Source organism: Sphingobacterium sp. NGMCC 1.201703, from assembly GCF_047784615.1.
GTDB lineage: Bacteria > Bacteroidota > Bacteroidia > Sphingobacteriales > Sphingobacteriaceae > Sphingobacterium.
This window is the reverse complement of record NZ_JBLOHD010000006.1, coordinates 1-115343: the sequence shown is the minus strand read 5'-3', so window position 1 is coordinate 115343 and position 115343 is coordinate 1. Positions and strand designations below refer to the sequence as shown.

At 41.2% G+C, this 115343-nt stretch carries 91 protein-coding genes (1 of these 91 running past the window's edge); 58 read left to right on the top strand and 33 right to left on the bottom strand.

Annotated features, from left to right (window positions below):
- The 3 genes in view from ACK8HY_RS14075 to gldN are tightly spaced (at most 36 nt apart) and all read left to right on the top strand, a layout consistent with a single transcriptional unit that may run on beyond the window.
- A protein-coding gene (locus tag ACK8HY_RS14075; RefSeq protein WP_416134001.1) for an outer membrane beta-barrel protein crosses the window boundary here: on the top strand, positions 1 to 57 show its 3' portion. 636 nt of this gene lie to the left of the window's left edge; the window shows 57 of its 693 coding nt (coding positions 637-693); its start codon lies beyond the left edge, outside the window; the stop codon is at positions 55 to 57.
- Positions 58 to 87: 30 nt separating this feature from the next.
- A complete protein-coding gene (locus ACK8HY_RS14070) occupies positions 88 to 1389 on the top strand; it encodes an SUMF1/EgtB/PvdO family nonheme iron enzyme (RefSeq protein ID WP_416134000.1) in 1302 nt (433 codons plus the stop codon).
- A 36-nt stretch (positions 1390 to 1425) separates the two neighbouring features.
- On the top strand, positions 1426 to 2475 hold the full coding sequence (gene gldN, locus ACK8HY_RS14065) for a gliding motility protein GldN (protein WP_416133999.1): 1050 nt from the start codon (positions 1426 to 1428) through the stop codon (positions 2473 to 2475).
- A gap of 129 nt (positions 2476 to 2604) precedes the next feature.
- Here gldN and ACK8HY_RS14060 read toward each other — a convergent pair whose 3' ends face one another.
- A complete protein-coding gene (locus ACK8HY_RS14060) occupies positions 2605 to 3735 on the bottom strand; it encodes a nucleotidyltransferase family protein (protein ID WP_416133998.1) in 1131 nt (376 codons plus the stop codon).
- A 242-nt stretch (positions 3736 to 3977) separates the two neighbouring features.
- Between ACK8HY_RS14060 and ACK8HY_RS14055 the strand changes: the two genes are divergently transcribed.
- Both ACK8HY_RS14055 and ACK8HY_RS14050 read left to right on the top strand, forming a co-directional pair.
- On the top strand, positions 3978 to 5885 hold the full coding sequence (locus ACK8HY_RS14055; protein WP_416133997.1) for a polysaccharide biosynthesis protein: 1908 nt from the start codon (positions 3978 to 3980) through the stop codon (positions 5883 to 5885).
- A gap of 188 nt (positions 5886 to 6073) precedes the next feature.
- Entirely contained in the window at positions 6074 to 7387 is a 1314-nt protein-coding gene (locus ACK8HY_RS14050; protein ID WP_416133996.1) for an aminotransferase class I/II-fold pyridoxal phosphate-dependent enzyme, read from the top strand.
- A 94-nt stretch (positions 7388 to 7481) separates the two neighbouring features.
- On the opposite strand, the gene ACK8HY_RS14045 is transcribed toward ACK8HY_RS14050, so the two are convergent.
- Both ACK8HY_RS14045 and ACK8HY_RS14040 read right to left on the bottom strand, forming a co-directional pair.
- Complete coding sequence (locus ACK8HY_RS14045) at positions 7482 to 8147, bottom strand: TetR/AcrR family transcriptional regulator (RefSeq protein ID WP_416133995.1); 666 nt, start codon at positions 8145 to 8147, stop codon at positions 7482 to 7484.
- Between the two features lie 228 nt (positions 8148 to 8375).
- Positions 8376 to 9545, bottom strand: a complete 1170-nt coding sequence (locus ACK8HY_RS14040; protein WP_416133994.1) for a homing endonuclease associated repeat-containing protein — start codon at positions 9543 to 9545, stop codon at positions 8376 to 8378.
- Positions 9546 to 10109: 564 nt separating this feature from the next.
- Here ACK8HY_RS14040 and ACK8HY_RS14035 point away from each other — a divergent pair.
- The 3 genes from ACK8HY_RS14035 (at position 10110) to ACK8HY_RS14025 (ending at position 11666) form a co-directional block, all read left to right on the top strand.
- The gene (locus tag ACK8HY_RS14035) at positions 10110 to 10610 is read left to right on the top strand and encodes a DinB family protein (protein ID WP_416133993.1); all 501 of its coding nucleotides are present in this window, start codon (positions 10110 to 10112) and stop codon (positions 10608 to 10610) included.
- A 45-nt stretch (positions 10611 to 10655) separates the two neighbouring features.
- Positions 10656 to 10931: a DUF1579 family protein gene (locus ACK8HY_RS14030; RefSeq protein WP_416133992.1), complete on the top strand. Its 276-nt coding sequence runs from the start codon at positions 10656 to 10658 to the stop codon at positions 10929 to 10931.
- A 168-nt stretch (positions 10932 to 11099) separates the two neighbouring features.
- Complete coding sequence (locus ACK8HY_RS14025) at positions 11100 to 11666, top strand: hypothetical protein (RefSeq protein WP_416133991.1); 567 nt, start codon at positions 11100 to 11102, stop codon at positions 11664 to 11666.
- 267 nt (positions 11667 to 11933) lie between these two features.
- Here ACK8HY_RS14025 and ACK8HY_RS14020 read toward each other — a convergent pair whose 3' ends face one another.
- A complete protein-coding gene (locus ACK8HY_RS14020; RefSeq protein WP_416133990.1) occupies positions 11934 to 12428 on the bottom strand; it encodes a hypothetical protein in 495 nt (164 codons plus the stop codon).
- 854 nt (positions 12429 to 13282) lie between these two features.
- Here ACK8HY_RS14020 and ACK8HY_RS14015 point away from each other — a divergent pair.
- Genes ACK8HY_RS14015 through ACK8HY_RS14005 form a run of 3 tightly spaced genes read left to right on the top strand, consistent with a single transcriptional unit; the run spans position 13283 to position 19156 of the window.
- Positions 13283 to 14572 (top strand): TlpA family protein disulfide reductase, encoded by a 1290-nt coding sequence (locus ACK8HY_RS14015; RefSeq protein ID WP_416133989.1) that lies wholly within the window; start codon positions 13283 to 13285, stop codon positions 14570 to 14572.
- 1 nt (position 14573) lies between these two features.
- Positions 14574 to 17783: a SusC/RagA family TonB-linked outer membrane protein gene (locus ACK8HY_RS14010; RefSeq protein WP_416133988.1), complete on the top strand. Its 3210-nt coding sequence runs from the start codon at positions 14574 to 14576 to the stop codon at positions 17781 to 17783.
- Positions 17784 to 17785: 2 nt separating this feature from the next.
- The gene (locus tag ACK8HY_RS14005; RefSeq protein ID WP_416133987.1) at positions 17786 to 19156 is read left to right on the top strand and encodes a RagB/SusD family nutrient uptake outer membrane protein; all 1371 of its coding nucleotides are present in this window, start codon (positions 17786 to 17788) and stop codon (positions 19154 to 19156) included.
- A 55-nt stretch (positions 19157 to 19211) separates the two neighbouring features.
- On the opposite strand, the gene ACK8HY_RS14000 is transcribed toward ACK8HY_RS14005, so the two are convergent.
- The 6 genes from ACK8HY_RS14000 to ACK8HY_RS13975 form a co-directional block, all read right to left on the bottom strand.
- The gene (locus ACK8HY_RS14000) at positions 19212 to 19544 is read right to left on the bottom strand and encodes a hypothetical protein (protein WP_416133986.1); all 333 of its coding nucleotides are present in this window, start codon (positions 19542 to 19544) and stop codon (positions 19212 to 19214) included.
- Entirely contained in the window at positions 19541 to 20050 is a 510-nt protein-coding gene (locus ACK8HY_RS13995; RefSeq protein WP_416133985.1) for a MauE/DoxX family redox-associated membrane protein, read from the bottom strand. The genes ACK8HY_RS14000 and ACK8HY_RS13995 overlap by 4 nt, the downstream gene beginning before the upstream one ends.
- 202 nt (positions 20051 to 20252) lie before the next feature.
- Positions 20253 to 21224: a helix-turn-helix domain-containing protein gene (locus ACK8HY_RS13990; RefSeq protein ID WP_416133984.1), complete on the bottom strand. Its 972-nt coding sequence runs from the start codon at positions 21222 to 21224 to the stop codon at positions 20253 to 20255.
- A 31-nt stretch (positions 21225 to 21255) separates the two neighbouring features.
- Positions 21256 to 22197 (bottom strand): hypothetical protein, encoded by a 942-nt coding sequence (locus ACK8HY_RS13985; RefSeq protein ID WP_416133983.1) that lies wholly within the window; start codon positions 22195 to 22197, stop codon positions 21256 to 21258.
- Positions 22187 to 22705 carry a hypothetical protein gene (locus ACK8HY_RS13980; protein WP_416133982.1) on the bottom strand — a complete coding sequence of 173 codons (519 nt, stop codon included), beginning with the start codon at positions 22703 to 22705 and terminating at the stop codon, positions 22187 to 22189. Before ACK8HY_RS13980 ends, ACK8HY_RS13985 begins: the two co-directional genes overlap by 11 nt.
- 43 nt (positions 22706 to 22748) lie before the next feature.
- On the bottom strand, positions 22749 to 22943 hold the full coding sequence (locus tag ACK8HY_RS13975; RefSeq protein ID WP_416133981.1) for a hypothetical protein: 195 nt from the start codon (positions 22941 to 22943) through the stop codon (positions 22749 to 22751).
- 133 nt (positions 22944 to 23076) lie between these two features.
- On the opposite strand from ACK8HY_RS13975, the gene ACK8HY_RS13970 reads away from it, so the two are divergent.
- The 9 genes from ACK8HY_RS13970 to ACK8HY_RS13930 all read left to right on the top strand — a co-directional run bounded on the left by ACK8HY_RS13970 (position 23077) and on the right by ACK8HY_RS13930 (position 28205).
- A complete protein-coding gene (locus ACK8HY_RS13970; RefSeq protein ID WP_416133980.1) occupies positions 23077 to 23895 on the top strand; it encodes a LytR/AlgR family response regulator transcription factor in 819 nt (272 codons plus the stop codon).
- Between the two features lie 4 nt (positions 23896 to 23899).
- Entirely contained in the window at positions 23900 to 24940 is a 1041-nt protein-coding gene (locus ACK8HY_RS13965; RefSeq protein ID WP_416133979.1) for a histidine kinase, read from the top strand.
- A 138-nt stretch (positions 24941 to 25078) separates the two neighbouring features.
- On the top strand, positions 25079 to 25396 hold the full coding sequence (locus ACK8HY_RS13960; protein ID WP_416133978.1) for a hypothetical protein: 318 nt from the start codon (positions 25079 to 25081) through the stop codon (positions 25394 to 25396).
- A 71-nt stretch (positions 25397 to 25467) separates the two neighbouring features.
- Positions 25468 to 25902: a hypothetical protein gene (locus tag ACK8HY_RS13955; protein WP_416133977.1), complete on the top strand. Its 435-nt coding sequence runs from the start codon at positions 25468 to 25470 to the stop codon at positions 25900 to 25902.
- A 100-nt stretch (positions 25903 to 26002) separates the two neighbouring features.
- Positions 26003 to 26632, top strand: a complete 630-nt coding sequence (locus tag ACK8HY_RS13950; RefSeq protein ID WP_416133976.1) for a fibronectin type III domain-containing protein — start codon at positions 26003 to 26005, stop codon at positions 26630 to 26632.
- Entirely contained in the window at positions 26632 to 27096 is a 465-nt protein-coding gene (locus tag ACK8HY_RS13945; protein WP_416133975.1) for a DUF5675 family protein, read from the top strand. The genes ACK8HY_RS13950 and ACK8HY_RS13945 overlap by 1 nt, the downstream gene beginning before the upstream one ends.
- 83 nt (positions 27097 to 27179) lie before the next feature.
- Entirely contained in the window at positions 27180 to 27470 is a 291-nt protein-coding gene (locus tag ACK8HY_RS13940) for a hypothetical protein (RefSeq protein WP_416133974.1), read from the top strand.
- Positions 27457 to 27624, top strand: a complete 168-nt coding sequence (locus tag ACK8HY_RS13935) for a hypothetical protein (RefSeq protein ID WP_416133973.1) — start codon at positions 27457 to 27459, stop codon at positions 27622 to 27624. The genes ACK8HY_RS13940 and ACK8HY_RS13935 overlap by 14 nt, the downstream gene beginning before the upstream one ends.
- A gap of 185 nt (positions 27625 to 27809) precedes the next feature.
- Entirely contained in the window at positions 27810 to 28205 is a 396-nt protein-coding gene (locus ACK8HY_RS13930) for a hypothetical protein (RefSeq protein WP_416133972.1), read from the top strand.
- Between the two features lie 121 nt (positions 28206 to 28326).
- Here the strand turns inward: ACK8HY_RS13930 and gldM are convergent, their stop codons facing one another.
- Together gldM and gldL are read right to left on the bottom strand one after the other, a co-directional pair.
- Positions 28327 to 29862, bottom strand: coding sequence for a gliding motility protein GldM (gene gldM / locus ACK8HY_RS13925; protein ID WP_416133971.1), 1536 nt, complete (start codon positions 29860 to 29862; stop codon positions 28327 to 28329).
- 30 nt (positions 29863 to 29892) lie between these two features.
- On the bottom strand, positions 29893 to 30705 hold the full coding sequence (gldL, locus tag ACK8HY_RS13920) for a gliding motility protein GldL (protein WP_416133970.1): 813 nt from the start codon (positions 30703 to 30705) through the stop codon (positions 29893 to 29895).
- Between the two features lie 307 nt (positions 30706 to 31012).
- Here gldL and ACK8HY_RS13915 point away from each other — a divergent pair, with 307 nt between their 5' ends.
- Positions 31013 to 32116 carry an endonuclease/exonuclease/phosphatase family protein gene (locus ACK8HY_RS13915; RefSeq protein ID WP_416133969.1) on the top strand — a complete coding sequence of 368 codons (1104 nt, stop codon included), beginning with the start codon at positions 31013 to 31015 and terminating at the stop codon, positions 32114 to 32116.
- A gap of 3 nt (positions 32117 to 32119) precedes the next feature.
- On the opposite strand, the gene ACK8HY_RS13910 is transcribed toward ACK8HY_RS13915, so the two are convergent.
- On the bottom strand, positions 32120 to 32899 hold the full coding sequence (locus ACK8HY_RS13910) for a DUF4249 domain-containing protein (protein ID WP_416133968.1): 780 nt from the start codon (positions 32897 to 32899) through the stop codon (positions 32120 to 32122).
- A gap of 5 nt (positions 32900 to 32904) precedes the next feature.
- Positions 32905 to 35226, bottom strand: coding sequence for a TonB-dependent receptor (locus tag ACK8HY_RS13905; protein WP_416133967.1), 2322 nt, complete (start codon positions 35224 to 35226; stop codon positions 32905 to 32907).
- Between the two features lie 302 nt (positions 35227 to 35528).
- Between ACK8HY_RS13905 and ACK8HY_RS13900 the strand changes: the two genes are divergently transcribed.
- From ACK8HY_RS13900 to ACK8HY_RS13890, 3 genes are read left to right on the top strand one after another with little or no spacing between them, the layout of a single operon-like run.
- Positions 35529 to 36656: an acyltransferase family protein gene (locus ACK8HY_RS13900; RefSeq protein WP_416133966.1), complete on the top strand. Its 1128-nt coding sequence runs from the start codon at positions 35529 to 35531 to the stop codon at positions 36654 to 36656.
- 9 nt (positions 36657 to 36665) lie between these two features.
- Entirely contained in the window at positions 36666 to 37856 is a 1191-nt protein-coding gene (locus ACK8HY_RS13895) for an aminopeptidase C (protein WP_416133965.1), read from the top strand.
- Positions 37857 to 37895: 39 nt separating this feature from the next.
- A complete protein-coding gene (locus ACK8HY_RS13890) occupies positions 37896 to 38684 on the top strand; it encodes an HAEPLYID family protein (RefSeq protein ID WP_416133964.1) in 789 nt (262 codons plus the stop codon).
- A 545-nt stretch (positions 38685 to 39229) separates the two neighbouring features.
- Here the strand turns inward: ACK8HY_RS13890 and ACK8HY_RS13885 are convergent.
- The 3 genes from ACK8HY_RS13885 to ACK8HY_RS13875 form a co-directional block, all read right to left on the bottom strand.
- Positions 39230 to 41050 (bottom strand): hypothetical protein, encoded by a 1821-nt coding sequence (locus ACK8HY_RS13885; protein WP_416133963.1) that lies wholly within the window; start codon positions 41048 to 41050, stop codon positions 39230 to 39232.
- A 28-nt stretch (positions 41051 to 41078) separates the two neighbouring features.
- Entirely contained in the window at positions 41079 to 41249 is a 171-nt protein-coding gene (locus tag ACK8HY_RS13880) for a hypothetical protein (protein WP_416133962.1), read from the bottom strand.
- A 434-nt stretch (positions 41250 to 41683) separates the two neighbouring features.
- Positions 41684 to 42037, bottom strand: coding sequence for a hypothetical protein (locus ACK8HY_RS13875; RefSeq protein ID WP_416133961.1), 354 nt, complete (start codon positions 42035 to 42037; stop codon positions 41684 to 41686).
- Positions 42038 to 42428: 391 nt separating this feature from the next.
- Between ACK8HY_RS13875 and ACK8HY_RS13870 the strand changes: the two genes are divergently transcribed.
- Positions 42429 to 42602 carry a hypothetical protein gene (locus tag ACK8HY_RS13870; protein WP_175992139.1) on the top strand — a complete coding sequence of 58 codons (174 nt, stop codon included), beginning with the start codon at positions 42429 to 42431 and terminating at the stop codon, positions 42600 to 42602.
- A 46-nt stretch (positions 42603 to 42648) separates the two neighbouring features.
- Positions 42649 to 44244 carry a hypothetical protein gene (locus tag ACK8HY_RS13865; RefSeq protein WP_416133960.1) on the top strand — a complete coding sequence of 532 codons (1596 nt, stop codon included), beginning with the start codon at positions 42649 to 42651 and terminating at the stop codon, positions 44242 to 44244.
- 152 nt (positions 44245 to 44396) lie between these two features.
- Here ACK8HY_RS13865 and ACK8HY_RS13860 read toward each other — a convergent pair whose 3' ends face one another.
- Positions 44397 to 45194, bottom strand: a complete 798-nt coding sequence (locus tag ACK8HY_RS13860) for a tyrosine-protein phosphatase (protein WP_416133959.1) — start codon at positions 45192 to 45194, stop codon at positions 44397 to 44399.
- 333 nt (positions 45195 to 45527) lie between these two features.
- On the opposite strand from ACK8HY_RS13860, the gene ACK8HY_RS13855 reads away from it, so the two are divergent.
- From ACK8HY_RS13855 to ACK8HY_RS13830, 6 genes are all read left to right on the top strand, one after another.
- Positions 45528 to 47564 (top strand): polysaccharide biosynthesis protein, encoded by a 2037-nt coding sequence (locus ACK8HY_RS13855; protein WP_416133958.1) that lies wholly within the window; start codon positions 45528 to 45530, stop codon positions 47562 to 47564.
- A 222-nt stretch (positions 47565 to 47786) separates the two neighbouring features.
- Positions 47787 to 48842 carry a dTDP-glucose 4,6-dehydratase gene (gene rfbB, locus ACK8HY_RS13850; protein ID WP_416133957.1) on the top strand — a complete coding sequence of 352 codons (1056 nt, stop codon included), beginning with the start codon at positions 47787 to 47789 and terminating at the stop codon, positions 48840 to 48842.
- A 2-nt stretch (positions 48843 to 48844) separates the two neighbouring features.
- Positions 48845 to 49405: a dTDP-4-dehydrorhamnose 3,5-epimerase gene (gene rfbC, locus ACK8HY_RS13845; protein ID WP_416133956.1), complete on the top strand. Its 561-nt coding sequence runs from the start codon at positions 48845 to 48847 to the stop codon at positions 49403 to 49405.
- A gap of 82 nt (positions 49406 to 49487) precedes the next feature.
- Positions 49488 to 50345 carry a dTDP-4-dehydrorhamnose reductase gene (gene rfbD, locus ACK8HY_RS13840; protein ID WP_416133955.1) on the top strand — a complete coding sequence of 286 codons (858 nt, stop codon included), beginning with the start codon at positions 49488 to 49490 and terminating at the stop codon, positions 50343 to 50345.
- Between the two features lie 77 nt (positions 50346 to 50422).
- A complete protein-coding gene (gene rfbA, locus ACK8HY_RS13835) occupies positions 50423 to 51283 on the top strand; it encodes a glucose-1-phosphate thymidylyltransferase RfbA (RefSeq protein WP_416133954.1) in 861 nt (286 codons plus the stop codon).
- A 163-nt stretch (positions 51284 to 51446) separates the two neighbouring features.
- Complete coding sequence (locus ACK8HY_RS13830) at positions 51447 to 52268, top strand: glycosyltransferase (RefSeq protein WP_416133953.1); 822 nt, start codon at positions 51447 to 51449, stop codon at positions 52266 to 52268.
- A 94-nt stretch (positions 52269 to 52362) separates the two neighbouring features.
- On the opposite strand, the gene ACK8HY_RS13825 is transcribed toward ACK8HY_RS13830, so the two are convergent.
- Together ACK8HY_RS13825 and ACK8HY_RS13820 are read right to left on the bottom strand one after the other, a co-directional pair.
- Complete coding sequence (locus tag ACK8HY_RS13825) at positions 52363 to 53274, bottom strand: hypothetical protein (RefSeq protein WP_416133952.1); 912 nt, start codon at positions 53272 to 53274, stop codon at positions 52363 to 52365.
- Positions 53275 to 53294: 20 nt separating this feature from the next.
- Positions 53295 to 54209, bottom strand: a complete 915-nt coding sequence (locus tag ACK8HY_RS13820) for a hypothetical protein (RefSeq protein ID WP_416133951.1) — start codon at positions 54207 to 54209, stop codon at positions 53295 to 53297.
- Between the two features lie 503 nt (positions 54210 to 54712).
- Between ACK8HY_RS13820 and ACK8HY_RS13815 the strand changes: the two genes are divergently transcribed.
- Together ACK8HY_RS13815 and ACK8HY_RS13810 are read left to right on the top strand one after the other, a co-directional pair.
- Positions 54713 to 55321: a LuxR C-terminal-related transcriptional regulator gene (locus ACK8HY_RS13815; RefSeq protein WP_416133950.1), complete on the top strand. Its 609-nt coding sequence runs from the start codon at positions 54713 to 54715 to the stop codon at positions 55319 to 55321.
- 85 nt (positions 55322 to 55406) lie between these two features.
- Positions 55407 to 58238: a hypothetical protein gene (locus ACK8HY_RS13810; RefSeq protein ID WP_416133949.1), complete on the top strand. Its 2832-nt coding sequence runs from the start codon at positions 55407 to 55409 to the stop codon at positions 58236 to 58238.
- On the opposite strand, the gene ACK8HY_RS13805 is transcribed toward ACK8HY_RS13810, so the two are convergent.
- Genes ACK8HY_RS13805 through ACK8HY_RS13795 form a run of 3 tightly spaced genes read right to left on the bottom strand, consistent with a single transcriptional unit; the run spans position 58235 to position 60973 of the window.
- A complete protein-coding gene (locus ACK8HY_RS13805) occupies positions 58235 to 59581 on the bottom strand; it encodes a hypothetical protein (RefSeq protein ID WP_416133948.1) in 1347 nt (448 codons plus the stop codon). The two genes, ACK8HY_RS13810 and ACK8HY_RS13805, sit on opposite strands and share 4 nt — an antisense overlap.
- A gap of 46 nt (positions 59582 to 59627) precedes the next feature.
- Entirely contained in the window at positions 59628 to 60431 is an 804-nt protein-coding gene (locus ACK8HY_RS13800; RefSeq protein WP_416133947.1) for a hypothetical protein, read from the bottom strand.
- A gap of 23 nt (positions 60432 to 60454) precedes the next feature.
- Positions 60455 to 60973, bottom strand: a complete 519-nt coding sequence (locus ACK8HY_RS13795) for a hypothetical protein (protein ID WP_416133946.1) — start codon at positions 60971 to 60973, stop codon at positions 60455 to 60457.
- 211 nt (positions 60974 to 61184) lie between these two features.
- Here ACK8HY_RS13795 and ACK8HY_RS13790 point away from each other — a divergent pair, with 211 nt between their 5' ends.
- Positions 61185 to 62222 (top strand): acyltransferase family protein, encoded by a 1038-nt coding sequence (locus ACK8HY_RS13790; protein WP_416133945.1) that lies wholly within the window; start codon positions 61185 to 61187, stop codon positions 62220 to 62222.
- Positions 62223 to 62397: 175 nt separating this feature from the next.
- On the opposite strand, the gene ACK8HY_RS13785 is transcribed toward ACK8HY_RS13790, so the two are convergent.
- The 3 genes from ACK8HY_RS13785 to ACK8HY_RS13775 form a co-directional block, all read right to left on the bottom strand.
- Positions 62398 to 63639, bottom strand: coding sequence for an amidohydrolase (locus ACK8HY_RS13785; protein ID WP_416133944.1), 1242 nt, complete (start codon positions 63637 to 63639; stop codon positions 62398 to 62400).
- Between the two features lie 125 nt (positions 63640 to 63764).
- A complete protein-coding gene (locus ACK8HY_RS13780; protein ID WP_416133943.1) occupies positions 63765 to 65114 on the bottom strand; it encodes an amidohydrolase in 1350 nt (449 codons plus the stop codon).
- Between the two features lie 122 nt (positions 65115 to 65236).
- Positions 65237 to 66097 (bottom strand): helix-turn-helix domain-containing protein, encoded by an 861-nt coding sequence (locus tag ACK8HY_RS13775; RefSeq protein ID WP_416133942.1) that lies wholly within the window; start codon positions 66095 to 66097, stop codon positions 65237 to 65239.
- 211 nt (positions 66098 to 66308) lie between these two features.
- Here ACK8HY_RS13775 and ACK8HY_RS13770 point away from each other — a divergent pair, with 211 nt between their 5' ends.
- From ACK8HY_RS13770 to ACK8HY_RS13760, 3 genes are all read left to right on the top strand, one after another.
- Positions 66309 to 66986: a response regulator transcription factor gene (locus ACK8HY_RS13770; RefSeq protein ID WP_416133941.1), complete on the top strand. Its 678-nt coding sequence runs from the start codon at positions 66309 to 66311 to the stop codon at positions 66984 to 66986.
- The gene (locus ACK8HY_RS13765) at positions 66983 to 68269 is read left to right on the top strand and encodes a sensor histidine kinase (RefSeq protein WP_416133940.1); all 1287 of its coding nucleotides are present in this window, start codon (positions 66983 to 66985) and stop codon (positions 68267 to 68269) included. The genes ACK8HY_RS13770 and ACK8HY_RS13765 overlap by 4 nt, the downstream gene beginning before the upstream one ends.
- A gap of 65 nt (positions 68270 to 68334) precedes the next feature.
- Complete coding sequence (locus ACK8HY_RS13760) at positions 68335 to 68784, top strand: PepSY-like domain-containing protein (RefSeq protein ID WP_416133939.1); 450 nt, start codon at positions 68335 to 68337, stop codon at positions 68782 to 68784.
- A gap of 80 nt (positions 68785 to 68864) precedes the next feature.
- On the opposite strand, the gene ACK8HY_RS13755 is transcribed toward ACK8HY_RS13760, so the two are convergent.
- The 3 genes from ACK8HY_RS13755 to ACK8HY_RS13745 are packed head-to-tail and all read right to left on the bottom strand — an operon-like array spanning position 68865 to position 72615.
- Positions 68865 to 69881, bottom strand: coding sequence for a DUF4625 domain-containing protein (locus ACK8HY_RS13755; protein ID WP_416133938.1), 1017 nt, complete (start codon positions 69879 to 69881; stop codon positions 68865 to 68867).
- Positions 69882 to 69941: 60 nt separating this feature from the next.
- Positions 69942 to 70439, bottom strand: a complete 498-nt coding sequence (locus ACK8HY_RS13750) for a DUF4625 domain-containing protein (protein ID WP_416133937.1) — start codon at positions 70437 to 70439, stop codon at positions 69942 to 69944.
- 37 nt (positions 70440 to 70476) lie between these two features.
- The gene (locus ACK8HY_RS13745) at positions 70477 to 72615 is read right to left on the bottom strand and encodes a TonB-dependent receptor (RefSeq protein WP_416133936.1); all 2139 of its coding nucleotides are present in this window, start codon (positions 72613 to 72615) and stop codon (positions 70477 to 70479) included.
- A gap of 303 nt (positions 72616 to 72918) precedes the next feature.
- Between ACK8HY_RS13745 and ACK8HY_RS13740 the strand changes: the two genes are divergently transcribed.
- Positions 72919 to 73392: an LIC11966 family surface protein gene (locus tag ACK8HY_RS13740; RefSeq protein ID WP_416133935.1), complete on the top strand. Its 474-nt coding sequence runs from the start codon at positions 72919 to 72921 to the stop codon at positions 73390 to 73392.
- Positions 73393 to 73610: 218 nt separating this feature from the next.
- Here ACK8HY_RS13740 and ACK8HY_RS13735 read toward each other — a convergent pair whose 3' ends face one another.
- Entirely contained in the window at positions 73611 to 76037 is a 2427-nt protein-coding gene (locus tag ACK8HY_RS13735; RefSeq protein WP_416133934.1) for a TonB-dependent receptor, read from the bottom strand.
- 354 nt (positions 76038 to 76391) lie between these two features.
- Here ACK8HY_RS13735 and ACK8HY_RS13730 point away from each other — a divergent pair, with 354 nt between their 5' ends.
- The 19 genes from ACK8HY_RS13730 (at position 76392) to ACK8HY_RS13640 (ending at position 108375) form a co-directional block, all read left to right on the top strand.
- Positions 76392 to 77126: a hypothetical protein gene (locus tag ACK8HY_RS13730; protein WP_416133933.1), complete on the top strand. Its 735-nt coding sequence runs from the start codon at positions 76392 to 76394 to the stop codon at positions 77124 to 77126.
- A 20-nt stretch (positions 77127 to 77146) separates the two neighbouring features.
- A complete protein-coding gene (lepB, locus tag ACK8HY_RS13725) occupies positions 77147 to 78724 on the top strand; it encodes a signal peptidase I (protein WP_416133932.1) in 1578 nt (525 codons plus the stop codon).
- Between the two features lie 632 nt (positions 78725 to 79356).
- Positions 79357 to 82509, top strand: a complete 3153-nt coding sequence (locus tag ACK8HY_RS13720) for a SusC/RagA family TonB-linked outer membrane protein (RefSeq protein WP_416133931.1) — start codon at positions 79357 to 79359, stop codon at positions 82507 to 82509.
- Between the two features lie 11 nt (positions 82510 to 82520).
- Entirely contained in the window at positions 82521 to 83969 is a 1449-nt protein-coding gene (locus ACK8HY_RS13715; protein ID WP_416133930.1) for a RagB/SusD family nutrient uptake outer membrane protein, read from the top strand.
- Between the two features lie 91 nt (positions 83970 to 84060).
- Positions 84061 to 84666, top strand: a complete 606-nt coding sequence (locus ACK8HY_RS13710) for a hypothetical protein (protein WP_416133929.1) — start codon at positions 84061 to 84063, stop codon at positions 84664 to 84666.
- A 5-nt stretch (positions 84667 to 84671) separates the two neighbouring features.
- Complete coding sequence (locus ACK8HY_RS13705; protein ID WP_416133928.1) at positions 84672 to 85661, top strand: hypothetical protein; 990 nt, start codon at positions 84672 to 84674, stop codon at positions 85659 to 85661.
- 188 nt (positions 85662 to 85849) lie between these two features.
- Positions 85850 to 87445 carry a M60 family metallopeptidase gene (locus ACK8HY_RS13700; protein WP_416133927.1) on the top strand — a complete coding sequence of 532 codons (1596 nt, stop codon included), beginning with the start codon at positions 85850 to 85852 and terminating at the stop codon, positions 87443 to 87445.
- A 524-nt stretch (positions 87446 to 87969) separates the two neighbouring features.
- Entirely contained in the window at positions 87970 to 90903 is a 2934-nt protein-coding gene (locus ACK8HY_RS13695) for a SusC/RagA family TonB-linked outer membrane protein (protein WP_416133926.1), read from the top strand.
- Between the two features lie 22 nt (positions 90904 to 90925).
- A complete protein-coding gene (locus ACK8HY_RS13690) occupies positions 90926 to 92443 on the top strand; it encodes a RagB/SusD family nutrient uptake outer membrane protein (RefSeq protein ID WP_416133925.1) in 1518 nt (505 codons plus the stop codon).
- Positions 92444 to 92457: 14 nt separating this feature from the next.
- A complete protein-coding gene (locus ACK8HY_RS13685; RefSeq protein ID WP_416133924.1) occupies positions 92458 to 93129 on the top strand; it encodes a hypothetical protein in 672 nt (223 codons plus the stop codon).
- Between the two features lies 1 nt (position 93130).
- Complete coding sequence (locus ACK8HY_RS13680) at positions 93131 to 94171, top strand: DUF5007 domain-containing protein (RefSeq protein ID WP_416133923.1); 1041 nt, start codon at positions 93131 to 93133, stop codon at positions 94169 to 94171.
- 29 nt (positions 94172 to 94200) lie between these two features.
- On the top strand, positions 94201 to 97362 hold the full coding sequence (locus ACK8HY_RS13675; RefSeq protein WP_416133922.1) for a SusC/RagA family TonB-linked outer membrane protein: 3162 nt from the start codon (positions 94201 to 94203) through the stop codon (positions 97360 to 97362).
- A 13-nt stretch (positions 97363 to 97375) separates the two neighbouring features.
- Positions 97376 to 98893, top strand: coding sequence for a RagB/SusD family nutrient uptake outer membrane protein (locus tag ACK8HY_RS13670; protein ID WP_416133921.1), 1518 nt, complete (start codon positions 97376 to 97378; stop codon positions 98891 to 98893).
- Between the two features lie 11 nt (positions 98894 to 98904).
- A complete protein-coding gene (locus ACK8HY_RS13665; protein WP_416133920.1) occupies positions 98905 to 99663 on the top strand; it encodes a hypothetical protein in 759 nt (252 codons plus the stop codon).
- Positions 99664 to 99678: 15 nt separating this feature from the next.
- Complete coding sequence (locus tag ACK8HY_RS13660; protein ID WP_416133919.1) at positions 99679 to 101286, top strand: DUF5008 domain-containing protein; 1608 nt, start codon at positions 99679 to 99681, stop codon at positions 101284 to 101286.
- Positions 101287 to 101306: 20 nt separating this feature from the next.
- Positions 101307 to 103040 carry a LamG-like jellyroll fold domain-containing protein gene (locus ACK8HY_RS13655; protein WP_416133918.1) on the top strand — a complete coding sequence of 578 codons (1734 nt, stop codon included), beginning with the start codon at positions 101307 to 101309 and terminating at the stop codon, positions 103038 to 103040.
- Positions 103041 to 103055: 15 nt separating this feature from the next.
- Positions 103056 to 105065, top strand: coding sequence for a M60 family metallopeptidase (locus ACK8HY_RS13650; protein ID WP_416133917.1), 2010 nt, complete (start codon positions 103056 to 103058; stop codon positions 105063 to 105065).
- A 9-nt stretch (positions 105066 to 105074) separates the two neighbouring features.
- Positions 105075 to 106847, top strand: a complete 1773-nt coding sequence (locus tag ACK8HY_RS13645; RefSeq protein WP_416133916.1) for an alkaline phosphatase family protein — start codon at positions 105075 to 105077, stop codon at positions 106845 to 106847.
- A gap of 106 nt (positions 106848 to 106953) precedes the next feature.
- A complete protein-coding gene (locus tag ACK8HY_RS13640; protein WP_416133915.1) occupies positions 106954 to 108375 on the top strand; it encodes a discoidin domain-containing protein in 1422 nt (473 codons plus the stop codon).
- Positions 108376 to 108571: 196 nt separating this feature from the next.
- Here the strand turns inward: ACK8HY_RS13640 and ACK8HY_RS13635 are convergent, their stop codons facing one another.
- The 3 genes from ACK8HY_RS13635 to ACK8HY_RS13625 are packed head-to-tail and all read right to left on the bottom strand — an operon-like array spanning position 108572 to position 114957.
- Complete coding sequence (locus ACK8HY_RS13635; RefSeq protein ID WP_416133914.1) at positions 108572 to 110920, bottom strand: hypothetical protein; 2349 nt, start codon at positions 110918 to 110920, stop codon at positions 108572 to 108574.
- A gap of 57 nt (positions 110921 to 110977) precedes the next feature.
- A complete protein-coding gene (locus ACK8HY_RS13630; RefSeq protein ID WP_416133913.1) occupies positions 110978 to 113794 on the bottom strand; it encodes a hypothetical protein in 2817 nt (938 codons plus the stop codon).
- 5 nt (positions 113795 to 113799) lie between these two features.
- A complete protein-coding gene (locus ACK8HY_RS13625; RefSeq protein WP_416133912.1) occupies positions 113800 to 114957 on the bottom strand; it encodes a hypothetical protein in 1158 nt (385 codons plus the stop codon).
- Positions 114958 to 115343: the final 386 nt, after the last annotated feature.

Genomic DNA, 115343 nt, shown 5'->3' with positions numbered 1-115343 from the left:
GATCAATATGGTTTCGTGTCCTTAGGCTTGAAATATGCTCTTTTCAACCGTAAATAAGCGAATCAAACAACCTAATTTAATAACTATATGATGATAACGATAATTAAACAGCTCTATAAAAATCGTCTGCTGGCTATTGGTGCTTTGGCACTTTTGATCGGTTTCGCTGCCTGTAAATCGAACTCAGCAATGTATAAAGCGCCCAAGGTGAATGCCTTCCGTGGCGGTAAGTTGCCCGCGCCTCCGGGAATGGTCTATATTCCCTCCGGAACAATCCTTTTTAAAGGCTCTCTGGATAGTGGGAACGTAGGAAAAAATGTGAGCGTAAGTGCTTTTTTTATTGACGAAGCTGAAGTGACCAATAAACAGTACCGCGAATTTGTCAATTGGGTTGCCGATTCGGTTGCCGTTACAGATTACTTGCAGGATGACCAGTACTTTTTAGAAATTGCGGGCGAACAAGTGGGACAACGCAGGATTAATTGGGCAAAAGTCAAGAAGGTATCGCCTTTATGGAAAAGCAATGATCCAAGTATTCAGGAACGTCTTGCACCTATGTTGGAAATGCGGGGAAATAGACGCGCACTCAACCCCGAGGTCATTAAATATCGCTTCTCCTATTTGCAATCCAAAGGTAATATGAAAAAAGCTTATGTAACGGACTCCGTTGCTGTCATGCCAGTGGAGGATATCTGGACAAAAGATTTTCCTAATGCACAATTAGCTTCTTTGGATGCGAATTATTTTACACATCCATCTTTTGATTACTATCCTGTTGTAGGCGTCACATGGCGGCAAGCGCGTGCATTTACCGACTGGCGCGCGAGCGAGATGGCGGCGACAGTATTGAAAAATTCTTACCTGAATGGTTATCAGCTAAGCCTGAGTTTGCCAACGGAAGCACAATGGCAATATGCCGCATCCGGTAAATTAGATCCACAGGATACGATCGCTGGAGCACGGTACACGATTGATGGAACAGAGGGCAAAAAGAAATTAGCGGTCAACTTTAAACAGGGCGAAGGTACTTACTCACGCGATGGGGCTACATTTACATTACCTGTCAAATCCTATATGCCTAACGCCTTTGGTGTCTATAATATGGCCGGTAATGTTTCAGAATGGACATTGGATGCCTATAGCCCATCAGCGGTCGTATTTGTCAATGACCTTAACCCGGCATTATTATACGATGCCGATGCAAAGGATGGCGATGCATTGAAAAGAAAAGTCGTACGTGGCGGTTCCTGGAAAGATAATGGTGAGCAACTCAATAGCGAAACCCGTAATTATTCCGTGGACTACGAACCGCATTCGTATATCGGATTCCGCTGTGTGATGTCTGCATTTGAAATGCCAACCGTGCAAAGTAAAACACGTAAGTATTAATTCAGGCTGTAAATTATAAAATCGATAATGATGAACATGAAAATAATAGCGACAGTTGCCATGATACTGGTCACTGGATCATTGTTCGCTCAGCAAGAGACAACAATAGATACGGTTCCTAGAACACAGGATACGTTAAATAATGTAATTTCAGCTATCCCAGTTGCCTCAGGCGAGGTTAATCCGGATACGATCCCGACAACCGATGGATTTTATCAGGCAAACAGTATGGAAGATGCGGTCCCATTTGCTTATCCTGAGGTGAACAAGAAGAATATTCGTTTCTACAAACGGGTATGGCGCGATATCGATCTAAAAGATGAAAAGAATTATATCTTGGCTATCCCGGGAAACTCCTTGATCGAAGTGGTGATGAAAGCGATTGAAAAAGGAAAGCTATCCTTGTACAGCCCTGATGATGATTCATTCAAAGGCCGTTTAAGCGCCCAGGAAGGGATGGCTCGTTTTGCGGATAGCGTATTGGTTCCCATCTTTGACGGTGAAGGAAATCAAATCGACTCAAAAATGGCGCTTAACGAGTTTGACCCGAGCCGGGTAACGAAATTTCGGGTGAAAGAAGATATCTTTTTCGATAAGCAACGCAGCAGGTTGGAAACTCGTATTATTGGTGTAGCCCCCTTAATGAATATTACGACTTCTGCTGAATTGGCGGAATCTGTCGGGGCAACACCTGCTTTTTGGCTTTATTTTCCACAATTGCGTTATAGTTTGGTGCAGGTAGATATCTCGGATCCGGATAAGGGTCTCTATGATATGACGATGGACGACTTCTTTGTACAGAACAAATTTGCAAGTACGATTGTACGCGAATCTTCACCTGGGATGTTACAAAACGTAAAAGAGTCTGAAAATGGTGCACAATTGTTGGATAGTCGAAAAGTTGAAGAAAAATTGGATGCCTATAAAAAGAAACTGTGGAGTAATCCAAAAGGGGTGAAAGCGGAGGAGCTAGAAGGGAACCAGTCTCATCAAACTGAACCTGAAAATAATCAATCTCAAAAGCAACAACAGCAAGAAGAAGGTAAAGTTGAGGGAAATAAACAAGAGATTGAGGAAAAGTTATAAATTCATCTCAATTCATATGCAAGTGGGTCAGTTTATAATAATCTGACCCCACTTTCCTTTGAGAAACTCTATCATTTATTCACGCAATCTTCTTGGCATAAAATGAAAAATTAATTAATCGGCAGATTGCTAATCACTATCCTTCCCCAGGAATTTAGAATAGGTATGTATGAGCGGAAAGGCGATGGCTTCCTGTGGAGCATACTTCACATAACGTTTGAAGTTCTGCCACAGACGTTTGGGGGAATCTGGCCGGGCAAAAATTGTCGGGGTTTTACCCTTTTCAAATCGTTCATCATTAAATCCGAAATTCCCGGAATACCATACTTCATCAAGCATCCAGTCGGCTTCAAGATGTTCGGGATAAGGAAAGGGAAGATTAATTTTAGGAAGACCTAGGTTTTCGACCAGGATCTTATGCAAAAGATGGATCCATTTCAGAATGCCGGTTTTTGCATAGATCTGTTGCAATGCTTCATGATCGGTCTGGGAAGAGGTCGCATAATAAAGTCTTGCGGAGTCACACAGTTGGCGTAGTCCTATACCATAAGTGATCAGATGTTTTAAAATATGAACATTGACTTGAAGCAGCTGCAGCTCTGCTGCTAGTAATCGAATAGGAACGCCATTGAGCGTAATATGCTGTTTCGCATGCTCGTATTTTTTTAAAAGCTGTTTGAGATAACTTCTTTTTAATGGGCTACGAAAGTCAAATGTCTTTTTATGATGTTCGATATGAATACCCCTCCAGTCATAATCTAAGCTAAAGCCCGCAGTATCCTGAAATTTTATCCGCTTCTCTTTTAGAAAATTCCGCGCTTTTGCATAGCCGTCTTCCTCAAAACAGAAATCAATATCCCCACTGATACGATGATTGGGCACGCGATAATAGGCGGCTACACCTTGACCTTTCTGCAAGATGGGGTGGATACCATGGGCACTGAAGGCAGTAAATTGTTCTGCGATGACGCTATTCATTTTTGTATTGTGCCGCTCAATCTGATCTACCCGTACCGCCCATTTTAAGCGTAGCGATGGCGGAGGGAGCTGACTTTCTTCTAAAAAAGAAAAGCTGTCATAAATTAAACCTTCTATGGTGTGATTGATCGCGTATCGGTATACTTTATTCCAGTCGTCAACAGTCAGTGGCTGATCTAAAGATAAGTTTCCCTCCCCCCATAACCCGATCCGTAGCAATTGAAAAAAGATGCTCTTTAGTTGGTTGTCCATTTGGATATGCTGCAAAAACAATTTATCCAAAGATAATGATTTTCAAGCGTACTCCTAGGATGTTGATGCATCGTAATCATCGCGATCGGCAAAAAAATCGATATAAAAATATAGCGCGGAAATCCTCTGCTGTATGTTTTAATCATTTATTTACCTCCTAATTCAGTAATTTCGCAAATGATTAATTGTTTCAAAAATATTTAATTACGGTAAGGGATACTTTTTAATCAGATTTTGCGATTAAAGTATATTATATCTTATAGAATTTTTAGATGAGTAATTTATGGAAAGAGGGCTTGTCCATCAACAAGCCGCGGTGGATCATATTGCTGTTGGACATGATGATTGTTGCAATAGCTTTTTTTACCAGTTATGTGCTTATTTTCAAGCATAGAGGTGAAGTAGAGATTGACGAGATGGTCAGACAGGCATTACTTGTTTCGGGAGTCTATCTAATATGGTTCTTTATTTTCGGCACATTTAAAAGTGTTGTCCATAAGACGGGTATCCGCGAATTGCAACGCATCGTCCTGGCGATCGGATTGGCTTATTTTTCCACGGTGCTGATCGCTAAAGTAATTGAATGGCTGTATCCATCCTATGAGGATATGCTTCCTTTTTCGGATACCCAGCTGCTTTTTCATGCATTAATTGCTGGTTTTGGTATGACCTTCAGCAGGGTGCTGTATCGCGCTTTGTACCATGAGCTGATGTGGGGTAAAGATAACCGTATTCCTGTGATTCTTTTTGGTGCCGGTAATATGGGTAATACCACCTTTCACTTTATCCATACCACTTCCCGCAACAAATATAGGATTGTCGCCATTATGGATGACAACCCGCATCGCATCGGTAATCGTATCCAGGGATTTAAAATCCATGACATTAATACACTGAACAAAGAATTTGTGCAACGCCATGGAAATGCATCCGAAATTATTATTGCCGTGGATGACCGTAGACCGGAGCGATTGAACTCGGTGTTTAAGCTTGCTGAACCCATTCCATTGATTGTTAAAATTATTCCGGATACGGCCCGTCTATTGGCGGGTGAAGTGGCGACAAGGCAGATCCGAAGTTTACGTATCGAAGATCTATTGGGACGTAAAGCCATTGATCTGGATAATCCTACGATTGCCTCCGAGATGAAGGGGCAGATTGTACTGGTCACAGGTGGAGCGGGTTCTATCGGCGGCGAACTGGTGCGGCAGCTTGCGCACACCGATTTAAAACAGCTTATCGTGCTCGATCAGGCTGAATCTGCGCTATATGATATTCAGCAGGAGCTAAGTGGTTATGCTCATTTTTCGCGTTGTACCTTTATAGTAGGAAATGTTCGGGATGCGTCTTTTATGGACACTTTGTTCCAATTTTATAGACCGACCTATGTTTTCCATGCGGCAGCTTATAAGCATGTGCCACTTATGGAAGCCAACCCCTACGAGTCTATCCTTACAAATGTATGGGGCTCTTATAACGTCGCTTTGTTGGCAGATAAATACAATGTTTCCAAATTCGTGATGGTGTCCACAGATAAAGCGGTCAACCCGACAAATGTCATGGGAGCGACCAAGCGCGTGGCCGAAATTGCGGTTTCAACGGTCAATATAAGCTCCAAGACGAATTTTATTGTGACCCGATTTGGCAATGTATTGGGCTCCAACGGGTCGGTGATCCCCTTATTTGAAAAGCAGATGCTCAAGGGCGGACCATTAACCATTACAGATCCAAATATAACCCGATATTTTATGACGATACCCGAGGCCTGCCAACTGGTGCAGGAGGCGGCCGTCATGGGAAAAGGCGGGGAGATCTTTGTCTTTGATATGGGCGAGCCTGTTAAGATTATGGACTTGGCCAAGCAAATGATCCGGCTCAAAGGCTATAATTATCCGGAAGATATTGATGTCAAGATCGTTGGCCTCCGTCCCGGTGAAAAAATCTATGAAGAGCTGTTGGCCAACGGGGAGAACACAGAGAAAACTTATCATGAAAAGATTATGATTGCGAAGGTAAATACACCAGATTTGGAATCCCAAAAAACGCGTGTGGAGCAATTATGTGCTTTTGCGAAAGCTGCGGATCCTAATGATGATAAAATGAATTTGGTACAGCTGATTAAGGATATCGTGCCCGAATATCGCTCCCAGAATTCAGATTTTTCGGTTTTGGACAAGTAGTGATTAGCAAAATGGCGAATCATGATTTATCGTGACAATTTGTAGAAAAAGTGTTTGTGATAAGGAAAAACGGGTAGCAGTAATGTTATCCGTTTTTTTGATTCATGGGATAGTATGACGGTCAAATAACGAGAAATATCACTACTATTTAGTAAGAAATCAATAACTTTAATAAAAAAACCATAGGCATGAACCACGATAATTTTATGAAAGCTGTTGATCAGAGTATTTCTGAGGGGGTCAAGAGAGGTATACTCCATTTAACGCAACAGGGCCAGCTAACAACCGACAATCTCATCCGTATTAACGACTCAGAGTTAGTTAATTTTACCTCTTGTAGCTATCTTGGGCTGGAACATGACGCCCGTTTAAAACATGCTGCAATAGCTGCCGTGGAAAAATATGGTGTGCAATTTTCCGAATCGCGGGCATATGTTTCCATCGATTTATACCGCGAACTGGAAGAGTTGATGAGCGAAATTTTTGAAGCCCCTACGATTGTAGCCCCTACCACCACACTCGCACATTTGTCCGCCATACCCGTGATTTTGGATTCGGGAGACGCAGTTATCGCCGATCAGCAGCTCCACAATTCGGTTCTGAGCGGCATCAATGTATTCCGGGCAAATTGGCCAGTTCACTTCGAAGTCCTGCGCCATAATCGTTTGGATTTGCTGAGGGAACGCATCGAGATGCTTCAAAAAAGCCATAACCGGGTTTGGTATTTTGCTGACGGTATTTATTCCATGTTTGGGGATCGCTGTCCCGCCGATGAGATCTTTGATCTCTTGGCAGCCTATCCTTCCTTCCATACCTACATCGACGATGCACATAGTATGAGTATATTGGGGAAAAATGGAAGGGGGCACATCCTCAGCAACCATACGATACACGAAAGGATGATTATCGCCTCATCGATGGCCAAAGCTTTTGCGACAGGTGGAGGTATGTTGGTTTTTCCAAATAAGGAATTAGCGCGGCGGGTGCGTGCCTGTGGTGCACCATTCAACTCCTCCGGACCGCTCCAACCGGCTACTCTGGGTGCCGCAGTAGCTTCTGCAAAGATTCATTTAACAGACGAAATCGCTGTGCTTCAAACCGAATTAGCGAATAGAATAAAATATGCAAATTCCTTATTTAAAGAAACTTCATTGCCATTAATATCGAATTTTGATTCGGGAATATTCTTCGTCGGTACATCAAGAGCCGAACTGGCCTATATTATTATGGAAAAAATGATCAAGCGTGGATTTTTGCTCAACATCGGGGTATTTCCCGCTGTGTCCCAAAATCATTCCGGGATAAGATTTACAATCACTGTACTTCAGTCATACGATCAGATTGAGCAGATGGTAAAGACACTCAACGATGTATTTTTTGAAACGTTGGAGGAGCACAACTATTCCGTCGATCAGATCTATCGGGCCTTTAAGGTCGTTGCCCGTCTGGATGATCGTCCCGCAGGTGAGTTCCTTAGCGAGCATACCGCTGAAAATGAGTAGAGAATCAACAGATTTTCGGGAAACCTTGAATTATTCGGGCATAGATACCATACATTTATGCCCATTTTTATTAACTGCTGAAACTAAAAATTGCTTAGCTGGTAGGTTCTTCGACGGAGTTATAAGCCCAGCCCAAAATATTCTTGATTGAAGCTTTTATCCTGTTTAATCCCTCTGGAGTTGAAATGTCAATCTCACAGACCGTACTTTTTGTATGTGCTGAGTGAAGAACAATATAGTAAATACCGGCAACTAGAATTGTGACGACTGCCCGCAGGTCAAGATCCTTGCCCTGAAGTTCCTTGTCTGCAAAAGCGAAAAAAAGCGCGCTCATCTTTTCCCGTTCCTGAGAAATCTCAGACATAAGGACCGACTCTTCGCAGATCTGCCAGGCTAATATCTTTTGCATTTCGATATTGGTCAGAAAATCTTCAAGTTGATTTAATAATAAGGACTCCAAAAAACCTCTCGACCCCACCTCGGGCGCATTTCCAAAAAATTCTACGGCGTTCACGGTTGCCGAGAGCCAATAGTCTTTGCCCCTGATGTATGTTTCTACCAGGTTGTCCAATGTGCCAAAGTATAAACCAATAAGCTTACGGTCGACACCTGCCTTTTTTGAAATATTAGCTATGGTGAGTCCAGGGTAGCCTTTTTCTTTGAGAACTTCGCCAACGGCAGCAACTAATTTGCCCATGGTCCGCTCTTTATTATTTTTTTCGCCCTGATATTGCTTTCTAGACTGTTGTTTATTGGTCATAATACTGTTTGAAACAGAAAGATTTGCGTATTAATATCAAATATATAAAAAATCAACTTAGCTTACATTGAATTAGCTAAAGTTTATAAATTATTTAAATTTTTGGTTATAAAAAGCCTTGGGCACAAAAAACTTTAATTGCATCGATCTTCCTTTTGAATAAACACAATAAACCTACTTATCGAAATTATAATGGACTCAGATACATTTGGAATCGACGGGCGAATCCTAACGCTTCTTTGCATATGTTGGTTTTTTCAGAATATTTTGAAGTTCACCTGCTGTATAGGGCTTACACGCTGCTGGAATGATTTTAAATCCACAAGCCACACGTAGCCCATTGATATTGTGAAAACGATTGTCGTAAATATCTCTGGTATATCCCGTCAATTCAAACAGTTTTGATCGGGGCATGCCGTTCTCAAAACCGTGTTCAATACTTTTGCGCTTATAGAGATCGGCGAGTTGCTTTTTGCTCAATTTGCATCGTTCAGGTGTGCTATGGGCGGGCTTGTGACCAAAAGACTGGATAAAATGGTTCAAGCGTTGACCGGTCTTCCATGTCATTGCTCCGCTAGTAACCCCCATTTTGGCTTCCAGTTCTTTTGTCGTAGGTGTTCGTCCCAATTCTTTAGCCAGACTGAGGTAATAATCCTTGATACTAAACTTGGTTACTGGAATTTTGGTCCCAGCGAGATAACATAGGTTGTTCCAGCCAAATTTATCCACCAGATACCAGACCGAAGGATAATTTTCGGGTTTAAGCCGTTTGTAATCTTTATAGTGTTTAATATGGTGCTTTTTGATCAGCTGGATTACCTTGGTTTTGGCTTCGGATTCCGTCATAGTGGTTATTCGGAAATAAGAGTCTAAACCTACATATTCAAGGACATCTGCCCATGTGCTGACCTTGAAATGGGTAAAGTAAGACCTATAATTATAGAGGCCTTTTTCATGTGTACAGTCCGTGATAGTTGGAGAACGGTGGTGTTTGATATAAAATTTAACCAATGAATTCTTTAACTTTCCAATGGAAGGGATTCTGCGGTCATTGGGGGTAAAACCAGCTGCAGCTATAAACTTGTTCCATGTGCCAAAATATTTACGGACATTTGTTGATTTTGCCGAAAATTCCCTACGCATGGGAATGCGGTCATTTTTTTTATAAAAGTCAATTAGCAAGACGAGTAGCTCAGCTTTGATTTCTTCCGCTGTTTTATTGATACGGGGCTTAAGTCCTGCCGCCAGAATAAAATTGTTCCATGACCCAAAGTAGCGTCGTCCAATGGTGTTGATGTTTTCCATTTCACGACGAATAGGTGTTCTGCCGTGCTGCTTATAAAATTCTTGAACTTTCGAAAAAGCTTCTTGTATTGTCTTTTCCTCAGTAGGTCTCAAATCGTATACTCTTTATTGGTTATTTACTATAATTATTTACAATAAATATATACATTTATTTTTGAAGTTAAATGTGGGTGTTTAAAAGGCTGTATGCAATCAGCGTGCAATCACTACTTTCATGGGACATCTACAAGTACCTATCTAGGTATAAATTTTTCCAACTGTGTTTATAGTATAGCAATTCTGGTAAGAAATTTACCAGTCTGAATGTGCCTTGGTATAAGTTTTACCAAGCATGTTCATAATAGGCAATTCTCGGTAAAAAAATTACCATCCGGCAAACAATAAAAGACAGGAATGAGAAAGCTCTTAGGACAGGCATAGAAAAATGCAAAAGAGTGAAGTAGCAATTGCTATTCGTTAGTAGTGGTCGGTTAAATGCTGAAACTATATCATATGTCTAAATTTTCTGATGTATCAATTTATTGGTATAGCTTCAACTCATAAAATTTTCTATATTTAATAGATTAATAACCAGTGTTTAACAGCGTCCATCTGTTGGCGCACATCGTTGAATATATTGTAGTTTTAAATTTTTATTAAATAGAAAATAAAAACAATATGAGTCTAAAAACATCTATTACAAACAGTGTTGATTATAACATTTGGGTCACCGAACAGTTAGTTGCTTGGCTGAGGGGCTACCCTGAGGAATTGTTACAAACAGAATGTCCGTCGAGTTTCAGTAGTATTGCAAAAACGCTCAAGCACATTAGCGATACACAATTGTATTGGTCATCGATGATTCGTGGGACGCCGACACCAAGCTTTGACTATATCGCTACATCGGTGGACATTGAAACTGAAATGAACAACATCGTTAACGAAGCCCAACTTTTAGCTGCCTATGTAAAGGAAAATACTGAGGCGATGAATGAGCCCCATCTCATCGAATCACAATGGTTCTCTTCTAATTTTCCCAAGTATGAATACCTCCAGCATTTGATTATCCATACGACCTATCACCGCGGTCAGATAGTCACGATCGGGCATAATGTTGGTGTTTTAAAGGCACCCATGCTGGACTATAATTTTTGGAATGTGATGCGGCTGAAGGAATAATGCGGATCTCATCTTTAAATCAATTTTGGATCTTTAACACTTGTCATGAAACTAATAGATATAAATAACAGATACATTGGTGATTGGAGAGGTAATCATCGGTTGATTCTAAGCTGGCTGCCCGATCCTGATTTTAATTCGGATTCAAATTTAGTTATCAAAGCTGTCGCTAATAATAAATTTCTGATGTTGACTTATAATTGGCATCATGAGGGCAGGCCTCAGGAGGGAATGCTGTTGATAGGCAACAATAACAAGGCAGCGGAAGTTACAGCTTCTTGGGTTGATTCTTGGGGCACTGGCGGAAAGATAATGAATTAAGTTAAGTCAGCCTTAATTGTTCATTACTGAAAAGATTGGGGTGATTATAATTTTAACTCTAAAGATGTTTCAACTTTTTTGTGTATCAACTAACTTATCAAAGACGTCATTAACATTTGGATGGGTATATTTTCTTTTCCTATATTTGCGCAACTTATTAATTATGAAATGAAAAGAATTATTTTAATTATTAGCCTATTGACATTCGCCCTGCAAGGCTTCAGCCAGCAAAATTTTGACCATATTGACGAACCTGAATATATAGGGGAGGCGGTATATGTAAAAAACGATGGAATATCTCTTCCGCTTGAAAAGCAAAGTGTGCAAATCAAAAGTAAAGCGAATGCTTCCATGTACATTATTGGTATAGGTAAAGTCAAATCTAAAATGGTCATCAAAGGTGCAACTTCTCCGGTAGTAATTCCATCGAATGAACCTGTGACTTTTATCGTTAAGAGTTTTGATAATAAGTCTGATCCACTTTCGATTGTGAGCGTTGTTAAGTTTGAGACCACTAAAAAAGAACGTAAATTTCAAATTGCTGAAGTCGGGACATTTTCAGGGGGATCAACCGGTAACGAAGATTTCGTCGCTTATCAAGCAAAAAAATTTAAAGAAAGCTCCTATAAATTGATCATAAACAATATGGCGCAAGGTGAATATGGAATTCTTGTGTCTAACCCCAATGCATTAAACAATAGCAACACTATAATTGCTTGTTTTTCTGTTCAATAAATAATGAATTTCTCGGGAATAAAAAAGGGATGCAGTTTGTTTCCCTTTTTTTATGCATAGATTTTGTTCTGAACTGGAGGTGCAGATTCGATAGGTGCGGAATTGGTGCGGTAACTTTTCCATACCGATTTGAAGCAGCTTATTCAGGTGGCTTAGCTAAAAGTTGGTTTTCCTTTAGCCGGAATAACTAAGCTTTGCAGTAAATACTTTAGTATCAAAAAGGTTGTAACTGTTTTTCTGCTTGATGTTCAATATCAGGGACTAACTTTACTTGGGAGGTGTAATCCCAATCATTGGACGTTCGCCATCGCCGTAAAAGTAGTCAAAAAGTTGCTGAGGTTTCCATGAAAATGCTTTTGAAAGCCCATAAATTTCATCTGCATATAGTTCTTTTAGTTCTCCTGAGAATAATCGATTGAATCTTTTTGCTATAATTTTAGAACTGTCACTTATTTGATTTTGGCTATTTGTAAATGGATAAATTAAGTCGTGAAATAGGTTTCCATTCTTTTTTAGACTTTCTAATATATATCCTTCATGTTTACTAAAGTAATTATCACAAAATTCATCGATATCCTCTCCCAGAATAATTAAGACACTATAGAAGATTCTACCATCCAATTTGGGTGAGCTTCCGTTAAGGATATCTAATATCTGCTGAGATTTATTTTTATGTTCTAATTTATTCTTAAACTTTTTATCAATTATCGACAAGATATGTTTAGTGAAAGATTCAAGTTTATTTAATTGATTTTCAGTCATTTTAATTTTATTTGTAAAATAAAATGTCTCAAATGAGACTTATTTTGTTTTTTATTTTTATATTTGTCTTATAATCAGTTCGCTGGTTATAGTCTCGACAGAAAAAACTAGCAATTTTACAGACGCGAGACCACTGGGAGTTTTATCCTTACTTTTGCCTATATTTGCAATTGTGGGATAGGCTCCTGCTGGATGCTGCGTCGTGGTCTTTGCTAGTACCCTTCTGTTGGCTGAAAGCAGGAGCCTATCTTATATAGAGGCTTCCTCTTTCTTCCTCTCGAGACTCTTGTTAATAACCCAATTCATAGATTATGATAAAAGAGTCGAAAATATTCACCGTGCGGCAGCAGATCAAGGATCAGCTTCGTCAACACGCAGTAATTCTGCTCACCAAGAACAAATACTGTCCACCTGAATAGTATTAAAAAAAAGCTTAAAATCAACATGGCCGATACTTTACGGTAGCGGAATGTGCATAAAAATGCCCAAATGACATATTTAAAGCATATCAATTGTTGATTTTGCCGACCTGATTTGTTTACAGTCTTATGCCGACAAGTATAATTCCTACTCTTTTGTTTAGCACCTTAAAAGTAAGGAATTTATTATTGAGAAACAAAGATTGGAAACAAATTGATATAGATTTTCTATTAGAAAGGTCGGTTTTTCATTTTCATACGGGTACGGTATCGCCTATATTTAATCCCGTGTAATTGTTTTTACACCGTATCCGAGAACCTATTAATCGTTCTATTTATTATCGGAGTAGCCTATGTTAGCTCCTGAGATATAGTTGTTGATTCCGATCGGACAGGTATATCTCAACATTAAGCCACTCCATTAAAACTTAAAAAATGAGACATTTTTTTAGGGCAGGAGAGGTCTTGCCCAATCTAAAGACAATGAAAATGTATAGTGCCCTACTATCTATCCTATGCTTAGTTTCTATGTTTAGTTTATCAGCTCAGACGCCCCGCAGGGACAGCGGGGCTGATGGGCTAGCTCCCGCCGTGGAAATACTGGCCGGAGAAACATTACCTGAGCATTTCTGGCTGGATAGTGTTACTATTTATAATCATGGAGTTACTGAGCGGATTGTATTGCAGCAGTTTCGGGGAAAGCCTTTATTATTGGACTTTTGGAATACCACCTGTAGTACATGTATCGTCAATATGCCTAAAATGTATGAAACCGAACCTGTGCGTTCGAAAAAACTGAATTTTTTGGCCGTGACCTATGAAGATGGTATTAAAGTTTCGAAAATTGCCAGAAACAACAAGTATCTCAACTCAATCCCCTTTCAGTCTATTGTAAACAGCAAAAGCTTTCATGTATATTTTCCACATGCATCGGTGCCCTATTATGTATTGATCAATGCAAAAGGGAAAGTGCAGACCATATTTGGTGGACTGGAGTGGGATGTCGACAAACTGAATGAACTGCTATCCAATCCCGATAAAATCGTCGTGAGCGAACTGACAAATAATACCGCTAAATATCCAATGCTGCTAGCCTCCCGTTATTCCAAACAGCCCGGATATTCCTATTCATTCTTCGCAAATGGTAGAAATGATGAATTGGGGCGATGTAATATTGTAAGAAAAGAGAATGACCATGTTTATTCATTGAGTATGATCAATATACCGTTAATGGCAATAGCAAGTAAACTGGCAAGGATATACTTTGCCGAGCAAAAATTGCCTTTCTATCATAAGTTTGTCGAATTCCAAAAGAATGAAAAGAAAAAAGGCCTGGATTCTTTGGATGTGTATACCCTGGAATATGTGCAACCAAAAGGAAAAAAACAAAGTATCGTTTCGGACTGTCTCAGCATATTAAATACAGAATTGAAAAGTAATATTCACTTCGAGTCAAAACAGGTGGAGTTTTGGGAAATTTATGATATCCCAAAATCAAAACAGGAAATTCAATGGCAAAACGAACGACAGTTCTCTATACTGGCGACCAGTTTAATAAAGGGGTTACCAGATGAGCCTTTGTTTTTGGATGCTACTGCTGGTGAGGATCTTTCAATACCTTTTCCAGATAAACTGTCTATTCAGATAGTAAAACAGATACTGGCAACCCATTCATTGGGGATACGTAAAATAAAAATTAGTATTCCAATTTTAATCGTGAGCTAATATGGAAGGAAATAAATTTAAGCATATTGTGCTCTGTATCGTAGGCGCCCTGATCGGAGGAAATACAGTGGCGCAGCAGATACATATTGTGGATTCTTCTAACGGTCTACCCATAGCCGAAGTAAATGTCAGTGTAGGAACAAAAGGGATAAAATTTAAATCGGACGCCTATGGGAAATTGATTATTCCCGAATCGTATAAACAACAGCAATTATTCGTGAGCCATGTGGGGTATTTACCTCTTGATACTGTAATCATGGATATAACACAGTCCTATCACACCTTTAGGTTAACCCCTAAAGGGTATATGATCGAAGAAGTGCCTGTGTATACGGGTTATCAGAAATTGAGTGTCCGCGAAAAAATTGGATCTGTGGATGTAATGAACGAAAAAAAATTAGCGATGCGTACCGCTGCTAACGTAATGGATCGTCTGGATGGTATGCTCAGCGGGGTTACTTTCGATCACGGAACACTGTCCAACAACGATAATACGAACTTAAGGATCCGTGGTTTAAGTAGTATAAATGGAAATAAGTCTCCACTGATTATCTTGGATGATTTCCCCTATGAAGGTGATATGGCGAATATTTCGCCCGATAATATTGCAAATATTACAGTCCTTAAGGATGCCGCAGCAGCTTCCATCTGGGGAGCCCGAGCAGGAAATGGAGTTATTGTAATTACCAGCAAAAAGGCTTCACTTGACAAAAAAATAAAAGTGAACTTTCAATCCAATGCATCTGTATTCGCAAAGCCCGATCTTCGATATGCAAATACGATGACGCCTACCGATTTTATTGAGGTCGAAAAAGCTCTCTTCGAAAAAGGTTATTATCAGAATGCTTTTTCATCCAGCAGCAAACCTGCTGTAACACCAGTAGTTGCATTGTTGGAGAAGCACCGATTGGGACTGATCGATGACGCTACACTCCAACAGAGACTGAATAAATTGAAAGCAGATGACTTATATGACGATCTTGATAAATACGTCTATAGTCGCCAGGCTGTTTTTCAGGAACGATTGGCAATTGAGGGTGGTTCGGCTCGTCATGGCTATAATCTAGCATTAGCACACAGTAATGAAAACAATGAGCTTTCAGCAAAGGCAGAACGCCTGTCATTGCAATTTGACCAGGTGCTTAAAGCAAATAACTGGCTGACTTTTCAGCTTAATGCAAGTATCACGGATCGAAAGAGTAAATCTGGAAAGCAAACTATTTCGTCTTTTGGAAATAGCGCTGGACAGGTCGTTCCTTATGCTAGTCTGGCTGATGAAAATGGTCTGGCTGTTCCTTTAGTCAGGTTTCTAAATCAAGATTATCTCCTTGGCCTGCAAGGCCTTCCTTTACTGGATTGGAATTATTATCCAAAAGAAGATTATAAATACACAAAAGTCCAAAATCATGTGCGTGAATTGCTTATTAGTCCTACTGTCATTATTAAGTTGCCTATGGGATTGGAATTTCAATCGAAATATAATTATCAATATCAAGTCTCGGAGAATGTCACACTCAATGATCAAGAAAGTTTCTATACGCGTGATCTCATTAATAAATTTACACAAATAGCCAAGGACGGGAAGGTAACTTACCTTGTCCCCATGGGAGCGATTAGACGGAGCAACATAGCGGGCTTACATGTCCATAATGTTCGTAATATGTTACTGCTGAATAGAAGGCTGGGAATTTTTGAGCTCAACGGTCTTGCTGGTATGGAAATTCGAAATGCAGTGTCCGAAAGCGAAGGAACTATACGGTATGGTTTTAATGAGAATAGGTATAGCAACACGCCTATTGATCCAACAACAACTTATCCCAATTTTGTGACGGGGGCCGGAGAATATATTCCTTTCTCCGACGGAATGACTAAAAAGACGAATCGCTTTGTATCCTACTATAGTAACTTAACGGCCGGATTCAAAAACAGGTATGCAATCCTGGGGAGTTTCAGGAAGGATGCTTCCAACTTTTTTGGCGTCAATACCAATAATAAGTGGAACCCTTTGTGGTCTTTGGGAGCTTCTTGGGATATTTCAAAAGAACCATTCTACAACTTGGGGTTTATGCCATACCTCAAATTGAGAGGGAGCTATGGTGTCAGTGGAAATATGGCGTACAATATGGTTGCCGTGACCACAGTGCGCAACCGTGCAAACTCATCATTTAATGGCAAGCCTGTCGTTAATATTGCCAATTTTGAAAACCCTGACCTGAAATGGGAGTCGGTAAGGACCTTAAATTTAGGTCTTGATTTTGCTTCGAAATCCAATCGATTGAGTGGTAGTCTTGAATGGTATAGAAAAATTGGTGATGATTTATTTGGTAATACGCCAGTGGATTACACCACCGGAATTGGCACTTCAGTACTAAAAAATGTGGCTTCAATGCAAGGTGAGGGTTTAGATATCTCTCTGAAATCTAAAAATATAATTGGAAAATTTTCGTGGAATACAAGCCTGAACTTAAGTTTCAATAAGGATAAAATCACTAAATATTATCTACCCAACACATACGGATATGCTTTTGTTGGAAATATCAACACCGTATCTGGAATAGAGGGTAAACCTGTATACAGTCTGCTCAGTTATAAATGGGCAGGACTGGATCCACAAGATGGAAGCCCGCGCGGATATTTGAAGGATGAGCTTAGCAAAAACTATGCAATGATCATGGGGACGGGGACGGATGTCAATGACCTGCATTACCATGGCTCCATGATGCCGAGATGGTTCGGTGCACTGCAAAATGAGTTGAACTATGGCGCATTTTCTTTGGCCTTTTCCTTCACATTCAAATTCGATTATTTTTTGCGGCGTAATACCTTAAACTATAGTAATCTCATCTCAAGAAATGAGACACATGGCGATTATACGCTGCGCTGGGAAAAAACTGGCGATGAAAAGCGGACTGATATCCCAGCAATGCAATATCAGGTGAATTATGCAAGAGACAATTTTTATACAAATGCACAGCCTTTTGTCTATAACGCGAGCTGGTTGAGGCTACAGTATATTAATCTTACCTATGATCTAACGCCGATATTGTTGAATAATAAGGGGCTTCGCATGCAAACCAGTCTCAATATTGAAAATCCTGGACTGTTGTGGACAAAAAATAAATTAGGACTTGACCCTGATATGGGCAGACCATCGTTGGGAGATTTTACAGCTCGACGTGTAATAAGCCTTGGGGTAAAAATAAATTATTGATCATGAATAAATACCTAAAACTTATAATAGGATGTATCTTAACGATATGTTGTACAGCATGTGAGAAATTCTTGGAAGAAAAATCGGACGTGGCTTTGTCCGTGCCCGATAATTTGGACGATCTTGATGCGCTGATGAATTTCTATACACAGTTTGTCGATGACCCTCAGACTGGCGAAATTTCGTCAGCGGATTTTTATCTTTCTGATGTGAATTTGGCAAGCTTACTCAGTAGTGACGCACGTAATGCTTATTTATGGACAGATGATGTTTTTTTGGAAGATAATGCAAACGATTGGAATACGATCTATAGCTCGATATACTATAGCAACCTTGTGCTGGAGAAATTAGCAAAATTGGAAAAAGAGGGTACTGTAACTGATCGGAGTAGGTTTAACCGAATTAAAGGCGAAGCCCTTTTCAACCGTGGACGTAAATATCTTGGCGGGGTGTGGATCTGGGGAAAGGTCTACAACGAATCCTCCGCAGCGATAGATTTTGGAATGCCACTAAGACTAACAAGCAATTTTAATGAAAAGATTGAAAGAGCAAATATTAGGGATACCTATCAGCAGATTATTCATGATCTTAAAACAAGTACTTTATTATTGCCTGATGTTGCTGACCATTTAGTAAAACCGTCTAGAGCAGCCGCCCTCGCAATGCTTTCACGAACATATCTGTCGATGGGAAAATATCAGGAAGCTGTTATCTATGCGGATTCTGCATTGCAATTGAAACATGACCTGTTGGATTTTAATACCTTAGATAGATCTAAAAAACTTCCTATAGATCCTTATAATGCCGAAGTGTTGTTATCTGCAGCTTTACGGTCTAGCCAAATATTAGGTCAGAGCAGATTGAGAGTAACAGAAGAACTTGTCAACTTATTCGCAGATAATGATTTGAGAAAACCAATGTTTTTTACCTTGAATGCGGATCAGAGCTATTCATTTCGGGCATATTTTGGGAATACAGGTGGAACTTCACCCTTTAGTGGACCCGCGGTAAATGAAATGTACCTCAATAGGGCTGAAGGAAATTGCAGAATAGGGAACCTTGACTTGGCCATCGCGGATATGAATAGATTACTGGCGGCACGCTTTAAACCTGCTGATTTTACACCATGGCCAGCAACTTTGTCGAAAGAGGAACTATTGCAAAAGATATTGCTCGAGCGAAGGAAAGAGCTGCTCTATCGTGGAATCCGATGGATAGATATCAAACGATTGAATAGTACCGGTGCGGATATTGACCTCGTGAGAAATGTCAATGGGAAAAAATATGAGCTAAAAGCCAATGAACTTAGATGGATATTGCAACTGCCCCGGACAGTAATCGAATTGGGTGGATATACGCCAAACCCAAGATAATATAAAGACAATAAGCAGCTGTTTTCGCTGCTTATTGTTCATTGCCTCCCCAAGATTAAGGCGCTACGCGTTGTTGTGGCGAATCCGCTTTAATTAACGACGCATTGTTACTGTAATGACTACTAAAGTAACTCTGTAAGGCCGAAACCGTATTCACAGTTGCTGGAGTAGGCAATGCGCAGGGAAGGTCTGCCGTTTGTTCCTGACAGCCTTCACGATCTGGATCAACCATAGTCCATTTGCTGGCATCGGTAATCTCACTTGGATTGTCGCTGTCAAAATACCAGATCTGATCTGCGAACTTTTCGGCAAAAGCAGAAGTTCCAGCTGCGGTGCCCAACAGTGCCAATCCCATTAGCACTGTGCTCATGATGTTTTTTGTTCTCATGATAATTTAGTTTTATGTATTAATTTGTGATTATATCGAATGGCATAGACTCCTAATGCCAGCCATATCAGATTAAATACAAGGTGGGCGTCCCAGCCCATTTTTTCGATCGCTTTGCCACAGTGGCACATTTGGTTGGGATGATACTTCATCATCCAGGAAATAAAGATTGTGAAAACTAACATTAACATTGTTGAACACCATAGCGAGATCTGTTGAATCCGTCCAGGAATAATTAGCATAAGAGCAAGAAGAATTTCCAGGACAGGAATACCTAGGCCAATGGTTAACGCATAGCGCTGTAGATAAGGGACTTTATTGAGTCCCTTTGTAAAACGTTCAATGTTAATGAATTTATCTACCCCAGTGAACATGTAGAGGCAAGCGTAGCCGTAAACGTTAATTCGCAAAAGCACTTTTGAAGCTTTCACACCGTTTCGTTTGATTTTGTCATTCATCGAACGTTTATTGTGCTCTAGTTGCTGTTTGCCTGTGATCATGTTCATAATTTGTTGTTGTATCTTATACCAAAGTTAGTGCAGTAATCTCCCATATATGTTTGACTTTTAGGTAGGTCGTTGTATGATTTTTAGATTTTACGGTTTACTGCGAGGGGTGAATGACCAATACGGAGGGTGAATAACCAATATGAGGGTGAAATGCAATAAATAAATAGTGTTGAAGCCATTTCTGATTAGGAATGGCTTTTCATTTATATTGGCTCGGGCAGATGCCCGTATGCTTTTTGAAAAAAGTCGAAAAATTTTGTTGCTGTCCATAGCCGCAGTAATTGGATACTTCCTTGACAGCATATCCCGCAAGGAGTAAATCTTTTGCTTTTTGGACGATCAGCTTGTTCCAGGTCTGCCTCGGAGTTTCGCCATAGACTGCTTTGTACAACTTGTCCAATGTACTGATGTCGACTTGCATCTGATCCGCAATCGTCTGTATCGAGCAGCTGCTAAAAGTCTGCATCACCTGATCCCTGATCATTCGTTCGGCTCTTTCGGCCAGCAACTGATTCGGGTTGATCTTTTCATGAAACTGAAAATTCTTATAGATGGCAATATCAAATAGGTCATAGAGCATTTTTACAGCCATCGCTTCATTGTCTTTATGATATTTGAAAAAGCGCTCTTCAATATGGGAAATTTGGTAACGTGTTTTTTCTTTGATCGGCCAGATCGCACTTTGATAAAGACAGTTTTTATCACGTAGATGTGCTTTCCTGAATTCGGATAAAAAGTGGTTCGCTTGGTAGATTTCTGGCCGGATGTAACCGATGTCTACCAGAACACCATAGACCAGATAATCTCCCGGAAACAGGTCGGTTCGGATTTTGCCTTTTGGAATATAGATATAGCTGTCATGCTCTGAAGGCAACAGGGCTTGACTTTGACTTGATCGATGTTCCAGGACAATAGTCTCGGGGGAGTGCAGATTGTACAGCAGATGATAATCACATGTATGCGTGCGCACGGTCAGCTGAGTAGGCTGTTGCACATGCACCTGGATGCGGTAGAAGATCACACTGTGATAATCCATGTATTCTTCGACAAGTTGTATACCCTCACCCTCATACCGCTGCAATTGTGAGTCGGGTAGTTTGGGTAAAAAGGCTTTTGTCTGGGTGGTAAAGATCTCTACCTCAGGTAATATAAATTGGAATGTTTTTTTCATAAATTTGGCTGATTTAGGGTCGTGGCTTTGCTTAATGGTATTGCTGTTCGTCACCTCCTTTCCTTGTATCAAGCAGATTTGTCGTCCGCCACACCTGTAGTAGGGACTTAAAAGGCTCAAGGGGTTTTATAATTGGCTTGGCTATATATTGTAGGAGTGGACCACTCCAGGCACAGAGGTTGTACCAGATCATTAGGCAGGAAAAATGAGTCAGGCCCATACAGAGGCCTATGCCGACGTGCATCAGTACGATACCGGTAATTATGGTGGGGCGAACTACCCCTCTGATCCATACCAACGGATAGCTTATTTCAAATATTACGGTGAGTATCCCCAACAGCATCCAAAGTGGAGCAAGGTGCTGGACAGCTATGGGGATAGCAATGAGTGGTGGAGCAAACGGCTGCTGGACCGCTTTCCAGATGGCTTCTCCATTCCACCAGGCAGTCCCCATCGCTTTTCCTAATCCGGCAAAAAAATAAACGAAGCTAAGCTGTAGGCGGAAAAGGTGATGCCCTATAAGCATCCATGTTTTCCTGTTGATATCCTTGGGTGTACCCAGGCCAAACAATAGGCTGAAGAAGAGTCCTGTCTGTGCGAGATAATCCGCACCATAACTCCAGGTGTAATTGGAAATAAAGAAAACATAATGGAGAAAAAACAGGGTCAGGGTAATAGCTAAAGTAGTTCTGCCAAGGAATAAAAGCAGTCCACAGCTGATGTATAGCAAGGCTAGTATATAGACAACGATCTCGGTGATCGATAGTGAAATAGACCAGCCCAAGCTGTGGATGGAGAAAAAATAGGGTCGCTGCTGTATCATCAATAGCTCGGAGCTCAGCAATTGCCGACTCCCATAGAGCGGGGATAGGTCAGGCCAAAGCCTGCACATCTCTATCGTCAATAATAGGCCCAGTCCGCCAGGGAGAACGGTTAATGGATTATAATAGGGTGATTGGTCGCTACTTATCATTGCTGTTTATTTCAAGATGATCTAGGAGGATAATATAGGTTGTCTTAGCCGAAATACTCTTCTTAGCTGCTACAAGTGGCGGTATCATCCGGCTGAGGAGCTGACAGCGGATACTGTCTACCGATTTATCCGCCATGAGCCCCCGGGTCAATACCTGCGCGGTCTTTTTCGCCTGTTTATGCAGATCCCGCTTTTGTGGATCGAAAAAGGAGGTCCCCAATTCCAGATAACTCTGAAACCGAAGTATACCCATGCTAGACTGTAGCCTTGGTTCGCTGGTTATACTGACCTCCCTACCCCGATAAATACTGTAACGGATTTCAACCTGGTTATTGACATTGGGGCCGTAAAAACTATAGCCGCCATTGATCCCCGCAAGATCTTGATACAGGGGAAGCAGTCTACTGAGCGGGGCAGTCCCTATCTTATTGCAGAAAATGGCAGCTAGGTTATTGGCTGTGATCAAGCTAAAATGCAGAACACAGCCAATCGCTACTAAGATGTACATAATTGATTTCAATAGCTAAAAATCTAATGGATAGGGGCGACGATTATTTATTCGGAGGCGATGGAAAGAACAATCGGGTAGTCAGGCCAGGATCGGTCGTGGTATCAAGGTCATCAAGATGAATATAATGAATCTCATTGCCCTCCAAAGATCTGGGATCGGAAGTACTCCGCTGTGCGAGCAGGAAATAGATGGCAGCCATCACTGCAGTACATAGAAATAAATTTAATCTCTTCATAATAAAACGGTTGTGATATAATTAAAGCCTTAAAAATGGAGCATGGAAGCGATAAGTACCAGCTAATTATTTGTTTATGTCGCTTGTAATTATTTACTTTATCGCTATAATTATTTAGTTGTCCTTTCTCGATATGAAAAAAAATTCTGTTATAATTATTGATGATCTACATGGTGCCCGGGAAGATGCGCGTGCTGTATTAGAAGAAACCAGCGTATTTGATGTATGTGAAGTATTTGCATCTGTATGGGACGCCGAGGCTTTTTTTCTCAAAGGTGGAAAAAATGTCACACTCATACTTTGTGATATTGAAATGCCTGAGCTGTCGGGATTGGAGGCTGTACAAATGCTCAAGAACTATTGTACATATTTTGTGTTAATCACAGGATTTGCACAAAAATATGCTTTAGCAGGGCACGACTCCTATGTGGATGGTTATCTCACCAAACCTTTAGCTGAAGAAAAAGTTCTTCAGCTTTTTAGGAATCTACGAGAAAAGGAACGAAAACGCAGATTGAATGACCTGAAAGCGCAGAAAATTTTGCTGGATTTTGTGCCTTCGGATAGCCCATTGCAGCATGCGAAAAAAGGAATGGGGAGGGTCAAGAAGAGTAAGAATAATACAAGGGAATATCAAAAAGTCCCAGTTGATATCGATGCAATTGTTTACATGGAGACAATGTATAATTACCTCCATTTTTATGGATTAAAGAATGGTGAGATATATCTTTTGGGGGTATTGAATTGGACCTTGAAAGATTTTGAGCATGTCTACGCCACATGGCCTAATTTTGTGCGCGCAGATGCTTCCCGCATTGTCAATATACATTTTATCACCAAGGTGTCTTTAGACCGGATGACAATCGGTGATGCCAAAAGCATTTCTTTTGTGAAAACGAGGGAGCAGCCGTTAAAAAATTACCTGAATAGCATCGACCCGAAACGTAGCTGAAACGATGAAGGAGAATGGTATTCTTAACGTTACAGGCCTGCGGAATATTCTTTTGGTCTGTGGCTTGGTTGTTTTCTTGGGTTACATGTTTTTGGTCGTACCCAGTGCTTTCAAAGATTGGTCGGAGCGGGGAGCGGCCACCTTTTTATTGATACTTGTGTACACGGTGGCAAGATATGCCTTTTTGCCTTGGGCCTTGCAATGGTCTGGATATCGGGCCTGGTTATTCGGGTTGCTGCTGATCCTGTTTATAGTGCTCTTTGTCCTCCTGATTATCCTATTCAGTATCTGTACGGGAGCATTGGAATGGAAGCCCCATGAATGGAATATTGAAAATTTTTGGCAGGTCACATTGCTGCTGCTCCCGGGCCTGATGATTGCATGTTTTATGTATGGCTGGCATGCCGGTGTCGCCCATTGGCACAGCTATCAATCGATGAAAAAAATAGCGCAGGATTTTGAAATGACAACAATAATGAAAGAGCTCAATCCTCATTTTGTGGCCAATAGCATGGCTACGATCAGAGCGCTGGTCAGAAGGTCGCCAAAGGAAGCGCTAGGCGCAATAACCGTGTTTGGTGAGATTTCAACAGCTTATTTGCATACTGGTGAGCATCATTGGATCACATTGCGCATGGAGATTGAGCTTGCCAAGAATCTGATCAAGATGTACGAATGGATGAAAAATGACCCCGTTCATTTTGTGTTTACGCATGATCTTGATACGGAAAACTCTTGGGTGCCCAAAATGCTGATTTTTAATTTGATCGAAAACGCGCTGCAGTACGGTCTGACAGATGATGCAACACGTCCTATTGTTTTAAGAGTAGCGGGTACTGACGGTAATCGCATCAGTATCGATGTCAGCAATAGCATTGCCTCGGTTCCTATGACAGATCAGGTCAGTCATGGAACAGGTCTCGAACGCTTGGAACGGCAACTTTTGTTATTGGATCCGTCGGCAAAGTTTAACGTTGTCAATGACGGGACTTCTTTTCAAGTGGATGCTGTATTTTTGAGATATGAGGAAAAATTATTATCTTAAAATTTAGTATTAACCCTCACCATCCCGTTGGGGAATTTCCTGTATTTCATAGGGCTTGGCGGACCTAGAAGTCATTTTACTTTCTTTGTCGGAGGAAATACCTCTACCTGTACGCTGATGGTCTTAACCCAATAGACCATGAATTTAAATTTTTTCCTAAATACTGTAATCAATCGAATAGAAAAGCTCACTGAAACCTTGACACTGCTTTGTCGGCTGCTCACGATTTTAATCCGCGCGGTCAGAACAAAGCGAAGAAGGAATCCAACCCTACGCGAGCGTAAACTCTGGACACATATGGAAGTTATCGCGTACCTGGGCATCAGCCTGTCAACGTATAAGCGCCGGGTAAAAGAGGGCGTGCTCAAACCGATGACCCTGACCGGAGACGACCGTTACTTTGAAGAGGATCTGCTCGAAGCCATGGAGGAAAGCAGGTTGAAAGGCAAGGTCTAGCTAGCGTAGGGGGCTAGTTGATTTCCTGCTCAGGTGCTCGCGATCTCCTGCGATCACAGCGACTTTGCGCAGTGGGGTGCTGTTCTGCGCTATGGGAGATTGATTTTGACCAGTGTCCAACTCATTCCGACACTCATCAATTTGATTTTACCACAGGCGAGCTGATCCAGTCCAATGCCAGGATCGGTCCGCCACTGTTTGGAATAGCGTCGACCTTGGTCGACGTAAAAATTCCACCGGTCGGAATGGAACAAACCAGGGACAAAACAATACCGACCTTGGTCGAAATGAAAATTCCATTGGTCGAAACTGAACAGGCCTGGGACAGTAGCTTTTCGACACGGATCGGAATAGACATTTTACCCCGCAAAATCGTACAGATGGAGCGCAAAATCCATCATTTTCTTCTTGTTGCCGATCAGCTTGGCTCAAATCAGTTCAATCTCGTTCAATCTGGTTCAAAATTTCATGTAGACCCCGGTGCCGAGCTATGTTTGTCGTATTAAATAATCTCGCGAGGAATATTTAAGCGTTAACAAACAGATTTTTAAACTGATACTGTCAATGTCAAAAGATAACATTGCAGGTCAATAAAATAGAAAGAAAATGGCTACAAAAATGAAAGCCCTGATCGGATTTGGGAAAATGAAAGATGATGAATTGGTCATTGTCTGTAATACAATTATCGGCGCAATGACAGGAAATGCCAAGTACCCGACACCAAGCCCCGCGCTGGCGGATATTCAGGCGCTATTGGATGATTTTACGGCCCGGCTGGCTGTGGCGCGCAAAAGGGGATCGCCCGAAGATACAGCGATCAAGGATGAAAGCCGCGAACCGCTGATGGTGGCGATGCAGCAGCTGAGCTACTACGTCAATTCGGTGGCGCAGGGACATCTCTCCACCTTGTTGAGCTCGGGCTTCCCAACGAATAGCACTACCGTTACGAAACAGGTACCGCTCAAAGTGGAAAATATACGCTTGTCGGATGGAAGACAGTCGGGCCAGGTGAAGCTGGATTTTGCAAGCCAGAAGATTGCCACCATCTATGAATACCGCTACCGGATCAAAACGGATATTCCTACGGAATGGGGTGACCGGTTTACGACAACCTCTTCGCGGGGCAATATTATAGCACCATTGGAGGTGGGCAGGTTTTATGAAGTGCAGGTAAGGGCCATCAATACCCACGGGGTAGGTGACTGGAGTGACCCCGCCAATATCTTGGTACGCTAATGAATATGCTGCTCAGACGTGTTCGACAGGGGAAAAATAGTACCCTGTCCGAACTTTATTGCAACGGTATTTTTCAGTGCTATGTACTCGAAGATCGTATCCGTGATGTAAAGGTCAAAGGACGGACCTGTATTCCGATAGGTAAATATAAGCTGGGGATCAACTATTGGGGCGACATGAACACGCGTTATAAGAGGGATTTTCCGGAGCTGCACCAAGGCATGGTCGAAATTAAAAATGTGCCCGATTTCAGTATGGTCTATATCCATATCGGCAATACACATGCAGATACATCAGGCTGTCTGTTGGTGGGTAGATATTTTCATAAAAATAGGGAAAGTGGTGATTATGAAGTCTATCAATCCGCTCAGGCATATAAGGAGTTGTATCGCGCGATTATAGGGAATGTAAAAAAGGGCATGGTGACTTTACATATCGAACAGGCTTTTGTGAGCAAATCTTAAGCTTACAAGAATAAATACTAGATCTCAAAAGCACTTAAATGCCCTAGGCTTACCTAAATAGAGTCTCAATACTAAATAAAAAAATGAAGCAAGTAATCAATAAAATAGGAATGGTGCTACAGTTGGTCTTGACAGCACCCATAAAATTGCCAGGAAAGGCACGTAATATAGTTCAGTACCTCGCGCTAGGGTTGGGGATTATTGAATCGGTCATCGATACGGATGATCAGAAGACAGAGACCAAGGATAGTACCCAAAAGATAGACCCCGGTCAATCAAAGGAATCTGAGGAGACAGCCATTGCTTTAATGCGCAATGATCAAGTTGCTGAAAAGCTTACTGGGCAGAAAGGAGCGGAGCATGAAAATCAGTGATATACGGTTCTCAGCCGTCGGCGGTACACTCTGTGGTATCTGGGCATCTTTTTCAGTAGGCGACTTGCTCAATGGAGCGTTAACAGCATTGATTGGCACACTCGTTAGCTTCCTGTTGAGTAAAGTCCTGAACAGGATATTCAAGCGAAAGTGAAGGTCGGTCATCTACTTTAGGTGCCCGTTTTGAAGCATAATTGGTATTTATACGTTGGATATGTATTTATACTTTTTTATAGCTTGGTGGATACGGGTCTTATTTGCGCTATGTTGGAATGGCATAAAGTTTGGATTTAGACTCTTGGTTTTAGTAAAATTTAGATGAACATATACACACGAACTATGAGAAAATTTATTCAAACATGGGGTTTAGGTATGCTTATTTTGGCAACCGTAATTGGTTTTATTTCATGTAGCAAAGATGATGATCCTGCAGACAACAATCTTTTTATCGGTAAATACGAAGGGAAAATCGCATTTAACGACCTAAAAGATGACAGTAAGGATGTAGCTTCTGCTGACGGTACGGTTACCGTAACGAAAACAGGCAATACCTATAACTTTGCTTTTGGCAATAGTATTCCCAATCTCAATGGCGTTGACTTTGAAGAGAAAGACAATGTCTTGATTAATATTGGCTCGGCTGGTACAGGCGTGATCCGCATTGATGCGGGTAAATTAACCATTGGTTATACCAAAGATGACCAGGTCTGGACGGCTGATTGTCAACGTAAATAACAGTAACATTTAGTATATTTTTTATGAGCCATTTCTATCAAGGAATGGCTTTTTGGTAAAAAAAAACGGCCTGCGCTAGTCAAAGTGCAGGCCGAATGTATATATAGTAGGGGTGATTTTTCTAATTTGCTGTTAACGCGACAGCATTCAGCTGTCTTGGTGTTCCATCCGGCCCTACGGCAACGATATTGTCGAAAATAACCCGGGTGCCCGGAACGATGCCATTTAAGGCCGATGACATGCTGGAGCTCAGCTGTCCGCCCGAGGTGGAGAGCACGATGGCATCGGCACGTGGCTTGGCCAAGATCATGGTAAACTTGGTCACCTTGAAAGAAGCATCAAAGTCAAAATTGTCCAGTTTGGCAAATAATGCATTTTGTGCCTTGAGTGCCACAGTGGCCATGGATCCGCCGGTTTTGCCGGCAAATTTGGCAATCGGATCAGGGATTCTTTTGACACGGAATTCGGTCGAACTCAAGGTCTGTGTTTTGCCCGGTGCGACTTCGGCCGAAACGGAAATTCGGGCTGTACCCGGTGAACTGACACGCACATTATATTTTCCGCCACCCGCACTGGATATGCTTCCACCGCTCATGCTCACCCGGATTTTATCCGTAGGTGTTCCCGGAGCAGAAACGGAGATGGGATTGTTTACCCCGATATACAGTACATTCATCTTATCGGGAGATACCACCGCCGAAGGCCGCGCGACCTGGTAGGTCTGCTGTGGCGTCCGGTATTCCTTAAAGGTGCCGTCTGTCTGTTTGACCCGGATCACGCCGGTCCAGCTAAAAATGCCCTCCCGGCTGGTCGGTACGCTGTATACCCCTTTGCCATCTACGATTTGTAGCGCGGAACCGTTGACCGAAATGGCTGGCTGGGATTTTGAATCGGATGCCGTCAAAAAGACTTCAGCTTTGTAGGGTTGCCCCTGTACCAGGTAGGAGGTAGGTGCAACAGCTACCGCCGCAAATTTGTCCAGATTGACGACCGCCTGATCCATTTTGCCCAGGATAATCTTGACGACATCAGATTCGGCATTCTGGGCATCGGTCTGGATCTTCGTCAGAATGGTCATCGCTGCGGTCAATGGTGTGCCACTCCCAAAATTGATTTCTTCCCATGATTTTTTGCCATTGACAGACTTCTCCGGATTCTTGGCTTCCAAGGAAAAAGACACCAGCTTCTGCTCTTCGGGAGTCAGTAACGCCAATAATTTGCTACGGGTGGCATTGATTTTGTCTTTCAGGACTGTTCCTTTTTTTGCATTGATCATCAAATTGGGAGAGATGTCCTCATTTTCCCGTTTAACAAGATCACCCTTTTCCTCATCATAGCCGCCGCCCTGTTTGACGAATTCTTCTTTCAGGGATACAATATATTTATCCAGTTCGCCAATAATGGCCTGTGCCTTTTTCGCTTTATCGTAGATCGGCTTGGCACGTGCCGGCTCTTCTTTTAATTTGGTGTTTTCAAATGCTGCGAACAGCTGTTGTACAGCCGTGTTGACATTTGATTTGGATGTCTCGAGACTGTTGTTGATATTTTTGAATGCGTCCAGGATGGAATCCGGTACATTGAGTGCCAGTAAAGCCAGCAGTACCAGATAGAGGATGCCGATCATCCGCTGTCTTGGCGTTTCTCTTCCTAATGCCATTTTCTCTGTTTTAAGTAATACAAGGGTAAATTATACACGTGGCTGATTCATGGCAGTGAGCATATTGCCATAGATGGCATTTAATGCGTTCAGATTTTTGGCCAGTTTGCCCACTTCTTCTTTAAACGCTTTGGAGTCATCCAGGGATTCGTTAAAGTTCTGCATGGTATAGCTGAGGTTCTCGTAAAACTTATTCATGGATTGCAGGTGCGATGCCGAGTCGCGCAGTTCACGTTCGTACATGGCATTCAGCTGACTGAGGTTGCTTGTCAGATGTTTGACCTGGTCGTGGTAGCTTGCCGTATCACCGGAGGTATTGGACATGGCCACGAGATTTTCCGATGCTTTTTCAAAAGCAAGGCTTAAGTGATCAAATTTTGAGGTCGCTGTCCGGAGTTTCTGCGTGAATTCCTCTGTTGCCAGCGACACATCGGAGAGTTTATTGATAGCAGATACTTTTTCGCTGAAATCGCGTAGCCCACGGCCCAGGCTTTCGATACTTGCCGGTTCGATATGGGCGTCGGCAAACATTTTGTCGAGTGCGGCTGTGGCAGACGGGCCTGCAGGCTGTGTCACGACTGCTTTGCCACGAACAGGCAATTCGCCATTAAAATGATCATCCAGTTCAGGATATACGCGTGTCCAGTCGGGTTCAGGTGCCGGGGGATTAAAACCCATCAGAAAGAAAAGCAGCGCCTCTACACCTAGCCCTATCCCGATCATATAATTGGCTGTGCTGCCGCCGATATGGAGGATCTTGAACAGCACCCCGATGATGACGATACTTGCTCCCCAGGATATGGCCACATTCAGCCATCTTGAATTGTCTTTTTTCTTGCTCATAGTTTTTATATATGTTTTTGGTTTAATTTTTCTTGGATAGTATTATTTTTTTGGTTGATTTCATGTGTATAAAACGAATTTGTCTGTTTAATAGTATATCATAGCAATGATTATAGAGCGATTTAGCGCTGATGCTGCAATAGTCCACCCTTTTTCAAAAAATATACTAAAGGTTCCTGTTCATTTAAGTTTTCCTTCCTTCATATGGCACTTATTTAAGTTGAAAAAGCTTTTTTCAAAATAACGCAAACGTTCTTCCGGCTTTTTGGTTATAGCTTATAATTTTTGCTTTAGAACCTCGGAAAGAATGCAATATCTTTGGGGTAATTTTGGAATGAATATGCAGACCTTTTTTCTTGTTTTCTCGGGCTTATTGATCATCATAGGCGTATTGCCCTTTTTCAGGAGTCAATACTGGATTTTTCGTGTGGCCGAATTTATAAAATTGCAGCTGCTGGTTTTTCAGGTACCTGCTTTGGCCTGGGGATTTTATCTGCTTGATGGATCGCCCTGGATCTGGGCTATACAGATTGTTCAGGTGCTCCTAATGGGCTATCATGTATTTCTCCTCGTGCGTTACACCAAATTCTGGCGTAAGGAGAAATACAAAAAGGGAAAAGATGCATCGGAAAGCATTAAAATTATCTCCTGCAATGTACTGCAGTTTAATGAGGAACATCAGCGTTTCATCGAGCTGATCCAAAAAGAAAAGCCGCAGATCTTTCTGACCATGGAGAGTGATGCCCTATGGGAAAAAGCCTTGCGGGTATTGGAACCGGACTATCCGAATGTGGTAAAGGTTACGCTGGATAATACCTATGGTATGCATTTCTATACCAGCCTCAAAGTCAATCGAAGTCAGGTCCACTATTTTGTGGCGGATGATATTCCAAGTATCGAAGCCGAATTGGAAACGGTAGATGGCCACCGTTTTGTTTTTTTTGCCGTACACCCACCACCACCGAGTCCTACGGAGGAGGAAAACTCCAAAGAACGGGATGGTGACCTGCTCAGCGTGGCAAAACGGGTGCGTGATTATAAGATGCCGGTCGTGGTCACAGGGGACTTTAATAATGTGGCCTGGGCCAGGTCTTCCATACTGTTCAAGAAAACCAGCAAGCTGATCGATGCCCGTATAGGGCGTGGGATTTTATCTACCTTCCACGCAAATTATTGGTTTTTCCGGGTCCCTTTGGATTTGTTGTTCCATAGTCCCAATGTGTTTATCGACAAACTGTTTATCTATCCTTCGGTAGGATCGGACCATTTCCCAATGGGCTGTACGTTTTTTATTGACCGTTATTCAGAAGAGCAGGCCGAAGATATCGAACATCTTGACCCGGGTGAACTAGCTGAAGTGGACGAACTCATCAGCGAGGGCCGACAGGAGGAAAGTGATAATCGTAGCTAGCGATTATTTTCCGATCTGTAATTTATATTCTTTTGATGGGGCAACCGAGAAATAACCCAGCGCATTGTTGGAGATATTGGATCTGGGATTACCGGGAGCATTACTCATAGTATTGCTTTGATATTCGTTCCAGTATTGATAGGTTTTCTGATCCACACAATAGCGGCGAACGCTGACATGGTCTCCTGGAGAAAGATCGGTTTCGAGATCAGCGATATAATGTGTCACGTTCAGCCCATCGTTGAATTGGTCAGACTGTGCACTGGCAAAACGAAAGGGGCCGCCGTTGACTGATAGCATGTAGATATAATAGTTGGAAACGCGGGCAGGATCTTTAAAGGTCAGCGTTGCAAAAAAGTAGGTTTTCCCAGCAATACTTTTTTCGGAAATAGCTGTGCTGTCTACTTCAACATAAGGGGGCATCTGACAGCTTGCTGTGTATTGCGCCTTATTTACATTGGCCAATAAGGTATACACCCGGCCTGCGGTAGGCATGAAATTACGATGGATATAGTAACCATCTTTTTCATATTGAAAGCTGTAACTGCGATTTTGGTCGTCTCTGACTGTTATTGTTGCGCCTTTGATGCCCGAAGTATTGACGGCGTCGTCAAATCCCACGGAATGTGAAATACGTATGCGCTGAACGGGACTGGCATCCGTTAGCTGGGCGTCGATGACTACGCGGGCTGCAGCTTGATGGAGATCAAGATCTATTTTTTCCTCACAGGATGAAATCAGCAGCAATAGACTGGATAAGACAAAAGGTAGTCTGGCATTCATAAGGTTTAAAATTTAAAGTTCCAGGTGACTGATGGAATAATTCCGAAGAGCACAATCTTATAGGCTTCTGTCTGGTTTGGATTGGCCTTGTTTTCGCGGAAGTCAATGCTATAGGCATTTTTACGGTTATAGACATTATATATTCCGATTGTCCAGCTGGAATGAAAGCGTTTATTCTGCTTTGGGTCATAGTTAGCGGATAAATCCAAACGATGATAGTCGGGCATTCTATAGCCGTTTCGTTCGGTATAGTAAAACATGGATTTACCATTGATGAGATATTTTCCGCTCGGGAAGGTAACGGCATTTCCGGTATGGAAGACAAATGTTCCGCTGACTGTCCAGCTGTTTGATAGGGAATAATTCGCTGCGATGGCGAGATCATGTGTACGGTCCTGGCGTGCATTGAACCAGTTGCCGTTATTGATTCCGTTAAACTTACGCCGGCTTTTGGATAGGGTATAGCTAATCCAGCCTTTAAGACGCCCACTGTTTTTGCGCAGGTAGGCTTCCAGGCCATAGGCCCTGCCTATACCAAAGAGCAGCTCGCCCTCGAAGTAAGCGTTTGCCTGTAAACTGGCGCCATTGCGTACATCAATCTGATTGCCCAGGCGTTTATAATAGGCCTCTATCGACAAGTCATATTGCTTGGCTGAAAAGCTGCGAAAGTAACCTACAACAGCCTGGTCCACAAGTTGTGGTTTGATATGGAGGCTACTGAGTACATACTGGTCCGTGGGCAGGCTGGCACTGCTATTGGTCAATTGATGCAGGTTTTGGCCGATGCGGTTGTACGAAACCTTTAGGCTGCTGTGTTCATCCAGTAGCATACTGGCAGACAGGCGGGGCTCTAGATTGATATAATGCTTGGCAATCCGGCTGTTATCACGTTTTTCGGAAATGGGCACCCCATTTTTATCAAATTGATAAAAGCTGCGCTTGCCCAGCACCATAAAATCATGGACATGGATGCCATATTGTACCGACAGGGCTGAAGTAGGTTTCCATTCATGGGAAATATAGCCGCCCAGATCAACGCCACGTTGGCTTTCAACGGCTGTCGGGTTGACCGACTGATTTTTGCCGGCGGAAAGATTGGCCGGCCGGATGGACTGGGCCAAAGCGCCTACACCGAGCCGAAAGGTATGATTGGCATTCGCATGGTAGGAAAAATCCTGTTTGGCTTGGATGTTCCGGATATTGGAGGCGACCTGAAAATCGATCTGTTCGCTGGAAACACCGGCCTCATAATTGAACCCGCTGTAAACAAGGGAACTACTGCTGGATAGTTTATCATTAAACTGCTGGCTCAGTCGTGCCGTTGCCGTGGTATTGCCCCAGGCAATGTTAAATAGGTCACTGTACTTTAATTTGTCCTTGCCCCGATAGCCCGATAGGTATAAGGTGCTTTTCTTGCCCAGGTTAAAACTGAGTTTGGCATTCAGATCATAAAAATACAGCCTATTTTGATCCATATCTTTACTTTTCACCAGTTTTAAAAAGGAATCCGCATAGGAACGCCGGGCGCTGAACAGAAAAGAGCTTTTATCTTGTTCAATCGGTCCCTCCAATTTTAACCGTGAAGCAATGATCCCCAGCCCACCTTCGCCGGAAAATCGTTGTTTGTTGCCATCCAATAGGGCAATGTCCAATACAGAGGAGATCCGTCCGGCAAATTGTGCTGGTATTCCGCCCTTGTAGAGCTGCACGTCCTTGATGGCATCTGAATTAAAGGTCGAAAAAAATCCCAGCAGATGCGAGGGGTTATAGACCGTAGCCTGGTCGAGTAAAACTAAGTTTTGTCCGCCATCCCCGCCACGCACATGAAAGGTGCTTGAACCTTCTCCGCCGCCTTGTACACCCGGTAAGAGCTGTATGGTCTTGAGTATATCCTTTTCGCCAAATAATACGGGCAGATGCTGAATGTCCTTCATGTTGAGCTGTGTGCTGCTCATCTGCGGGGCTTCGATGCTTTCACCTGGCTCTTTGGCCGAGACCGTCACTTCGGCGATGCGATTGGGTATGAGCTTTAGTTCAAAATTCCGTTCAAGAGATTCGCGCAGTGCAATGGGCAAAGTTTGCTGCTGATAACCGAGGTAACTGACGCTAAGGTCATGTCTCCCCCTGGGCAGAGCTATACGGTAATGCCCATAGACGTCTGAACTGGTCGCAATGCTGTCTTTGACTGTACGGATAACTGCTCCGTGAAGCGGTTTTCCCGTAATGGCGTCTTGAACAGTACCGCTTAGTACAGTTGCCTGTGCGGAGACAATAAGAGGGGATAAGGCCAGGGGAATGGAAAGAAAATAAGAGATGATCGGTTGCATTTGAAGCTTCTAGCGGATTGATTTTGTTGACAATAAAAATGAAATGACGTATTAACCCTTTATTAATATTTGTTTTGATAGTTTAGATGAAGATGACTGCATAATGTCTCATTCTTTTTGCTCGGTTTAGTTTATGTATGTAACGCTTTTGGTACATTGAATATTGTTCGAAACTGCTTACTTAAGCAATGGATTTACCGATCATCGGCATATTGGTTTAGGGAAAAGCAAAACAGCGGGATGGATATTTAGGTAGAAATGTGTAATTTAACAGCAGCTAAACAATGTAGTAAATCTAACTAATGGGTAAAGATTATCTTTTTAAAACGGCTGCGGAAGATCTCCAGTCAAAGACCATTGATTTTTTGCGCTTCCCCTTGATCGTAGGCGTGGTATTTATCCATACAGATTTTTCAGATATTGTTATGGGCGGTGTAAAGCAGATCAGTTTTGTGAATTATCCCATTTTCACCTACATCTTTTCTTTGTTTTCCAAAGTGATCTTTGAGGTTTGTGTACCACTTTTCTTTTTTATTTCTGGTTTTTTATTTTTCTATAAAACAGCTGGCTTCTCTTGGGGAGTTTACCTGCAGAAGCTGAAAAAACGTGTACGATCGCTTTTGGTCCCTTATATTTTCTGGAACCTAGCCGTCATTGTATTTCTTTTGCTTGCACAGACCCTTTTGTCGGGAACTTTAGTTTCCGGAAGAAACAAACTGATAACGGAGTATAGCCTAACGGATTGGCTCTGGTCTTTATGGGATACTTCGCATGTGAATCCACATCTGAGGAAAACCTTACCGATCAACTCGCCATTTTGGTTTATTCGGGACCTGATGGTGCTGGTGTTGCTGTCGCCACTGGTTTATTTTGTGATTAAAAAATTGAAGGCATATGCAGTGGTCATATTGGGTTTGATATGGTTTTTCAATCCCTATTTTTATTGGCCGGGACTAAGCACTGTTTCTTTCTTTTTCTTTACAGCAGGCGCTTATTTTAGCATCAACAACAAAAACTTCGTCGTTGGTATGCGGCCCATGTTATCGATTGCTGCGATATTATATGTCCTCCTGATGTTGGTACAAATTCTTTTTCGTGGTTCAGCCTGGTGGACCACCTTATATTGTGCCGGAATTATCATTGGACTGATTACTGTAGTGACGGTAGCTGCGCATTTCATTGAAAAGGGAAGCTGGCGCACGAATGCATTTTTGGCCGATAGCAGCTTTTTTATTTATGCCTACCATCGCTTGCCTTTGGTCTTTGTGATCAAATTTTTATTTAAGCTGCTTCAACCTCAGACGGAGGGATTATTATTGTTTCTCTACCTGGCTTGCCCTACGATAATCATTGTATTGGGTTTGGTTATATACAGTTTATTAAGGCAGTTTTGGCCTAGGTTTACAGCCATTATCAGTGGTGGACGTTAATAAAAAACGATGAAAAAAAAGTATAAAAAGCTTATTATTATTCTCCTTGTGCTGCTTGTCGGGGCAATACTGGCCACCTTTGGGCGGAAGATATACAATAAAAATAAATACAAAAGAATCAAAACCGAGTATGTATTTACCGATGTCATCAACCTGGGCTGCACTTCGGTCAAACAACAGGGCGCATCGAATACCTGCTGGTCCTACACGGGCAATTCATTTCTGGAGTCGGAAATGATCCGGATGGGGAAAGCGCCTGTTGAGATTTCCCAGGTCTTCACGGCACGACAGGCTTACCTGGATAAGGCGCATAATTTTGTGCGGCTCCATGGTGGGCTGACCATGGGTGAAGGTGGGCAATTGCATGATGTATTGAATGTATTCCGCAAATATGGTGCGATGCCCAGATCAGCTTATGCGGGCCTACGGGGCAACCGCACCTATAACGATTTCAGGGAGATGACGCCCATGTTAAATGCCATGCTTAAGGTATTGGTCAAGAATAGGCCACTGGTACCTAATTGGGAGCGTGCCTATACCGCTATACTGGATACGCATCTTGGAGAGCTGCCCGAAAAATTCGACTATAAGGGAAAGACTTATACCGCGCGTACCTTTGCGGATCAGATGATCGGGATTGATCCGGACGATTACATTGGCTTTGCGTCAGTAACGGATCAGCCTTATTATAAGCCTTTTGTGCTGTTGGTGCCGGATAACTGGTCCTTTGACCGCTTTTATAATGTACCTATGCAAGAACTCACCGATATCATTGACCATGCATTGCAGCAGGGTTATACGCTTGCCTGGACGACGGATGTGTCCGAAAAAAGTTTCTCCTGGCAGTATGGGATTGCTTATGTGCCTGAAAAATCAGTTGACAGGATGACGAAGGACGAAAAAAAGAAAATGTTCGTAAAACCAATGCCGGAGAAAAAGATCACAGCCGAAGAAAGGCAGGCGGCTTTTGACAATTATACAACCACGGACGATCATGCGATGCATATTGTTGGACTGGCCAAGGATCAAACGGGCAAGGAATACTATCTTGTTAAAAATTCCTGGGGTAAGGCCAATGATTTTAAAGGATATATGTATATCAGCAAAGCCTATGTGAAATATAAAACGATTACGCTGATGTTAAATAAAAATGGGCTCAGTCCTACGCTGTTAGCTAAAATGAAGTTGAACGACCGCTAATTCCCAATTGTTTCCATAATTGGGTCGGAGCTTTGTTGTATGAAAAACAACAACATCCTTATACAATGCTCTGTAGTCTTCCTGATGACCTGGATACGCTCATTTTCTACGATTGCTCAGGCGCAAGAAAGCCGAACGATACCCGATAAGGTGCACCATGCCGAACCCCTGTACAATGATCTTGTGCGCGACCTGGGAGCAAGAAAAGGGGAGAAGGAATTCAATATCGGTACAGATATTACCAGGATGCGAAAGATGGATGAATACGGTTATTTAATGGAATACGAGTTTGCGCCTATGGATCGCCTGGGCTTGGAAGTGGAAACCGATTTTGTCTATTCGAAGAGCAAAGTGAATGGCATCGCCTCCAGCAATGCGCTCGAAAGGCTACGCTTGTCATCACAGTATTCGTTCTATGTTTCCAAGAAGCATGCAACAACATTAGCGATGGGCTACACCCAGATTTTTAATTTTGTCGAGGGCGGAACTGCTTTTAATCCCTTTTTTGTGGCTGCGAAGAGTTGGTACAGCAACTGGCATACCTTGGTCTATACAGGACCGGAAATAGCCTATCATTATAAATCTGGAAAGACGCAGATGAACTGGCAGATCAATACTTCCTTCCATTATACATTGCCGCAGACCGATCATTTTATTGGACTTGAAGTTAATCAGCAGGTCGAGTCTGGTAGTCTGGAGACAACGCTTCGGCCTCAGGTAAAACTGGGAATTAACGATAAATTGGCAATCGGTATGGCGGTAGGCTTTCCAGTGGGCAGCAGGGAAGAGACGATCAGTTCATTTTTCCGTCTGATTTATCAACTTTAAATGGATCACTTTTAGGATGATTGCTGATCGCCCAATTCGTATAAAAATAGGAAACGTCGTTGGGACGAAAAATACTGTTTTTCGATGTAATGTGTTGGTTGATAGGGTGAAATAAAATAGTGGAACGGACGCCTCCGTTCCACATTATCCAAATAGTTTTATCAAGTCGAACGCAAAAAAAATGACTTGACGCGCCAAATGTAAAAAATATTGTTGGAAATTTTTGTGTAAAAAAAGATTCAAGTTGTGTTAAAAAGTGTGAAAATAATATTTTGTAGGCAGTAGGCTACAATAGAAAAGCGGCTAGATCAAATCTAGCCGCTTTTCTATCAATATGATTGTATGATTGTTTTTAATGCATGACAGACCTGTAAAAATTGGAATTGATGGATCAACTAATTTCGTTGATTAGGTAAAGATGATTTTGTTGAAATCGAAATGGGACCGTAGTGATGTAACAAACAGGAGCCACTCGTAAGAGCGGCTCCTGTTTACTGTTATTGAATTAACTGATTTAATTCAATGAATATGATTAGCCTTTAAGCTTAGTTAGGATAAACTGGCATTGGTTCATAATTCGCTGCTGCACTTTTCGCTGCCCATGTTGCATCACGTACACAACGGATATTCATTAATGGTGAGTTGATGACACTTACTGCTCCAAGAAGACCCGCGCTTAAAAGGCTTGTTGTTCTATAAGCTTTGTAGTTACCTACTGTCGTATGTCCTAGATGATATTTTACCCCAAGATTGATGACAGGCGATCCGATTAAGTTTTCACTTGTCCAGAATGCGTTATAGCTACCATAAGTATTTCCCAAATCAAGAGTAATCAAATTATTTATTGCCCCCAATGTGTTCATATAGCCATTGTAGTTGAAACGCAATCTGTTTACTGATGAATTAGCAGCCCCATATGCAGCGTTGTTTCCTGCAGTAGGTGTAAATTCTGAATAGGTCGCAGTAGCTGTTGAGTTTGCCACGGGAGCGGCTAATGCATCCTGAACAAGAACTAAGGCATCGATTCCGGCAACATTTGTTAGTCCAAGATCACCCAATAAACCACCAAGAAGACCACGAGAAGTTACATTTTCTAATTGTGCTGCCGTAGGTGTTTTCCAAAGACCTGCTGGATAAACGAGTGCACAAGCGTCTACTGCAGCATTTGCACTTGCCAATACGCGTGGAAGATGTGCTCCGAATGAGAAATAGCTGTTAGGATCGTTTGTCTGCGGGTTGGTGTGGTAAAAACGGTACGGTGTGGCATCGCCTGGTTTATAGTATAAATTTGATCTAGACCATTGGGCTAAACCAGCACCAGTGCCATAGGTTAATGCGGATTCAGTAATACCCACTAAGAAACGGTGGTTTTTGCCACGTACAGGAGTAATCGCTTTATTTTGTGTAAGCGTTGTCGCGCCAAAGCTCCGCTCGGTGTTGTTATCAAGCTGAATTTTCAGATTTGTTACAGAAACGGTTAAGTTTTGGGCGGTTTCATCTGCTGTATAATAGTAGGCAATCTTTCTTGCTGCATTACCATCAAGATTGGTGAAATTCACCTCTGTCAATGCCGGTGTTCCACCGGATGCCGCTACTGTCAGTGCACCAGTCTCCAGATTAAGAGTTGCTGCTTTTGCGCTTTGTCCGGTAACTGCTATAGTAGCCGAGTTTATCGGTGCAAACATACCTAACGTGTTGACTTCAATAGCAATACGTGCATACAGGCGGTTGAAAGTAATGTTTAAAGGAGCTGTATTGCTATTAATGATGATATCTGTTGCGCCTGATGTTGCATAAAGCACATCTTTGTTTTGTGGCAATACAAGATTATTCGATGCATCTCCATCTGGTATTGCATCCGTGTTGTTGTAAGATAAAGCTACCCATTTGTAAGATCCGTTAGGTATCTGAATTGGTGTCTCTGAGCCAGGAGTAAATTGCACAGATTTGGTGAAAGTATAAGTTCCGCCATTGTTTTTGTATAAATATAAGCGATATGTGGTCGTAGACCCTATTGGTGTAGCAGCCTTTAACCCATTGGAAGCTCTTGATGCAACTGAAGAGAATGCGGAAGCATCATTGGAAGGTACCTTGTTGTCTACTGCTACGATTGCATCAAATCCATTGGATTGTACCAGCTCGATTGAATGATTGCCAGATTTGCCTTTAGATGTACTTCCTTTTTTGACCGTGCTTTCGCCGTCGTTGATGCCGGCGATACGAACCACTAGTTGACTTTGATCAGATGGGACTTCCTGGCCGTTCTGATTTTTATCTTTGTTACAACTTGTTACCGCCAGGGTGCCAAGTGCTAAAAATGCCGCAAGAGCAAACTTGCTTGCTAAATTGTTATTGGTTGTTTTCATAATTGAATTGTTTGATTAAGGTAATTGATTAAAAACCGTCAGTGTTCCAGCCAGAACCACCAGCACCTTCTTCTTCATTAAGAGTTGGTGAATTTCCGGGTGCGGCATTTCCTGATCCAGCAGCAATTCCTTGCTCCAATTCAACTACGTTCTCCACAATGGACGGAGCAACGTACATTTTTTTTGCGTTCTTATTCATGATAATATTATTTGGATAATTTCATGCTATTGCTAGCATGGGTTTTAAAATTTAATGGACAATTTAATTTTTCATTGTTAGAAATTTAAAAAATTAACGTTTTGATAAGCTGCTTGTCTCTGCGTACAGACAAGGATTGTCGTTATCGCTGCGCCAATTCTGTTATAATAATCCTATTTATGCTGTTATAAATTTATATATGTCTACTACTTTTTCCTAATTTGGCTAAAACATTGCATGTTTTCGAATTGTAATATTACGACTAAATATCAACTTGTGCAAAAAAAAATTGTAAATTATTTTCCAATATAAAATTCAGTTGATATTTGAAGATGTTTCCTTTTCATCGTTTATGGTTTACCTGTTTTTTCGTATAACTGTCATTTAATGTAAAATAGACCTGTCTTTTAATACTTTTTTGTTGTATCATTTGATTACAATACTCTGCTTGAACAAAGTTGTTTACCTTTTGTTTTAAAGTTGAGTGATTTTTTTTCGGTAAATTTTTGTTTTATAATTAATGTGTTTGAACAGTCACTTTCTTTATTGTCAGTAGTTATACGTATACGCTTATGTTGCTTTATTTTTGAATTATAGTGTGTGTGTTTAATATCGATAATCAATTTCCTAATATAGTCGCTTTTTTCTAAATTAAGATATTTGTTACTACTGTCTTTTTTAAATTTTATTGAAAAACAGTAATAGGCATTTATAGTTATTGTTTTAGAAAAATATATATCTATTTGTTTTTTTGACTTTTCAATGCTGTTTTCAGTTTTAGTTTTCATAATAACTAAAGTGTTTAAGCAACCAACTTTTTAAAAGCTTATTTTCGATTCCCGATTAAATCTCATTCTTTTAGGCATTTTTAAAAAATCACGTCAGACTCTTTTTTTTGGCAGGTTTGTTCCAAATCTTGCCTTAAATCTCATCCAAATGTCATGTAAAATGCTTGTTCTGAGATGGATTGTAGTGGCTTAGCTACAGAAAAAGAAACATGGCGCGAAATCCTGCGCTCAATCCCAAAGAATAGCTACTTTTGCCCAACTTCTGAACTAAAGAAGTGTCATATTATTCGGTTTTAAAAGTCTTTGTATGAATTATATACAGTCTTTTTAATGTAGTGTATTATTTACACTAACAGGGAATCGCTTTAGAACATTTTTAAAAATATAGGAAATGAAAACGAACAAAGAAAACTTGGCTAATCTAAACGGCCGCTTACCTTATGAAGCTCCTCGTATGCATGCTCAAAACGTAGAATTGGAATATAGTGTTGCAGCTGGTTCTGTAAACAGTTCAGTAACCGAATCTTGGCAGACTGAAACACAGACGCAAGAGATCGATTGGTAGTAGATAAGGCGAGTTAATTAATTAGTGATATAAACAATCATTTTTCATGAATAAGTTTACAATAAAATTTGGTTTCGCTTCTATCTTGGCCTGTGCCTTATTAATCTCTTCGTGTAGTAAAGATAATAACAGTGCCATAGTACCTGAAGGGACAACTGTACGTTTAAATATCGGTCAGGCCTATGCGAAGACAAGTCCGGTTAAAGCTGCTTCGGCGGGCCGTTCTTTTGCTTCGGCAACACAGACCGTAGAAATACCTTTTGATAACCAATATACACTGGTGGCGAGCTTAACTGCTCAGGAAGCCGCTGCTCCTGCTCTAAAAGCTTCAAGCCGTGCGGCAACTGCGTCTACGGGCAGTGAACAACAGGCCTTGAAACCGGGAACTGTATATTATGTGGCGATTTTTGATGCAGCAGGTGATTATAAAGAGACGAAATCTTTCACACAGGGAAACGCTGCACAGGATTTTGCGATCGAAAAGGGGAATTACACATTTGTCATTTATGCTTCGGGTTCAAATAAGACTTTACCCTCAATTTCACCCGGTACAAAATTAAGTGCGGTAAATTTTGAAGGTCTTACAGCTGATCAGGATTTTATGTTGGATCAGGTGCCTTTTGAGGTAAAAGAAGGTCAAAACGTATTGAATGCGGATCTTGAGCACTTATTTACTCAGGTGACCTTAAAATTCGATGCTTCGGCTGTGGGCTCGGTAAGCAGTATTGCTGGAGCGACAATCGAACCTTCTAATGCAGCTGTTGATGTGAACCTGAATACAAGCGCCCTTACCTTCAAAGGTACGGTAAGCCCGGTGGCTTTTAAATTGAAAAATACAACGGGTGGAGTGATCAATTCTGACTCTACTTTTATAGCGACAGCAGCGACAGCAAATGGACTGATAGGATTAAAAGGTTTGTCGATCGGCGGAAGCGCAGCGAAGGATATCAGCAAAGGTGGCTGGAACCTGAAACCGGGTGTAAAGTATGTACTGGAATTTAAATTAAAGGCTCCGGTTTCAGTGAATGTTGGTGATGAAGATTGGGCCTTGAACAATCTGGTCTATGATCCAGCTACTGGCGTGTATTCTTTTGGAAAGGGTGACTATTGGTTCCCAGGCCGTCTACTGCCTAAGCAGATCAATGGCACCAACTCTTCTGCCAATGCATCGAATGGTGGAACAGGAGACCCTTGTCAATTGGTGGCTCCTGCCGGTGCCTGGAGATTGCCTATGGAATCGGAAATCCAAAAACTTTGGGATCGTACCAATTCAGGTGGTGCTGATAACCCTGGTCCAAATCCTTGGAGCCCACCGGCACGTTATGTGGATTATTTTGATGGTACTTCAAATAGTGCTTTGGGAATGTTCTTTGGTGTATTGACAGATCCGGTTACTCTTTCGGTTGATCAGCGTAGTAAATATTTGTTCTTTTCGTATGGCGGTTACTACCCGAATGACGATATTGGCTCTACAAGAGGAAGAGAAGCTGCTTATCTAGTGTCGGCAACAGCAGGTGGTTACAGAACATTGCATTTAACCGGAAGTGCTGGAAATATTGGTTATGGTATTGGTTGGAGAACTGCAACAGATGCTGAAGCGGTTCAGATCCGTTGTGTGAAAAATTCACCGGCAGGTAAATAAGTGCTAACTTATTTGGATAATAAATTAATAGCGACGCATTCCCCAATTTGGGGAATGCGTTTTTTTATAGAATGCTTTCTTCGTTCGTATGTATTGTTGCTTGTCGGATCACTTGATCCCTTGCTGGACACAAAAAAGGACAGTTCGGTTTTTTAGCCTGCAATTCCTTGCGATTTACGACTGTCCAGATGATCTAATAGGGTCTGATTTAAAATGGGCGAGGTTTTTAGCATATCACGAACCGGATATTTCTCGGCTATATTTTTGAGCGCTTCTAGATGCCGTTCATGGTGCAGGTCTGTACCGACAAAATCATACATGCCCGATTTGAGCAAGGTCATGGCAATCGCCTTACTGTCTACACCGTAATAACGGCTGAGTGACAATAAGTTCAATTGCAATAGGCAGCCTGCATCCTTGATCTGTTTGTAAATATTAAAATTGCCGTGATAATAGTTATAGCGCTCGGGATGTGCCAGAATTGGTTTGTAACCAAGTTGCTGGATCGCCAAAATTGTGTGAAAAAGTGCTTTGGATTCAGACAGATAGGACATCTCGATCAGGACATAACCCCCAGGCATGACACAGAGCTCGTCCTGTTGAATAAGCGATGCGAGGCCATCATCGATCATATGCTCCGCCGCGGCAAAAATATCTGCTGCATTTCCATTGTCTTTCAATCCTTTGACAAGGGCAGCTTGTGCAGCCTCGATACTAGACTTGTTATTGGGGTGTACACCGGCCATAATATGCGGGGTACAGATAAATTTCTTTAAGCCCAAACGCTGTAATTCTTGAATATAAGCAATAGAATTTTTTACGGAAGTGCTGCCATCATCTATTCCGGGGAGCAGGTGGTTGTGCATATCCACTTCCAAAAATTCCAGCTGGGCCAAGGGTCTGATGGATGAAGACTTTTTATGTTTAAACAAATTGGTTAAAAAATTCATAATATACTTGTTCAGTTACATGGTTTTGTCTGTCTCACAGAATGTTTTACAAACAATATGCCAGTTTTAACGTTTATGAAGGAGAGCACGAATATAAAAGGAGTATTGTTTTGTTGAAATATAATAAATTTTAAAGCGGTTTTGTGAGCAAATTTTTAACTTTTATCGTTGTTTGTAATATTTTCGGTATAATAGTTGCTTAGTCCACGATGATACAAAAGCTAGCGCAGGATGGTGTTGTCGTTATTGATATTTGAATAATACGGCCAAAGGATTATTAAATTTTAAGTATCTTGGTCATTCTTTGCAAAATTGAAACAAGCCATATGCGTTGTGTTAGCTTCAATAGGAGCATACGACGGTAAAGAAAATAAACTAAACGGGAAGAAAGCTATGATGGGATCTCTATGGGATTTAAGAAAACGGTTGCGGAAAGATAATCCTCGATGGGTCATTTTGCTGATCGATATGTGGTTTGTATTCGCAAGCTATGTGTTTTCAAACTATGTGGTCAATAATTTTAAGGGTGTCTTTGATGTGGCGCTGATGTTGAAGAAACTGGTACTTGTTTTACCCATATACTTTATCATGTTTTTGTGTTATAATACCTACAGAGGTATTGTGCGTCAAACGGGTATCCGCGATACCATAAAAATATTTAAGACTGTTGCATCTGCCTATATGCTACTGATGCTGTTGACCTTGGTGGTGAAGGCTGTGGTGGGAAAGGGAACGATGGCAGGGGACTACCTTCGTCTTTCTTATGGTGTTTTAACGATGCAGGCCTGTATCTTGCTGGTGATTATGGTTGGCGCACGGGTGGTTTACCGAACAATTTTTGAGTATTTGTTCCTACCGGCACGAAAAGGTGAAAATGTGTTGATTTTCGGTGCTTCCCGTCCGGGACTGGTGTCGTTCTCTTTATTGAAAGAAGATCCACGGATCAAATATCAAGTTGTTGCCTTTGTGGAAGATAAAGTCTCCCGAATCGGAAAACGCCTTGCAGGATTGAAAATTAAAGACATCACCGAAATTACCAAGGAATATATTGACAAACATGAGATCACGCAGGTGATTATTGCCGTGGAGAATAATGATCCCGAACGCTTGGAATATGTGTCGGACTGGTTTCAAAATGTAGGCCTCGAACTTAAAATTATGCCACCGGCCCGTATCTTGCTCAATTCTGGCGCCAAACGGGAGATCCGTCCGTTAAAAATCGAAGATTTACTCGGCCGTAAGCCGATTAAGCTGGATCATCCGGAAATCGAAGGGGAGATGAAAGGTAAGGTGATTCTGGTTACGGGTGCCGCTGGTTCGATTGGTTCAGAGCTTGCCCGTCAGATTGCCAGGCGCTACTATAGTAAATTGATTTTACTGGATCAGGCAGAATCTGCTTTATATGATATCCAGCAATCAATTAAGGCAACGCAGCCCGAGCATTTACATTGCATTGTTGGCGATGTGCGCAACTACGCGTTTATGCAAAATATATTCGCGCAGTACAAACCTGATCTGGTCTTCCATGCTGCCGCCTATAAACATGTGCCATTGATGGAAGCAAATCCGTATGAATCCATTCAGACAAATGTACTCGGAAGTAAAAATGTCGCCGATCTATGCATGCAATATGGTACCAAGAAAATGGTGATGGTTTCTACGGATAAAGCCGTCAACCCGACAAATGTGATGGGGGCGACCAAACGCATGGCTGAAATTTATGTGAGCAGCTGTAGCGGTAGATCCGAAACCAGTTTTATCATCACTAGGTTTGGAAATGTGCTTGGTTCAAATGGATCGGTCATTCCGCTGTTTGAGAAACAGATGGCCAGTGGTGGGCCATTGACCCTGACGCATCCGGAGATCACGCGTTTCTTTATGACTATTCCGGAAGCCTGTCAGTTGGTACAGGAAGCTGGCGTAATGGGCAAGGGTGGCGAGATATTTGTCTTTGATATGGGGAAATCCGTTAAAATAATGGATTTGGCCAAACGCATGATCAAGTTAAAAGGTTACCGGTATCCGGAGGATATTGATATCAAAATCGTCGGCCTGCGCCCGGGAGAGAAGATCTACGAGGAACTTTTGGCCAATAATGAAAACACCGTCAAAACGCACCATCCGAAAATTATGATTGCAAAAGTAAACCACGATGAATTGCATTTAAAGGCGGAACGTATCAATGCAGTTTGCCAGCAGATCGTGGATGCGGATCAGCACCTGCCGGATTTTATGGACTTGGTTGCGGCTATGAAACGAATCGTCCCTGAATTTAAGTCTCAAAATTCCGAGTATGAGGCTTTGGATAATCGGATTGAACAGGAGCTTGTTGATGATGTCCCCGTTTATTCGCTGATAAAAAAAGTATAACAAAGAAACAGCCGTTGGATGCGCATTCCAATGGATTAAAATAAAATGCTTAGACAAATACAATAAAAATCCCTGCAAAGGGATTTTTTTATGGACTGTATTTTCTTCTCCAATAAAAACTTGTCAATTCGCAAAAATCAACCTAATTTTAGCGAACTATTTCATCGAGGTAATCATTTGAGCAGAATGGCGGGATTGGTATTTCGTCCATAACCAATATATATGAAGAAAAAAATTTTAATTACAGGAGGTGCCGGCTTTATTGGATCTCATGTTGTACGGGAGTTTGTGATAAAATATCCAGACTATCAGATTATTAATCTGGATGCGCTAACCTATGCAGGTAATCTGGAAAATCTGAAAGATATCGAGGATTGTCCAAATTATACGTTTGTGAAAGCCGATATTACAGATCAGGTGAAGATAACTTCCATCTTCGAACAATATCAGCCGGATGGGGTCATTCATCTGGCCGCGGAATCGCATGTCGACCGTTCAATTGCGGATCCTACGGCATTTGTGATGACCAACGTAATTGGAACAGTAAATTTGCTGAATGCCGCGCGTGCTATCTGGAAGGAAAATTTCGAAGGAAAACGCTTTCACCATGTTTCTACAGATGAGGTATTCGGTGCCTTGGGTGAAACTGGTTTTTTTACCGAAGAGACGAAGTATGATCCACATTCGCCATACTCTGCTTCCAAAGCGAGCTCAGACCATTTTGTACGTGCGTATCACGATACCTATGGACTACCAATTGTGTTGACGAATTGTTCCAATAACTATGGCCCGAACCATTTTCCTGAAAAGCTAATTCCGCTGTGTATTCATAATATCCTAAATAACAAGTCGCTACCGGTATATGGCGATGGTAAATATACCCGCGACTGGCTCTTTGTGATCGATCATGCGAAGGCGATCGATTTGGTTTTTCATGAGGGAAAGGACGGCGAGTCGTACAATGTGGGTGGATTTAATGAGTGGCAGAATATAGATCTCATCAGGGAACTATGTCGGCAAATGGATGCCAAGCTGGGGCGGGAAGAGGGGACTGCTGCTTCCCTGATCACTTTTGTGAAAGACCGACCCGGTCATGATCTGCGCTACGCCATTGATGCCAGCAAAATCAATTCGGAATTGGGATGGAGTCCTTCCGTGACTTTTGAACAGGGGCTCGCGCTGACGATAGATTGGTTTTTGTCCAATCAGGAATGGCTAGACCACGTGACTTCGGGGGACTATCAGAAGTATTATACCAAGCAATATCACGGCGCTTAAACATGAAACATATAGAAACGAAACTGTCCGGTTGTTTTATTTTAGAGCCCGCAGTATTTGAAGATGAAAGAGGGTATTTCTTTGAATCGTACAATGAAAATAAACTGGCAGCTATATTGGGCCATAACCCTCATTTTGTGCAGGATAATCAGTCACAATCCCAATATGGCGTGATCAGGGGGCTGCACATGCAGGCTGCGGAGCATGCGCAGGCAAAACTGGTTCGTGTACTGGAGGGTAAGGTATTGGATGTGGCGGTCGATGTCAGGCCCGATTCACCGACCTATGGACAGCATGTCGCCGTAGAGCTTTCGGCTGAGAATAAAAGGCAGTTATTTGTGCCGCGTGGGTTCTTACATGGCTTTTCTGTATTGTCTGAACATGCTGTGTTTTCCTATAAATGTGACAATAATTATAACAAGGAATCGGAAGATGGTATATATCCATTGGATCCGCAATTGGCGATTGATTGGCAAGTTCCAGTAGATCAGATGATATTGTCGCAAAAGGATAAGGAGGCACAAAGCTTTGTGGAATTCTCCAAGAAGAAGTTGAAATTGTAAGATAGCATGATTGATTCGTTTAAGAGTTCCCGTTAGGAACAGTTAAATGGATCAGGCTATTTGAACCATAAAAAAGAGTTTGATGAAAATCGTCATTACCGGTGCTACCGGACAGTTGGGGTCCGAATTGTATGAATTATTGATAAACGATACTGAAAAAGAATGCTATTTTTTGGATCGTAAGCAATTGCCCTTGGATCAGATACTGTTGATCCAGGATATTTTAGCGATGTATCAACCGGATTTAATTATTCATGCTGGCGCCTACACAGCAGTAGATAAAGCAGAAGAGGACTGCGAGACCGCCAATTTGGTCAACCATTTGGCCTGTGAGGAAATTGCGCAATACTGCCGTCTCCATGGCGCAAAGTTGATTGCCATTTCAACGGATTATGTATTTGATGGAAATGCTGCTATTCCGCTGCCGGAAGATGCGCCAACAGCACCGATCAATGTATATGGGCAGACCAAGCTTGCCGGTGAACAGGCTATCCAAAAGTGGTATCCTGAGGCCGTTATTATCCGGACATCCTGGGTATATTCTGCCTATGGCAAGAATTTTGTCAAGACCATGTGCCGTCTTATGGCCGAAAGGGAGGAAGTAAATGTGATCAACGATCAGATCGGTAGCCCAACCTACGCAAAAGATCTGGCAATCGCAATTCTGAAAATTGCTGATGCGACAGAATGGATTCCCGGAATCTATCACTACAGTAACGAGGGGGAAACATCCTGGTATGATTTTGCTGTAGCAATACGGGATTTCCGTTCGTTCGATTGTCAGGTAAAGCCAATCCCAACGATTGCTTACCCCACACCTGCGCAACGGCCAAAGTATTCACTACTCGATAAAGCAAAGATTAAAGCGGTCTATGATGTGGTCGTGCCGGAATGGAAGGAGAGCTTAGCGAAAATGTTAACCAAAGAAATAGAAAAATAATAAAGAGATTATTAGGCTGAAGGCTTATATAACCAGAGTCTAAATACTAAAGTCTCAATACTAATAGCTGAATAGAAATGAAAGGAATTATATTAGCCGGTGGATCGGGCACTCGCTTGCATCCGCTAACGCTCGCAGTAAGTAAGCAATTAATGCCCGTATATGACAAGCCAATGATATACTATCCCTTGTCTACGCTTATGCTTGCAGGCATTCGCGAGATATTGATTATCTCGACGCCACAGGATTTACCCAACTTTCAGAAGCTATTGGGCGATGGTTCTCAACTCGGCTGTCGATTTGAATATAAGGAGCAACCGAGTCCAGATGGTTTGGCACAGGCCTTCTTGTTGGGCGAAGAATTTATAGGGAAGGATAAAGTAGCGCTGATCCTAGGCGACAATATTTTCTATGGTTCGGGTCTGTCGAAACTGCTGCAGTCCTGTGCAGATCCGGATGGAGGTGTCGTATTTGCATATCCTGTACATGACCCCGAGCGTTATGGGGTGGTGGAATTTGATGCCGCCAAAAAGGTGATTTCTATTGAGGAAAAACCAAAACAGCCGAAATCAAATTATGCTGTCCCCGGAATTTATTTTTATGACAATGACGTCATTGCAATTGCAAAAAGTATCAAACCATCAGCGCGCGGAGAACTGGAGATTACAGATATCAACAAAGAATATTTAAAAAATGGAAAGCTAAAAGTAGGCATATTCGATCGGGGAACAGCCTGGTTGGATACGGGAACGATCCAATCACTAATGCAGGCTGCACAATTTGTGCAGGTCATTGAAGAACGTCAGGGAATGAAAATAGGAGCTATTGAAGAAGTTGCCTATCGTATGGGGTATATTGACAAGCAGCAATTATTAACCATCGCTACACCTTTGTGTAAATCGGGCTATGGTGAATATTTATGCCGTTTGGTTAAATAATTTTAATATTTTTGTAGTTGTTAAGCTGTTTTTTTTAACAGCTTAGCAGTACGGATATTAAATTATCCAAAACTCCCAATTAACGGTTTAGAGAGAGAAATAATTAGGAAAGATAAGGAGAGTCTCATACGGCCGGCTTTCTTAAAGGTGCAAATAAATAACAATGATTACAGCTTCTATAGTATTATATAAACAGACGTATTCCGAGATCAAGGAGTTATTAAAGAGAATGGATGGACCAGATATTGATGTCTTATTGATCATTGATAATTCTCCTTTAAATTCGATTGAGAAAGAAATCAGAGACTTTCACCCGCGTTTCGAATATATTCATCAACCAAGTAATCCCGGTTTTGGAGCTGCGCACAACATCGGAATAAAGAGGGCGATAATTATGGGGAGTAAATATCATTTTGTTGTTAATCCGGATGTTCTCTTATTGGATGATACTATTAATGCAATGGTAAATTTTATGGAAACCAATCCTGATGTGGGAATGGCTATGCCGCAAATTTTGAATCCTGATGGAACCATTCAGTTCTTACCCAAATTGTTGCCTGATCCATTAATATTTCTAAAACGGATATTGTATCGAAAGTTTAATATTTTTCTGTCTTCTATAGAAAAATACGAGCTCAGAAATGTATCACCTCATCTCATTTATGATACTCCTGTACTTTCAGGATGTTTTACGTTGTTACGAACGTCCACATTGGACGAAGTGGGATTATACGACGACCGCTTTTTTATGTATCTTGAGGATTGGGACTTATCGAGAAGAATGAATAGGAAATATAGAACTGTTTATTTTTCGAAGACATCTGTTATCCATGGATACGCTGCCGGATCAAGTAAAAATTTTAAGTTATTCAAAGTCCATATCCGGTCTATTTGTACATATTTTGGAAAATGGGGCTGGTTTTTCGATAAAGAGAGAGTTGCGGTCAATCGCAGAATAATAAATCAGTTTAAATTATTAATTTAATCTACGGATTACAGGATACTGATAAGAAATTCAGATAGCTATTGGAAATAAATTGAGCTCAAAATTATATTTATGAGCTCAATTTTTATAATCACTATTTTAATCTTAAATATCTTTTTTCACGGCTAGAGAGGTTCGACGCTTTTTTCTTGTTCATCTTATAATTTCGTACCATAATTGTAAATCCAGGGATAAAGAAATCTCTAAAAGAAGCTTCGGCATCGACATCAAAATAGAATCTATACTTGTTTGGTTCGTCTTCCACATTCTTTGTTCGAAAATTAACAGTTGCTGTTTCAATATAATAATCAAGACTGACTACAAGACAACAAAATGTGAACTGAAGAGGTAGTTTTTGCCAATTCCGTTCTGTAAATATTGGTAAAGTATTGTCAAATCTGCTGTCGGGTATCGTATAAGAAAATTCTAAATAATTTTCTCCCTTAACAAATGGTATTTCATATGTTTCAGATGAGCCTTTAAAATGATATAACCAACTATTTATAGGGGAGGCATTGCCAGAGAAATCGATTCGATCAATTAAATATACATCAATTCCTAGATCTTTATCTGGTTTCAAACTAACGGGATTTCCCCACCCATCGTTTGTTTTCGGTCCGAAGATGGTCATATCGTTCAAATTGATATAAAAATCTCCTTCCTTGCCGGTTGTTATGGAAGGGACTATTCTTCCCGAAAGGATGCTAGATCCGGGTGTTCCAGGACTTCCAGGGCTTCCAGGAGTTCCGGAAGGTCCTTTTAAATTAAATGGTGATCCCCATCCATTAATTGTTTTCGGGCCATATAGATTGCCTGTAGATAAGTCTAAATAGAAATCTCCATTTAATCCAATAGTCGTAGAGGGAGGTACCTTTCCACTAAGAATTGTACTTCCATTTGTTCCGTTAATTCCACCTTCTCCTCGTTCACCTGTTGGTCCAATCGGGCCGTCCTTTCCACATCCCAGTAGAAAGGTAAATATAATAAATAGATAAATGTAACGCATAATTTTTATTTTAGAATCTATTATCTAAGTCTTAAATATCGTTTTTCGGTTTCCGACAGGGAAGAAGCTTTTTTAGTTAGTTTATAACTTCTAACCATTACCCGAAAATTAGGTGTACTTAATACTGTTCCTGAAAAGTTTGTCACGCTACTTAAATAAAAATTAAACTTATATTTGGAATTAGTTGTACTAAGAGGTTGGAATTGAATGTATCCCGTTTCGATGGAAACGTCTGGATTTAAGCTTTTTCCTTTGAGATCGATGCTATTGTCTCTTGGAAATTCCTGCCAATCAAATTGAGTGAAATCTGGAGTAGGGCTATTATCTGCACTTATTGAATAAGAAAATTCTAAATAATTTTCTTTATTTATAAATGGAATCTCATAAGTTTTGGTAAGTCCACCAGTACGATATTTATCATTACTTCCTTCAATACTATTCGATTTAGTATTAAATTGGATGCTATCCAATAAATAAACATCAATTCCCAATTTTTGGTCAGGTTTAAGACTAACTGGGCTTCCCCATCCGGCATTTGTTTTAGGGCCGTAAATAGTCATATCTTTTAGATTGATATAAAAATCGCCGTTTTTTCCTATTGTTTGAGTGGGAATTGTTTGACCAGAAAGAATTGTTGCGCCGGGGGTTCCTGGAGATCCCGGAACTCCAGAAGATCCTTTTAAATTAAAAGGATTTCCCCATCCTTCTTTAGTTTTAGGACCATATAGATCTCCACTGGAAAGATTTAGATAAAAATCCCCAATTACGCCGATAGCACTTGTGGGTGCAGATTTTCCACTAAAGATGGTACTTCCATTAAGACCATCGATTCCCTTCTCTCCTTGCTCTCCTTTTTCGCCTTGAGGGCCTATTTTGCCATCCTTTCCGCATCCTAGTAGAAAAAAGGGCAACACAAATAAATAAAGGTATTTCATAATTTTTTTTTTAAAATTAATTAAAGGTACTTTGTTTTTATTTTTTTTTGAAATAATTTTTTTATTCTTTTTGAAACTATTAATTAGTTCAATGATATGGATACTGTTTATCCTGAATCTTCAGTTGTTTTTTTGTCGTAATTCAATTAAAATTAAAAAGAAGACTTTGTATTCTTCAAAAAATAGATATAATTGCGTATAATCCATTTTTTAAAAAGCAAAATCTATATTGAAAAGTCTCAATCCGCTTTCCTCTCGCTCATAAATATCTTATCGTAATTTTTAACCCTAAGACTGGCACCTAATGTCAAAAAAATTTCTAATATTTAATCGTTTTTTCTTTTGTAAAACAATTCTTTTCTAATAGTTGTTTTTAAGAGAGAGGTAATTGATGTATGAGCTATTCAGATTCCCTGTGGATCTGCGAATAAACGCCAAATATACCGAAAGCAATATAGCTGGGTATAAAAAACTGATTATAAGACGGAATAATAAACAAGCACATGATTACTGTAGGCATTATTGATAGAGACGAAAGCGCAAGGCAGGCAACCCAACGGATACTTGATAAAGAAAATGAAGTGGGTGAAAATAGGATCGAAGTGCTGTTTGATACAAGCAGCGGACCTGTGGATCGGGCGATGCTTGCGCCGGATGTATTGATTGTTGATATTGCAGATCAGGAACCTCTACTTGTTGAACATGCAAAAAATGCCTTTCCAAAAACTGAAATTATCGTATTAACCGGCGTGGCTGATGTAAGAGCGGTGCGTAGCTGCTTTCGATATGGCGCGGTCAGCTACCTATTGAAACAGACCTGCCTGCAATCCTTGGTATCCGCGATTTATATTACCCTAAATGAGGGATCATTTGTGAGCCCCAGTGTCAATAGAGCCCTGATAGAACAGAGTTTTAAATCAAAAAAAGTGGAAGATCTACTGACCGCCCGTGAATTGCAGATTGCCAAAGGAATTATCGAAGGGTTGAGTTACAAGATGATCGCCCAAAAGTATAACATTTCATTGGATACCGTGCGGATTTATATCAAGCGAATCTACAGAAAGCTACAGATCAACAGCAAAGGTGAACTGATCGCGCAGTTGACAGCTTAATATTTTGTTACATGAACATGTGACCGGCAATATTTCAATCTCTTCGAATTTAGCCTGAATTTTATGGATAGTTGAATCGTACGATATGCCAATAAGAAACCGTTGGATTTTCCTGTTTCTTTTTTATTTTGCTGTTTTGTTATCCATAGCGAAAAGTCAGCAACAGTACGATATTACGTATTATTTTGAACGTGATACAATACAAATTACATCCTCACAAACATTCTCCAACAAATTAAATATTAGTAATCGCACAGATAGACCAATTGAATTAAAGCCTACAGCAGCCAACACTGCGGCTCTTCGGGGCCTAATAAAATTGCCGCTGTCGATTACTTTAAAGCCCAAAGAAACGAAGTTGTTTCCGCTAAAATATATCGCCGATCGCCAGACCATTGCTGAGGGAACACAAACCTTTACAGTCGGATTTGAATCGAATGATCCCTCAATAAAAATACAGGAACATCAGTCTTTTTATACACAGTTGGCTATGGAACAGTCTTTCCTCATACAGACCGAACAAGCTGAATATTACCTGGACCAGGCCACGGGGCAGACACAATTTTTAGTGCGGGCGATCAATCGGGGGCTGGTACCGCTGACGGCTCAGTTGCGTTTTCCTAACCTTTCTCCTGATCTGGAGATCATTGGTGAGATCATGCCATTCACCATAGCCGCGGGAGGTCAGTCTTTGTTGACTTTTACGGCCCGGTTGCGGAAAAAAAATACAAATGTGGATTTTGATGTTGATATTCAGGCCATCGAGGGCGGTGGTAGCGTGTTGGCCACCGATCGTATCCGTGTAATGACCGTGGGAAGTGTAAAGCGTTTCTTTTCCAATATGAATTTGCAAAATCAACCTTTTGACAATCGTGCTGCTTTACGTTATATCAATCTGGGGAAGGACATTTCAGTTTACCAGTTGCAGGGGGATGGCAAAATTGAGCTGAACAATAAGGATAAATTGAGCTATCGAATGAATTTAGATTATTATCAAGATCAACGCACCTTTAATCTATACGATACGTATCTGGATTATGATACCGAAAAGTGGGGGGTAAAACTGGGTAATATTTATGAAAATCTTGATCAGTTTATCAATGGACGTGGTATAAAAGGGACCTACAAATTCGATCATCGGCGTTCCCTCAGTTTGTATGCAATCCAGAACAATTACATGTTGTTCACGGAGATGGATAATCCAATTTCTGGTGGGGACATTGTTGGCCTTAAATATGCTATTCAATCCGACAAAAATCAGGAGAACAGCATCGCTTACTTACATAGCAATAATGACTATCGTGGTGTGCGCAGCAGTCTGTTCAGTGGTAAAGGTGCTATTGATTTAGGCAATAATAATAGCCTTTTCTTGGAAGGAGGCACAAGCATCGAACAGGTTGAAAGCGGAAATAATAGGCTAGCCGTTGCTGGGGGAATAAATTACAATAACACCTTTCGTAACTATCAGATTACAAGTGTCAATTATTATAGCTCACCGTACTATGTGGGACTGCGTAGAGGTCTTACTCAAACAGATTCGCGTATAACGATATTGCTCGACAACGATCGAAACCTCTCTGCCCGGATCAGCTATATGGATAATAGACCAAAGTACCTTGCTGGGGACAGAAACTATTTTTTTAATAATGCTTCAAGGATACTGATTTATGAGTTGGGGTATCATACTGGCCTTGGAAAGTTGCAACTTGATCTTAGGCCCTATTTTATGGCACAACATGCTGCATACCAGAATTGGTGGGGAATGGCAACTAATCCGGTGAACTGGAAGTCGAATTCCCTTCGCACAGTAGCCGATCTTAATTTTTTTACCTCAGGACACCGGTTCTCGCTGCAGACAGATTATGGATATACCTACAGAAATACTTCCAATAGACCTATTGCGCCATTTCATTCGGTCCGCATCAATGGTAATTATACGAATACATTTTTTGGATTTAATACATTTATCCAGATTAATCCGTACTACTTGAGTGATCTTTTGGCGACCAGCGTAAATTCGAATTACAGCATTTATTCATTGGGGCCAAATACGCAATTTTACGCCTTTAATAATCAGCTGAATGTACAGCTTTCGACCATGTATAGCTATTATGGTTTCTCCCAAAGTAACAATCTGTCGGTAAATGGTCATGTCCGCTGGCAGATAAAAGATAATTGGAATCTGACAGCCGATATATTCTATACCGCAATAAGCGGAAAATCGTTGTTTCTTGTAGATCCGAATTTACCGCCTGATCCTAACCCACTGAATCGATATTCTTTTGATAACAGACAGATCCGACTGGGTATAGAAAAGAATTTTGGTCGACCTGCCGGCCAGAAAGGCCATAAGCTGGAACTTATTTTTTTTGAAGATGGTAATAATAATGGTATAAACGATGGTGGTGAAGCCAAAGCCCAGGCCGTTTTGGTGCGGATTGGGAAGGAAGTGGCATTAACAGACGAGAAAGGTCGTGTGAAATTTGTTGATATGGGGGCCGGCCCATATAGCGTACAGGTGGAGAATGGCAAAGGCTGGGTCTCGCAGGGGCCAATCAATGTATTGATGACTAAAAACCAACGGTTGGAAATTCCGCTGATAAAAACAAGGCCATTAAAAGGCCGTATTAAGATTGTTGAGAATAGGTATCTAAAATCAAGACCGCAGCTAGGGGGAATAAAAATAACCGCTGTAGATCGCCAAGGGAAAACCTACAGTACATTAAGTTCAGAAAGCGGTGAGTATGTGCTGTATCTTCCATTGGGTAACTACCGCATCGCTGTTGTTACCGAAGGGATGTCCTTCTCGATCGAAAATCAAAATTGTGAGATCGAAGTAAAAACGGATAAGGATGCTGTGATTCCCGATTTTAACTTTCGGGATGAGCGTAGAAAAGTTGGTGTTAAACGCTTTTAAGGAGCGACAAAGCTAAAAATAATATTGGCCGAATACGCACCGGCAGGCTTATTGAGAAGCATGCTTGTTGCGCTCGCAGGGATACTGTAAAGAATGTTGAGATTACGGTCTATCACAGGGTCGGCATTTTGGATAAGCTGCTGAGCTGTGGTGGATAGGGTAATGGTATTCATGCCGCTTTGACCAGCCATTGGACCAATGCGCAATACATTTAATGGAATGCTGTTGCCTCCTGAAGCAAAGTTTGTCGATGTCGCGCGCACGTAAAGGTTGTAGGGCGTAGTTTTACTCACCTTAAGATGGGCTGGCATATTTAAATTGACTCCATTCTTATAATCATTGGCTGTTGCAAAACCAAGATTGACGGTTTGTTGATTGGCAACGATTTCGCCTAGGTCGCTTACGACGACAGATAGGCTTCCATTTGCCTGTGCCTGTAGGCTGCCACTGGGATAGGCTGCCGATAGTTTGTTCCAGCTGTAGGTTAGCGGAACAGTATAGGTGCCTGCCTGTACAAAGTTTGTTTTCAGTTGACTTGCTCCAATACTATAAGAATAGGTCAAGGATTGATTGTTGTTGGTCGGAACAGCGATACCGCTGGTATTGGTCAAAGACTGATCCGTGGTGGATAGAGCCCCGGATGTCGCATTCGCAATACCCGTTAAGGTTGTATTCACGGTTGAGACAGGAGTAACCGGTAATGCATTATAGGCTGAGGTGCTGCTAAAGCTAAATTTTGTATTCCCAGTTTTAATACTTGGTATATAAGGGACGGTGGTCGATAGCGGAATAACGCTGTTACTACTGATGCCATTGGCAGCTCGATAATAGCTCAAATCATTGATTAAAATGCTGGTTGTACCGATACTCGCCGGGGGACTTATAAATCCAGGGACACTGATGGAGAAATCTTGGCTCGGGGGTGTAATGGAGCCGCCTAAAATGCCTGAGGCGGTAAGCGAGAGTGTAGTTTTATAAATGCCTGCAATCCATGTTTGATTTGCAGTAACAAAACGTGAGTTGAGAATAACCGGTCCTGCAGAAACACTTACTGTGGCCAGCGAACTGACTAAAACTTGATCGCTAGTTGATAAGGTGACATCATTACTTGATCCGAGAAGCGAAAGGTTGTTAATTTTTTCTAGTTTAAGGTGTGTTACATTTAAGGGGACTGTTCCCCCGCCTGTTGTACTGACAAAACTCGTGCTGTTAATTGCCCGGGTACTGATTGTTGGGAGCAGGGCAAGTAAAGTAAAAGAATATTGGCCACCGGTAAAACTTTCGATGTAGTCCGTACGCCCTTGGATATTTGCTTGCGGCAAATTAATCGTGACTTGTGCCATAGCATGAGATATACAGTGACTTATACTAATCAACCATATAGCAAAACTAATATGTAATTTCTTTCTCCGCAATTTTTAAATCATATTGGCTGCCTGCGTCAAGTATCGCAACCGCGAGATATCGACCGGAGGCAAGTTTACCAGGTAGGTCTACACGGACCCATTGTTCGGAATCGGGAAGCATTGCTATGGCCACAGCCTCCACAGGTGTCTCTTCTCCAGTTTCTATATTGGTCAGCTCAAACCGTACATATGCATCTTTATTGATCTGGCCTGTATTTCTAACTTTGGCTTCCATCCGGCGTACTGTTTTACTGTCCTGAACGGTAACAGCGCCTTTATCTTCAAAGGCAAGAAATTCCAGGTCACCAGCTTTTAAACCTGCCGGTGTATGGTATACTTGAATACCGACCTCAATCAGGACGTTCATCTGGAGTCCATTTGCCTGAGCAGCTTTTTGCTCTTTAACCTGCGTAAAGAATAGCATGCAATGGCGCTGCTGTTTTGTTGTCGGATGATCAGGGATTGTCATGGAAAGATTGACCACTTTTGTTTCCCCAGGAGCTAGCTGTACCGTATTTTCAGATAAGGTAAGCCACGAAGCATTTGACCCCGCATTATTCCCTGTGGTATAATACCGTTTGCTGCCCAAGGAGTCACGGTCCCAATCTTTCAGGTTTGCGACGAAGGAAAGTGTGCTCGCGGAGCTATTGTTAAACGTAATGGCCTGACTGACGGTCTGTCCGGCTTCACCGGTAAAAAATATCCGGGAGGGTGAAATGGAAATACCCTGTCCGTGGATCAGGGTATTACATATCAGGATAACAAATACTGCTAAATAATATCTCACGAATAAAATGTTTAGTCAGATTTTTATTGTTGTGTCGCTGTATAAGTTACTGTAGTGCTATAAGTCGATCCAGCAAGATTTAATAACGATGCGGGATTTGAGATCGTATAATCCACGGTATAGATTGCACCTGTGGATGCCGTCGAACCATTGACCAGAGCAGCAGCAGTAGTGCTAAGTGGTACATTGGCAACTGGAGTTCCACCATTGGCGGTTGCAGCCGGTACAGTAACTGTAACAATATTTAGTGCAGGTCCACCAGCTGGTGTAAATGTTCCTCCAGCGGTTACCGTAAGGTCATAGGGCTTATTGCTGACCACCGTAAAATGATTCGCTTTCGTGACCGTTTTTGACGCCGCATAATCGGCGGCTGTGGTATAATCGAAATTTACTGTTGGATCCGCGCCCAAAGTGATCGAAATGGCATCTGTCAGATTAATATTAACTGTGACGGGACCCGATGTGCCGGTTTGCGCTTTTGCTTGAAAACCGAAGCATATGGCGGCGACGGCAATAAAGACTATTAATAGGTTCTTTTTCATAATTTACTCATTTTACGGATATAATAGGAGTAAAGTTAATCAGGATACAAAGGAAATACAATGCACGATAGTCACATAATGATGTTATAAATTAGAGGAAGCCTGCGCTATTACATGTCTAGTTAGCACTTGTAGATAATGAAGTTCAGCGTACGTTTTTTTGAAACCCTTAACCGAAACTATAAATCAAACAGCCTATATTTGCGCTCAAATGGCTGAATCCAAAAGAATCTATCAAATTGATCTGTTTCGCTTTATCGCTGCATCCGCAGTGCTATTGTACCACTATTTATATCGGGGGTATAAAGGTGGAAATATGTCGTTGTTGCGGTTCGACGAGATTGGGGAATATTTTAAATATGGCTACCTCGGTGTAGACCTGTTTTTTATCATCAGCGGATTTGTGATCGCCTTTTCCATCAAACATCGTTCGCTGCCCAAATTTTGTTATTCACGTTTCAAGCGTTTGTATCCGATGTATTGGATCTGCTTGATCCTAACATTTGTGATCTCTTATTTCTTTGGCGCACCGCGCTATCTGGTTACATTCAGGCAGCTTCTAGCCAATTTCACGATGGTTCAGGAACTGCTCGGGCAGGGAAATATAGATGGCGCCTATTGGTCGCTGTATATTGAATTGAAATTTTATCTCATTATAGCGCTATTTCTTATCATAAACAGGTTTAAACAGATCAGTTTGGACTATCTGGTCTACTTTTGGTTGTTATTGTCAGGATTGCGCCTGTTTGTTGGCCCATTTGAAATTTACGATGCCATCCACCACTTTTTTATTTTGGATTGGAGTACTTATTTTATTGCGGGCATTGTCTTTTGTCAAATTTTCCTACAGGGGCCAGCACTGAAGCATTTTATCGTATTGCCCTGTTGCCTGTACTTGTCCATCGATGGAGCTATTGGTCGGATCCATTGGCTGGCAAGAACATTCCATAGTGATTTTTCTCCCTATATTATCGCTGCGACAATCGTTGTATTTTATATCCTGATGTTACTTGTTTCCTGTAAGAAGCTACAATACCTCAATTCGCCGAAATTAGTCAAAGTCGGGATGCTGACCTATCCTTTGTACCTCATTCATCAGCATATTGGTTTTATTATTTTCAATCGGCTTCATGAACATGTAAACAAATATGTACTTGTTTCTGTCGTGACGTTACTCATGCTGCTGCTTGCTTATATCCTGAGTGAGTGGATAGAGCCCCGTATCATGAGACTCTTTAAGCGATCGTAATAAACGGAGTTTGTGTTTCCGGTTTTAGATCAATCCAGCTGTACTTCTATACGGGTTATCTTCCCATTGGGAAAGCTAGAGAATTTCATTGCGATAAGAAGCAATGGTTGAAACAAAAAATTCCCAATGTTAGATAACACCAGGAATTTCTGTTTTTCAAGGTATCAGGTAGGGTTTATTTTTTCCAGTAGAATGTTCCTTCATGGGCCAGAGCCATGGTTGGGGAGATGCGCGAAACAGCCTCTGCAGAGCAGCTTGCATCGATCAGTACAAATTCGGCCCTGTCATCCACTTTCGGCCATTGCATATGGCCTTTGTCATCCAATGGCAATACATTGTTGGTGGCAAAACGAAGGGTTCTCGAAAGATTGAACTCAGATCCCCAACCATACATGCCAGCCATTAAATTGGCTTTCGCTAGCATATTTCCAGGGCCAAAAGTGCTCCAATAATCTTGCACATTATCATTACCGACTAACACGTCAACACCATGCTTCAATAATGTTGGAATAGGCATGACCAGGTCACCAAATGGGATAGACGAGACAATCCCTACTTTGGCTGCTGCTAATTTTTCGGCAATGCGCTCTACTTCGGCTACCGGTAACTGGGCCAGTACAAAGGCATGGCTTACAAAACTGCGCCCCTGTAGCTTTGGGTGCTGCAGCGCTTGTTCGGCAAGGTATTCAATCGTGTGTATACCTTCTTTGCCCCCATCATGCAAGTGGATGTCAATCCCTTTGTCATGGTCAAGGGCTAGTTTTACCGTATAATCGAGTACTTTTTCAATATTCTTATCGATTCCATAGGGATCTACTCCGCCAATAAAACCCACACTCGGCATCTGGGCTACATCCTTCATGAGTGGTGCAGAGTCGGTATAAAAAAATCCATGTTGCGGAAAAGCGACCAATTCTGCCTTGAAACTTTCTTTGCGGTTGTCCAGTGCTTTTTGGAGATTTTCCAGAGAACGGAGCCCAGAAGTGGTGTCGACATTAAAATGTGTCCGTGCGAAGGTGGTACCATAGCTTTGCAACAGGTCAATAAGTTGTTCTGCCCGTGCGGTCGATGTCTTGAGTAATTCAGGGATAATTTCCTGTTCATAAGCAATCATCTCCAGCACCGTTCTCTTTTTGGGAGATTGTGCTTGCCAGGGTAGTCCATACAGTGTTTTGTCCAGATGGACATGCATATCACTGAAAGCAGGCAGCATTAAATAGCCTTTAGCATCAACAGCTGTGGCATGTTGTGGATTATTTGGAAATATCCGGATAATTTTTCCGGCATTGACTTCTAGACAGAAGAGTTCAGTTTTAGTTGCTTTTATTCCGCTATCATCGGAAACATATCCAGTTTCCAAAAGCACGTTTTTAAGGGTATAGTTGCCCTTTAGCAGGGTTGTATAAGGGGTTGACATGATGTTTAATACTGTTTTAATAGCAATTATAGGTCACAATGGGGCAATCAAAAGCTTAGAGTAAGCAATTGACCGCCATTGTGTATAAAAAGATCTAGTTAGTGATAATATCGCTTGTCTGCAACCTAGTAGACGATATTGCCCTGATAGATAAGGGATCCTACGGGTGAAATCCGTGAAATAGCTTCGGCAGAACAGCTGGCATCGATAAGTACGATATTGGCATCATCACCGGGTTTCGGCCATTGCTGTTTTCCTTTGTCATCCAATGGAATCGGACCGGCTGTCGCCAGTTTCAGCATGCGTGATAAACCATACTCGGTGACCTGTCCATAGACTTGTGCCGCCATATTGGCTTTTTGTAGGACACTTCCTGTACCAAAAGTATTCCAATGATCGACAATGCTGTCATTTCCCGTCATGACGGTGACCTTATTTTCTAGCAGTGTAGGGATAGGCATAATGAGTCCTGCAAAAGGAATGGTAGAAACAATTCCGATTTGGGCCGCTCCCAGCTTTTCAGCTATTTCCTGTTGTTTGGCTTTTTCCAAACGCCCCAGTACAAAACAGTGGCTGAGGTAGGTTTTGCCTTTCAACGCCGGGTTTTCATTTACTTTTTTGATCAGATACTCCACTGTTTTTAGACCCGATTCTCCGGACTCATGCAAATGGATATCAATCCCTTTGTTGTGATCCAGTGCCAGCTGTACGGTAAAATCCATTGTTTTCTCAATGGCGCCATCGATGGTAAAAGGATCTACTCCGCCGATAAAATCAATATCGGTCTTGGCTGCTTCCTTCAGGTAGGGTACGGAATCGGTGTAATACACGCCATGTTGGGGAAAGGCAACGAGTTCGGCACCGAAACTATTTTTTTTGTTTTCCAATGCACGCTGTAGGTTATGTAAGGATTCCAATTTGGAGGTAGGTTCAATATTTACATGGCTCCTTGCGAAAGCTGTACCTTTGGATTGCAGTAGTTCAATTAGTTTTTCTGCTTTATAGGTTGAATTTTTAAGCAGTTCGGGAAGGAGCTGTTGTTCGAGTGCAATCATGCCTTTTACACCGCCTGCTCCACGTCTTACAGCTTGCCATTTATCACCGTAGAAGGTCTTGTCCAGATGAATGTGCATGTCTCTAAAAGATGGAAGCATCAATCTGCCCTTCGCGTCTATGGCATTAGGATCGGTACTGTTGGAACTTATTTTTTTGATTTTCCCGGCTTCGATCTGCACGGAGAAAAGACCGGTTTTGGTTGCGATCACTTGGCCATTGCCATCATACTCAAAACCTGTTTCCAGCAGCACATTTTTTAAGGTATAACTTTTTTTGCCTTGATGTGCGCCCAAGCTGGACGGATGGGCCAGTGGACTTCCATCTTCTGCGTATAGCATCCCGGGGATCAATGTTGCTCCAGCAAGCGCCAGGGCTGAGTTGCGGATAAATTCCTTGCGTGTAAGCGCTATTGGTTTCATTTTATTTCCTATTTACGTTACAATCTAAATGAACGATCCATAAATGGATCAATTTCTATAGACAAAGGTATATACTGTAAGCTTTCCTATTACTGGGCAATTTCTGCCATTTCTTGTGTGATTTATCTCTTTTCCCTAAATTCACTCGGACTTACACCGGTCTGTTGTTTAAAGAAATTGGAAAAATAGGCTTGGTCTGCAAAGCCCAGTTCAAATGTTATTTCCTTGATGGATGATTCTGTGCTTTGGAGCAGGCGCTTGGCTTCAACACAGATCCGTTGGTGGATAAGCTGGGTCGCAGATATTTTCAGGTGCTTTTTACATAGAATATTAAGATAGTTGGGGGAAATATGCAGCTTGTCCGCATAGAAAGCAACCAATTTTTGTTCCCTGAAAAACTCGTCTATAAGCAGGTTAAATTTGGCAAGCCGGGGCACAGATTGATAGACTTTGAATTCGGTGAATACATGCTCTGCTTCTCTGCTAACTATGGCTGCGATCACACCGGCACGGGCCGTAATCAAAGGTATCAGTGAATGCTCGCGTTCCAGTTCCTTTTTGACAGATTCAAATTCATAATGTAGCTGAATGAAGGCCTCCTTGGTCAGGTCAATGACCGGATGATTCTGATAATTGGTAAAGGAAAAGCGAAAGAAGGGCGCAAAATGCTCAAAAAACGACCGCTCGATCATCAATTGGTAACCAATAGTTCCTGCATAGATATGCCATTTGTGCATCTGACCGGGAAACAGCACATGTACCTGATGGTCTTTAATGGGATAATCTATGGAATCAATGGTATGGACACCGGAAGCTTTATCAAATAAATTGATAATAAAAAAGTCGTGCTTATGCGGTTTTTCGATTAGCCTCTCGCCATGTAATTCATTGAAAAGTAGCTCTTCACGACCTGCTGTCTGTGCTTTGCGAAAACCGTCCAGTCCGATGACAGGCGCCCAGATGTTAGCTTTACGTTTGTCCATAGTAGATCATCTAAAACCTAAAATACGAAAAGCGCTTTGTTTTTTTGCCAATATGTAAAAATAAACCAGCATACGCATAGCAATGGGCCTTTGTAATCAACTAACAATAGCCATTTTCCTAATTCTTTCCTAAATTCGGGATACATTTGTAGCGGTAAAATAATATCCGGGGGGAATAACGTTGAAATTCCGTAATAAAAAACAAAGTCCAATGAAAGTACTTGTAATTGAAGACGAAGCAGATTTGAGGGAAACCTTGAAAGATTCGCTGATTAAAGAAGGTTATATTGTAGAGGCCGCGAATGATTTTGGATCAGCACTGGATAAGGTTTTGGTCTATGATTATGACTGTATCTTATTGGACATTATGCTCCCAGGTGGAAGTGGGTTACAGGTGCTGGACCGGTTGAAAAAAGAGGGGAAGTCGGATAATGTTATTATTATCTCGGCCAAAGATTCGCTGGATGACAAGCTCCAGGGGCTCGAACTCGGCGCGGACGACTACCTGACCAAACCTTTTCATATTGCTGAATTAAATGCGCGGATTAAAGCTGTACTGCGCAGAAAACAACGGGATGGCAAGAATACATTGGAGATGGGTAATCTCGTACTGGATCTAAACGACCGTAGCCTGTCGATTGCAGGTGAGCCCGTACCGCTGAATAGAAAGGAATTTGATATCCTGAATTACTTTTTACTGAATAAAAACCGTCTTGTCAGCAAGAATGCGCTGGCAGAGCATGTGTGGGGAGATAACACGGATCAGGCAGATAACCTCGATTTTATCTATTCACAGATAAAGAACTTGCGGAAGAAATTTTTGACGAAAAAAGCGGAAGTGGATTTTGAAGCAGTCTACGGAATAGGTTATAAACTTGTTGAAAAATGAAATTAGCCAATCAAACGCTCAAATATCTCTCGATTTCGGTACTGATCGTCATTGCGGTATGGTCGACCATTTTTTATTTATTTATGCTGGAGGTGATTCATGATAATATAGATGAGGAATTGGAGAACCAAAAACGCTTAATTATTCAGGAACTGGCTTCTGAGGCCATTGTAGCTCCGGATCTGGAATTTGGAATTAACAATTATAGGGTACGTGAAATTTCGGAGCAACAGGCGGTCAAAATGCAGAATGTGTACAGAGATACTATGTTGTATATGCAAGATGATGATGATCCGGAGCCCGAATTGGAACCGGTACGTATGCTGACCACAGCGTTTGAACATAAGGGACACTATTATGAGCTATCGATTATCAACTCAATGATCGAGGAAAGTGATTTGATCAAAAACCTGTTTTATTCTGTCCTGATTTTATTTGTCCTCTTGGTCGTGAGTATCGTATCGATCAATAAAGTTGTAATACAACGGCTATGGAGCCCCTTATATCGATTTTTAGATCAGCTCACCAGATTCCGCTTGGGAAAATCTGACGATAAACCCGCTATGGAGACAAACATTCAGGAGTTTAAAGATCTACAGCTTGCGGTAACTACACTGATCCATCATAATGAGGAAACCTATGAGCAGCAAAAACAGTTTATTGGCAATGCCTCACATGAGCTGCAGACGCCCCTTGCAATTATGATCAATAAGCTGGAAATGATGGCCGAAACAGAAGGGCTGCAGCCTGAACAGTCGCATACGCTCGCCGAAGTACTGAACACCGCGGAAAGGCTGGTGCGACTGAATAAATCATTATTGCTGCTTAGTAAGATAGAGAATAAACAATTCCTGCACAATGAGGATCTCTCGATCAATCAGCTGGTATTACATATCACGGATGAATTGGAAGATATTGCCGCGTTTAAAAATATCAAGATCAATGTCAATCAACGAGATGAGCTTAATGTACGATTAGACAATTCCCTCGCCAATATCATGGTCTCCAATTTGATCCGTAACGCCTTGTTCCATAATCTGGATGGCGGGGATGTAAATATAACCATTACTGAAAATACACTTATAGTTGCCAATACAAGTGCGCAGGCAGCGCTGGATAAAGAGCAGCTGTTCTCACGGTTTTATAAATCGGACGCTGCATCCCAAGGTACGGGATTGGGGTTAGCAATCGTTCAGGCAATATGTCATGTATATGGCTTTTCTATTTCCTATCAATATGCGATTGGTCAGCACCTATTTAAATTAGATTTTCGCCCTGCATAAATTATATTCCCAAATCTTTACAGAATCGTGGTTTTACTTTGTAATACATTAAAATTAGTAACATCATGAATCGTAAAACAATATTAAGTGCATGTCTTCTCGCACTATCAACAATGGGAGCGTTTGCCCAGGATATTCCACAAAGTCAGGTGCCTGCGGTGGTCGTAAATAGTTTTCAACAAAAGTTTCCAAAAGCCAAAGGGGTAGACTGGGAACTGAAAGCGGGACTATATGAAGCTGAGTTTGAAACAGGTTTGTTTGGAGCAGATCATGAGGTATGGATTCAAAGCAATGGTAAGATTGTCCGTCACAAAGAGGCGCTTGCCAAAAATGATTTGCCAAAAGCTGTTATGGCAAAGGTGAAAAGGGATTTTCCGGGCTATCGCATCGAGGATGTAAACAGGATCAGTGAAGAGCAAAAGATTACGTATGCATTCGAAGTAAAAAGTCGGGCCGATGAATGGAAACTCGTGGTTGATCCGAATGGAAATGTGCTAGCAAAGCGAAGAGATTAGGCCATGGCAAACGTAAACAAAAACACCTTGTTAACATTGCTAACAAGGTGTTTTTTATTTGAATGCTTTTTCTTCCGAAATTAGTCTTCACCCTCTTCGGCATGCAATTCAAAAGATAGCCGGATAATGTCTTCCCCAGGATATTTGGCTGCATAATCTGTACGATTCCAGTCTGCACGGGTAATAGTAGCTTTGGTTGCAGGATCTTTAAATTTTCGTAGAACGAATACAAGCTCCTTTTCACCTTCATTGTCTTTTCCGGCAGTAAAATAAGACGTAATACCGGTGGTCTCAATAGCGCCTGTTACGGCCGAACCATCACCGTAAGTCGACTCTTTTGGTTGGAAAATGGCGCCTGTTACGTTATTTCCAGAATTTAGGATAAAAGCACCACCAGTTAAGAACGCTTTGTATAGCGTTGCTGTAGCTTTATCTTTAATATATTGACCCTGGATTTCCTGACCTGTGGCGTCAAACTGTTTGAAGTCAATTTTATAAATTCCGTCCGGTTTAAGATGCGCGTGTCCAGCTACTGCTTTGCCGCTATTGTCAAAGATGATAGATGAGGGTTCTACATTGTCTTTATCGGCAAGGTCATGAAAATGGTCGCCATGTACTGAACCATTAACTTCCGTAAAAATAAGCTTATAGCTTGCTTTCACATTCACATCGGATGCTTGAATGGTCAGCGGAGATTCTACGCTCGTCGTGTTGCCGGCCTTATCCGTTACGGTCAGGTGAAAATGATATTGACCGGCCGGAACTTCAGAGGGTATGTCGATGTGCTCATGGAAAATCACATTTTTTTTGCCAACATATTTTTCGTCGGTATAGACTTTGGCAAATTTGAAAGTGCCACCTTCCTGATGGATATCGATCTCAATCTTGTCGATAAGTGCTTCGGCCACAATATCACCTTCAAGATGGAGATCTTCGCCTGCTTTTACTGTTTTATTATTGCCAGATCCGATTTCTAGGGTGCCGATCTCAGGTTTTGTTGCAACCGGAACATCGGCATTGTCTTTCTTACAGGAAGACAGGAAGCCAAAGAAAATCGCGGTAAGCAGTAATACAAATTGAATGTTTCTGGTTTTCATGTTCATTGATTTAAATGTTATGATAGAAAATAATTGAATTGTTTTGCTGTGAGGACGTTCTTATTCAATAATACGCACGCTGATTCCACGTTGGCTGCTCCAGCCGGACTGATCCGTTACCCGGATCATAAAGTGATAGTTGCCGGGGTCAACATCTGCAGGGACATCAATCTGAAGCTGGGCATCATACTGTTGTACTTGTCCGGGTATATTGACAGATTTGACCAGAACAAAAGGTCTAACGGGTTTCTTGATCGGCTCTAATGTACATTCCTCCACCTCGGTGCTGTGTGAATGATGGTCAAAATTGTGATGAACGTCAATACTGTAGCTGCCCAGGGCGACATTGTCTGATAATTGTGTGCGGAATGTAACAGTTGATCCGCGTTTGATTTGACTGCATTGTTTTGGAAAAGCGCTCTCCGCTCGAATATCTATGGTTGGCTTTTCACTGTCAATGGGCTCCTTTTCTTTTTTACAGGCGATAGTGAATGCGGCCATGAGGGCCATTACTGCGTATTTCTTGCGTATTTGCATATGTATGTGTAGTTTGTTCATGATTAATTCGCGATGAATTTTTTCATCGATTAATTTGTTAGCTTCGGTTTTGCTCACCGAAGGGTATTCCGAGAGACAGGATGATATTTCGCCCTTGCTCAGGTAGCGAGATTAGCCGGTAGAAACTGGTGTGGTTCATATATTTTGTGTCAAAAATATTCTGGATCTGCAAACGCAATTGGAGCGCTGACCGGCCCAGGGGCAGCTGTGTCCCCGCGCGCAGATTGAGTACCTGATAGCCTTTTGTTTTTTCCTCTGGCGGCACAATATGCTGCTGGCTAGCGGTCCATTTGGAATCTAAAGAAAGGTAAGGCTCCTTAAAATAGCGGCTGCTTCTTGGAGACCAACTTACATCCAATACCAGTGAGGGCGCAGGAGAGAAGGGCAATGTATAGCCTTTTTTGCTCCCCGAAAGTTGTTTGGATCGAACATATTCGCCCAATAATTCTATTTTTAGATCCTTTAAGGGGCGATATTCTACTTGGATTTCGGCCCCATAACGCTGTACTTTACTTTGGGCATATTCAAATATTTGATTACCTGCCCCATAATACTGGTCATAACCCGATGTGGGATTGAGATAGATGTAATTGGAGAAATAATTGAAAAAAGGCGTAAAAGCGATATTGGCGCTTCCGATAGATCGGGCTACAGATAAGTCCATTTGGTAGGACTGCTCTGGAGAGAGGGAAGTATTTCCCTTTTCGTAACTGAAATAATGATAATTTACACCATTGGCCGCAAGCTCCTGCGCAAGGGGGGCGCGAAAACTTTTACCCACGTTCAGTTTCGTTTCCCATTGACCTATTTGTCGTGTCGCACCAAGGGACCAAACGAGGCTATGGAAACTCCGATGAAGTTCATCTGCCCGGACGACATGGACAGATTGATTGTTTTCCAGTCTCGACGCAAACCAGTCCTGATAAGGAAAGCTGTGCATAGTGCTATGGTCATAACGTAAGGCACCATAGAGTATGGTTTGCTCGTTGATCGTATAGCGGTCGTGAATAAATACGCCCATTGCCTTCTGTCTGTAGCCTGGGATAAGGAAACTCCAACCATCGATGTGATTAAGTTGTTGCTCAGCATTTCCACCTATAGTCAGTCGATGTGAAGCCAGGGTAAATTCATCTTTTAGTGTAATATGATAGATTTCTTTATCATACAGCCGTTCAAGGTTCATCGGAATGACCATGTCTTGCGGGTATACCGGGGGCATATATCCATGTGCCGTGTAGTTGTTGAATTCCTGGCGATAATTTCTTTGGTAGCCAAGATCCAGCCAGATCTTATGTACACCCTGTGTAATATTATTTCGGCTAATGAGTTTAAAATGATTAACCTGCTGACTTGGATAAAGAATATCCCGGTCCGAACGGTCGTATAGCGCTGTATCTACACCTCGCGGTTCAAGACCATGTGCATTGGCGAAAAAGCCGATTTTAGTACGGTAGTTACTTAGATAGAGTATAGAAGAAAATCGCTCGGAAACATAACCCGTCCGGAGTTGAAAACTTGTTTCCCTTCCCGCGGTATTACGCACCTGTCGATTTTTTAAACGGACGGCATAATTGTAAACATAGACCGTATCTGTAGGTACACGGTAGTCGGCATAATCGAGATGGGTCACTCCACCGCCGAAAACCCAGTTGTTCTTCCTGCCCTGCAGTTGTAACGCAGCGCCATAGCTGGCATTATTGGATCTTGTAAATAGGTTGGCATGACCTTGCAAGCCATTTTCTTGTGGCGCCGCTGGCGAGGACAGACGGATGACACCAGCAATGGCATCTGATCCGTACATAAATGAACTCGCACCTTTAATAATTTCGACTGCGCCTACGCCGAACTGATCAATTTCCAGCCCATGATCCAGTCCCCATTGTTGTCCTTCATGCTTGATTCCATTTTCGACGGTGGCCACCCGGTTAAAGCCGAGGCCCCGGATTTGCGGTTTGGATTGACTTGCGCCGATGCCGATGGCATTGACTCCGGGTACTCTATCTAAAGTCTGCATCAAACTGCCCGCCTGATATTTCTGTAATGAATCATTGGTCAGGATAGCTACAGACATTGCTCCTTCAGCTGGTTGTCCATAACGTTTTCCTTCAACCTGTACCTCCTTTAGTCCAACGGTTTTTGTCACTTTTTCCTGTGCATAAGTAGGGACTAACAGCATATACGTGAATAAGAGAGTGAAAATCCTGCATTTGTTCATCAACCGAGTTAAGCTTTTGTAAATTATGTATTGCAATTAAGTTGCAACAAATATAAGTAAAAAGATGTCAAAAGCAACCGTGTTGCATAATTGTGTTGAAAAAATAAATACCTGAATTCAGTGATAGAAAAAAGATTGAGCTTCAACTATCTTTGGATAAGTTAGTTAGGCGGCTGTGGAGGTATGGGTAGAAACTAGGGGCTGACTAACGAGCAAAGGACTTTTATTCTTATAGAGATTAGTAAACCCTAAAATATAACAACAATGATGAAACAATTCTTAACAGGTATCTTAACCGTAGCGGTGCTGACAATGTCAGGTTGTAATTCAGGAACAAAGGATCCTGCAGCCTACAACAATTCGATTATCACGGTCATCAATGGGAGTGAAAAGCATATTGAGTCGATGAATGCAGCAATGAATTCAGCCGACTATGCCAAGGCAGAACAAGTGCGCACAGATTGGGAAAAATCCCTGAACGCGGATATTAAGAAAGTAGAGGATCTGGGCGATTTTAAAGGCGATGCCAGCTTTCAAAAAGCGGTACTCGACGGCCTGAATGGTTACAAAAAAATCGTGACTGAGGATTATCCAAAGCTGATCGAATTGCGAAAAAGTAAAAATCCCGATGCGACTACAGAATCAGCACTACTGGATAATATTAATAAAGCCTTCGAAAGCATGAGTAATGGCGTAAATAAAGCATCGACCGAATTTGAAGGTAAATATAAAGGGTAGAAACCAGTCTTTCGCTGATTAAGATGTAAATTTAGGATGTCCACAGCGTACTGAATAAGAGAATCTCTTGGTAAAGGGACTGGTTAAAATTGGAAAACTGGGTTATCCAATGCTTGGATAGCCCAGTTTTTACTTATTTTAGCTCCATCTGCCCAAAGCGTCAATCAGATTTTCGAATATCAAAGGTTTCGACTTGACTTTTAGGGAAGTTTCTTTTTTTAGAAATCAATACTGTAATTGACTGTAAATGTACGTCCACGCCCCTGATAGTAAAACATTTCCGGGACTTTGTAGCCAGCATAAAGAAGTTGGGCCCGTTGACTCCAGATTGATTGATACTTGGTGTTTAGAACGTTTTGGACACCTGCATTGAAGCGGCCATATTTGGTCGTATAGGTCACAAACCAGTCAACAGCATTGTATCCCTTCAATTTTTTGTCATCTGCATCTTTGAGATCCAGTATCTGGAGCATCTGTAAACGGGTCGACCATTCTCCATAGGTATAACCCGCATATACATTGAATTTATTGGAACTGGCATAATTAATATCTTGTTTTCGCCATTCACCTTCAATTCTGTTTTTTGAATTAATAACCAAAGTATTGGCTCCGACCAGGATGTTTTTGATTCTGTAGTCAATCTGTGCCTCGATACCGATATTACGGATCGGATTATCTTTTACCAAAATCTGGTAGGTACTGCGGTCGCTCTCCACAGATTTGTTGGACTGACTTACAAATCCAGATAATTGGACTTTTAGGCCGTCCTGATTAAGTCGGTAGCCCAATTCAAACTGATTCGTTTTTACACCTTGCAGTTTAGCTTCAGCAATATTGATACTGGACTGTAATATATAATGTGCTGCATTAGCATCATATTTATAGGTACCATAACCGAAATACTTTGCGGGGTCGGCGAGTGCGACGCCTTCAGCATAACTTATCCAGGTCTGTTGTTGTGCATTGATTTTGTAAAGCGCACTGGCATTGATCGTGGTCATCCCATAATTACTTTTTCCACCGGGTATCTGATCGGCGGATTTGCCCATACCAAAAGCAAGTAAAGCCTGCTGTGTATTGCCTACAAAATCTGCTACATCAATGGCGGCGTTCTGATAACGTATGCCGGCCGATAATTTCAGGGGATCCGCGACCTGATACTCTGCTTGTACATATCCAGCCAATGATTTTGACTTGATGGTAGGATAACGACCGACAGCATAAATCTGTTCATTCACTAAACCGCCTGATGTCAAGGCCTTTGGAATATCGTAAATAGCTTGGGTTGCCTCAAATTTTTCGAAATCTAAATCGGCTCCATAAGATAAGTTTAGGCGGCCCAACTCTTTGCTCAGCAAAAGTTTCATACCTGTGTAATCGGTATTTTGACGAGAAGAAGAGGTATATATGGTTTTGCCTTGCTGGAGGCTGATATTATTTGGAAAGGGGTAGAAATCAATTTTTTCTGCTCTGCTCGCAATTTGTACATAAAGATCCTGCCCCCCGAGAATGTTATTGCCGGTATAGTTTAGCGTTCCCATCCATCGTTTGGTGCCTGGGTTAACGGAAGATTTAAATCCATCTCTCATTTCCAATAGATTTCCGTTACCAGGAGTGAATGCTTTGATACTGTCTCCAAGAAATAAACTACGGTCACCATTAAACTTTGAATTATAGTATTGGCCAAAAACAGCAATTTTATGCTGGGGATGAATACGATAATTGAATGTTCCCTGAAGGTCCATTGATCTATTGTATTGGAGGTCGGTTTGGGAGATATCGGTGAATATTTGCTTATTATCTGCGCCGTAGGTCGCTCCATTCTGCTGATATGCGAAAGCGAGCCTGCCATCGATTTTCTCCCCTTTTGCTTGGACGGATTGTGCAATACGCCAATCGGCATCGCCACCATGACGGAGGCCCGATCGTACACCAGCCTCTGTGGAAGCTCCCCAACCATCTTTTATAGCTTTTTTTGTAATGATGTTGATAATCCCTCCGGTTGCATTTCCGCCATAAATTGAGTTGGCTCCAGAAAGGACTTCTATCCGCTCAATATTGAAGGGGTCTATGGCATCGAGTTGACGGCTTATTCCACGTAGGCTATTTAGACTTACACCATCAATCATGACCAACATACTGCGGCCCCGCATATTCTGTCCATAGTTCGTCCGTCCTTGTGGGCCCACGTCCATCCCTGGAATCAGTAGCCCAAGCATTTCTTTAATTGGGACACCACTTTTGGCTTGCTGCTGTATCTGTTCGGTATTTACCAGCCAAACGGTACCGGCAACTTCAGAGATATTAGTCGGTTTGCGATTGGCAACAACAACGACTTCGTCCAAATGATGACCTTCATTGATCTGAAAATCCAATTGTTTTGAATCTTCGCTTTGTATCGAAAATACACTGAACTCGGACGATTTGCCAAGATAACTAGCTTGCCCTTGATAGGTCCCCGGTTTGACAAAAATAGTATAGAATCCGTTTTCATCACTCCGGGTCTTGCTTTCTTTGGCAAAAGTGATTGTCGCTCCTGGTATGGGCTTTCCTTCGCCATTTTTTACGTATCCCTGAATTTTCTGGGAATAACCCAAAGTTATAGTACCTAGTCCTAATATAGAGAGCAGAAATCTTTTTTTCATAAGTGCTGTAAAATCATTTTTGTTTGGGTGACAAAAGTAGTTTATATTAAATCTAAATAAAAGTGTTTTTTTAAAAATATGATTTTCGATAAGGAAGATTTTGATTAGTACCTGTTCAAATCTTTTCGGATTTGAATTTTTTATACGGTTTGAGAATGGCTTGTATATTCACTCGAAAAAGCCGATGCTAGCTGTGCGTATGTTTTCTGCCCACAGGTTGTACTTACCGAGAGTAAGAATAGAGAAGGATATATATTGTCAATGACGGGGATTTCCTTAAGAAAGGTTAAAGCCGGAAAAATTAGAGTCGAATCATGTATTTTTATGTAGCTTTACAGGTATAAATAGTGGTTTATGAGACTGATAGCATATTTTAAGACTGTTTGTTTTTCATTTTTTTTATTGAGCTCAACTGTAATTCATGCACAGGTGACTGAGACAAATGCAGATTATCTTGTATTGATGAATGCGGACACGCTGTACGGAAAGATTTCTTCGGTCAAGGATCGTAAACTAAAATTTGAGAGTCTGCAAAAAGAGAAGCTGACTTTTACGCCCGACCAGGTGTTCCGTGCCTATTGGAAATCCAAAAAGAAAGTATATGCACCGTCCTATGTAGAAAATGGGCTGGAACCTGTGCCGGGAACTTCTCCACAGACCTATCAGATCCGTAAGACGCCGGACCTGGAGCCGACTTTTGCTGAAGTGCTCGTTGATGGGGAGATTATGGCCTACTATGTATCTGAACTGCATTTTGGCGGCAGTGGTGGAATGATGATCGGGAGTGGCGGGGCTGCACCCATGATTGGAGTGGGATTTACCAAGTCAAAATATGCCTATGCGCTCAAGAAAGCAACAGGTGAGGTTATTGAAATAAACAGTAATTCGAGCGGCCTGTTTAGTGGTAGCAAGAAGAAACGAACACTGACATTGGGCCGTCTGATAAATGACGAACCTGAATTATTTGTCGAATTTGAAAAGGAACAGAAATATAATTATGATATATTTATTAAATATATCATGAGATACAATGAGTTACAACGGTCGAAAGAATCACCATTGGATTCATCCAGATTGTTTATCTATTAACATTTCGATAAAAAAAGAATATGACGCTTATTATTTTTAGTGTACTGACCATTATTGCCGCATATGGCTTTTGGCTTTTGTTCGAGAAAGCGGGACGTCGTGGCTGGGAGGGTATCGTTCCGGTGTATAGCCAATGGATCCAGGGACAGATCACCAATAGACCTACCTGGTATATTGCTTTGCTGATTGTCCCCATTGTAAATGTCTTTGTCTTTTATAACTTATACCTCGATTTTATCCATTGTTTTGGCAAAAGAAGATTTTGGGAAAACTGTGCTGCGGTATTGTTCCCATTTATTGTGTTGCCGCTATGGGGGCGGGATAAAAATGTTCAGTTTCTCAATGGAATTTATGCCAAAAAACTTAAAACGGCTGGCGGCGAAGGACAAGCAATGACCAAAGAGGAGCAGCTAGCCTTATTGCACGAATCCTATAACGAATTCAAAGTTAAGTATCCCTATAAGAAATCCATGGTCCGTGAATGGGCAGATGCAATCGTTTTTGCAACTGTTGCAGCAACATTGATCCGTGGTTTCCTGTTAGAAGCCTTTATGATTCCTTCGGGTTCCATGCAACAATCGCTTTTGATCGGGGACTATCTATTTGTGAGTAAATTGAATTATGGGCCCCGTATCCCCAATACACCCATCGCTTTTCCTTTCGCACATCATACGATGCCTGTTATTGGTGGAAATGCATTTTCGGAATTGATTGAGCTTCCATACAAACGGCTTCCGGGGTTTCAGCAGATCAAGCGGAATGATGTTATTGTATTTAATGCCCCAGCGGGGGATACCGTAGCGATCGAGAACCAGGATCAGCCCTATTATGACCTAGTGCGTTCGATGGGCTATAATGCCGTTCACCAGCAATTTACCATTAAGACACGTCCTGTAGATAAAAGGGAACATTTGATCAAACGCTGTGTTGGAATGCCTGGGGATAAGATTAGCATGCAGAATGCTGTATTGTATGTAAATGATCAACCTGGTTTTGTCGCACCGGAAAGTCAGATGGATTATATAGTGATGACGGATGAAACAGGTCTCGATGAACAGCGGTTGAAAGATATGGGAATCGAGGCAACGCTGGTTCAGCCCGGAGCCTATATTGTTTTCCTGACTCCGGAGCAGGCAAAAATGGTGAAGTCATGGTCTAATGTCAAATCCATGCAAATGAATGTAGGCAAACCGGGGGAAGCTCAAGCCAATACATTCCCAAATGATCCGCAGTACAAATGGAACTACGACAATTTCGGGCCTTTTGTGATTCCAAAGAAGGGGATGAAAGTTATTTTAAATGCGCAGACATTGCCGCTTTACGAACGCGCGATTCGGGTCTATGAACATAATAGTTTGGAAAAGAAGGCCGATGGACTATATATAAATGGGAGCAAGACGGACTCTTATACCTTTAAAATGGATTACTATTGGATGATGGGGGACAACAGGCATAATTCGTTGGATGCCAGAGACTGGGGTTTTGTTCCTGAGGATCATATTGTGGGTAAAGCCTTATTTACCTGGATGAGCTGGAATGCAGATGGAGCGGGGCTCTCTAAAATCCGTTGGAACCGGATTTTTAAGGGAATAAAATAAAACGAACTGGGAAGATGGCCAAAAGAGCCGCTCAATCCTTTGAGTATTGAACATCCGAAATGATATTTCGGGAAATTACAGGTAAAACCGCATAAAAACGGGGGCTATCCAACCTTTTTGGATAGCCCCCGTTTTAGCTAAGAATGACCACGCCATCCGCATTGTCATTTAAACCTAAGTCATAATGAACAGCAGGTTCGATCGCGATATGTTTGGGATTTACTCTGTATTCGCTCAGTTTCGATGCGCTGCGATATTTCCGTAATTGATTTATGTGAAATATGCTGTTTGCATAGCGGTGTTTTGTTTAATTATAACGTGATGGGTAAATTTTGAATAATTCAAATATCCTATTAATTAATTTTTGCAAAATATTTTTCATTGTTTTTTTCTCTTTTTATATTCACGCCTTCCATCTTAATTTTTTCTAATAAAATAAGCTATTCTTTATTTGTGTTTCAGTATGAGGCATTTTTAATTGAATTTTTTCTCAATCGATTGCGTGAATGTTGCGCAATCGATTGAGAAATGTTATTTGATAAAATATGTTGTAATAGTTATTTGTGTGTCGTGTAATTTTTGTGTGACCAGTTTTTTTGCTGTACCTTGACCAGCACTAACACTAAATTAATATGAAGAGAATTCTACCTACCATTATCCTCGTGGTACTCTCTTATTTTCAGGTTTTCGGACAGACTATTCCTGTTGAAGGAACTGTTCGGGATGGAAAAGGAGTTCCGCTGGCGGGCATGACCGTCACCGAGCGAGGTACAACAAATCAAGCGTCGACCGATCAGCAAGGTTCGTTCAGCTTGGCAGTAAAAAGTCTTCCAGCTACATTGGTTTTTTCTGGTGTGGGCTTTAAAAAACAGGAAGTCCGAGTGACGTCAAAGCAAATTCCACCTGTAGTTCTTTTGAATGATGATTCATCTTTGGGTGAGGTTGTTGTTGTCGGATACCAAAAGCAATCTGTTCGGAAGACGACAAGTGCGGTTCAAGTGATTTCAGGAAAGACTATCGAAGATCTGCCTGCACCAAGTTTCGAGAGTCTGTTACAAGGTCGTGTAGCAGGGGTCAATATTCAAAATTTTACAGGTGAACCCGGAGCAAGGAACACGTTTACCGTACGTGGAAATACGACGATATCACCAGATCTTAATGCTGAAGTAGATTTAGCAAATACCATGAGTTCACCATTGTACATCATTGATGGTATGCCACTTTCAGTCTCTGACTTGGGGGGCTCTTCTGCGACAGGAACAAACTATGTCGCTGGTATAAATATCAATGATATTGAAAGTATTGTTGTTCAGAAAGACGCAGCGGCAACAGCGGTATGGGGTTCTCGCGGAGCGAATGGCGTAATTGTAATTAAGACAAAACGGGGCCGTGCCGGCATTCCGTCTATTCGAGCATCTTATTACAGGGGGATTACAGAGCGGCCTCAACTGCAAAGAACATTAGGTGGCGCTACCGAGAGACGGACAAAGATGGATATTCTAAGCCAATATGCTTCTTGGGCTCAAATGGGCGGGTTTACACAGCCCTTGACCGATAGTTTAAACAATAGCTACAATAATGCTACGGATTGGCAGGATTTATTTTATACTACGGGTAATATAGATAATGCGGATGCAAGTATTTCTGGCGGTAGCGAAGCCGTGAACTACAGATTATCTGCCGGTTATTATAATGAGGATGGTGTGGTTCGTAACACAGGCTTTAAACGCTACTCAATTCGGGGCAATTTTGGATTTACCCTTTCACCAATTATCAAGTCCGATTTTATGGTTTCTGCCGCAAGGATTAATCGGAAACGCGGTTTGGGGAGAGGTATTGATCAGGTCGTTCCGGTCAACCAGGGCGAGATGCCTTCTTCCTTTGTTGGTCTTGGTCAAGCGGATTATGATTTTTACCTTGGTCAATATGATAAATTGAAAGATGATAACCAGACCGATAATATCAATATATTCTCAAAAACGTATGTGGACATTCTTGATGGTTTGCAATATTCATTAGAAGGATCATTACAAGCAAACCTCGATAGTAGAAACCAATTCCAGCCCAGGGAGCTAAATCAGGGAACCAACTATGCTGCATCAACGGGTCGAAATGCATATACCTATAATATCGCCAACGTTTTGAATTATATCAAGACATTCAACGATAAGCATACAATTAATTTGACGGCACTCCAGTCCTTTCAATATGATAAACAATTGTATCATAAAACGGAAGGATTTAACTTGCCGACGGACGATATTCATGTTATCAAAGGTGTAGCGACTAAAGATCTTATAGCGAGTACAGATAAGCTTGAATCTGGCTTGCTGTCTTATATGGGACAATTTTCTTACGATTATAAATCACGTTATATCTTCAACGCTTCATGGCGTGCAGACGCATCTTCAAGATTTGGTGTGAATACGAAATGGGGGTATTTTCCTGCATTATCAGGTGCTTGGGTAGTTTCTGATGAGGAATTTATGAAAAACGTGGACTGGGTTAACATGCTTAAGGTAAGAGGTAGCTGGGGTAAATCGGGCGTACTGCCAGAGGATTTTTATGCACCATATAATGTTTGGGCATTGTCATCGGATACTTATAATGGAACGACCTTCGCTGTACCATCATTCGCAAAACCATTGACGCTTAAAAATCTGACATGGAATAAATCAGAACAAACTAATATTGGATTCGATTTAGGACTTTTCAATGATCGTCTAAATGTGACGTTCGATGCTTATAGAAAGATTCTTAAGGATCCAATTATGGGATTCTCATTCCCGTACTACACAGGTTACACCAAGTTGTCCTTTAACGTTCCAATGACGGTTTATAATGAAGGTATTGACCTGACGATTATGACTAAAAATCTGTCTAAAACGAGCGCATTGCAATGGAATACTAACCTAAATATGACTTTTAACAAAAATAGAATCGGTGCATTGCCATTTGGAGATCGTAGTTTCTATGCCGATTCTAGAGGTTGGAATCAACAATTGTTGTATACAGTGGGAAGTCCTATTTATCGTTGGGCACAAATGATCTATCAGGGGGTCTATTCGCACCAAGATCAAATACCTGTCAATCCTGTGACTGGAAAGCCTATTACTGTTTTCAAAGGGAACTATCCTGTTAAACCGGGATATCCAAATTGGGCGGATGTGAATCAGGACTGGGATACATGGAGTGATGAAGATAAAGGAGCTGCTGATGGTGACTTGATGTTAACGGGTAATCCGAACCCTCGTATTACGGGAGGTTTGTATAATGAATTTATATACAAAGGTTTTTCAATCAGTATGTTAAATACCTTTACCATTGGACGTGACATTATTAATAATTTAAAGAGTAACCAATTTAATGCAATTGGAGGAAGCGTAAACAGGTTTACCAACAATAGACTGCCTGATCTAGAAGGTCTAGATTATTGGACACCTGAAAAGGCAAAGGATCCAAATTATCAAGCGAATTTTCCTTCGATATCTCCCTATGGAAGCTATTTCTATCAATACCTCCCATTTAGTACGATGTTTAATGAGAATGGAACCTATTTCAAAATCAAAACAATCTCCGTTGGATATCTTCTGCCGAAACATATCGTAGAAAGATTAAAGGTGGGGGCACGAACTGTAAGATTCTACGGTATGCTGGATAATCTTCATACGTTTCAGAAAGCTTCGGTGCCCGATGCTGAACTTGTAACACCTCAGGGAGAGTACAGCGGTGGAGCGTATCCTTTACCTAGAAAATATACAATTGGTTTAGAAGTTAACTTTTAAAAGCGATCGAAATGAAATTTAAATATATATTATCATTAATCGGGTTGTCGGGAATTATACTTTTTAATTCCTCATGTTCGAAATACCTTGACTTGAAACCGGAAAATAGCACGTATGACGAGGTTTTCTGGAAAGATGGAGAAAATGTGAATAGAGCAACGCTTGGTGCGTATGCACTATTACGTAATTCGCTTCGGGCAGATCGATCTTATTTTATTTTTGGCGATATCGCATCTGGAATAATACGTCAGGCAGACGAAGATTGGAATATGGATCAATTTGCTAGGTCAGGAGGTTATAGATTTAGCTATGCGCCCTACCTTGAAGGAAGTTTGTGGAACTGGACGCGTTTTTACGGTGTCATTAATCAGTGTAATTTAATTGTTGAACAAGCCGAAGCGATGGATGTCAAATTGTTTGAAGGCGGCGCAGAGGAAAAGAAGGGATATATTTCAAATGCGCGCTTCCTGCGGGCATACACTTATTTCTACATGCAGCGTGTTTGGGGCGATGTGCTTTTGGTTAAAGAGACGTTTAAAGATCCGCAAAATATTCCAGACATGGCGAGAACACCAGAAAAGGAGACCTTAGCTTTTTGTAAGGAGGATTTATTATATGTCATCACTAATCTTCAACAGGGCTCTACAAAGAGTTTTGCATCCAAGGGGGCTGCCAATGCCTTAATGGCCGAGATCTGTGCGTGGGAGCATGATTATGTAAATGCAGAAAAGTATGCAAATGAGACCTTGAAATTCGGCTATATTTTAGAGGATATTAAAGATTATCGGAATATATGGAAAGGGAATTCTAAAGAATCAATTTTTGAACTGAATATGCTATATAGTGAGAGTGGAAATGAATTCACAGAAGATTTCTTTAGTAGATTTTTGTCTGGAGCTACTATCCCAGGTAAAGGTAATGGTTCTGTCTGGGATATTGATCCCGAATTTCTTGAATCAGAGTTTGATGAGCCCGAAGCAAGATTAGATTCCATGTCGATGCCTTTTCCGGATAATGCGAGGTTAAAGACAATTCGTAAGTACGACAGAGCTGTCGAATATAGGGAGGGAAAATATGCAATAAGCAATAATTTGGTGCTGATCCGTCTTGCAGATATTATCTTGCTCCGCGCGGAAGCCTACTATAAGAATGGTAAGACAACACTTGCATTAAATGACTTAAATACGATTAGAAAGAGAGCGGGGCTTGAGGAGATTCAGGTTTCTGGTGAAGAGCTGTTTAAAGAAATATTCAGGGAACGGAGAAGAGAACTCATTGGAGAAGGCGTCATCCAATTTGATTTGATTCGGATGAAGATGTTTGAGCAATTTGATGAATATTCAGCATATTATTCGGCTGATAGAATCGCTAACCAAGGATACTATTGGCCACTGAATATGCGTAGTTTATTGCCACAAAATGAACTGTTAACCCAGAACCCTTGGTGGAAAAATCATTAATAAGAAAATCATGAAAAAGATTATTTTAAATATAGCTTGTTTACTTGCAATTATAGTAGCTATTAGCTCCTGTAAAAAGAACGACTATTTTGTGGGTGGAGAATTACATAATCCAAAGATTAATATGACTACCTACGACTGGATGAAAAGTAATAAATATGGTGTATTCGACACGGTTTTGATGCTGATCGACAAAGCTGGCGTGAAAGATAAGATCAATGCTCAGGGAGTGACCTTTTTTGCGCCGACAGATTACGATGTTTATAACTATGTGCAAGCTCGTACAAGACAAGTTCAAAAAGTCGATCCTAAAAAAATGTGGACTGTGGACTCCATTATGAAGTATGAATTAGGACGATTTGCTGACTCAATCGATATGTATATCACAAAAGAGCAATTGACGAACGACCGCTTAACAGCTTCAGGGAAAAAGTATAAAAATAACAAAGGGGGGAATTTTGTCATTTCGTATGAAGAAACGAGAGATCCTGCATTAGGATATAATGAAAATTCTACTGTTCTTCCGAGAGTAGTCATGTTCACTTATCTATATCAGGCTATTGGTGATGTTTTCGATGTGAAATCTATTGTTCCACCTGTCGGTAGTCGTACATTGGTGCAAACTTCTAATGCGCAGACAACGACAGGTGTGGTACATGTATTAAGTAATTCACATGTTTTATTCTATTATCGTTAATGACTATGAAAAGTAAATTATTATATAGTATTGGACTTGCAGCAATTTCGCTTGTGGGATGTAAAAAAATACCTGAAGGTAACTTGAGTGATATTATTCGTTATGAACAATTACCTGTCGAAATTAGTATGGGAAGATCAGCGGTTTCCACAGCAATAAATCCCGCTGGATCTAGTAAGCCTATTGAAATTAAGTTGTTGAAAGTGTACGAAAAGGAAACAGGAAAGGATGTAACAGATGTTTTCTTGCAAACTTTTCCTATCAAAATATGGAAAAAATTATATGATTCTAAGGTTGATACCACCTTGGCTTTAATTGCCGCAAAACAGAAAGATACGGTAATGACGGCGTTAAGTATCAATAAGTTTTCTGGAGCAATTGAGTCTACACCAAATACCTTGAAACTTCCTAAAGGTCATTATGTTTTTGACCTAGAAATAAAGAATGCCGTTGGTACGAGGGTTTACCCAGCTATTGGTGAGTTCAAATTGGTTGAAGCTCCATATTTTGATGTACCTGCAGTGAGATCAACAGTCGCGATGAAAGTTGGCGCCGAAACGACCACAAAATCTATCCCAAGTAATGCTAGTCATATTAAAGTGACCTATTTGGGCTCCGGAGAAAATAAAGTTGTCGTGAAAATAGTAGATAAAAATGGTGTTCCGTTCAATCCTAAAAAAGGTGAAATCGCAAGACGCCCTAATTCGGGGACGGCAGGAGGATATTTGCAAACGATGCAGGATTATTCTATTTCAACGACTTTATTTGACGATCGGATGGAATTTGTTTATGGTGTGCTGCCTTTCCCACTGGTGTCATTGGGCAACGGCTTTAATTATTACTACCGAATTCCGGCGCCATATGTCAAGTTTGATGATAGCTTGGAACTCCCTTACAACACATACTCTTGTAATGCGAGATTTTCTTTTCAGGCATTTGTGCCAGGTACATATCAAATAGAGGTTATCGTTCCTCAGGTAGTACGGGTAAACTAATTTTACGTATGCCATAATATTGGAAAGGAGGCATGCTTAAGCATGCCTCCTTTCCAATATTATGGCATAACCTTTTTACAAGCTTAAAAAGACATCACTATCCTAAATGGGGGGGGGCACCTAAGTGGATATGCGAATAAGTTGTAAATAATAAACTTTAATTACGTAACCAAATAATAGCAATCGATATGATAAATAAATTTATGGCTTTAGGGGTAGGCCTATTGATGAGTGCAAATCTAATGGCACAATCCGCCCAAGATGTTAAACAAACCTATGCAGACCTTTCCGTGTTCGAAGATGCGCTCGCGTTAAAATTAAAAAAAGGTATTAAGAAAAAACAGATCGATCAGATGGCTGATACGGCATTGCGCAGCGTAGCCTTATCTATATTTGCCGGCAAGTACAAAAAAGACTATAGATATGCGACTTATTCGGCCTTGCTAAATCCATCCACCTTGGGCCATCAATTAAGTATTGGAGACGGTTATAGTAAATATGAAAATATGACCGGTGTATACCTTCCCAAAGGAAAGCATATCGTTATCGTGGACGGCATTGAAACAGGTAAAGAAGTAAATCTTGTTGTACCCAACTGGTTGCGGAAAGCTCCTAACCCGCAGGAACCTACAAAAGACCCGAAAGGATGGGGTTTAGAGAAACAGGAGTTTAGATTGCACAACGGCGTAAATATTATCCAACTCAAAGATTATGGAAGTTTAGCTTATATTGATTATTTCTCAGACGAACCAGAAAAAGAAAAACCGATTACGGTTCACTTTCCGACAGGACAGGTAAACGGTTACTTTGATCTTAAAACACAGGGGAATAAAGAGTGGGATAGTTTGATTGATCATGCGGTATTTCCAATTATGGATGCCAAAGGCGAACATATACAAACTGCTTATCCCATCGAGGCAATGAAGAAATATGCTTATGGAAGAGGCGTTGAACTTATTCGCAATTATGATTCTCTGCTGTTCAGGCAGCATCGTTTGATGGGCTTGGAAAAATATAAGAAAGTTCCTAAGAATCGTATCCTTGCACGGGTCAACTATAATTATTATATGTTTCGTGATGGAGACGGTGTTGCCTACATGGGGGATAAAGTCGGTTATGCAATGCGTATGGTTGTTGATCCTGCGTCAGTAATCAAAGGAGATCCCTGCTGGGGCTTTAGTCATGAAGTCGGGCATGTGCATCAGACGCGACCAATGTTTAATTGGGGTGGCCTGGGCGAAGTGAGCAACAATCTATTTTCCCTATATGTAACACGATCATTTGGTAATAAAACAAGGGTTTCCGAACAGAATAACTTTGAAAAAGCCAAAGCCAGTATTATTGAGAAGAGAATTTCCTACTTATCCGATCCTGATGTATTTAACCGTTTGATCCCTTTCTGGCAATTACAGTTGTATTTTGAGGGAATTGGAAAGCATCCAGATTTTTATGCCGATCTGTTTGAAGCTTTTCGCCAGCAGAATAAGAGTAAACCGTCCCGAAGAGGACGCTCGGATTGGAGTTCCGATCGGATGATGGGCGAGCGGAATCCAGCTGTTCATCAATTAAACTTTGTCAAAACAGCGTGTGAGGTTGCCAAAATAGATCTGACAGATTTCTTTGATAAGTATGGCTTCTTTTATGTCGGTACATTGGAGTATGATGATTACGGAAAGTATACATATACGATGACGCAGGAAATGGTTGATGAATGTAAAAAGGCTATTAGGAATATGAACTTGCCTCAACCTAAAGCAGATCTTACTACGTTGAGGGACAATTAATATTGACGACGTATGGAACTTGAAACTCCGAATTGCGAAAAGTAATTTGGAGTTTCTTGTTTTAAGCCAATTCCTATGGTAATGAGCAGGAGACGCATGATCAGTTGCTCACATTTTTTGCGATACAAATTCGGATCATCATCGATTTAAATATTTTTGCCTTTATCGCTTGTATCGCTTGGACCAGCCCACTCATCATGTCGTAAAAAATAATTTATAAAAGTATTTACTGAAAACCTTCAGATTTTTAATTAAATAGAATGACGAGGAGAACTTTTTTTATAAAATTATAAAACTACTTTATTTATAGACAATGAGGGATAAATTGCGCAATCGTTTGCTTCAATTGCGCAATCGATTTCGTTATTGTTATTATGTATGACTTTAGAAATATTATTATATCATTGTCACGTACTATCAATTATTAATAAGACCTAAAAGTCTAACAATTATTCCGAGCCGTTATATAGTTTTTATAAGCTAAATAGTGCCAATTTTTTTTTAAGCCTAAGACATAAAATCGAATGAAAAGACTATTTTGTTTTTTATTTCTTGTCCCTATGTTACCAAATGTAAAGGCTAACCACCTTAATTTTTGGGTTTCAAAACAAGATACTTCTGAAATCAATGAGGTAGACAAGCGATTACTTAGAGGCCGACTGGCTACCTTATTGCAAAAACAAGGTGTTAGAGACAGTCTCAATTTAAGAAACGTTGAAACATTGCCTGTTGTCAGTATTCCAGAGGTTCTAAAAGGGCAAGTTGCCGGTCTCTACGTGCAAGAAGCGACGGGCGAACCAGGAGCGCCAAAGAATATGGTACTTCGGGGATTGGGATCGCCATTATTCGAAATCAAAGATGCGATTAATGTGCAACCAGCAGTATTTGTCAATGGAATACCCATCGCAAGAGACAACAACTTTGCCTATTCAATTCAGCAGTATCAGTTTAATCGTATTGGACCTGGAACCGACAACTTCGCAGGTATTGACCTAGCAACTGTAGAGTCTATCGAAGTGATAAAAGATCCAGTTAAATTAGCAAGGCTTGGGCCGCTAGCAGCTAATGGTGCAATCTGGATCCTGACAAAACCAGGTAGAGAGGGGGAGCGTCAAATTTTCATTAATACATATGTTGGGCTGGCAACAAAACCCGTAGTAACCCCCGTAAATGCGCAATATGAGAATATGTTCCGATCGATATTCTATAACAAATATGGATCAGCTACTGACCGTTTGAATTACCCAGGATATCTGAGCGACTCGACTAATGTAAATTATTACGGGCCAGCGAATTGGACTGAGGAATATTATAAAACTACACCGATCTATGGCGGAAGTTTAGGTATACGTGGTGGTAATGATCGTGCGAACTTTTCGTTCGTAGGTGGGTATACCAAGAATGCAAGTTCGGCTGACAAAACTAATATTGAGCGATACAATGCCTTATTTAACGTTAATATGGCTCCTTTTAAATGGTTGAATTTTGGTGCCACAATCAATGCAAGCCGTAGTTTGAGAGATCGTAATCGCAGTCTCAGAGATCGATTTGGCGAAGCTTCTTATGTACCTGATTTATCTGTACCAATTTCACCAGGTAAGGAGATGTATGCACAGTATCTAGATATCTATAAAGCGGCCTTGGATAAGAATACGGTTAATTTCTTAAATTCGCTGGTAACATTAGATCTTTATTTTCTCAAGAACCTAAAATTTAATACTTCCTTAGGAATTGATTATTCTGAGGGGGCAAGACAAGCTTTTTTCCCAGGTTCATTGATGGAAACCAATAACTATATGTCAAGTTATTTTGGTTTTAATCAACGTTTGGTGTACAATAACCGCTTGGAATACAATCTCGAATTTCAAGAACAGCATAAATTGGACTTGACTTTAGGATCTTCTTATACACAAGACCTGTACCGTTACAATTATGCACGTGCCTATGATGGTCCAAACGATTTTATCAAGGTTAACGTTGTTGATGGCGATCCTCAAAAAGGAAGTTATTTAGTGCCAATTGGGGGACTATATGTCAATAGGTACAGTAATCGCGAAGATTTTAGACTGCACTCCTTGTATTTGGCCGCGGCTTATAAATATAAAAATCTACTGGACTTAAATGCGGTTTTACGTTATGATGGATCTTCAACAATGCAACCTGATTCACGTTGGTTGATGACACCTTCTTTCGCTGCGAAATATCATTTGATTCCCGAAAATGAGGACAATTTATTTAACCATTTGGGGGTAAAGGCCTCTTGGGCGCGAATTGGGAAACCCGTGTTTACAAGTAAATTTGCCATTGGCCCAAATTATACCGCTGATCTAAATTGGGGATCTGAAAAATCGTTAGTATCCTATAACGGTTTTGCTGTCGCATCCAGACCTTATTCGGAAGGTTGGGTCGGTTATGATATCAAATGGCCTTATACAGATCATGCCGAATTGACCGTTGATGGAACACTATTGGATAAGAAAATTGATTTTGAAGTTTCCTTATACCAAAAGAAAGATGTAAATCAATTGATTAATTCACCTATCCCTGCTGAATATGGTTATTCTGGGCAGATTGTCAATGGATTAAGTGTAAAAAATACGGGCGTGGATCTCAATCTGTCTGCGAAAGTGCTGTCTAATCCTGAGACATTGCTATGGAATACATCCCTCAATCTAAATTACAATCAAAATAAATTGACAGCACTTCCAGGAGGACGCAAGCAACTGAAAGTGGGTAATCGCTTATTAAAAGTAGGCGAGGCCATTGATCAGTTTTGGTTGTACGAAAATCAAGGATCTTATGATACCGAGGCGAGTATCCCAGTTCAAAACGGTCAGAAAATACAGTTTGACGGTGTGGATTTTGCAGCAGGAGATCCCATCTGGAAAGATCAGAACGGAGATTTTAAAATCAATGACGAAGATCGTGTCCTGAAAGGAAATGCCATGCCTAAACTGACAGGCTCATTTCAAAACTATTTCAAATTCAAAGGCTTTGACCTGAATATGCAATGGTATTTTGCCCTTGGACATAAGGCCCTGAATCAACGTGCTTCCAATAAATATAATTTCATCAATACCGAAAATACCAATTCATTGGATGGGATTCGCGAAGTATTTCATTGGCAGCAAGATGTTGATTTGAATAAATACCCGATTTACAATCCTTGGAGCCCGATTGTTGCCTACCGTGTGGATCAAGATCTGTTTCTGGAAAATGCTTCTTTCTTGAAGTTGAGATCCTTGACTTTGGGCTACGATCTTGCTCAATTGAACAATGTAAAAGACAAGATGAAGACTATTCGTAGAGCTTATGTTTACGTTTCAGGTACCAATTTATTGACGGTCTCTAAGTTCTCAGGAGCGGATCCCGAACTGATAGATTTTAATGGATATTATACAGGTTATGGACTCCCATTGTCCCCAATGGTTTCCTTAGGCGTTAAGTTAGAGCTGTAATAATTTAATAGTAGAAAAGAGTATGAAAAGATATAATCGATGGGCGGTAATATTCCTGATGGCGCTGGGTATCACTGCTTTTACGAGCTCATGTAATAAAAAATTGGATATTGTCGCTTCCAATCTCGGATCCGAGAAACTGGAATGGCAATCCATATCTGATACGCGCGCGCACTTAATGGGCATTTATGGCCTGATGCGGGCCGCATTGGTTGATAACTATGGGCATTGGGTGTATGGAGAGATGCGCTACGGTGACTTTACACCTTATTCACGGGCCGATCTTCGTGTCGTCCAAGAAAATAAACTGAGATCAGCCTATCCTTTACTAAAGGATCTTACGGACTGGCGCAGATTTTATGCGGTCATCAATGCTGCGTCACTTTTTATCGAACGCGCACCCGAAGTGATGGCGAAAGATAAGCGATACACAGAACGGGATATGAAATACGATATTGCACAAGCACGTACTATCCGTGCCCTGATGTATTTCTATATGGTCCGCATCTGGGGCGATGTTCCGTTACTAAAAGATTCTTACGATAATGGTTCCTTTGTAGAACTTGCACGATCGACCGAAGCGACTGTTTTGGCTTTCGCGGAAACCGAACTATTAGCCGCTGCACAGGATTTACCTTACCGTTATGCTGTAGGGGCACAGAGCTATTATGGCGAGATTTATAGTACATGGGTTGGTGTTTTGGTCAACAAAATAACAGCCTATTCCCTATTGGCACACGTAGCAGCTTGGCAAGGAAAATATATCAATGCGGAGGTATACTCGCGATTTGTTATCGACAACTATTCACAAGCGAATCTTGAACTATTGACGACATCAGGAATAGTGAATCCGACAGATGGTCTATTTGGGCCAAGCACGCGCGCACAGATCTTAGCGATTCGCTCTTCCTACGAATTGGGCGAAGCGACAAATACAGGTCATATCGAATCATTGACTTTAGGTTATCCGATTGTCACCAAAGCTAAACCGGATATCTATGTGAGCCGAGACACGATCAATAAATTGTTTGATGACGTCAACGACACGCGATTTGGTATTGACTCCGTATCAGGATTAGTACGGACCAACTACTTTACCAACTACAACGGCGATATTCCGATTTTTAGTAAGATCAAGGTCATCCGTAATGGCAATGGCGATTCTGATTTTTCCATTTTTGGATCGAACTTGGTTTTTACCCGCCTTGAAGAGATCTACTTGCTGCAAGCAGAAGCAAAAGCGGTTCTCAATCAGCGTGATGATGCCATTAAGTACCTCAATGTGATTAAAGAGCGTCGCGGTCTAAAGCCCTATATCAGCAACTCGCCAAAAGATTTATTGGAAGAGATCTTTTTGGAGAGAAGACGCGAATTGATGGGAGAAGGTTGGAGATGGTACGATCAAATACGCCTGGCAAAGATTAAGAAAAATAATCCTGTCATGAACGATTTGATCCAGAAAGGTGGAATTTATTGGCCGATCTCCTCGGATGTACTGGAAAGAAACTCCAAACTGGTGCAAAACTCATATTGGAAATAATAGAATAGATAATCATGAAAAACAAACATATTTTTTTAGGCTTATCGCTAATCGTATTACTACTGAGCATTGCTAGTTGTAAAAAAGGGAATACCTATTACGAAGATTTTCAAGTCAAGTATACCGAATTTGACGGAACCTCATTGGAATTTTTGGAATCACAGGGTAATACCTATGACTCCTTGTTGTTAGTCTTGGATCGTGTTCCTTCGGTACGTGCTAAGTTGAAAGATGCTAATGCAACAACGACCTTTTTTGCAATGACGAACAGCAGTTTTACGAATGCTTTGGATGCCATGAACGGTGTGCGAAAAGCGGGAAATAGATCGCCGCTTTATCTCGAAGACATTCCACAATTGATCCTTGATTCCTTGACTTATCATTATGCCTTTGATGGTGAATACGATACGCCTTACCTGCGGGATTTTGTTGAAGGAAAAGTGATTAAAGCCATCGACGATTATAATATGACCTTAAAATATAAGGTGACATCAGCTTCGGGGATTATAGGTGGTGGTCAGCAACAGATCATATTGAGTGACATGAATAGATCTATTTTTCAACGCTACTGGCAGGAAAGCGCAACATCTGTGGTGAATATCCGTACCCAAAATGGGATGTTACATGTCCTGGCTCCAAGCCATAATTTCGGATTTAGTAAACTCGCTAAATTATTAAACAAATAGCATGGAAAAGAAAATATTTAAATCGGCAAAACAGTTATTAATGCTCGGGATGGGAATTTTCATGCTAGCCTCATGTAATAAGTACATTCCTGATGACCAAGATTCACTGGGTACTGATGTGGTGTATAGCACCAACGAATTTATGCCATTGTTAGGAAGAAATACCTTCTATAATAATATTGTCAATATAGGGCAGAATACCTCTCAACCGCTCAACTTTAAAATTGTGAATGTGCGTGATATTGATGGGCAGCTTTCAACACTTTTTGAAGATAAATTTCCGGTAAAAATCTGGACAAAATCATATAGTGGTGAAGAGAAATCCATCGCGGAAATTGAAAGTAAACGGAAAGTGGAATACCGTCCTATTCTCGAGATTCTTGAGAAATCAGGCAATATAAACTTTTGGGGACAGGCCGTAAATTCAAATTTCGTCAAAGCACAACCAGATTCAGGTTATGTGTTTGATATTGAAGTTAGCAACACAGGGGGACGCAGATATTTGCGGAATTTCAAATTAAAACCTTATCGTGAACGTGCATTTGAGCCGAGTATTATGGATCCGGTGACAGGCTTATCACCCCTGCCCTATACGCATCCCAGCAGGACAACCAATTTGTATGGTGAAAGAACAAATCAATTTGTTTATCCAGGTCTAATTAATGTGTATTTCAATAAGTTGGAAAGTAAGGGGACGGGAAGCAGAACCTTGACCATAAGTTTCTTGGATTCTTTAAACCGTCCAATTGATGTGAAGAAATTTGCAGCAACAGAATGGGGTAAATTAGTGCATGGTTTCAACCATAGATTTGAAAATGGTAAGGTGATTTATGACGTTGCTTATCCTATTCCATTGGCACCTATCAAAACCGACTATACTTCAAGCGATGGTACTTATGCCGTGATGAATTTCAAATTCCGCAGGAAAGGGCAATTTGGTTTTCTTGAAGATTGTGGGATCGAGATGCCATTTGCGATCTACGAAGAAGGAGATTGGGAGATACAGTTTCGCTTCACCAATGAAACGCCAAAATTTGACTGATGATGGACGGACTAATTAGCTTAAAGATTATGAAACAATTTAGCATAATATTAACTTTCATTTGCGCCTTTTTGGTGGGGGAGGCATGGGCCCAGACCATGGTCAAGGGGCTTGTGAAAGGAAATGATAATAGAGCGCTCGGTGGCGTTTCTATACGGTTGGAAAACCCTAGACGAGATCTGGGAAAAACTGGAGAAGATGGACGGTTTGTGATTTCGGTTCCGAACAGCGGGGTAATGGTATTTTCCTATCAGGGCTATCGTTCGGAAAAGTATACGATCGTTGCTGGTAAAAAGGAGTACAACGTGACCTTGGAAAGTACGGCTCAGGAACTGGAAGAGACTGTTGTCGTAGGATATCAACAACGTAAAAGAGAGACATTGACTGGTTCTGTAGTAACAATCTCCGGCAAAGAAATACAGGATATTCCTTCAGGTAACTTCGTTGACCTGTTGCAAGGTAAGGTTGCTGGTTTAAATATACAGAACAATACAGGTAGCCCGGGGATGCGCGGAACGATGGCGGTGCGTGGGATGTCTAGCTTTAATGTTTCAGGTAGTGGTGACAATACCTTTGTAACACCGACATCACCATTATTCGTTATTGATGGTGTCCCTATCGATGACAACTCGGGTTATGAATATGGATTTGAGACAGCCGGCCCCGGCGTGTCGCCAATTTCCATGATTCCGCCAGAAGATATCGAAGATATAACCGTTATGAAAGATGCGCAGGCAACAGCAATGTATGGATCGCGGGGTGCCTATGGCGTTATTCAGGTGCGTACCAAGCGAGGTAATTCAAAAGTGCCTATCGTAAATTATCAAGGTCAGTTTTTCTTGTCGGCAGTGCCGCAATTGCGTCGCGTGATTGGTGGTAAGGGCGAGCGTATGGTTCGTTTGGAGCAAATCCTGATGAATGATACGACATTGGCTGCAGCGCTGCGCCGTATCAACGATTCACCAATATTGGCCGATTCCCTGAATCCCTATTATAATAACTCAACGGACTGGCAATCTTACTTCTACCGCAATACCATGAATCAGACGCATAATATTGGTATCTCTGGTGGAGAGCGTACATTCAATTACAAAGCCAATATGAACTATTATGATGAAAATGGTATCATCGCCAATACGGGTTTTAAAAGATATACAATGACTTCCAATATGCAGTATGAGCCGAGCGATCGTTTCAGAATGATGACCAACATCAATGTCAATGTGGCGCAAAATAAGATGGGCTCAGGAAATGCATTGATGCAGACGGGGGTAGGTAAATCGGTTAATACAACCTCGCTGTATCCATCACCTTCCCTGTTTTCTGGAAGTATGGGGGCGTTATCGGCATTGGGCGTAGATGACCAGAATAAAACCGGGAATTATTTAGGACAATTGGAATTGCAGTATGTACCTATTAAAGATGTACGTGCTTCCGTTACCTTAAACTATAACTATACAACTTCGACAAAAGATCGTTATACACCAGAGATACTTTTAGGCAACTCTTCAGAGGTATACAGTTATTATAGCAACAAAAGTAAAGTCTATAACCGGAATCAACTGTCTTATGTGAAGGCAATTAAAGAGAAGCATCTTTTTAGTGTCTATGGATTCACGGAAATGGAAATATCTGCGTCGTCAGAAGACTTATCGAAAATTCGCGGAACGGCCAATGATCAATTTCAAACGGGAATTAGCTACAATACACGAAAAACGCTTGGCGGTTTGTTAAACTCATTGAATAATTTTAGATCAGTGGCATATGCAGGAAGTTTCTCGTATAACTACGATTCAAAGTATATTCTTGATTTGACTTACCGTGTCGATGGTAGTTCGTTGACCGGAGGTGCAACACCTTGGACCAAGAATCCTTCAGCGGGTTTACGTTGGAATTTCAAGAAAGAAAAATTTATGGAAAACGTGGATTGGTGGGATACAGGTTTCTTGAGAGGCTCGGTAGGTCGGACAATTTCTCCAGCAGGCACCTTGTCGGATATCTACGGTTGGTATAAGATTGACGACGGTCGTTACAACAATAGACCGACGACATCATTGGATCTAGAAATTGCCCCCAATACGGGATTAGTACCGCAATCGACAACACAATGGTCGGCCGCAGCTGAGCTTGGATTTTTCAATAGCTCCCTCTATATTACTTATGAAACTTATTACAAGCAATCGGATAAAATCTTAGATAAAAAACCAATTGCAAATCATAATGCGTTCAGAAATGTATTGACCAACGAGAAAGCAATGGTGAACAAAGGCCACGAGCTGAGTATTCAATATCGACCAAAATTAACGAACTCGGATTGGGAAATGAATGCAAATGCAACGTTTGCAATAAATAGGGATTATGTAACCTCATTGCCCGATGGTGCACGTCAGCTGGTAAAGGCAGATGGATCAGGATACGATCTTCCTCAATTCTTCCGTCTAGGGCGGAACGCATTTACTTTTGTCTTATATGATTATAAAGGTGTCTATAAATCGGACGACCAAGTACCGGTTAATCCGCTAACAGGACTGCGTTACCGGGCAGGAGGAGAAATGAACGAAGGTAAGTTCTTCCGTGCGGGGGACCCCATTTTTACAGATCTTAATGGTGACTATGTGCTAGACGAAAATGATTTAGTATATGTCGGTAATTCGCAGCCAGCAATTACAGGCGGTTTATACCTCTATACACGCTATAAAAATTGGTCTTTGCGTACGCAATTATCTTATACCATAGACCGTGATATCTTAAATACAGCCTTAACGGATCGTTTCCGGAACTATTCGGATCCAAGTGGCCAGAACTACGGTGATGGCGCCCCTGGAGCCTATGTTCCATTGGATGCTTATAATGTATGGCGCCAATTAGGTGACAACGCAGATTATCCCAATGTTTCGGATTTTACACGTTTGACATTATATAATCCTTATCGTTACAACTCAACCATGTTTATGGAGGACGGCTCTTATGTGAAAATTAACACAATCACAGTAGGCTACAATTTTGACAGACGATGGGCGCGTCGTTTTGGCGTATCGTCTGCACGCATCAATCTAACGGCAAACAATGTTTATACGTTTAGCAATTATTCCGGACCAGATCCAGAATTGGTAACAGGTGTTGGACGTGACGGCTCAAACGGTTATCCAAGTAGAAGAACCTATTCATTGGGAGTAAGTGTACAATTCTAAGTTCGAAGACAACATGAGAAAGAAATTTTTATATCTATTTATATTGGGAGCATCCCTGGGTTTGAGCTCCTGCGGAAAGGACTTCCTAAATATTACTCAGATTGACAAATTAACGGGAAATAATTACTGGACCAGACAAGCAGATGTCGATCAGTACATGGGGGGGATCTATTCTACTTTCAGAGAAGCAACCATGACGAATATCTTTTTTCCGGCATCAGGCGACTTGCGTTGTGCTCCTACAAATCGGACGAGTGCAACATCAGGGGCTGGAAGGGATTATATTTCATTGTTGAGGCAAAATGATTTGAATGCGATTATGTCTAGAACTAGTGAGGATGTGAGTAATAATTTTGCCTATTTCAGATTTCCTAGGATCACGCAATGGAATAACTTCTATAAGATGGTTCAAAATGCGAATATTGTCATCTACCAATTAGAAAATAAAGATATGCCATTCCTTAGTGAGGATATGAAAAAAACCTATAAGGCAGAGGCTGTTTTCCTACGTTCCTTAGCTTATTTTTTCATGGTGCGTTTGTATGGTGATGTCCCTTATTATACCGATGTAAATACGAACCCCTTACCGCGGACAAATATGTTCACGGTATTAAAGAACCTTTCGGCCGATTTGGATGCTACCTATAAAGATCTGCCCTGGACCTACGATGATCCTTCCGTTGTTGCTGTGAAAGCGATGCGTGGTGCTGCTATGACGCTTAATATGCATATCAATATGTGGATCGCAGGACTAGGAACGGATGATAAAACAGTGCTTTATCAGAAAGTCGCAGATCTCGGAAAAGAGTTGATGGAAGAAAATGGCGGAGCTTATGCTTTGTTGGACCTCAGCAGAACAAAAGAGATCTTTAAAGGCCGGACAAAAGAAGGCTTGTTTGAGATCGTACAAAACTTCAACTATGGCGAAAGTTTTCACTTATCGGCATCTTATTCGGATTATGTGCTCCATGCGCCAAATAAAGTGACAACCAAGTCCTATATCTATTACGATCCAAAATTTATGGAAAAGATGTATCCACCGACTGAGGACGATCAGCGTAAAGTGTATTGGTTTGATAAAGATATCTATTCGACAAATGGAGATTTTCAATGTCTAAAATTTTCGAACGTATTTATGGAAGAGGGAGAAGATAACAATCCAGATGATAACCAAATGGTATTCCGCTATCCTGACCCAATTTTACTACGAGCCGAAGCTTTGGCAGAATTAGGCAAAGATGAAGAGGCAAGAACTGTTGTCAATGTCATTCGTACACGTGCTAAGGCAGCACCCATTCGAGACAGTGGGGATGATTTGAAAGATGCTATCTGGTGGGAACGCGTCAGAGAGTTATTAGGAGAAGCAAACTTCTTTTATGACCTGGTGCGCACGAAAAAGGTAATCAATTCGGAATATACAAGTGCTCCGATGTCAGTTGCAGCCTTTAACTCGGGTGGGTGGACCTGGCCAATTGATAAGTCTGCCCGGACAAATAACCCTTATATGCAATTAAATAATTACTGGAATTAAAGGAATAGATCATGAAAAAGATTTGGAAATATACTTTTTTACTGTTGATGGTAGTTTCGCTGTTTTCGGCCTGTAAAAAAGAAGATTATATCGATACGGGTGTTCATGAAGCGAAGTTTAACGGTACGATCTGGAATTACCTGGAATCAAGACCCGATTTGTTTGATACCCTGATGGTTGCATTGAAAGTTGCTAAGTTAGATAATGTACTGAAAAATGATGAAGTAACATTCTTTGCTCCGCCTGATCCTTGCATTTTGAAGTCTGTGTGGTTGTTGAATCAAACATTATTCCGTTCAGGACAGGATTCTATCACCAAACTGGAGCAAATCAGACCGGAAGTTTGGAGAAAATACCTGTCCAGATATATTTTTAAAGGTAAGAATGTGGCCAAAGATTATCGTCAGATCGATACACTAAACTTGGCAGCATTTCCGGGTGGGGTGTATAAAAACCTGGATGGTGGCGATATGAATATAGGTGTGCTCTACAATGATGTCGTGAGTAAAAATGAAAGCTCTGGTGGTACACAGGTCATTAAATATGCAGGCTACCGTCAACTTTATTTGAACTTCCCATATTCCTTTAGTGTGCCCGATGAAATCAAGGATTATTTTGTCCCTTATATTACCGCGCCGGTAGCGACATCGGATATTCAACCGACCAATGGTGTATTACATGTACTGCAATTTTCGAAACATTCCTTTGGATTTCAGATTTATGAATTTGCAGATGAGGCTTACTTGTTGGGTGTTCTTCCAAAAAAATAACGATCTGATATTATTATGAAAAGAAATTTAATAACCAAAATAACTGTCCTGATTGTAGCATTAATCACATGTGCTGCCTGTAGCAAGGATATCGTAACCGGAACGGATCCGTACGCAGGAGGAAAGGATCCACTGGGAGTCGGATTTTATATTAATTATCCAGAACCAGGCACAGCCAAACCTGGTGAATTGGTGGATTTTTATGTGAAAGGACTAAAAGGAAAACTAGATCAGATTAACTTTTTTGTGAATAACACGGCGGTAGAAGTAGTCTCGGCGAAAGATTCGCTGGTCACGATTAAAGTCCCAACGCAGATTACCTCCGGAAATGCCAAAATAGTTGTGGGTGAAGAAATTTTTTATGGGCCACGCCTGGAGATTGAGGGAAATACGTCGGTGGACGAAAACTACGGTATGGTGAATGGATTTAGTGGGGGTGTATACGATATTTTACCGAATGCCGGTGGTTTTATTGTGGCAGGGTCTTTTTATAACTTCGAAAATGAAGCTATTACCTTAAATGTTCCAGAAAATCAAAAGGTTTATCGCAATGGGGTACATTTTATTGATGCCAATGGCAAAACCAGCGGTAATATGAAATTTGGTCAAGGCACATTCGGAGGCGGTTTTGTGCGTTCTATTGCCAAGACAAGTGATGGTAAATTTATCTTCGCCGGTGCTATGGGAACTTTTGCCAAACGAATGGTCAATAACATTGTTCGCGTCAACAATGATGGAGCGATCGATTCCATGGTTGTAGAGGTCATCAATCCTGGTAATGATCCAAAAAATTCATTGGATACGGTATCTGCCTTCAATGGTGGTGTAAACAATATGATTATCAGAGCTTTCACGACAGCTGACAATAAGGTGATCGCAATAGGTAACTTTACATCACATTTTAAGATTGATTACGATTATTCTTCCCGCGATTCCCGTAGGTATATTATTTCCTCTGCGAAGGGTGTCATTCGCATGAAGGAGGATGGTTCGTTAGATTCTACATTTGCGTTGAATAACGCCGGAGCAAATGGGCAAATTATGGATGCTGCAATGATCGACAATGATCGTATTGTCATCGTGGGTGCTTTTACTTCCTATAATGGTAAGGCAGCCAATGGAATTGCCTGTATCAAATCAGACGGCTCCTTAGATGAGACGTTTAAATTGAATGGAAATATTACCCGGTTATTAAAGGTAAGCTATAACAGTAGCTTAAAAAAATTAGCTGTTTCGGGCATTTTTACAGGAGCAGGGGCTTCAGGCAAAGTGAATAATGTTGCACTGATGAATACAGATGGTACCGTTGATGACTCCTTCATCTTGCGCGATATTGGTACTGGAATTATCAATTATGCTCAAATTCTAAACAATGGACAGCTCATTATTGATGGAACACAACAAAGCTATGCGGGTGTGCCAAGGGCAAATCTATTGATCTTGGAAAAAAATGGCGAATTACTGCAAAAATATAACTCATTGGGACCATTCACGGGCGCACTTTATAAAGTAACCGAGACGAAATCCTCTTTAGGTGAACCTGCATTGTTGCTTGGAGGCAGTATTCTCCAATTTGGGCAAAAAACAGTAGGAAACTTCCTGCGTTTGGAAATCAAGAATTAACCCAATAAATAAAACTGGTTATGATTAAGTATTTAAGAACTTTTAAACATATTTCGCTAGCCCTTACTGCCTTAATGGTATTAGGCGCTTGTAATAAAGATTTTCCGAACTTATTGCAGAATTTCAATGAAGCAAAGGATAGTCCGGAAAGTCGTGATAAGGTGTTGTTAGTTATCGTTGACGGGCTTTCGGGGCCAGCAATGCAGGACATTGCTCCAACGAATATCGATTTGATGGCCCGTAACGGTCTGGTGACTTATGGTAGTCTAGCTGATCCAACAACGGATTTTGAAGTGACCAATCAATCGGTTACAGCCGCGTTGCTGACCGGTGTTAATAGTGCTAAAAATAAAGTCGTCGGCTCAGATTTAAGCCCGATTGATTTGAATAAGTATCCAACGATTTTCACGAAGTTGAAGCAAAATGCAACAAGCCGTAAATCGAGCCTTTTTACTTCCGACGCAAAGTATGGTGCTACCCTGGGTAAAGATGCCGAAGTTAAGGTAGAAAGTAACGATGTGGCGGTGGTCACTGCGGCGAACACGTCGTTGTCAAATACCGAATCTGATCTAAATGTTATTCATTTGACTGAGGTTGATAAAGCAGGGAAATCCTCTGCTTATACTGCCGAGGATACAAAATATGTCGCTGCAGTCAATCTAATGGATAAGCAAGTTAAATCCTTATGGGAGACGATCAAGAAAAGAGCAAGTTTCAATACAGAAAACTGGATTGTGATCATTACTTCAGCTCAGGGTGGGGTATCTACAGATCCTGTAACCGATTTTACACCATATGGTGATAGTAAAAGAGACACTTACACCTTATTTTATTCACCAAAGTTTGCACGGAAAATTGTTCCAAGACCGAATTCTAAAGACATTCCTTTTGTGGCAAATGCGACGAGATATACCTATGCAAGCAACAATCAGGTCATTGGTAAACTAGCTGATGCAAGTAAATTCAATATGGGAACAGGTAGCGACTGGACGATGACGCTCTTTTTGAAATATAATGTTGCTAATTCTAATTATTGGTATCCGATATTTTTTGCAAAACGTGTTTCTGGTTTCTCAGGAGCAGGGTGGAATTTCTTCCTAGAAGGGGACTATTGGGGGTTTAATAGCTCAATCGCGGGGCAAGCATTTGGTCCTTCTATCAATGATGGTGAATGGCATGCCCTGACTACTGTTATTAAACGGAGCGGGACTCAGGATTCTGTCTATGTCTATACTGACGGAACAAATGCGACGGTGTCAGGGAAATCTTCTCAAGTAGGTGCCAATGGCAATAATCTTGATAATACAAGCCCGCTGACCTTGGGCTTCAATCCCGGTAATGGAAATACGGATTGTAATATTTCCATCTGTAATGTACAGGTTTATAATCGTGCTTTTTCGGCCGAAGAAGTAAAACGATACGGTGGGGTGACACATATTGATGAAACGTATCCGTTCTGGAATAATCTTCAGGGATATTGGCCTGGGTATGATGATGTCAATACAACTGTACTTACAGAAAAAACAGGGAAGGGAGCGGGTAACTTCAAATTGACAGGTCCTGTCGCGTGGACAAGTTTCAATGAATTGGTGCCATTTTTTCAACCACCAATTGAGGAATCCTTTTATCGTCTAGTGCCGAATGCCGTAGATATTCCCTTTATGATTTATCAATGGTTGGGGATATCGGTAGAATCATCCTGGAATTTGGACGGCAAAAGCTGGACGCCAAACTATACACAAATTAGAAAATAACCAAATTTTGACCTAATGAGAAAGAGATATTTAGTTTTTGGATTATTTGTTGGGTTGATGGCTTTTGCCTCCTCCTGCAGTAAATATGGTATTGAGTTTCCAGATGGTTATCAATCTGGAGATTCTACCGAAACCCCACTTAAATCGGATACGACCATGGGCAAAGCTGATAAAAGTTTGTACCATCGGGCTCGGATATACCCTGGTTTGGTAGGGGAAAATGTGACACGTGTTAAGGATACCACGATTTCTATGTTAATGAATAGAAAGTATGTGTCATCTTTTGATTATAAGGTCAGTGTAACGCCTGCGCCAATTTACACCACAGGATTGTATGCTCCGGCGGGAGAGGTAATTCAGATCACGATACCTGCTGGTGCCATTGGCATGACCGTGCAGGTAGGTGTACATACAGATAATATAACAGGTAAAGATGCGCCACGTAGGGATCCTATTCTATACACTAGAAAAGAATTATTCCCAGGAACAAACTACGTTAAAAATTTGTATGGTGGAACTATATGGATTATTAATCAGAAAGCCAGTACGACTCCTGTCAATATTAAGATAGCGGGTGCTGTTAAAACCACAGATTTTATTTTAGGAAAGTCCACTGTGGCCGATTGGAAAAAACAGGTTTTGTCACAAGATGTACCTTGGATGGATTTGATCGGTGAACGCGTTGCCTTTTCCGTTCCTCGTTCATTGGTTGTTAAATTCATCCAATCTGGGAAAATGGATCAGGTGGATGAGGCCTTGCGCTTGTGGGATGAATCATATGTCAAAGATTATTACCATTGGATGGGACTATCTGTAGATGCGGCCAATCCAATAAATCGCTATCCGGAATTTTGGGAGAGAGGCGTAATGGATATTCATCCTTCATTGGGATATGCACATAGCGGTAGCCCATGGGTGATGCAAGAAGATGAATATTGGCTGGATGAACTGACAAATCCGAATACAATCAAAAAAGGAACCTCATGGGGATCCTACCACGAAGTCGGGCACAATTATCAAGCTAGCTGGGCATGGAGCTGGTCTGATTTAGGGGAAACGACAAACAATCTGTTTATTTTTAATGCGGCGCGAAATCGTGGCGTTACTTCTCGTATAGATTTCCATCCAGCATTGAAGACATCGATTCCTGCGGCATTAAAATTTGCAGCGTTAACTTCGGCGAAGAATTTTTCTAATTTCCCTGAAGAATTGGGTATAGACGCTGATGATCCTTTTGCACGATTAACACCTTTCCTTCAGATTTTTGATAAGACAAAGGGAAAAAATGGTGAGTCAGGATGGGATTTCTTCCCTTATATCTATAGTAAGGCGAGGAATGAAAATTTTGCTAGTTCTTTAGACCAGGGAAAACGTGATTACTTCTATCGCCAGTTATGTAATTTTACAGGCAAGGATTTCAATCGCTTTTTTATTGCTTGGGGGATTCCGGTGAGTAGTTCGGCCAAACGTGAAATGCGTGAAAAATACCCACCGATGGACCGTGCAATTTGGGAGTATAATCCCTTGACATTTACAGGCGGAGATGGCGTATTGCAACCACGCTATTTCTTACCTAGTGGGCTGTTTGAATTTACGGCTAACGTCGCGACAGCAACAAACGAAAGTACTGGTAAATTCAGTGCAATGACCGATGGCGATCCAAATACCTATTGGCATACTTGCTGGTCTGGTTGTACAATCCCGACGACTTTACCTGTGGAATTGACCATGAATATGAAGGAAGTTAATGTATTTAAAGGTTTTTATTATAAAAATAGAGCAAATGCTACTTTCGCGACTAAGGTTAAGGTTTTTATTAGCAAGGATAACAAAAACTGGACCGATATGGGCCAATATGCGCTGGGTAGCTCTTCCCAAACAACGGCTCAAAATGCGGCGATGAAAGAGTTTACTTTTTCAAACCTCGTGGAGGCTCAGTACGTGAAATTTGTGTTCCCTGACCCAAATACTGGTGGAGCTGTACACGTTGCGATTGCTGAGTTAGGGGTGTTTTACGATATATAAACTTAAGTTATGAAAAGATTACTCAATATAAAGAAAACCTTAATTGTCGTGGTAAGTGCAGCGTTTTTGCTGGTTGGCTGTACAAAATATGCCAATCCGCCGGCCATATATGAAGACTATGAGCAGAATTTGCAACAACCGGTTAAACGGAAGGTGCTTTTTATCTCCATTGATGGGTTGGTAGGACAGGAATTAAAAAAGAGCGTGCCAAGTAATATTGCAGAATTACTCAAAACAAGTAAGTATACGTTTAATGCCCTTGCTGATGAGAATACCAGTAATCCATCGTCTTGGATGACCATGATGAGTGGAGTGACATACGCCAACCATCATATTATCGACGAGTCTTATATTCCAAGACCAAACGAAGATGATCCACATGAAAATGTCGCAGGTTATCCTTCTATGTTATATCGTATTGCAACAGTAGCCCCATCAATGAAGACAAGCGTCGTATCACGATCGGTTACCTTGAATGATAAGCTGCTTGTGAGTGCGAATGAAACATATAACGGCGCGACTGATGAAGACGTCAAGAAGAAGGTATTAGATTTGTTTAACACCAAGAATAGCGACTTTATGATTGTACAATTCACGTCCCTATTGGATGCAGGAGAAAAAGGTGGTTTTACAGTGAGCAATAACGATTATGCGAATGCCTTAAAGAAAGTCGATGGCTATATAGGCGAAATATCGAAAGCATTAGCTGCCCGCAAAAACTATGCAAATGAAGATTGGTTAGTGATCTTAACATCAAACCATGGCGGAATTGGAGATTCTTATGGAGGTGGAACTTTAGAGGAGCGGAATACCTTTGCCATTTTTCAGAATAAAAACTTTAAAGGTGCTGAATTGACAGGTAAAGCGATGAGCTATGTCCGAATGTGGGGGTACGACGGTACTGGAAATAAGCCGCTTGGTGTAAGAGCAGTAAGTGATAATTTGGGCAATTCAAGCGACTATGATTTGGCGACTACAAAAGAATTGACGATTTCTGCGCGGTTCAGGTTTAATTTAAACAATACCATTATTTCATCAACCTACCAACCAAATACGTATAACTATTGGTACTCCGGTATTTTCGGTAAAGATTCGAATACCTCACTAGGTACTCCTGGGTGGATGTACTTTACTTGGGGAAATGATTTGCAGGTCAAGATCAGTGATGGCGTCAAAGAGGCCACTTGTCAAACAGCAAAAGTCAATGGAGAGTGGTATACCATGACCACCGTCATCAAAGCGATCGGAAATGACCAAGTAAATATCAAGATTTATAACAATGGGACATTAGCCCAAGAAACGACTACCTCTGGAATGAATGTAGCCAATATCAAAACAAATGATCCCTTGATTTTTGGCTATAGACCAAATATATCCTATGATTTGGTCGATTTTGATGTGTCGAATGTATCGATTTTTAATAAGGCTTTTACACAAGACGAAATTCGTAACTCCTTATGTTCCGAGGACGAGTTGACGAAATCTCCTTTTGCTAATAACCTGAAAGGGTATTGGAAAATGTTACCTGCTGAAAATGGTTTGATTCAAAATGAGGTAGCAGGTAAAAGTGCAATGGGGCTTACGGGAGATTTCCAATCCAGAATGACCTCAGAAGTGGTGCCTTGTGAGTTGGGTGACAATGCAGTTTTTATTCAGGCAGCGGACTTTTTTCCACAGATATTTTATTGGTTGGAAGTGCGGACCTTAAAGGACTGGAAATTGGAAGGGCAGGTGTTTTTAAATAAATACGAGGTTGAATTTCTGCTGTCTGAGCAAAAATAAATAGATTATGAAACCATCCGTGATTAAGGTTTACTTTATAGACTATTCAGTAAGCCTTAATCACAACTAAGCTCCATCATATTGATGGAATAAACTTTATTTATAGATGAAAAGGAATTTTAAAATGAGCTGGGCATTTAATGCTATTTTAGGAGCTTTTTTGCTAAGTATAGGGAGTTGTAAAGAAGAGGAACTTGTGTTCCCGCCTCAAGTAGAACAGGGGATAGTCGAAACCAAAACGAGACCGACAGCACGACCGACAGATCTGACTTATCAAGCTCTCTTTAATCAGAAGTTAGAACTCTATTGGCCCGTTTTGTCTGATCGTGTGGCCAAAGCAGAGATTCGCTATACAGAAGGGGCTGAGGAGAAGATGATTACGGTGAGCAAATTTGATGAGCCGACAAAGATCAGTTTCAAAGAATATAAGGATTATACGGTTACAGTTCGATATTTCACTTCAGACGGAACACCGTCAAAATTGAGCACGGGTTCATTGAAACCCGGGCCTTATGAAGCGGCCTATAAGCTGACTGGGCTTACTTTAGAACCCGTCCCGGGAGGAATAAAATTTTCATTCCCAAAAACTTCCGATCGGGCCATTGCAACAAAAATTAGCTATGAACTTGAAGGGAAAGAGATCGTTCGAACGTTTGATTCAAATAAAGAGACTGAGATCATTATCTCGGATCTGACAGATGAAACCAAGGAAGTAACCTTCAAGATCTTATCTATGGATGAAGAATTGAAAGTAGCAGTTGTGGACGAGCGGAAACAAGCACCTGGGATATTGGCTTATAAAGGAATACTAAAAACAATGATTGCCTTTATGGACGGGAATAATGGAGGGCTGGAATGGACAAATACGGGTAAGGATCCAGCCACCATTATCGTGAATTACCAATTGAATGGCCTGGCGAAAACGGTACGGATAGAAAACAGCACAGATGTGGAAAAAAGATTATTATTCGACCTTGAGGGTAAGCCTACAGCTTTTACTTTTACAATAGAAACGGACGGCCTGACCTCGCCCGTGCAAAATGCTGAGGTAAAGGGACCCACATTGTTGAGTAGGGCGAACTGGTCTGCAGAGGTATCTTCGACCGAATCCAATGAAGGGGCCGCAAATGGAAAAGCGAGCTCGTTGATTGATGGTGATATCAACACATATTGGCATTCGACCTGGTCTTCGTCAAATAATCCGGTCTACCCGCATTGGTTTATAGTTGATTTAGGGAAAGTGGAAAATTTTGCGCAGTTTGGAATGATACGGCGACATAATAATAATACGGGCGGTTTTAAAACATTCAATATTGAAACATCATTGGACAAAACGAATTGGACTATGGTCGGTAAAAACCTATATTTTGATTCGGCTGGTCCTGCAATCTGGCATGATTATAATGTATCGATGGTCAAAGCCAGATATATCCGCATAACTATGACGGAGCCAATGCGCGCTGGTGCGACGTCAACGCATTTGGCGGAATTTAGAGCTGCGGGATATGCCCCGATAGTGCTTAAATAATCCGTTTTAAATTTAAAAAAGAAAAGGAAACCCAGCTTAATCCAGATATCTGGATAAGATGTCCGATGTTGAAATCCCCCAGCGAGCAAGCAGCTTTCTGGGGGGCTTTTTTTGTAGCCTTCCATTGCCTGACAAAAGAACCAACACTAATTTAGTAAGCATGTAGATGGAACTGCGGCACCCTAGACAATAACAATTATTTTTGCGATTTCTCCGGAAGTTCAGATGTTGGACTATTGAAGATACGCCGGTAGTAAATAAGCTCACCAGTATTGGTTACTCCTTGAATGGTAATACAGAAACCTTTGGCTTTACTGTTATTGAAAAATTTGATCTGCTTGGATGCTGCGGTACTATCTATTGAAACAAATGGATCCCAATAGAGTGTCATTCGATTGTCATCTGATGTTAGCTCCTTGTCTGCCTCACTGGAGTAGTCGCGTTGTGTGAACTGCTTGATAGGCATATAGCCCAATATGGTCTGTTCATCCACATATTTACCAAAATCTCGATCTTTTTCTGATGGTGCTAGTTCGAAAATTAACACTGCTGCGGCTCCATTTGCAGGTGGAAATGAGCGATAACATTTGATATAAGCATAGTTAGAAACGTCGGCCATTAAAAAATCTCGGTCTGGATCACGTTTTCTCTGCCCATTGAGATAAGCCACGTAATTATATCCATTCAAATGACGACGGAGATAATCGTATAAGGACATGGCTCTTTTTTGGACTTCTTCATCTAATAATGGAAGTAATATTTGATCTGGGTCGAGATTGGTTGGAATATCTTGTAGCTTGAATCGACGTTCTAAAAGTGAGATCTCACGTTGTCTCTTTGTCAGCCGCTTAACATTAGCAGTAGGGAGAATGCGATTTCCTTTAGCATCTGTATAGAAATAGCTCTTAAAATTTGTGCGCTCCTGCGGTTCAGAATACCCCGGTTTTTGCCCTGATTTAGAAATAGGGCTGTAAAAAGGAGTCCTATATTTGTTTGAATCTACAAAAGAGTAATTAACTTTGAAAGGATAGAATTTCAATGGAGAATGGATCTGGCTGACGCGCGTGTCCATGGAATCAAAGACAATTAAGTTGGGTACAGTAAATCGGCCGAGAGAATCCATTTCGGCTTCAGTGTATTTGAACCTAAGTTTTTGAAAATCTTTGTAACCAAAAGAGATCCCTCTTCTTTTGCCGCTTTCTTTGAATTTGCGCTGGTTGTATTTTAGATAGCGTTTGTAGAATTTTGGCCATGCACTCGCTTGCATGCTGATCTGCCCTCTTAATACAATCAAGGTATCGGGTTGTATTACTGAGTCTGTAGGACAAACCTCCGAAAGCCAGGATTGACTTTGAATAAAAAGATCTTTATGTTTGGTCGATTGCCAGATTTTTAATGTACTTGGAATTTCATATGCAGTTATGGGTTTGAAAATAAGATCGGTTATTATATTACTAGAACTGTCAATAGGTATGTCGATGTCGGTGATCGAAATTGACAAACTTGCTCGCTCAATTGTGTGAGGCAGTGTTAAAGACAGCGTATTTGCAGATTTGCTTCCTGTGCCCTGTTCAATTCTTACTTGGGGCGTAATTTCGATCGTATTTTGCCTAATAAGCTGACTTTGTTTCGAGAGCATATTTCCCTGACTATCGCTTATTTGTACTTGCATAATTCCATATTCCAAATCACTATTTTGAATTGGGATATTGATTTTTTTGGCGCTTGACACCTCAATGTTCTCCGAAAACAGGAGCCGTTGACCAATGCTCGCCTTTACATTGACCGTTTTTGGGGCTGTATTACTTTGTAATTGGATACTTGTTAAATTTGTATCGGCCATAATAAGGGGTTTAATGCCTAAGACGGCTTGTGGCATGCTATTTTTTCGAAGATCACCATTGAGATCTAACCATTCAACCCTATAGTGTGCCGACGTCGATGGGACGAAGCTTACTTCGGCAAGTCCAGCTGAATCGGTTTCAAATGTCGTAATCTGTTTGTTTCGGTCGTCCAGCAAGCTCCCTTTTGTTATAAAAGGTAAACCAGATTGGTCGAGCGCATGAAATACAACTTGGTTTTCAATTCCGCTTAATAATATTCCGCCGCTGGGGTTTATATGTAAGAATGTTTGTTTGGATTTAGGACTGAGAGAAACTGACTTTTGTTCTTCACCGAAATGCAATACGCCCAGTTTTTTAAAGTAGGGTTTCTGCGCAGAACATTGCTGATTTCGTGTGTAAGCATTGATGTAAATATTATTTCCTTTAAATTGAGGAGGAATAATAAAATAGCTTGCGCTTATACCCTCAGTGACCATCGCGACAGATTGCTGAAATTCTACCCCTTCTTCATTGGCCATGCGCATATAAAGGTTGAATACTGTATTGGCAGGCCTTCCATCCTCGAGTAGATAGGCTTTAAACCAGACCGTGTCGGCAGGAATATAATAATCCCTGTCGGTGTGAATATAAATGCTTCGGTTTTGCGCGCTTAAGTATAACGCTGCAAATAAAGCAATGATGGTGAGTAAAATAGGACGCATTGTGCTCAATAGATTACTAGTTTTTCTTTATAGCGCTTTTTATATGCTTATTGCATTTTATTTGAAGCCAAATTTTCGAGGGAAATACGTTAAAGATAACATAAAATATTGCGTTAAATTATTGCGATAGCCCTGTGTAAATTCGGTAAGTCCATTATTGATATACAATCCTTTATTCTCCTTGAGTAAATCATAGGCGGATAATTTTAGTTCTAGGTTATTTCCCGGGAGTAAACGATATGTTGTATTCATGTTCCAGATGAACGCATGATCGTTGTAATTGTTAGTGGAGGATAACCGACTTGTACCGTTACTATTTATCTGCCAGCGTTTCGACAATGAATAGCTCATACTTATTCCGGAAGTCCAATAATTGGATATATAGTCATTGTTTTTTTCAGATAGTTTATTGTGTCGCGCATAACGGTTCCAGCCGTTGATCCAGCCAATTTGATAACGATCCAGAATAGTGTAGTAGCTTTTTAAACTGATATTTTGGCTATTTGTACCCATTTCTTGTTTTATGGCATCGATAAATTGAATTTTATTTCCCCAGTTGAGGCCAAAATCGAATTGAAAATTCAGTGCTTGTGTTTTGCTGAGGGGGTAATTTTTATTTAAATAGCCATTAACAGTTAATAGGGGCATTGGAGTAGCAATCTGAACAAGATATCTTTGTTGCTGCCCTTCTTTAAATAAAATGCTGTCCGTTAATCCCTGTCTATATTGCGTATAACTCAGACTGATATTACCCGAATAGCCATTTTGACGTTGTTCGTTAAAGCTAGTCATAAAGGTTGCCTTAGCACGCTGTGTTTTTTTTAGCTGTGTTGCGCCAAAAAAGCGGTAAGCGACATTGCTATTATCATAAATGGGCCTAAGCTGGTCCAGGCTTGGATATTCTTCGTCATAACTTGCCGTTAGGGAGCTGTTTGTGTAGTATTGGCCACTTTTACTATAGTATCGACTTAGGCTAACCTGTGGCAAAAATGTCGTGAAAGTTTGTTCCAGGTTGCGATAATCCAGTGTCGAGCGATTTTCTGCTTTATATAGACGTAGCCCGGCTCCTAATGTCAGACTCATAAAGGAGCTACTTCTTCCTTGTAGATAGTGATTTTTTAGACGGAAGGATTTTTCAAGATTTGGCTCGTATTGAAGCCGATTAAATCTGCTTAAGTGGCTTAAATCCAGGTTGACCTGCGGTTGGTCTGATACTAAATTTACAACATAGTCATTGGTAGTAGTATGATAGAAACTGAGATTATTGGCAAAGGTCCAGTCAAGATATCGAACACTGAGGTTTATGTTTTGGCTAAATTCTTTGAATGATTTGTCGTAGGTCCGATGATCCTGCCTATTTAATTCCTGTTTATCAGCATTTGTATAGACGCTGCGCATTTCATTGAATTGTTGTGTTTCGGAGGCTGATCCGCTCCATTTCAACTTATAGGTCAGGAGCTCGCCAAATGAATTGCCGTTCTTGACACGCATACTCATCGTAGGACTTGAATTGACATCATATAGATCTATGTTGGTCGTATAGGATAATTTATTTTTGCGGTATTCACCATTATTTCGAACTGTATTTTGTGCATGTTCGTTGGTGTAATAGTATTCATTGCGGATGACCGAATTGTCTAAGTTGCTGCTGTGTTCAAAATCGGCATCTGCTGTTAGGTTCGTAAATCGATTGCCGAGTTTTCCGCCAGTATTGGTATAATTTAGGCCGGCTAAGAGGCTTCTCCTTTTGTTGTGGCTTTCGTTATCGTTCGTACGCTGATTATTAACAGCATTGTCATCGGAAAGAAAAGAGGTCGTTGAATGGTCTTTATTGACTGTATTGTCCCAGCGGCTCCACACATTGCTTGTCAATAGGTGTTTTCTATTGACTTGGTTGGTTCCTACAATATCATATTGATACCGGCCACTAAGTGCATGTTGATTGTTGATCCCTGTACTTAAAAAATCTGAATCAAAATCCGCGTTGATACCGACGCCTTTAAAGCTGGTATTTTTTAATAATTGATCTGTGCTTTGCAGGTGTTTATTGCTGTTATTCCCAGAATAGGCGAGTGTATATTGTGATTTACCGGTTGATAAGTTAAAGTTCGCATGTTGTTGGTAACGTTTACTTGCACCCCTACCGTAAGATAGACTTCCGAAGTACATTTTTTCCTTACCCTTTTTTAATGTCACATTCATTTCAAGTGCCACATTAAGTGGGTTGTCTTTCTTTTCCTTTTCATCACGCTTATCGTAGATCTGCAGCTTCTGGACGGCATCTTTGGCGAGATTCTGTAATACGATTGCTTTACTGGATCCAAAAAATTCCTTGCCATTGACCAGTATATTTGGAATCTCTTTTCCATTGTATGTCAAACTGCCATCACCCCATACCACAATGCCTGGAAGTTTACGTAGTAAATCTTCTACTACGGCATTACTATCTAGCTTAAAAGCATCGGCATTAAATTCCAGGGTATCTCCGTTCATTCGGACAGGAGGGAGTACTTCTACTTCCTCCAGTTCGTTCTCCACAAAATCCATGTGGATTTTTCCGAAATTTTTGGATTCATCTTTCTTTAGGATAAATTCCCGTAGAGCTTTCTTAAAACCCTGATAGCGTAATTCCAATAAGTAGGTTTTATTGATGCCTAGATCGTTAATTGTAAATTTCCCATAGGTATCGGTCAGTGTAACCTTGTCGACGGATTTATTACCTTTCTCATAAACGGATACAGTAGCGGACCGTAGGACATTGTTATGTGTTGTATCAATAGCAATACCTTCGATTTTGGTTTGAGCAAAACCGGATATGTTTAATACGATGAGAAAGGGTAGTAATAATAAGGTGTGAAAATACGCTTTGGTCATGGATCTTATTTAAGTTTGAATCGGACAAATACAGGGTTGTTGGATTTCTCCAATACTTTGAGCCGTTCGCTGATGGGATGGAATTCTTCTTTTGATTTAGTGATGGCAATACGGATGTCACTTGGTGAAAGGAATGAAAAGAGGTATTCGCTATTGCTATTTAAGAGATCTCCGCTCATAAATTTGAGGTAGTCGTTGCTTTTGTCAGGGAGAATATTTGTTAGTCCAATTATCTTTTTATTGGATAGATTTAGGGCTATCCAAAAACTATCTGATTTTTTGAGCTCCATGATGAGGTAGTTTTTATAATTGACGACTTTGTCCAATGTTCGAATTTCCTCCCGATGCGCATTGTAATAATGCATGTAATTTGTATAATCCTTTACCTTTCGGAGTTCATCTAGGTTGACTGTATTCTTTAGCGGGAAGACAAATTGGTAGATTTTCGAAACACCGTTGCTATCCAATTCGAATAACCTGGTATTGTACTCAAAGGTTGCATAGGCTTTATTGTTGATATTTGGACTTAAAGGCTGATGTATGCCATAAGAGATTAATACGGAGTCCAGTTTTTCATATTTTACGATGGTACTATCTCCGAGTTTTAGAGCGTCGGTTATTTTAATTTTGGGATCACGTAAGTCTGGGGAGTAATATGTCCACTTTTTAGCTGCGATTTGTGTGGCATAGTCCCACTTGTTGTTGCGGTTACTGATGGTATCAATAAAATTCCCATTGAGGTCATAACGAGCCTTGATGTACGCATGTGATAGCTCGAATCCGTGCTCACTAAATTGAATATTGTGGAAGAGCATAGCCCATTTCTCTTTTTCTTCTTTTTGACCGATTACACTATTTATAATTTTCAACAGATTGCCGCGGATATCATAGAGGTAAAATTCACCTTTTGAATTTAATATTCCTATGCGCTCTGCATTGCAGTTCATTTCAACGACCTCGCTTAGGAGCTGATTCTTGCTTCCTTTTAGCGGAATATATTCAAGGTCAGTTAACAACTCGGAAACTGTGCCCCCTTGCGTTGTTTCGGGGATTATCCTAAGCTTTTCAGTTGGAATATCTTTTGCATAAATTAGATTTTGGCCTTTAATGTCTATTTTGCTCAAAATCGACAACATGGCTAATAAGAGAATGATGGGCCTCATATTTCTTTAAGTTAATTGGTTAGGTTAAAATAAGTAATTAAATGATTATAAAAAATAGTATTGGGGAAATCAATCGATTGTGTAAAAATAAAAAGACATCATATTCTTCTTGAATGAAGAGAGTGTCGCTTTTCGGCTCATGTAAACTGCAGCCCGTATTGAAATCCCTCCGGTAAACCTTGGGGGAGCTCATTTCACCGAGACGCGGGCTTCCCTGTCTCCATTTCTGCGTCGCCGCAGCCCCGCCAGCCCCCTGCTGAGAAAAACAATCCCCCAAGGGTACAGCCAGTTAGCGGGAAAATGAAATAAATAAGAACAAAAAGCTTGGAAGTGATTATAAAAACTCCCTATCTTTGCACCACTCCGCAAGGGAGGGACGGTTGCCG

Bases quoted from the DNA above. Each gene is read 5' to 3' on its own strand.
- ACK8HY_RS13665 (WP_416133920.1), top strand. From the start codon at position 98,905: ATGAAAAAGATTTGGAAATATACTTTTTTACTGTTGATGGTAGTTTCG.
- ACK8HY_RS14000 (WP_416133986.1), bottom strand. From the start codon at position 19,544: ATGAGAACAAAAAACATCATGAGCACAGTGCTAATGGGATTGGCACTG.
- ACK8HY_RS13680 (WP_416133923.1), top strand. From the start codon at position 93,131: ATGGAAAAGAAAATATTTAAATCGGCAAAACAGTTATTAATGCTCGGG.
- ACK8HY_RS13995 (WP_416133985.1), bottom strand. From the start codon at position 20,050: ATGAACATGATCACAGGCAAACAGCAACTAGAGCACAATAAACGTTCG.
- ACK8HY_RS13805 (WP_416133948.1), bottom strand. From the start codon at position 59,581: ATGGCACAAGTCACGATTAATTTGCCGCAAGCAAATATCCAAGGGCGT.
- ACK8HY_RS13675 (WP_416133922.1), top strand. From the start codon at position 94,201: ATGAAACAATTTAGCATAATATTAACTTTCATTTGCGCCTTTTTGGTG.
- ACK8HY_RS13720 (WP_416133931.1), top strand. From the start codon at position 79,357: ATGAAGAGAATTCTACCTACCATTATCCTCGTGGTACTCTCTTATTTT.
- ACK8HY_RS13635 (WP_416133914.1), bottom strand. From the start codon at position 110,920: ATGCGTCCTATTTTACTCACCATCATTGCTTTATTTGCAGCGTTATAC.
- ACK8HY_RS13875 (WP_416133961.1), bottom strand. From the start codon at position 42,037: ATGAAAACTAAAACTGAAAACAGCATTGAAAAGTCAAAAAAACAAATA.
- ACK8HY_RS13935 (WP_416133973.1), top strand. From the start codon at position 27,457: ATGAAAATCAGTGATATACGGTTCTCAGCCGTCGGCGGTACACTCTGT.
- ACK8HY_RS13945 (WP_416133975.1), top strand. From the start codon at position 26,632: ATGAATATGCTGCTCAGACGTGTTCGACAGGGGAAAAATAGTACCCTG.
- ACK8HY_RS13810 (WP_416133949.1), top strand. From the start codon at position 55,407: ATGCCAATAAGAAACCGTTGGATTTTCCTGTTTCTTTTTTATTTTGCT.
- ACK8HY_RS13645 (WP_416133916.1), top strand. From the start codon at position 105,075: ATGAAAAGATTACTCAATATAAAGAAAACCTTAATTGTCGTGGTAAGT.
- ACK8HY_RS14035 (WP_416133993.1), top strand. From the start codon at position 10,110: ATGAGTCTAAAAACATCTATTACAAACAGTGTTGATTATAACATTTGG.
- ACK8HY_RS13915 (WP_416133969.1), top strand. From the start codon at position 31,013: ATGCAATATCTTTGGGGTAATTTTGGAATGAATATGCAGACCTTTTTT.
- ACK8HY_RS13670 (WP_416133921.1), top strand. From the start codon at position 97,376: ATGAGAAAGAAATTTTTATATCTATTTATATTGGGAGCATCCCTGGGT.
- ACK8HY_RS13980 (WP_416133982.1), bottom strand. From the start codon at position 22,705: ATGTACATCTTAGTAGCGATTGGCTGTGTTCTGCATTTTAGCTTGATC.
- ACK8HY_RS13965 (WP_416133979.1), top strand. From the start codon at position 23,900: ATGAAGGAGAATGGTATTCTTAACGTTACAGGCCTGCGGAATATTCTT.
- ACK8HY_RS13650 (WP_416133917.1), top strand. From the start codon at position 103,056: ATGAGAAAGAGATATTTAGTTTTTGGATTATTTGTTGGGTTGATGGCT.
- ACK8HY_RS14030 (WP_416133992.1), top strand. From the start codon at position 10,656: ATGAAACTAATAGATATAAATAACAGATACATTGGTGATTGGAGAGGT.
- ACK8HY_RS13865 (WP_416133960.1), top strand. From the start codon at position 42,649: ATGAATAAGTTTACAATAAAATTTGGTTTCGCTTCTATCTTGGCCTGT.
- ACK8HY_RS14070 (WP_416134000.1), top strand. From the start codon at position 88: ATGATGATAACGATAATTAAACAGCTCTATAAAAATCGTCTGCTGGCT.
- ACK8HY_RS13640 (WP_416133915.1), top strand. From the start codon at position 106,954: ATGAAAAGGAATTTTAAAATGAGCTGGGCATTTAATGCTATTTTAGGA.
- ACK8HY_RS13775 (WP_416133942.1), bottom strand. From the start codon at position 66,097: ATGGACAAACGTAAAGCTAACATCTGGGCGCCTGTCATCGGACTGGAC.
- ACK8HY_RS13625 (WP_416133912.1), bottom strand. From the start codon at position 114,957: ATGAGGCCCATCATTCTCTTATTAGCCATGTTGTCGATTTTGAGCAAA.
- ACK8HY_RS13870 (WP_175992139.1), top strand. From the start codon at position 42,429: ATGAAAACGAACAAAGAAAACTTGGCTAATCTAAACGGCCGCTTACCT.
- ACK8HY_RS13985 (WP_416133983.1), bottom strand. From the start codon at position 22,197: ATGATAAGTAGCGACCAATCACCCTATTATAATCCATTAACCGTTCTC.
- ACK8HY_RS14010 (WP_416133988.1), top strand. From the start codon at position 14,574: ATGGAAGGAAATAAATTTAAGCATATTGTGCTCTGTATCGTAGGCGCC.
- ACK8HY_RS13770 (WP_416133941.1), top strand. From the start codon at position 66,309: ATGAAAGTACTTGTAATTGAAGACGAAGCAGATTTGAGGGAAACCTTG.
- ACK8HY_RS13780 (WP_416133943.1), bottom strand. From the start codon at position 65,114: ATGAAACCAATAGCGCTTACACGCAAGGAATTTATCCGCAACTCAGCC.
- ACK8HY_RS13910 (WP_416133968.1), bottom strand. From the start codon at position 32,899: ATGAATGCCAGACTACCTTTTGTCTTATCCAGTCTATTGCTGCTGATT.
- ACK8HY_RS14055 (WP_416133997.1), top strand. From the start codon at position 3,978: ATGAGTAATTTATGGAAAGAGGGCTTGTCCATCAACAAGCCGCGGTGG.
- ACK8HY_RS13885 (WP_416133963.1), bottom strand. From the start codon at position 41,050: ATGAAAACAACCAATAACAATTTAGCAAGCAAGTTTGCTCTTGCGGCA.
- ACK8HY_RS13790 (WP_416133945.1), top strand. From the start codon at position 61,185: ATGGCTGAATCCAAAAGAATCTATCAAATTGATCTGTTTCGCTTTATC.
- ACK8HY_RS13895 (WP_416133965.1), top strand. From the start codon at position 36,666: ATGAAAAAAAAGTATAAAAAGCTTATTATTATTCTCCTTGTGCTGCTT.
- ACK8HY_RS13745 (WP_416133936.1), bottom strand. From the start codon at position 72,615: ATGCTGTTAGTCCCTACTTATGCACAGGAAAAAGTGACAAAAACCGTT.
- ACK8HY_RS13970 (WP_416133980.1), top strand. From the start codon at position 23,077: ATGAAAAAAAATTCTGTTATAATTATTGATGATCTACATGGTGCCCGG.
- ACK8HY_RS13880 (WP_416133962.1), bottom strand. From the start codon at position 41,249: ATGAATAAGAACGCAAAAAAAATGTACGTTGCTCCGTCCATTGTGGAG.
- ACK8HY_RS13630 (WP_416133913.1), bottom strand. From the start codon at position 113,794: ATGACCAAAGCGTATTTTCACACCTTATTATTACTACCCTTTCTCATC.
- ACK8HY_RS13900 (WP_416133966.1), top strand. From the start codon at position 35,529: ATGGGTAAAGATTATCTTTTTAAAACGGCTGCGGAAGATCTCCAGTCA.
- ACK8HY_RS14025 (WP_416133991.1), top strand. From the start codon at position 11,100: ATGAAAAGAATTATTTTAATTATTAGCCTATTGACATTCGCCCTGCAA.
- rfbB (WP_416133957.1), top strand. From the start codon at position 47,787: ATGAAGAAAAAAATTTTAATTACAGGAGGTGCCGGCTTTATTGGATCT.
- ACK8HY_RS13660 (WP_416133919.1), top strand. From the start codon at position 99,679: ATGAAAAGAAATTTAATAACCAAAATAACTGTCCTGATTGTAGCATTA.
- ACK8HY_RS13705 (WP_416133928.1), top strand. From the start codon at position 84,672: ATGAAAAGTAAATTATTATATAGTATTGGACTTGCAGCAATTTCGCTT.
- rfbC (WP_416133956.1), top strand. From the start codon at position 48,845: ATGAAACATATAGAAACGAAACTGTCCGGTTGTTTTATTTTAGAGCCC.
- ACK8HY_RS13815 (WP_416133950.1), top strand. From the start codon at position 54,713: ATGATTACTGTAGGCATTATTGATAGAGACGAAAGCGCAAGGCAGGCA.
- ACK8HY_RS13765 (WP_416133940.1), top strand. From the start codon at position 66,983: ATGAAATTAGCCAATCAAACGCTCAAATATCTCTCGATTTCGGTACTG.
- ACK8HY_RS14045 (WP_416133995.1), bottom strand. From the start codon at position 8,147: ATGACCAATAAACAACAGTCTAGAAAGCAATATCAGGGCGAAAAAAAT.
- gldL (WP_416133970.1), bottom strand. From the start codon at position 30,705: ATGAGCAAGAAAAAAGACAATTCAAGATGGCTGAATGTGGCCATATCC.
- ACK8HY_RS13940 (WP_416133974.1), top strand. From the start codon at position 27,180: ATGAAGCAAGTAATCAATAAAATAGGAATGGTGCTACAGTTGGTCTTG.
- rfbD (WP_416133955.1), top strand. From the start codon at position 49,488: ATGAAAATCGTCATTACCGGTGCTACCGGACAGTTGGGGTCCGAATTG.
- ACK8HY_RS13950 (WP_416133976.1), top strand. From the start codon at position 26,003: ATGGCTACAAAAATGAAAGCCCTGATCGGATTTGGGAAAATGAAAGAT.
- rfbA (WP_416133954.1), top strand. From the start codon at position 50,423: ATGAAAGGAATTATATTAGCCGGTGGATCGGGCACTCGCTTGCATCCG.
- ACK8HY_RS13730 (WP_416133933.1), top strand. From the start codon at position 76,392: ATGAGACTGATAGCATATTTTAAGACTGTTTGTTTTTCATTTTTTTTA.
- ACK8HY_RS13750 (WP_416133937.1), bottom strand. From the start codon at position 70,439: ATGAACAAACTACACATACATATGCAAATACGCAAGAAATACGCAGTA.
- ACK8HY_RS14020 (WP_416133990.1), bottom strand. From the start codon at position 12,428: ATGACTGAAAATCAATTAAATAAACTTGAATCTTTCACTAAACATATC.
- ACK8HY_RS13655 (WP_416133918.1), top strand. From the start codon at position 101,307: ATGATTAAGTATTTAAGAACTTTTAAACATATTTCGCTAGCCCTTACT.
- ACK8HY_RS13860 (WP_416133959.1), bottom strand. From the start codon at position 45,194: ATGAATTTTTTAACCAATTTGTTTAAACATAAAAAGTCTTCATCCATC.
- ACK8HY_RS13795 (WP_416133946.1), bottom strand. From the start codon at position 60,973: ATGAAAAAGAACCTATTAATAGTCTTTATTGCCGTCGCCGCCATATGC.
- ACK8HY_RS13830 (WP_416133953.1), top strand. From the start codon at position 51,447: ATGATTACAGCTTCTATAGTATTATATAAACAGACGTATTCCGAGATC.
- ACK8HY_RS13695 (WP_416133926.1), top strand. From the start codon at position 87,970: ATGAAAAGACTATTTTGTTTTTTATTTCTTGTCCCTATGTTACCAAAT.
- ACK8HY_RS13785 (WP_416133944.1), bottom strand. From the start codon at position 63,639: ATGTCAACCCCTTATACAACCCTGCTAAAGGGCAACTATACCCTTAAA.
- ACK8HY_RS13990 (WP_416133984.1), bottom strand. From the start codon at position 21,224: ATGAAAAAAACATTCCAATTTATATTACCTGAGGTAGAGATCTTTACC.
- ACK8HY_RS14005 (WP_416133987.1), top strand. From the start codon at position 17,786: ATGAATAAATACCTAAAACTTATAATAGGATGTATCTTAACGATATGT.
- gldM (WP_416133971.1), bottom strand. From the start codon at position 29,862: ATGGCATTAGGAAGAGAAACGCCAAGACAGCGGATGATCGGCATCCTC.
- ACK8HY_RS13715 (WP_416133930.1), top strand. From the start codon at position 82,521: ATGAAATTTAAATATATATTATCATTAATCGGGTTGTCGGGAATTATA.
- gldN (WP_416133999.1), top strand. From the start codon at position 1,426: ATGAAAATAATAGCGACAGTTGCCATGATACTGGTCACTGGATCATTG.
- ACK8HY_RS13890 (WP_416133964.1), top strand. From the start codon at position 37,896: ATGAAAAACAACAACATCCTTATACAATGCTCTGTAGTCTTCCTGATG.
- lepB (WP_416133932.1), top strand. From the start codon at position 77,147: ATGACGCTTATTATTTTTAGTGTACTGACCATTATTGCCGCATATGGC.
- ACK8HY_RS14015 (WP_416133989.1), top strand. From the start codon at position 13,283: ATGAGACATTTTTTTAGGGCAGGAGAGGTCTTGCCCAATCTAAAGACA.
- ACK8HY_RS13685 (WP_416133924.1), top strand. From the start codon at position 92,458: ATGAAAAACAAACATATTTTTTTAGGCTTATCGCTAATCGTATTACTA.
- ACK8HY_RS13755 (WP_416133938.1), bottom strand. From the start codon at position 69,881: ATGAAAACCAGAAACATTCAATTTGTATTACTGCTTACCGCGATTTTC.
- ACK8HY_RS13740 (WP_416133935.1), top strand. From the start codon at position 72,919: ATGATGAAACAATTCTTAACAGGTATCTTAACCGTAGCGGTGCTGACA.
- ACK8HY_RS13930 (WP_416133972.1), top strand. From the start codon at position 27,810: ATGAGAAAATTTATTCAAACATGGGGTTTAGGTATGCTTATTTTGGCA.
- ACK8HY_RS13735 (WP_416133934.1), bottom strand. From the start codon at position 76,037: ATGAAAAAAAGATTTCTGCTCTCTATATTAGGACTAGGTACTATAACT.
- ACK8HY_RS13960 (WP_416133978.1), top strand. From the start codon at position 25,079: ATGAATTTAAATTTTTTCCTAAATACTGTAATCAATCGAATAGAAAAG.
- ACK8HY_RS14050 (WP_416133996.1), top strand. From the start codon at position 6,074: ATGAACCACGATAATTTTATGAAAGCTGTTGATCAGAGTATTTCTGAG.
- ACK8HY_RS13820 (WP_416133951.1), bottom strand. From the start codon at position 54,209: ATGAAATACCTTTATTTATTTGTGTTGCCCTTTTTTCTACTAGGATGC.
- ACK8HY_RS13905 (WP_416133967.1), bottom strand. From the start codon at position 35,226: ATGCAACCGATCATCTCTTATTTTCTTTCCATTCCCCTGGCCTTATCC.
- ACK8HY_RS13700 (WP_416133927.1), top strand. From the start codon at position 85,850: ATGATAAATAAATTTATGGCTTTAGGGGTAGGCCTATTGATGAGTGCA.
- ACK8HY_RS13760 (WP_416133939.1), top strand. From the start codon at position 68,335: ATGAATCGTAAAACAATATTAAGTGCATGTCTTCTCGCACTATCAACA.
- ACK8HY_RS13825 (WP_416133952.1), bottom strand. From the start codon at position 53,274: ATGCGTTACATTTATCTATTTATTATATTTACCTTTCTACTGGGATGT.
- ACK8HY_RS13690 (WP_416133925.1), top strand. From the start codon at position 90,926: ATGAAAAGATATAATCGATGGGCGGTAATATTCCTGATGGCGCTGGGT.
- ACK8HY_RS13975 (WP_416133981.1), bottom strand. From the start codon at position 22,943: ATGAAGAGATTAAATTTATTTCTATGTACTGCAGTGATGGCTGCCATC.